Source organism: Mangrovimonas xylaniphaga (assembly GCF_001280435.1).
Lineage (GTDB): Bacteria > Bacteroidota > Bacteroidia > Flavobacteriales > Flavobacteriaceae > Mangrovimonas_A > Mangrovimonas_A xylaniphaga.
Window position 1 is genome coordinate 403,700 of the sequence record NZ_LBIP01000013.1, and the last position, 115,343, is coordinate 519,042.

A 115,343-nucleotide genomic window follows, 5' to 3' on the forward strand; every position below is an offset into this window, starting at 1 on the left:
CAGTTACATCGTTTATAAGTTGAGCATAAATTTCTTTATTGCTTCTAAATACAGCTAATCGCGGTCTAGCTTCAGTTCCTGAAACTATTTTACGGATTCTGCTTTTTATTCTTAGTCTTTTCTGATTCTTTGTCAATGCCATAACTTAACTATTAAGCTGATTTACCTGCTTTTCTTCTTAATTCTTCACCAACAAACTTGATACCTTTTCCTTTGTAAGGCTCTGGCTTTCTGAAACTACGGATTTTCGCAGCTACTTGTCCTACCAACTGTTTGTCGTGAGAGGTTAATTTAACGATTGGATTTTTACCTTTCTCAGATATGGTCTCAACTTTAACTTCAGGAGCTAAATCTAAGATAATATTATGAGAAAAACCTAATGCTAAATCCAATTTTTGTCCTTGGTTTGATGCTCTATAACCAACACCCACCAATTCTAGTTGCTTGGTCCACCCTTCAGATACACCCTTAACCATATTGTTAATCAAGGCTCTATAAAGACCGTGTTTTGCTCTTTCGTCTTTTTTATCTGAAGAACGCTCAACTATAACGTTTCCTTCTTCTACTTTAATTTCTACACCAGAAAATTCTTGAGTTAATTCACCTAATTTACCTTTTACAGTAATTACATTGTCTTTAACTTCAACTGTAACTCCTCCTGGGATAGCTACTGGGTTTTTACCTATTCTTGACATGTCTTTCTGTTTTTATAAATTAGTAAACGTAACACAATAATTCTCCACCAACGTTTTGTTGTTGCGCTTGCTTCCCTGTTAACACACCGTGAGATGTTGAAACAATAGCAATTCCAAGACCGTTAAGAATTCTTGGCATTTCATTGGCACCTGCATATTTACGTAAACCTGGTTTACTGATTCTTTGAATCTTTTTGATTACAGGCTCTTTAGTTTCTTTGTTGTACTTAAGGGCGATTTTAATGCTCCCTTGTACTGAAGAATCGTCAAACTTGTAACTTAAAATATATCCTTGATCGAATAATATTTTAGTAATTTCCTTTTTCAGCTTAGATGCTGGAATCTCAACCACTCTGTGGTTGGCTTTCACGGCATTTCTAATTCTTGTTAGATAATCTGCGATAGGATCTGTATACATGTATATTAATTTGCGGTTTTGGTTTTCGGAGCCGACCTTCGGCTCCGAACTTCAAACCAGTTTATAATTCTTTTTTTACCAGCTAGCTTTTTTCACTCCTGGAATAAGTCCTTTATTTGCCATTTCACGCAACATTACACGTGAAATTCCAAATGTACGAACATACCCTTTAGGTCTTCCTGTAAGTTTACATCTGTTGTGCATACGTACTGGAGAAGCATTTTTAGGTAACTTTTGTAGTGCTTCGTAATCTCCAGCTTCTTTTAAAGCTTTACGTTTCTCAGCATACTTAGCTACTGTTTTTGCTCTTTTTACCTCACGGGCTTTCATTGATTCTTTAGCCATATCTTAGTTCTTTTGAAAAGGTAGTCCTAATTCAGTTAATAACGAATGTGCTTCTTTATCAGTCTCTGCAGACGTTACAAAGGTAATGTCCATTCCTGATATTTTGTTGATTTTGTCAATATCAATTTCTGGGAAAATGATTTGTTCGGTAATACCTAAGTTGTAATTACCTCTACCATCAAATCCAGTAGCTTTGATACCACCAAAATCTCTTACACGTGGTAAAGCTGAAGTAATCAAACGATCTAAGAATTCGTACATTCTCTCTCCTCTTAAGGTTACGCGGGCACCAATTGGCATTCCCTTACGTAATTTGAAAGTTGCAACGTCTTTTTTAGAAAGTGTAGCTACAGCTTTTTGTCCAGAGATCTTAGTTAATTCTTCAACTGCATGATCGATTAATTTCTTGTCAGCAACCGCAGCACCAACTCCTCTAGATAAGATGATCTTTTCTAGTTTAGGTACTTGCATTACGTTTTGATAACCGAATTCTTCTGTAAGAGCCGCAACGATTCTGTCGCGGTACTCTTGTTTTAATCTTGGAGTATAAGTCATAACTACTATATTACTTCATTAGATTTTTTGGCAAATCTTACTTTTTTATCACCTTCCATTTTGTAACCTACTCTAGTAGTTTCACCTTTAGAATTTACCAAAGATAAATTCGAGATGTGGATTGGTGCTTCTTTCTCTACGATACCACCTTGAGGATTTTGTGCGCTTGGCTTAGTGTGCTTCTTCACAATGTTCACTCCTTCTACGATGGCCTTGTTCTTATCTACAAATACTTTAAGTACTTTACCTTCTGAGCCTTTGTTGTCTCCAGCAATTACTTTTACGGTATCTCCTGATTTTATTTTAAGCTTTGTCATCTTAGTTTAGTCATTAAAGCACTTCAGGTGCCAATGATACAATTTTCATGAATTGTTTATCACGAAGTTCTCTAGCAACAGGTCCAAATACACGTGTACCTCTCATCTCACCTTGAGCATTTAAAAGTACACAAGCGTTGTCGTCGAATCTAATGTAAGATCCGTCTGGGCGTCTTACTTCTTTCACGGTACGTACAACAACAGCAGTAGAAACTGCTCCTTTTTTTACGTTTCCGTTAGGAGTTGCATCTTTTACAGAAACAACAATTTTATCTCCAATAGAAGCATATCTCTTCTTAGTACCACCTAGAACACGTATTGTTAATACTTCTTTTGCTCCAGTGTTGTCGGCTACTTTTAATCTTGATTCTTGTTGTACCATAATTACTTCGCTCTTTCAATTATTTCTACTAATCTCCAACATTTAGATTTACTCATAGGTCTTGTTTCCATGATCCTTACAGTATCTCCAACGTTACAGTCGTTTGTTTCATCGTGTGCAACGTATTTTTTCGTTTTCAACACGAATTTACCATACATAGGGTGTTTTACTTTCTTAACCTCAGAAACCACAATGGACTTCTGCATTTTGTTACTTGTAACAACTCCTATACGTTCTTTTCTTAAGTTTCTTTTTTCCATCTTTCAGCAGAATACAGTTATTGTAGTTCTCTTTTAGTTAATTCAGTCTCAATTCTTGCTATTGAACGTCTTACAGAACGCAATTGAATTGGATTTTCTAAAGGAGAGATTGCATGAGCCATTTTTAGGTCTGCATAACTCTTTTTGGTCACACCAAGTTGTTCTTGTAACTCGGCTGTAGATAGCTGTTTAATTTCTGATTGCTTCATAATACATTCTTATTGAGCTTCGTCGTAATCTCGAGCTATAATAAACTTAGTTTTAACTGGAAGTTTTTGTGCGGCCAATCGCAAGGCTTCTCTTGCAACTTCTAAAGGCACACCGGTAACTTCAAATAACATTCTACCTGGTTTAACCACAGCAGCCCAATATTCAACAGCACCTTTACCTTTACCCATACGTACTTCAAGAGGTTTCTTTGTGATAGGCTTGTCTGGAAAAATTTTGATCCAAAGTTGCCCCTCTCTTTTCATATAACGTGTTGCAGCAATACGGGCAGCTTCGATTTGACGCGCAGTAATAAATTCTGAGTCAAGCGATTTTATACCAAACATTCCATTTGAAAGTACGTGCCCTCTTCCGGCATTTCCTTTCATGCGACCTTTCTGTTGCTTACGAAACTTTGTTTTCTTTGGTTGTAACATCTTCTTTTACTTTTAAAATTACTTTCTTCGTCGAGATTTGTTTGTATTACCTCCACGTCCTGTTTTTCCTTGCTTTTTGGATAACCCAACTAGCGGAGAAAGTTCTCTCTTACCATACACTTCACCTTTCATGATCCATACTTTTACTCCCAATCTACCGTAAGTAGTGTGGGCCTCTACCAAAGCATAGTCGATGTCAGCTCTAAATGTCGATAATGGAATACGACCTTCCTTGTAGTGCTCGGAACGTGCCATCTCAGCACCGTTCAAACGGCCACTGATCTGTACTTTGATTCCTTCTGCATTCATACGCATCGCAGCCGCGATAGCCATCTTGATTGCACGTCTGTAAGAGATACGGTTCTCAATTTGACGAGCAATACTAGACCCTACCAAGAATGCGTCAAGTTCTGGTCTCTTTATTTCAAAGATGTTTAACTGAACTTCCTTGTTTGTAATCTTTTTAAGCTCTTCTTTCAACTTGTCTACCTCTTGACCACCTTTACCGATAATGATACCAGGTCTGGCAGTAGTGATAGTAACGGTTACAAGCTTAAGCGTACGCTCAATAATTACTCTAGACACACTAGCTTTAGATAAACGAGCGTGAACATATTTTCTAATCTTATCGTCTTCAGCAAGCTTGTCTCCATAGTCATTGCCTCCGTACCAGTTAGACTCCCATCCTCTGATGATTCCTAAGCGATTTCCGATTGGATTTGTTTTTTGTCCCATATCTCTATCTTAGCTTTGTGTGTTGTTATTTAATGCTCCAATCACAACTGTTACGTGGTTAGAACGTTTTCTAATTCTGTGTGCTCGACCTTGAGGAGCTGGACGCAGTCTTTTCAACATTGTTCCACCATCTACTCTGATCTCTTTTACAAATAAGTTAGCTTCTTCGATGTTAGCATCTTCGTTTTTAGCTTGCCAGTTAGCGATTGCAGATAGTACAAGTTTCTCTAAACGACGTGATGCTTCTTTCGAGCTAAATCTAAGGATCTGAAGAGCTTTTTCAGCTTTTTGACCTCTTACCAAATCAGCTACTAAACGCATTTTTCTTGGTGAGGTAGGACAGTTGTTCAATTTTGCAAACGCAATTTGCTTTCTGTCTTCTTTCATAGCCTCTGCCATTTGTTTTTTACGACTTCCCATAGCTCTTCTTATTTTTTACCTTTATTTTTTGCACCTGCATGCCCTCTAAAAGAACGTGTTGGTGAAAATTCTCCTAATTTATGACCTACCATGTTTTCTGTTACGTAAACTGGTACAAACTGACGACCGTTGTGCACTGCGATAGTTTGTCCTACGAAGTCTGGAGTAATCATAGAAGCTCTAGACCAAGTTTTGATAACTGTCTTCTTGCCAGACTCAACATTTTGTTGAACTTTTCTATCTAATTTATAATGAACGTAAGGTCCTTTTTTTAATGATCTTGCCATGTCCTATTATTTCTTTCTACGTTCTACAATATATTTATTACTCGCTTTTGTCTTAGAACGGGTTCTGTAACCTTTAGCAGGTAAACCTTTTCTTGAACGTGGGTGTCCTCCAGATGAACGTCCTTCACCACCTCCCATTGGGTGATCTACTGGGTTCATTACTACGGCTCTTGTTCTTGGTCTTCTACCTAACCATCTGCTTCTACCTGCTTTACCAGATACGATCAACTGGTGGTCAGAGTTAGATACAGCTCCAATAGTAGCCATACAAGTTACAAGTACCAATCTGGTTTCACCTGATGGTAATTTAACGGTAGCAAATTTACCGTCTCTTGCCATCAATTGAGCGAAAGCTCCAGCACTACGAGCCATAACAGCTCCTTGCCCTGGGTGCAACTCAATACATGAAATAATAGTACCTAAAGGTATTTCGCTTAAAGGCATTGCGTTTCCAATTTCTGGAGCTACTCCTGAGGCACCAGATACAACGTTTTGTCCAACTTGTAAACCATTTTGGGCAATGATGTATCTTTTTTCACCATCTTGGTAGTTCAACAACGCGATAAAAGCGGTTCTGTTTGGATCGTACTCGATAGTTTTTACTTCGGCAGGGATTCCTGCTTTGTTTCTTTTGAAATCGATGATACGATACTTCTTTTTGTGACCACCACCAATGTAGCGCATGGTCATTTTTCCTTGACTGTTTCTACCACCAGATCTTTTTTTCGGAGCAAGCAAGCTTTTCTCCGGCTTATCAGTAGTGATGGCGTCAAATCCATTAACTACTCTAAAACGCTGAGCTGATGTAATCGGTTTTAATTTTCTTACTGACATTTTCGTCTAATTACATGTTACTGTATAAATCAATTGTCTCACCTTCCGCCAGTTGTACAAATGCCTTTTTAACGGCATTTGTTTTACCATGCTGAATACCTGTTTTTGTGTAACGGGTTCTTCTTTCTGGACGGACATTTATAGTACGAACTTTTTCAACAGAAACGCCATAAGCAGCTTCTACTGCTTTTTTAATTTCTACCTTGTTCGCCTTTGTGCTCACTTCAAAGCTAAAGCAGTTGTTCAACTCACCTTGAGTTGTTGCTTTCTCTGTGATAATAGGTTTAATTAAGATACTCATGACTTTCTTATTTACTTAAATTCGTTTCAATTCCCTCTAGAGCCCCCTCTAAAAGGACTACTTTACTTGCGTTCAAAATTTTATAAGTATTTAATTCTGAAGCAGTTATCACTTCAGACCCTTTAAAATTACGCGACGACAAATATACATTATTATTTGACGCTCCCAATACAAACAAAGATTTTTTGTCTTGAATATCAAGGGCTTTTAAAACCGCTGTGAAGTTCTTTGTTTTTGGAGTGTCAAAGCTAAAGTCTTCCAAAACTACGATTGACTTGTCATTTGCCTTAATGCTCAAAGCTGATTTACGAGCCAAACGCTTAAGGTTTTTGTTCAATTTGAAACTGTAGTTTCTTGGTCTTGGACCGAACATACGTCCACCACCTTTAAATACTCCAGACTTGATACTACCCGCACGAGCTGTACCAGTTCCTTTTTGCTTTTTAAGCTTACGAGTACTTCCAGAGATTTCAGCTCTTTCCTTAGCCTTGTGAGTTCCTTGACGTTGGTTAGCCAAATATTGCTTAACGTCTAAGTATACTGCGTGATTGTTAGGCTCAATAGCAAACACATCCTTAGAAAGCTCTGCTTGTCTACCTGTGTCTTTTCCGTTTATATCTAAAACTGCTACTTTCATTATTTCTCAATGATTACATAAGAGTTTTTGTGTCCTGGAACACATCCTTTAACTACAAGAAGGTTCTTTTCTGGAACTACTTTGTAAACTCTTAAATTTTCAACTTTCACTTTTTCACCACCCATTCTTCCGGCCATCTTGATTCCTTTGAATACTCTCGCAGGATAAGATGCTGCACCGATAGAACCAGGAGCTCTTAAACGGTTGTGCTGACCGTGGGTAGCTTGTCCAACCCCACCGAATCCGTGACGTTTTACAACCCCTTGGAATCCTTTTCCTTTAGAGGTTCCTGAGATGTCCACAAACTCACCTTCGATGAAGTGCTCTACTGTGATTGCATCACCTAATTTGTAATCTCCTTCAAATCCTTGGAATTCAACGACTTTTTTCTTAACAGAAGTACCAGCTTTTTTGGCGTGACCAAGTTCCGCTTTTGTAGCACTTTTTTCTGTCTTGTCATCGAAACCAAGTTGAAGAGCATTATACCCGTCAACCTCTTCGGTTCTGACTTGGGTAACGATACATGGTCCAGCTTCGATTACTGTACATGGAATGTTTTTTCCATTTTCATCGAAAATGCTGGTCATACCGATCTTTTTTCCTATTAACCCAGACATATTTATTAATTATTAAATTGATTACTATATTATTTTAAAAAATTCAGGGTCAAAATACGTTTCAACCCTGAATTGTACTTTTTCCGTTTTTCCTTTGCACGAAGCGCCGGACATGTGATCAAGAAATTTGTTTCTTGATGTGCTTACTTACACCTTGATCTCTACTTCAACTCCACTTGGCAATTCAAGTTTCATCAAAGCGTCGATTGTTTTAGAAGATGAAGAGTAGATATCCAACAATCTCTTGTAAGAGCTTAATTGGAACTGCTCTCTAGACTTCTTGTTTACGTGTGGTGAACGTAATACAGTGAAAATCTTTTTGTGAGTTGGTAATGGAATTGGTCCAGTTACAACAGCACCTGTACTTTTTACTGTTTTTACAATCTTGTCAGCTGACTTGTCAACCAAGTTGTGATCGTAAGACTTTAATTTTATTCTGATTTTTTGACTCATTTTCTTAAGATTTAAGCTTCAACTCCTTTAGCTGCCTTAATCACTTCTTCCGCAATGTTCGAAGGAGTTTCAGCATAATGTGAAAATTCCATAGTAGAGGTTGCTCTACCAGAAGACAACGTACGTAAAGCAGTTACGTAACCAAACATTTCTGATAATGGTACGTGCGCTTTTACAACTTTAGATCCGGATCTATCGCCCATGTCGTTAACCTGTCCACGACGACGGTTAAGGTCACCTACGATATCACCCATGTTTTCTTCTGGAGTGATAACTTCCAATTTCATGATAGGCTCCATGATCACGGCTTTAGCAGCTCTTGCAGCAGCTTTGAAACCAAGTTTAGCAGCCAATTCGAATGATAACTGGTCAGAATCCACATCGTGGTAAGATCCGTCTGTCAAAGTTACTTTCATAGCGTCTACTTCGTAACCTGCCAATGGACCGTTTACCATAGCCATCTTGAATCCTTTCTCGATTGAAGGGATAAATTCTTTTGGTACGTTACCACCTTTGATCTCAGAAACGAACTCAAGACCAACTTTACCTTCTTCTGCAGGCTCAAGAGTAAATACAATATCCGCGAATTTACCACGTCCACCAGATTGCTTCTTGTAAACCTCTCTGTGTTGTGCAGTTTGAGTAATAGCTTCTTTGTACTCTACTTGAGGTTGTCCTTGGTTTACTTCAACCTTGAACTCACGCTTCAAACGGTCAACAATAATATCTAAGTGAAGCTCACCCATTCCAGAAATGATAGTCTGTCCTGTAGCCTCATCTGTTCTTACTGTAAAAGTTGGATCTTCTTCTGCCAATTTAGCCAAAGCCATACCTAGTTTATCAACGTCAGCTTTAGTTTTAGGCTCAACCGCGATACCAATTACTGGATCTGGGAAGTCCATACTTTCCAATACAATTGGGTGTTTCTCATCAGACATAGTATCACCAGTCTTGATGTCTTTAAACCCTACTGCTGCTCCAATATCACCAGCTTCGATATATTCGATAGCATTTTGCTTGTTAGAGTGCATTTGGTAGATACGAGAGATACGCTCTTTTTTACCTGAACGGTTGTTCAAGATGTAAGAACCTGCATCTAAACGTCCAGAGTAAGCTCTAAAGAATGCCAAACGACCTACGAAAGGATCGGTAGCAATTTTAAATGCCAATGCAGCGAAAGGCGCGTCAACACTTGGTTTACGAGTCTCTTCAGCTCCTGTGTCTGGGTTAGTACCAATAATGTTATCTCTATCTAATGGAGAAGGTAAATAACGACAAACAGCATCTAATAAGAACTGTACTCCTTTATTTTTAAATGAAGAACCACAGATCATAGGAATGATAGCCATATCCATTACAGCAGCTCTAAGTGCAGCGTGCACTTCTTCTTCTGTAATAGAATCTTCATCTTCCATGAATTTCTCTAATAAGTTCTCATCGTAAGTAGCTACCTCTTCAATTAAAAGCGCACGGTATTTACGTGCTTCTTCTTTCATATCTTCAGGAATGTCGATAACATCAAAAGTTGCCCCTTGAGTTTCATCATGCCATACGATAGCTCTGTTTTTTACTAAGTCTACGATACCTTTGAAATCTGCTTCGTCACCAATGTTCAATACGATTGGCACAGCGTTAGATTTCAACATATCTTTTACTTGTTGACATACTGCTAAGAAGTTAGATCCTTGACGGTCCATCTTGTTAACAAATCCAATACGTGGTACTTTATAGTTATCAGCAAGTCTCCAGTTAGTTTCAGATTGAGGCTCAACACCATCAACTGCACTAAATAAGAATACCAAACCATCTAATACACGTAATGAACGGTTTACCTCTACAGTAAAGTCAACGTGACCCGGAGTATCGATAATGTTAAAGTGATACCCTTGAGTCTCTGGAGTAGGCTGCGCATTCTCCAATGGGAACTGCCATGTACAAGTTGTAGCTGCAGATGTGATAGTAATACCACGCTCTTGCTCTTGCTCCATCCAGTCCATAGTTGCAGCACCATCGTGCACCTCACCAATTTTGTGAGAAACTCCTGTATAATAAAGTATACGCTCCGTTGTTGTTGTTTTACCAGCATCAATGTGAGCTGCAATACCTATATTTCTTGTAAGTTTTAAATCTCTTGCCATTTTATTAGAATCTAAAGTGTGAGAATGCTTTGTTAGCCTCTGCCATCTTATGAGTATCTACTCTTTTCTTAACGGCTGCTCCTTCTTCCTTAGCTGCTGCTAAAATTTCTGAAGCCAAACGTTGTGCCATAGATTTTTCATTTCTTTTACGCGCATAACCGATTAACCATTTCATTGCAGTTGAAATTTTGCGGTCTGGACGTATTTGCATAGGGATTTGAAATGTTGCACCACCAACTCTACGGCTACGTACTTCTACGTGAGGCATAACGTTTGATAAAGCATCTTTCCAAAGTTCCAACGCTGTTTTCTCATCATCAGCTTTCTTAGACTCTACAATATCAATAGCATCATAGAATATTTTAAAAGCTACAGACTTCTTACCGTCCCACATCATCATATTAACGAAACGTGTTACCAACTGATCGTTAAAACGTGGATCTGGTAAAAGCGGTCTTTTTTTCGCTTGTCTTTTTCTCATGTCTTCTTCTTAAAGTTTTTTTAATTACTTCTTAGGGCGTTTTGCACCATACTTAGATCTACGTTGTGTTCTACCATTAACACCTGCAGTGTCAAGAGCTCCACGAACGATGTGATATCTAACTCCTGGTAAATCTTTTACCCTTCCGCCTCTAACCAATACTATCGAGTGCTCTTGTAGGTTGTGACCCTCACCTCCGATGTATGCGTTAACCTCGTTACCGTTTGTTAAACGAACCCTTGCTACCTTACGCATTGCTGAGTTAGGTTTCTTAGGCGTTGTAGTATAAACACGAGTACACACACCACGTCTTTGTGGGCACGAATCCAAAGCAGCCGATTTACTCTTCTTGGTTATTTTGGCTCTTCCTTTTCGTACTAATTGTGAAATTGTTGGCATATATTACTATATAATTTTTATTAAAGCCTCTATTTAGAGGGCTGCAAAGGTAGGAATAAAAATGAATTTTTCAAATGTTAAGTGATTAATTTTAAAAAGTTTGGTGAATTATTTTTTGCTCTGCATATTTTAGTTGAATTATTTCCGTTAGCTTTGAAATCAAATTCCGTATGATGCCCTCCTCAAAATTGTTAATGCAATTAATTTTTTGGACGTTGCTTTGCAACATCATTCACGCTCAATCACTTCACTTAAGCGTTCAGGGCAAAAACGAAAAAGAAACCCAAATCATTGACTCCATAGGGTACAAAAAAATCAACTCTAATTATAGCGAGTTGGAAACTGAGCTGTTTTCCCTTCAACAAAAAATAAACAAATTGGGATATTTGGAATCAAACCTCGAAGATCTCACAAAAGAATCCGATTCAAGCTACGTTGCTCATTTACATTTAAACAACCATTACAAAACCATCCTTATATATATTAAGGAATTAGACCCTAAATATTTAAAAGCACTCGACCTAAAAACACTTGATGGCTATTCACTCATTAGTATTGCAGAACTAGAAGACACTTTAGAATCACTCAACACCGAAATTACCAATACGGGAGACCCATTTAGTTCACTTGAATTAACGGACCTAAAAAAAATAAACGATTACACTCTATCGGCTAAACTGAAAATCACTAGCAATAAAATCAGGACCATCGATGGCATCGTAATTAAAGGTTATGAAAAATTTCCAAGGTCATATGTCAAACACTTTTTAAAAATAAAAACTTCCCAAACATTTAACCTTTCTAAAATAAAAGAACAAACAAACCTGTTAAACGATTTGCAATTTGCCAACCAAATTAAGGATCCCGAAGTTTTATTTACCAAAGATTCCACTACCTTATATTTATATATAGAAAAGACCAAAGCGAATTCTTTTGATGGCTTCTTAGGGTTTGGAACTAATACGGAAACTCAAAATTTGGAATGTGACGGTTATTTAAACTTAGCACTCATCAACAACCTTAATTATGGAGAATCCCTAAATCTTCTTTATAAGAGTGACGAAAACGACCAAAGAACATTCAACCTTGATGTAAGCCTCCCCTATCTTTTCAAAACACCAATAGGCATTGATGCCAATTTGAATATTTTCAGAAGAGATTCCTCGTTTGTAAACATTACACAATCCGCCAACCTATTTTACCAACTAAACTCTAGGAACAAACTATCAGTCGGGATACACGGAATCAACTCCAACAATTTACTGGACAACTCCACGAGTACCATTACAGATTACAAATCGACTTTTTATAAAATCAATTACTCTTTCATAAAACCACAATATTACGATAACCTATTTCCAACAAACTTTCTGTTTGATTTTTCTACCGGCTTTGGAAAACGCTCATCAGAATTCAAAACAGAAAGGCAAACCCAGTTTCAAGTCAATAGCTATAAAATTTTCAACTTAAACGACAGGAACAGCCTATTCACTCGTTTAAATGGAGCCTATTTAAATTCCGACCAATATTTAGAAAACGAATTGTATCGCTTTGGAGGCATCAATTCCATTAGGGGCTTTGAAGAAAACAGCATCTTGGCCAACCTTTACGCCGTACTCAATACAGAATATAGATACCGCCTCTCAAATAACCTTTATGTTCACAGTGTTTTGGACGCCTCATATTTTGAAAACCAACTAAATAACACCAAAGAAAAACTCTTCGGTATAGGCTTTGGTTTTGGCTTACTAACAAATACCGGCCTCTTCAAACTCAACTACTCTAACGGAAAGACTGAAAACCAGAGCTTTAAATTTTCAGATTCAAAAATCCACATAAGCATCTCTTCCACGTTTTAACATTATTGTTAATAGTCTTTTAAAAATTTTAATACAAGTTTGTTGTTTTATTAACTTTTTATTAAGATATTCGGACAGGCTAATTCAAATTAATTTAAATATGAAAACAAAGTTTAGTGGAATTCTAACGCTAATACTGGCGTTTGTTGTGCAGATAACTTTTGCACAAGAAAAAACAATTTCAGGGACGGTTACGGATGAGACCGGACTTCCTCTCCCTGGAGTTAACATTATTGTTAAAGGGACAACTACCGGAACCCAAACCGATTTTGATGGAAACTATGCCATCTCAGCAAAAGCCGGTGACATTTTAACATTTACTTATATTGGACTAAAAACCCAAGAAATTACGGTAGGATCATCAAGCTCGATCAACATCACCATGTTGGAAGATGCTGCTGTTCTTGATGAAGTTGTCGTAACTGCTTTAGGGATCAAGCGAGAAGAAAAGGCGCTTGGTTATTCTGTACAAAGTATTAAAGGCGAAGGAATGACTGAAGCCAGAGAAAGTAACATCTCAAATGCCATTAGCGGTAAAGTTGCCGGGGTTCAGGTTACAGGAACATCAGGTAGTGTTGGTTCCTCTTCTCGTATTGTATTGAGAGGTAACTCCTCTATTACAGGGAACAACGAGCCTCTTTACGTAGTAGACGGTGTTCCAATTGACAACAGATCGTTTGGTAACGCCGGAAGCGGTGGAGGTGTCGATTTACCTAATGGTGCAGCAGATATTAATCCAGATGATATTGAATCTGTTACAATTCTGAAAGGTCCTAACGCTGCTGCTCTATATGGTTTACGAGCTGGAAACGGAGTTATTGTAATCACTACTAAAAGCGGTAGTGGAGCCAAAAAGTTTGGTATATCCATTAACACGAACGTGACTTTTTCTAATCCTTTATTACTCCCTGATTACCAAAATTCATATGGACAAGGTGGGGACCCTAGTTATTTTGAATTTGTTAATGGCGCTGGAGCTGGTGTTGGAGATGGTGTAGATGAAAGCTGGGGACCGGCTTTAGATACTGGCCTAGAATTTATTCAATGGAATTCACAATTGAACGGAGGGCAACCACTTCCTTGGCGCTCTTATCCAGACAACGTTAAAGACTTTTTGGACACTGGTATAAACATTAGCAACAACGTCTCCTTAACTACGGACAAAATCCGTCTTTCCATTGGTAATTCAGATGAAAAAGGGATGGTACCTCATACCGAATTGAAAAAAACCACTATTGGATTTAACGGAACACTTGATTTAGGAGAGCGCTTTACTGCTAGTACCTCTGTAAACTATTTCAATATAGATAGCGACAACTTACCTATCACGGGATACAATAATGAAAACCCTTTCCAGCAGTTTATTTGGTCTGCTAGACAAGTTAACTTTTCTGAATTAAGAGATTGGAGAAACTTCCCATTAGCGCCAGAAGGAACGGCCGCTGAAGGAACTCCTCTTAACTGGAACCACAACTTCCAAAACAACCCATATTGGGTATTGGAAACCAACAGAAATACGTTTGAAAAGGATCGTGTAATTGGAAATATTAATTTAGCCTACGAAATTAACGATTGGTTGAGCGTAAGTTCTATGGTAGGTGTTGACTTCTATAGCCAACTAGAAACTAGCAGACAAGCCAAAGGAAGTAACAATGCTCCTGATGGAAGTTACACGGAAATCCAAAGAAGATACGAAGAGATTAATTCCAGTATTTTATTTACCATCAATAAGGATATTACAGATGACTTTAACTTCTCTTTAAATCTTGGGGCTAACCAAATGGAAAGAAAGTACAATAGTACATATGGTCAGCTTCCTGCATTAGAATTACCGGATTTATACAATTTAGCCAACTTACAAACAGGCGCGACAGCCGTTCTTGATAATACTGAAAGAAACCAAGAAATTAGTAGTGTTTACGGTTACGGTCAAATTGGATTTAGAAACTTATTCTTTATTGATTTTACGGCAAGAAATGATTGGGCTAGTATCTTACCTGTAGACAACAACTCTTTCTTTTACCCTTCCGTTAGTGGTTCCTTAATTCTTACAGATGCCTTAGGAATAACTAGTGACGCTGTAAACTTTCTGAAAATTAGAGGAGGTTGGTCTAAAGTAGGTAGTACAGGTGCATTAGGCCCTTACAGTATCAAACCAACTTTTGGACTTGGAAACACAGGATTCGGAAACCAAGCTTCATTGCCTAACACTCAATGGAATCCAAACTTAAAAGCAGAAACAGTTACCGGAGTTGAAGTTGGTATCGATGGTAAATTTTTCCAAAACAGATTACGTTTTGGCTTCACTTACTACGATCAAAAATCTGAAGACCTTTTAGTTCCAATTCAAGTAACTGCAGCCACTGGTTTTACAAATGTATGGGATAACGTAGCAGACATGACCAATAAAGGGTTTGAAGTTTCTTTTGGAGCTACAGTAATCGAGACGGAAGATTTCAGCTTCGATATAGACCTTAATTGGGCAACCAATGATAACGAAGTTACTTCACTTGGAGAATTGGATACTTATATTTTAGGTGGTCAGTGGGGGCTAAATCTTGAAGCTAGACCAGGCCTACCTTACGGATTATTAGTTGGTAGAGACTTTGAAAGAACCGAAGACGGAAAAGTAATCTACGAAGATGGACTTCCTGTTATTGATCAAGACTACAAAGTATTGGGAGATATTGCTCCTGATTGGACAGGAGGTGCCAATTTCGCCATTAGATATAAAAACTTTGATTTATCAACGCTTATCGACGCTAAAATCGGAGGTGAAGTACACAGTATGACCTATGCTTGGGGTAGATATGCAGGTACCTTAGAAGAATCTTTAATAGGTAGAGAAACTGGAGTTGTTGGTAATGGTGTAATGTCAGACGGTAATGGAGGTTATATACCAAACAATGTTGTAGTAGATGCCAAAGTGTTTAACCAAGCTGCTTACAGTAATGATGTAGAATCAAGTTCGATCTTTGATGCGTCCTATGTTAAGTTAAGACAGATAACTTTAGGATATGCAATTCCTGCGAAATTTTTCAAGAACAGTGTTGTAGAAGGTTTAAAATTCTCGATTGTAGGAAGAAACCTTGCAATGTTGTACAAAAAAGCGCCGCACATTGATCCTGAAACAGGGTTTAGTAGTGCCAATGGACAACAAGGGCAGGAATTTGGACAATATCCATCTGCCAGAAACATAGGTTTCAACATCAACTTAAAATTCTAAAAAAATGATTATGAAAAAAATAAAATTCATCATTTGCACTTTAATCACACTTTCAGTGATTACAGGGTGTACTAAAGATTATGAAGAGCTAAATACAGACCCCAACAATCCTGTAGCGGTACCTGCTCACCTTTTATTAGGGACAACTCAAAGAGTTTATATGAACGTAATGCATGGTGTATTAGGTGGTGCAGGAGGTGATATGGGAGCAGTTTGGGCCCAGTTGTGGAGCAAAGTACAGTATAACTCAGAGGAACGCTATATCCCAAGAAGAACGGTTATCGATAACATATGGGACAATACTTTCGCTAGTGTAATTTCAGAAGCATCCGCCATGGAAGAGTTAGCTGCAGCCGAAGGCAACACCAACTTACAGGCCGCAGCCATCATCATGCAAGCCTCTGGATTCCAATTCATGACAGAACTTTTCGGACCTATTCCATTTACCGAAGCAATGGATCCATCAATTTTAAAACCTGTTTATGATGATGAAACTACCATTTACAATGGCATCATCGACATGTACTCTCAAGCAGCTTCGTTGCTTGCTAATGGTTCGGGGGAAATTGTAGCATCTTCCGATTTATTTTATGGGGGTGATGTCACCAAATGGAGAAAATTAGCAAACACTTTAAAATTTAGAGCTTTAATGAGAATTTCATCAACTCAAAATGTAAGTTCTGAATTACAGGCTTTGGTTAATGGAGGATACTTGATGACATCCAACGATGACGATGCCCAAGTGAGCTATACTGCAGTACAGCCAGACGCTAACCCTATTTACGAATTAATCGATTATGGAGCGCGATTGGAATACAAAGTGAATGAGCTTGTAGTTGAAAGAATGAAGACTCTTAACGATGATCGTTTACCATTATATGCAGCTCCTGCAGATTCTGACGGAGAATATAGAGGTAAACCAGCTGGATATGGTGACCTTACAGCACTTCCTAACGAAGCACTTGGTTACACTTACGCCAACATCTCTGGATTGGGTGATTTCTATTTAAACCCTGAACTACCAGGAGTTTTAATGTCTTTCTCTGAGTTAAGCTTTTTAATGGCTGAAGCGGCAACCGAAGGATATATCTCTGGAGGATTGGATGCAGCCTTAAGCTACTACTACACAGGTATCGAGGCTAGTTATGAGTTCCATGGCATAAGTCCTTCTGCTTACATAGCACAAGAAGGTTTAGGGTTTGCCAATCAAAATGATGCTCGTCAAAAGATAGGCGAAGAAAAATGGCTAGCTCTATTTGGACAAGGTTTTGAAGCTTGGACGGAATGGAGAAGAACTAATTTCCCTGTGTTAACTCCAGCTGTTGAAGGGGACATTAATCAAATTCCTTCTAGATACTACTATCCAACAACAGAACCATCTCTTAACAGCGAAAACAATGCTGCTGCTGCATCCTCTATTGGAGGCGATGAGTTGACATCTGCATTATTTTGGCAATAATAAACCTATAAATTTATACATATGAAAAATATAAAATTCTTAATATTATCGTTGTTATCACTCTCCATGATGGTTTCTTGCATAGATGATGACAATGACGAATTAACTGGAGGAGCCACAACAGGAGGCCTTATATCTCTTAATAATGCTGCCATAGGTTATGTTGTTGGAAATGGAGCAACATATACTGCCTCAGGAAATATTTATCAAGGAAAGGTTAAAACAGTAAATGTAGACATTTATAAGTCCTTTACGAGTTCTGCCTCCGGAAATAGTACTGAAGAAATCTTATATGACTCTGTAGCCATCACAGACACTGAACTGGGAACAAATGCTCCTTTTTCAACCTCTTTTACTTATGAAGATCTAATTGAAGGCCTAACCTTAGATGGTAGCCCTTTACCTGCAAGTGACTCCGAATTAAATATTGGAGATTACTGGACTTTAAGGTACGAGAGCACTCTAGATAATGGAGAGGTAGTAGCTGGTGCAGCAATTACAAAAGTTTCTGTGGGGACCCGTTTCGCTGGACTTTATCGTTGTCTTGAAGCAGAATACTATAGAATTGGAGTACTCACCTATACCGCTTCTGATTGGCCTTCAGAAACCACTATTGAATCAGTTGACGCCACTACCTATAGAGTAGTTGAGTATTTTGGCGCTTTTAACGGAAATGAATGGTATTTTCAAATTGATGAAAATGACAAAATTTCTTATCCAGATGAAACTCCAAGTGGTGATGCCCAAACAGGAAACGGTCAACCTTTAATTACATGTGAATCTAATGCTGGGGATTTTGGAGATGTTCCATGCGGATCTGCAACCAATTACGTAGAGCGCGATGATGTTAATGGAGAAGACAAGTTATACATGACATTCGGTTATTATACATCTGGATCTGGCCCAAGAACATTCTATCAAGTAATGGAAAAAATTGTAGAATAATAAATGAAAAACATATGAAAAATAATTTTATAAAAATATCTCTTTTGGCTCTAGCTACCATTTTTACTACATCTTGTAGTGATGATGATTTAACGGGGCATAGCACCAAGGAGCCTAGCTCCCCTACTCTTAGTGTAGCTTTGGATTTTGCCAATAGCCAAACATTAGTTGAAGAGGAAACAACTTATGGGTTTACCGTAAGTATTAGCGAACCACAAATTGTAGCAGTTAGAGTATATCTTGAACAAACAGGAGGTGACGCAACAGATGGTGAAGACTTTTCATTTCCTCATAGTGTAACAATTCCTGCTGGCTCAACATCAGTATCAGATGTTATTGCAATCCACGCCGATGATTTAATTGAAGAAACTGAAACTGCCACTATTAAGATTGGAACAGGATTTGAATCCAATGTTTCTGCTGTTAATGAGCAAATAGTTACTTTTAGCATTGAAAATCTTGTAGAAGGAGATTTAATGATTGGATTATCTTGGGAAGCCTCAGAAATGACGACTGATAATTCAGGAGTTGAAATTGATGCCACTGATTTAGCAGATTTGCGTTTATTGGTAACAGATGTTCCTTACACTCAAATTTTAGGAGGTGCTGATGGAGGTAGCTTTGAAAGCTTTACCATCTCTTCAGATTCAGATGATGGTGAGTACTACATTGTATCAGACTTTTATGATGCTGTTGATATTTCAAGAGAATTAAACCTAACTTTAACATTGGATCAAGTTGGTGTTATAAATGGTAATACTTACACTTTTAGCAATGCCTTAAGTACAGATTTCCTTTGTGTTGACAACTATTTTATATTAGGTAAAGTTACAAAAACAGGAGGATCCTACACATTTGAAGAAGTTGGTACAAATAACTTTGCATCACAATTGAAATCGTGGGGAGGTATTGACAGTGTAGATGCTTTAGGTCCTGAAGGGGGCTATCCTAGCCATGTAACAACCCAGGTAGATTGTGAAGGAAAATTAATATATGGACTAAACAGAGAATGGATGCAAACTACTTGGGGCGAGTCTATTCAAACAGAAGGAACTGTTTATTACACAGTAGATGAATCTGGAAATGTCACCATCCCTTCTCAGTACATATTCACAACATTATATAGTGGTGCGTTGTATGACTATACCGTATCAGGAACAGGAATTTTAGATGAAAGTGTTACCCCTGCAACTTTAACAATCAATTATGAGTTGGATCAAGAAGGGTTCTCTCCTAGCCAATGGTTGTATACTAACGGATATAGTGACACAACCTATTTTGCAGCCTCTTTAGTTCTAGAGGAATAATAAGGAATAATTCACCAATTATTATAGTTTGTCTTTTAAAACCACCTCTAAGAGGTGGTTTTTTTTATGAATTGCTGCTACCATTTATTTTATCCAATACATTTTTGTAAAACTTGTTTTTTATACCTTTGTCACAATGGAAAAAGAGACTACAATTTTTGGGATTAGAGCTGTTATTGAAGCGATTAAATCTGGGGAGAACATCGATAAGATTTTCATCCAAAAAGGACTACGAGGAGATTTGTTTTCAGAATTGGAACAACTTCTAAAAAAAGAGCGTTTAAACACCTCCTATGTTCCTGTTGAAAAGCTCAATAGACTTTCCAATAAAAACCATCAAGGAGTTATTGCCCAAATTGCACCAATTACTTTTTACGACTTGGAAGAGTTGGTAATGGAAGTGATGGAATCTGGTAAAACACCTCTTTTTCTCCTACTCGACCAACTTAGCGACGTCCGCAATTTTGGAGCAATTGTTAGGACCGCAGAATGTACAGGAGTTTCAGGAATTATCATCCAGAAAAAAGGAGGTGCACCAGTAAATGGTGACACCGTAAAAACCAGTGCTGGGGCTATTTTTAAAATGCCTATTTGCAAGGTTGACCACATTAAGGATGCTGTTTTCTATATGCAAGCATCGGGAATTAAAGTCATTGCTGCGACTGAAAAAACAGACCAAACCCTTTACGATGTTTCTTTTACAGAACCATGTGCCATTATCATGGGATCTGAAGGAAAGGGCATCAACCCTTCGGTGTTGAGTGTTGTAGATGAAAAAGCTAAACTTCCTATTTTGGGAGAAATTGAGTCTCTAAATGTTTCCGTAGCTTGTGGTGCTTTTTTATATGAAGCTATTCGCCAAAGACGTTAATCTTCGGCTGGACTTTCTTTAAAATCGTAAACTATCTTTACCTGGCTTTCCTCTTGCAGATTGTTTTGATTTTCTTCAGATTCATCTAGTTCGTCCTTTAGTTCGATGAAATTACCATTTTCATCAAAATGTTTCAAAAAAGGGTCATCATCCTCGTTATAATCTGGTTGCTGCCATACATAACGTTCTGGCTTCGCAATGGTTTTTCTGAATAGTAACGCAAACAAAAAGCCTGTAATCAAACCTGCCAAATGCCCTTCCCAGGACATCCCCCTCTCCCCTGGAAATACATACCAAATCATACTCCCGTATAAAAAAACAACCAGAAAGGAAAGTGCCACCAACCTATAATACTTGGCAAAAATACCCTTGAAGAATATAAAACTCACCAATACATAAATCAATCCACTTGCTCCAATATGGTTGGCTGGTCGCCCAATACACCAGGTAATGAATCCCGACAGTATGATTCCATATAACAGTACTTTCCAAGCTATTTTTCGGTAGAAATAGAACAAGGACATGGACAATACCAAAAGCGGAAGACTGTTGTGGTACAAATGTTTGATATCGGAATGGATAAATGGACTGAACAACACGCCTCGAAGTCCCTTCAACGTTAACGGATACACTCCAAAGTTTTTAATACCGTGAAAAAAACGCACTTGAAGCCAAAATACAATCCAAATCGCCAACACCATAAAAATAGGATAAGCGACAACTCCTGTAGAATATTTAAATTGTTGTGAATTGTCCATATTTAAATTTAGAATATTCTTGTCAAAATACTAACCATTTATAAGTTTAATGAAATATTGTCATCTTTATTATTCATTTAAATTGAAAAATTGAATCGCAATCAGCCTACAAACTTGCCTCTCAATTTTGTAATTTTACCCTATGAATGAACCCTTAGCAGAACGACTCAGACCCAAGCACCTTAAAGACTATCTTAGCCAAACCCATTTGGTTGGCGAACAAGGTTCTCTATCGCAACAATTAAAAAATGGTGTCATCCCCTCCATGATTTTTTGGGGGCCTCCAGGCACTGGAAAAACCACTTTGGCCAATATTATTGCCAATGAATCAGGGCGTCCTTTTTATACCTTGAGCGCCATAAGTTCTGGAGTAAAGGATGTGAGAGATGTTATTGAAAAGGCCAAGCAAAGCGGAGGTTTATTTACTACCAAAAATCCAATCTTGTTTATTGATGAGATCCACAGGTTTAGTAAATCGCAACAAGATTCCCTATTACAAGCTGTAGAGAAAGGCTGGGTAACTCTTATTGGCGCGACTACAGAAAACCCGAGTTTTGAAGTGATTCCTGCCCTTATTTCACGCTGTCAGGTTTATGTATTGAATTCCTTCAGCAAAGAGGATTTAGAAGCGCTTCTCAACAGAGCCATTCAAGAAGATGACATCCTATCCGCAAAGAACATACAACTCAAGGAAACCGAAGCCTTGATTAGGCTTTCGGGAGGTGATGGACGAAAACTTCTCAATATTTTTGAGCTTATAGTCTCTTCCTTTGGAGAAGATCAGGATATTGTCATCACCAATGACGATGTCTATAAAAAAGTGCAGAATAATACGGTTCGTTATGACAAAACCGGCGAACAACATTACGACATTATTTCTGCCTTTATAAAATCAATAAGGGGAAGCGATCCCAATGCTGCCGTATATTGGTTGGCAAGAATGATTGAAGGCGGTGAAGATGTTAAATTCATTGCACGCCGACTTCTTATTTTGGCCAGTGAAGATATTGGCAATGCCAACCCAACGGCATTAGTTATCGCCAACAATTCCTTTCAGGCCGTTTCCACAATTGGCTATCCAGAATCCCGAATAATTTTAAGTCAGTGTGCCATTTATTTGGCCACCTCTCCAAAAAGTAATGCTTCCTACCAAGCTATAGGTAAAGCGCAGCAATTGGTGAGACAAACTGGTGATTTATCTGTGCCATTGAGCATAAGAAATGCCCCTACCAAACTTATGAAAGAGTTAGGCTACGGTGAAGACTACCAGTACGCACATAATTACGAGAACAACTTCGCTCCTCAGGAATTTCTTCCGGACGAAATTAAAAATACGAGGCTCTACGAACCAGGAAACAATGCAAGGGAACAATCGCAACGTGAGTTTTTAAAACAGCGTTGGAAAGACAAGTACGGCTATTAAAACTTAATGTTTAAGGTTTTAGAACTTACCGATGCGCCATCGTTATGGGAATAGTACCAAGTACCATTTTCCTTATATACAATAGCATCGCTACCTTTTACCACAAAAACATCTGCTTTGGAAGTTTCCAAAAGAATCATCACAACCTTTGGAGTTCTATCTACCAATTGATACCCTTTATCCAAAGCCTGCGCATATAAGGTTTCAGTTTCCGTAACTGATGAAGGAGCAGGTTTAATAGTATTGCTCACCGAAGCCGAGGCTGCTACAACCGTGGTATTTTCTTTTACTGTATTTGAAGTAATTGGAGCGGCTTCTGTTACCGGCATGACTGATTGACTTGCCCCATACACTGGTTCATAGGCATAGTCCATAAACTGAAAAGTTTCAAAAGCATCTCTCAAGGCCATTGTATAAGCTTTCCCATATTCCTTTTCCCTAGACTCCCCTTCTTTGGATGACTGTATAAGTTTTCCGTCGCAATTCTTTAAATCTATCTGCAATTTCGTCTTGAAAAGCCCTCCTTTTATTTGGGTAACATTGGCATACAAAGCCAAACACCTGTTGGACTGTAAATCTGCGGGAAGTGTTTCATTGTTGAAAAAGGCCGTATAACCATATTTATTAAAAAGGAACTTAGTCAATGAATTTAATTGATATTCATCGTTTGCCTTTAGGAATTCATATTTCGTTGGAACGATGATATATTTATAGTTGTTTACAGCATCCTGTGCAAAGCTTCCAATTGAGAACAAGCTTATCGATACCAACAATAAAAGACGTTTATAAAAGTTCATTGTATTTCTTTTTTTAATTATAGGCTTATTTAATATAGCCTAAAGATAGTTTTTTAATTGAATAAGATGTGTTACTTGTTTTACAGATTCTTCAACGTTCTCGTTTCTACAGTTAAAAAAAATGGCTTCCAATCCAACTTCCATGGCGCCTTGTACATCCGCTTCGAAACTATCCCCTACCATAATACTCTCTTCAGGCCTGGCATTGGCTTCGTTTAGGGCAAACTTAAAGATTTCGGGATTGGGCTTCTTCACTCCTACCACTTCCGCATTGGTCATAGTTTTGAAAAAATGGCCCATTTTGGACCCATCCATCTTTTTGTTTTGGGCTTCCTTAAAACCATTGGTAATGATATGCAGTTCATAATTTGGCTTTAAATAATCCAAAATTTCCAAAGCCCCTTCGTACACGTGATTGAACGTGGTTAAATAGGTGATGTAGTCAAGTGAAAGTTGCAAAATAAGTTCATCCGAAGCTTCAAATTCTATGCTATCAAACGTGTCACGCAACCTGCCGTAGCGCAACTTTTCTTTGTCCACCTTTTCATGTCTATAGAGTTTCCAATAGTTTCGGTTCACTTCATTATAAACATTTAAAAAACTATCCAGTGGCGCCTTTACATTATGGATTTGGAAGATCTTCTCGAAAGTCAATGCAGAGTTTCTATCAAAATCCCAAAGGGTATGATCCAAATCAAAAAATACGTGCTTGATTTTATGAAGCTTCATTTACAGAATCCAAAACAATATTAAACAATTCCCTAAATCCTTTCCATCTATGGTTCTCACTAAACGTATAGTTATGGAAAATGGGCGTAAAGGTACCGTTTACTTTTTGCACACTCTTAATCAACCGCTGTAATTCTTCCTTTTTATCTAAAAGAGACTGCTTTTTTAACAGTGCAAAATCAATAAAATGAAAGGAATTAATCTGCAGAGGCGTTTGGATTTCATAATCCAAATCGTAAAACTGAAATGGCGTACAGGTACTTGCCCTAAAACCCAGTTCGTTAATATAACCCATGGTAAAATCCTGCGTCACTTCCAATTCAATCAAACTCCGATAGGTTTCTGGCAGATTGATTTTTGAGAACGAATTACGGGATGCTTCCAAATTATAGTTGGTAATAGCTTCCATTTTGGCCTTTTCCTTCTTCAAAACTTCCTTGTTATCCAAAGCAAAATAAGAAACCTTAAGCCCTACCTTACAATAGTCGGCCACCGATTTGATGAGAGCCACAAACTTTTTCTTGTTCACATTGATATTCTTATCATAAGTAGAAAAATCACCAATCAAGAAAAACACGATGAATTTATCCTTAAACTGTTTTTGGCGGTTAATGATCCATTTGAAATTATCGTAGGGATCCCTTTGAAACCCAAAAATCACCAAAAAACGGGTATAGACACTTTTCAATTTAAAGCGAAACAAATCGCTCATGGTTCCTCCAATAGTCCTCAATAACCCCTTTTTCTTATAGTAATAGGCCATTGGCACATCTATCACAGGTTGTACCTTATACTTCTTTTCAGGAAATTGAAACTCCTTAAATTGCTCTTGGATAATCGCCTTAAACTTATAGGCCCAAATATCGATAACCGGCTGATTGAGAAACCCATTTTTATAGGCCAGACTTTCCTTGGCCACAAACCTCCCGTAAGGATCTTTAACGTGAGGCATATACTCCTCATAACGACACAACAGATAAAATGCTGCAGCAAAAATATCGAACGGTAAACTGCTTTTATCACTGGTTGTAAAAAAGCATTTGGTATCGTCCCACTCCATCACGTTAATTTCCACATCGCTCAGCCCCTGTTCAAACAACAACTCATGACTTCTTATAAAAATTTCATTGCCCAAAGGTTGTTTGGTATACGACATTTTAATGTCCTCATGGGCAATAAACTCTTCAATAGTAGTAGTAAACCCAACAGGAACTCCCAAAATCCTAGTGCAGATATGCTTGAAAGTATAAGTTAAACGCGGGGTTATTTTATGGGTATAGACTAATAGCATAGATAGTATTGGAAGGCCTCAACCAGTGTTGTCAATCAAAAATAAGAAATTCCGAAAGTCCACCGATAGCATCTCCCTATAAATTTAATTTCACAGGATGCCGTCATCGGCGAAACTAAAATAAGCTCTTTCGGTAATGATTAAATGATCCAACACTTTTATATCCAAACTGGAACTTGCCTGCTTTAATTTTTGGGTGATTTGCTTATCTGCCTCACTAGCCACTAAAGTTCCAGAAGGGTGATTGTGAACTAAAATAAGTCCTGTAGCTCCCACTTGGAGCGCTGTTTTCAAAACCAATCGCACATCCACCAAGGTTCCTGTAATCCCGCCTTTACTCAACAAATTTTTCTGAATTACCTTATTTGAATTGTTGAGATAAAGTATCCAAAACTCTTCATGGGGCAACTCACCCACAATGGGCTGCATAAGTTCAAACACCGAAGCACTAGATAGTATTTTTTGTTTTTCCAAGGCTTCCTCCCCTCTTCGTCTTCTCCCCAATTCCATAGCCGCAACAATGCTAATGGCTTTAGCCTCACCAATCCCTTTGAACTCCATAAGCTGAGTAATACTCAATTTTCCAAGGTCATTCAGATTGTTATCTACACTTGCCAAAATACGTTTACAGAGTTCCACAGCACTTTCACTTCTACTTCCCGAACCTATTAAAATAGCAAGCAATTCGGCATCGCTCAATACCGATTTTCCTTTGTCTCGTAATTTTTCTCGGGGCTGGTCGTCTTGTGACCAATTTTTAATGGAGAATGATGGCTGGTTATTCTGCATAAATAAAACTTAAGGGTTAGTGTTCCTTAAATTTACATAAAGTAAATCAAACTTTTAGGCATATTAAATTTTGCCTGACATTCTTTGAAATCCTTTTTATTGTAAATTTACCCGATACCATTTAAACCTAATTATGAAATCCCTTTTTGACACTTCAGCACACAATGAGCTTCTAGAGCGAATAGAAAACATTCAAGAGCAAAGCATTCCACTTTGGGGAGAGATGAATGCCTCCAAAATGTTTGCTCACTGTTGCGGTCCTTTAAAAGTGTCGTTGGGGAAGCTTGAATTGGAAAAACCGAATTTTATGATGAAGTTTATGTTGTCATTTTTCAGAACTTCCCTTTATGATGACAAACCTTGGAAAAAAGGTCTACCTACCACCAAAGAATACAAAATTACCCAAGACACCAATTTTGGCAATTCCAAAAAAGAACTGATAGACCTCATCAACGAATTCCACGCTAAAAAGGACCAAAATACTTGGCCAGTCCACCCCTATTTTGGTTCCTTTACCCCCGAGCAGTGGGGCATGATGCAGTACAAGCATTTAGATCATCACTTTACACAATTTGGAGTATAACGGTTTATGGCCTATCCTCCAAAAACATATCAGGACAGCTCTTTACCTCATTTGCTTGAAGTTATTAAAGCATATCCCTTGGCGACGGTAATTTCTGTAGAAAACAACCACCCAATAGTTACTCATATCCCATTGGTCTATAAAGACGGTAAACTCATTGGCCATTTGGACAAACAAAATCCGCAAGCCGAACTTCTAAAAAACAATCAGCCCGTAACCGCTATTTTTTCAGGACCACAGGCCTACATATCGCCCAGCAATTTTGAGTCGGAACAACTGCCAACATGGAATTATATTTTTGTTCATGTTCAAGGAAATGCCATTGAAATTTCAGATGCAAATGCCATCAAGGACTCTATGGTAGCCATGACCCATTTTTTGGAGGCTCCAGATCACAAATACATTTTAGAACAGGACAATCCAAGGATGGAGCAACTCATTAACTACGTGAGTGGTTTTGAAATAGACATTACCCGCTGGGAGGGTAAATTCAAACTGTCACAAGACAAACCTCATCAAGAATTTGTACTGGCCAAAGAAGCGCTTATAACAGAAAACCAAAAGAGCATTCAAGAGTTTTTGGGAAAGATTCTATGATAAGTGTCCTTAGTTAACTTTCCTGCAACAGGAGACAAAATATCACCAAAACAACTATAAATCAGACAAATAAAATAGTATATTAGCTATGTAAGTCCATGGCCAATATTTATGTTTAAAATTTCCTCGCACATATATAAAACTATTGTATTTCTTGCGCTGCTTACATTTCCTATCCTTACCATTGGACAGATTTTGGATACGGAAATCCCCAATGTTATATCAGATTCCATAAAGACAAAAACGCCAAAGGTCATTCCGCTTACCCATATAATCGAAGGGATAGAAGTTACCAACAAAGAGATTTCGAGCATCAATAAAAAAATCAACAAGGACAGAAAGATTACAGAAATAGATTCGATGTTCCCCATTTATGAGGAGTTTTTAAAAATCCAGAAGGAGGAGGTTAACAAATTTATCAAAGCCGATCCCAACCGTGAAAAAATAGACAATCTCATAATTATGTGGGAAGGCTACGGCGAATATTTGGAAATCTGGCAATCTGAAGTCAATGAATTTGAAGAACGCAACTCTAGGCTTTACGAAACTATAGCTCCCGCAGAAACTACATGGAATTTAACCTATGACAATGCCCTGGAGGAAAATGCCCCTCCAGAGATTTTAAACAATATTGTAGCCATTAGGGATAGCGTCATAAAACTCAAAGAGATCATTCTGAAAAACAACAATGACTTTTTGAGTATGGAATCCAGGATCAATGTAGAAATAAATGAAATTGAAGAAGTCATCGAAGAACTGACCTCTCTAAAAGATTCCGAAGTTTACAACTTATTCTATCAACGCCTTGAGCCAATTTGGACAACTTCCTTTAGTAATATTTGGGAACGCTCTGGCACCAACAACATAGATTCGGTTAAAAAAAGTACTTTGGGCACTTTCGATTTTGTAAAGAACCTTAAAAGATCGCTTCCTCTTTTTGTGATTTTGGTGGCCCTAATTACACTTTTGGTTCTCTATTTAAAAAAAGCATTTACAACCTATCCCTTCACCGATGAGAATGCCGATTTACAACATGCCAAAGATGTTCTCACGGAGCATTATCTGGCAACCATTTTCTTCATTACGTTTCTGTTGGCCAGGTTCTATTTTGTACCGGCTCCAAAATTATTCCTGGATATCTTGACACTGCTCTCCTTGTTCTCAGCAATTTCTCTGGTTAAACCACTAATGTACAAACGTTTTAAAAAACTTATTTATTTTGCAATATTCTTTTATGTGTTCGACTCCATTAAAACCTATGTCTGGTTCAATGCAGAACAATATAGGCTTTATACATTTATAGAAGCTGCTTTGGTTATAGTGGTACTATTTTCATTCACCAATCCATATGTAGATACAAAAAAAATGAAAATGGGGACTTTTGGTATATTTCTCTTAAAACTTACCCCTTTGCTTTACGTTTTGTGTGGTATTTCCATACTTGCCAATATAATTGGATATATCAACCTAACCGATTTAACCTTAAAAATTAGTACTAGAAGTGGTGTGTTCATCATTTTGTTCTATTCCCTATTAATTATTTGCAATGCCATTTTATTAAGCGTGGTCCATAGGCATTTTTGTGTACAACCATCTTTTGATCCTGAGCTAAAACTGCTAACAGAAAAGAAAGTACTTAAGTTCAATAGAGTAACTATCATTATAATTTGGGGATTGGTTTTTTTAAAAATGATAGATCAATTAGCCCCTATCCTAACTTATTTTACAGACACCTCCAGTGAACCCTATAAGTTTGGAAATTTGTCATTCACCCCAAATGAAGTCCTATCATTTCTATTAGTATTATTCATCTCTTTTGCGCTCACCCGAATCATATCCTTTCTTATTAATGATGATCAAGGAATTTTAAGAGTGTTTAAACTTCCTAAAGGAATTCCTGCTGCAATATCTCTGGTAATAAGATACCTGATTATTGGCTTTGGAATCATTTTAGCCTTATCATCCTTGGGAATCGACTTGAGCAAATTTAACCTTATGGCCGGAGCTTTAGGATTGGGGATCGGTTTTGGTTTACAAACCGTTATTTCCAATTTTGTTTCAGGGTTGATCCTGGTCTTCGAACGCCCCATTTTACAAGGAGACACCGTTGAAGTTGACAACCTCTTGGGAACCGTGAATCGAATTGGAGTGAGATCTTCTACCATTACTACTTTTGATGGCGCCGAAGTGATTGTGCCAAACAATAGCCTAATTTCAAACGATCTCATTAACTGGACACTTTCGGACAATACCAAGAGAGTGGAAATCATAGTTGGAACGTCCTATAACTCGGACCCCAATGAGGTCCTAAAAATTTTATATGATGTTGCTATCAACTACGAGGATACTCTAAAAACACCAACACCCCAAGCCTTATTTGTTGATTTTGGTGATAGCTCACTAAATTTCACCTTAAGGTTTTGGGTACATTATGAAAACTGGCTACAAGCAAGAAGTGATGTCTCTATTGAAATATATAACCAGTTCAAAGAGGAAGATATAGAAATTCCGTTCCCACAACGTGATATCCATGTAAAAAATATTCCCGAGATTGTTTCCAATTATAAAACGCCGCCACCTCATGATCCACCAGATACCGAAACCAATATAGACGACACTGAGATTCCGAAAGTGGTGATTCCAATTGAGCACAGAGATCCAGGACACGATTTAGAAATAGAGGAAAAGGAAAGTGAAGCAAACGATGACCAAGAACCAAACAATGACAACCAATAAACCCAATATATCATGAAACAGGTTACTGTATATTCAGCAAAATCGGATGTTAAAGCCATGGCAATAAAGAATTTGTTAGCCGACAACGATATTTCCTTTACTGAAATTGATAAGAGAGATACCTCTTATGCCAATCTTTTCGGAAATATTGAAATTTCAGTTGATGAAACCGATGCTGATAAAGCCCAATCCCTAATTGAGGAACTTCAGCTTGAGGAATAATCTATAAAAAAGAAGTCTATTGGATCTTTGTTATTTCCCCAATAGACTTCTTTTCGTTGAATAAAAATTTAATTTACAGCTCCAAGTTCTTTCTTCTCAACAATATTTTAGCGTATTTTCTGCTCAAATCATCCCCATAATCTCGATAAGCACGTTGTGCCCACTCCAAAGCCAATTCGGTATCTCCCAACACTTCGTAAGCTACAGCAATATTTAAAGCGGCCCTCCCAGCAGACTTACTGCCAAAATCGTTGATAATGTTTTTCCAAATTTCTATAGCGTCATTCCACTTGGCCACTTCGGCAGAGCGCCACCCCATTTCAAATTGTCGTTTATCAGCTCCCTTTCCTTTTTTGTACATGTCTCGTTTCACTCTGTAGTAACTTGGCAAAAACCTAGACACATAATCCTGTCCAGCTGCATAAGCGGTTTCATGAAGGGCATTCAACGGAGGTAGACCATTTATTAAATTAAAATCCATAAAATAGGTTTGCTGAAAATGGTCTGAAATAGTTTGGGTAGCGGGATCATAAAGTCTCCAATAACTCCTCACATCAATCCGTGCTTGGGTTGGGAATCTGGCACTAGGTTTTCCCGTAGTAATCACTGCATTTACTTGGTCTGCCACCGCAGATCTCAGAAGATCGGAATTAGAGTCGAAAGTTTCCAATACCAACAACATATCGGCATTGGCAGTATTACAGATTCGTGATACCTGCTCCCAACTTAATCTATCAGGAGTTTGACGTGTTCCAGTACCAAACATTCTAAGCGTGTCCGGGATAATAATCTTTAAATGACTGTTATTCTGTAAACCATCAAACACACCTTTAATGGCTTCGTCAGAAGCTAACTTATCTGAACCCGCTATTTCAACTGTGGTGATAGCTTCAATAGCTTCAGAATTTTTGTCTTCTTCCTTTGTAAGAGAGCGGTTCACTACAACAATATCGTTGACATTATCTGGTAACGACACCACTGGAGCTTGGGGATAATTTAAGCGGACATACCCATATTTACTGCATGACGTAAGGCTCAACAACACCATTGCCAAGCCAAAAAAGTAGATTTTTTTCATAATAACCGATTTAGTGCTGCTATGCAATTAACAATAAATATGCCATTTTTTGAAGAAAAACTGTACCTACCAAATACAGTTGAAGCTCCAATCCAAGGTTTTACGCTTGGTTTGAAGCTTCAAAAAATATTATTCAAAAAAAAGGTTATCTAAAAATCGAACTGGTAAGTTGCTCCTCCAAGAATCTGTAAGCCTTGTACTGGATAATGCATCCAACGTTCGTAATCCTGGTTGAACAAGTTATTCCCTTTAAGGAAAATAGATAGTTTTTCGTTCACTCTATAACCGGCATGCAAGTTGACATCAAAATAGCCATCAAGCGTTCTGGTTTCTTCAATTGGTAAGATCAAAGTACCCTCTTCAAAGAACACATCTTTACGTTCTCCTACATAGAACAAGCTAGCACCGGCAAACCATTGTTCGGTAATTTGATAATCTGCGAACAAAGAAGCCTTAAGTTCAGGAAGGTTCCATGCCTCGTCTTGATTTTTGGTATTATACATAAAATATGCGGCCTTTGCTCCAAGATTAAAATTTCTATTGATATCTACGCTAAGCTCCCCTTCGAAAGAAAAGGTCTTGACATCGTCATAGACAACTCCAAAAGAGTTTCCGTATTGGTAATCTTCGGTAGCTTCTCCCAATACACTATTCGCCTTGAAAAGCGCCTTATTTCTATCGGCCGTATAATTTCCACTAACGCTATAACCAATGGTATTGGTCAGTTTACCTTTCACCCCTAAAGTAGCATTGTACTGTTGGTCTGTTGGTACCACCAATAAGGTTGGTGATACAAATGGATTTTCCATTACGAAATCCTCATAGGTATTTTGTATCAAACGACCTTCTATTCCTCCAAAGGCAATCATCAGCTCATCTACCAAACGGTAAGATCCCGTAATATTTGGATAGATATACAGCTTGTTATCGCCATCTTTTGTATTGTTCAAATACACCAATCCAATTCCTAAATTAAGGGTTAAATCATCCTGCACCAACTGATAGCTAGGCGCCAATCCTACATTGAAATTACCGTATTCCAATTTATCTTCAAAATAATAATTTCTCTCAAAAGCACCTCCCAAATAATCCACGGTTACTACCGTTTTAATGGTTTCGTCCATTACAGGAATACCAAAAGTTCCCTTTACCAACAAACGGTTTTCACCAGAGCCATGGTCATCACCGAAATGTCTAAAACGCAAACTAGCCTCTTCTGCTATAACATCATCAAAAGTAATCTTACCTCCTACATTGGCATTATAAAAAGTATGCTTTACATTTAAATCGTTAGCGGTAGTTCCATCAAAATACGGTTGCGGCAATCCATACCAATTATAGGTCAGGAATTTTCCTCCTCCATCAACACGCCAAGTATAATCCCGCTGTCTTTGGGTAAAATTGGCGTGAAGGTTGGTATTTGAAAATTTGTCATCCAAAAGCAAACCGTCGATGCCTCCTTGAGACGAATGGTGACTAAAATACCCACCAACCGTTTCAGTATTGCTCAATTTATGGTTTAGATACACTTCCCCTAAAATGGTCGTATAGGTCCCCAACCCCAGAGAGGCATAGTTATCATACAACTTTACAGATTTGTTCTTGGCCACGGCCTCTGCTTTTCCTTTAGCCGGAGTAAACGTTGATGCTACAGGAATGGAGAAAATATTGTACTTCACCTCCTTTTTGGTAGCGGTGGTTTTATCATCCAAAGTAGGTTCTTCCTTTATTTTAAAGGCATCGGAAATGGTAGGTGTATATGGTTTTACCACAGTTACCACTTGGGTATCGATGGTATCATTGGTTTGTTTACGCTCCTGCGCATAGGTTTGACATACGGTTCCCGTAAAGGCCGTAAGTACTATATATTTAAATTGCTTGAACATGAATATCTATTATTTGTTTTGAGGGAAAAATTAGTTGCCTGGTTCTGAAATTACCGATGAATTGGTCTTAGCCTGTTCAGTTTTGATTTTGTTCAATTCCTGCTGGGCTTCTTGCACGACATCATCAAACTCCACAAAGTTCTTGGTAACACTTTCCAAAATATAAGTAGCTTGAAAGGCATCATCCAAAGCATAAAAGTTTTTGGCCATGACCACCAAACCTTTGGCGCTGTAATATTTGTAGCTTGAATAATCTTTGGCCAATTGCTGAACCGTTGCGTTGGAAGCTTCAAACTGTCCTTCCTTATTTTTGAAATAGGCATTGTAGTAAAGTGCCTCTGCTGCCAAAGAACCTGTTGCTATCTTTTCAACATTGGCATAGGCCTTTTTAGCCTTGGCTTCATCACCTGTTTTAATAGCCGAACGCGCAATAATAATCTGGGCGTCACTTTTTACCTTATTGTCAATTTTGGAATTGGACAATACCTTTTCGGCATAGCTTACTGCTTCGGTATACTTTTCCTGCTTGTAGTAGGCATTCATTAAGTTGGATTGCGCATAAGTGATATTTTGAGGGTAATCCGCTTCGGTTTCCAAACGCTTCAACAACGGAATGGCTTCATCCAATTGAGAGGTATTCAAATAAATTTCGGAAAGCTTTACCATAGCCTGCTCCGTATATTCATTTTTAGGTTTGTCCACCACATATTCATAATGCGATTGAGCATTCTCCGGCAAATCTTTTTTGGTATATAGTTCTGCCAAATAGAAATGTGATTTCAAGGCGTGGATACCATTCGGAAATTCCGTCAAGTATGTATTGAATTGCTTGATGGCTTTTTCAGAATTATTATCCAAATACTGCTTTTCGGCAGCTAAGTATGAAGTGTTGTCCAACTCGGCATCGGAAACATCAATATAATCCAGAGTTCTTACCCATTCAGCATATTCGTCCACACGTCCCAAATCAATATAAATCAAACGCGCTGCCGCAACCGCCTGAACCGCCTCTTCCGAATTCGGAAAATCCTTGGCGACTGTTTTAAACTTGGTCAAGGCTCTATTGTTGTCATTGGTATTGTAGTAAGACAAACCTTGACGCAATAATGATTTAGAAACAAAAACCGAGTTTTTATATTCTGCATTCAATCGGTCATACATGGCCATAGCCTTATCAGTTTCACCTGCCTTTACATAAGAATTGGCCAATTCATACATAGCATCATCACGTAACGCCGATTTAGGATAGCTATTGATAAAAGCATTGAGCTCCTGGATTTTTTTGGAACCTTGCCCTAAATAACCATAACTCATCGCCTTTTGAAAAAACGGATAATCCGATTCCAAAACTTTTAAGGCAATGGCTTTATCATAAGCAGCAATGGCATTGCTATAATCGCTGGACACGAAATAACCGTCACCAAGTCTTAAGTAAGCGTCATTTACCCTTAACTTGTCATCTTTGTTTGCATTGATAAATTCTTGAAAATGCTCTGTAGACTTCGGGTAATTTTTCAATTTGAAATAAGTATAGGCCAAGTTATAATCTATATGCTCCATTTCTGGCACATTGCTAGCCTCTGACTGTTGCAAAAACTGCTTAAAGCCAATTAGAGCATCGTTAAAATTATTTAGTAAATAATCTGTTTCCGCTTTCCAGTAAACAGCCCTAGCGGTGAACACAGGATCTTTGGCCTCTTGAGCTGAATTGGAGAACATACCTTTAGCCTCGTTATACTTAGCCTCGTTGTACATTTCAATTCCGCGGTAAAAGGTTACTTTTTGATATGCTACCCTATTTTCGAAACTTCGCTTTCCTTTCAACAGCTCCAAAGCCTCTTCGTAATTTTTTGATGTAATGTAAGAGTCAATCAATAAAGTCTCCACCTCTTCCTTGTAAGCTGTATTAGGATATTTTTCCAAATAACCAGTCAACACCTGTGGTACGGATTGATAAGGGTTTCCTATTTCGTAACTAATCTTGGCATAATTCAACCAAGCATCCTCCTGAATTTTCAAATCGAAATCCATTTGAGATGCATTTCTGAAAGCATTCAGGGCTTCCTGCTTTTTGTCAAGATTGATGTAACTTTCCCCTAAATGATAATAGGCATTTTGCGCCACACTGTTTGTTCCGTCTATAATTTTATTGAATTCCGAAATAGCACTTTCAAAATCATTTTGCTTGTAATAGGCATAGCCCAACTGATAGTAATCTGTATTGGTCCACTTGCCTTTTTTACCTTTATAAGCCTTTAAATAAGTAATGGCTTGATCATATTGTCCTAAATTGAAATAACTCTCCCCAATGATTTTGGAAAGGTCAGACACTTCATCCCGGTTACCTTTTGCCATTTGGGCCTTGGCTAGTTCAATGGCTTTTTCAAAGTTTCCTAATTTGAAATTTAAATCCGCTTGATAATAGGAAAGTTTTTCTTTGTAACCTTCTTGGTCGCTAACTTGATCAAAATATTCATTCGCCGTGTCATAATCATTCCCTTCATAAGCCATATAACCAATATAATACTTGGCCTGTGATCCGTATGTTTTTGAATTGACAACACGGTTCAAATATTTTTGAGCTTCCACTTCTTCCTTAGTTGAATACAAGGAATACCCGTAGTTGAAATAGAAACGATCGCGCTCTGTACGCGAAATGCTGTTTTCCTCCACACGCTCGTACCACTTGCGTGCATACGAATATTTTCCGTTGGCGAAATAGTAATCCGCCACATCCAAAAACGCCGTATTACGTTTCGTGCTCGTAGGGTAATTGTCCACAAACTGCTGCATTAAAAAATCAGCATTCTTTTGATTTAATCGTACCGCACAATTGGCGATGTAATAGGCGCAATCCGATTCCACCTGCTCATTATCCGCCTGGTCCTTAACCTGATCGAATAATGTTTGGGAAGCTTGGTACTGTTTGTTGTTGTATAGTGTGAGGGCTTTTTGGTAATCCACCAAATCGTTGGTGTAAATTGAAGATTCCTGTGCTTGTATATAAACGTTTAGCATCGCAAAGCTTGCTAAAGTGATTATTTTTTTGTGAGCCATTAAGTTCGTTTTTTTGATGTTCAAAGATAAATGAATCCTTATACTATAACGACGGATTTTACGTATAATTATAAACGGATTTATTAAAAATTACGTTTACAAAAAGAAGCTAAACCCTTACGCTTTTGAATATTTGCAATTTTCTGTTTGGCGAATTCAAGTTGGTGTTCAAAGGAAAGACTTTGCAAAACATAAAATTTGAATTTTGAATTTTAAAACAATACATTTACAACGCTTAAAAAATACCCCACTACAAAATGTCCGAAATGGTTTTACAATTAAAAGACGCCTCTATTTTCCAAGGAGAAAACATGGTGCTCAGCAATGTGAATTTTGAAATGCACAAGGGTGATTTTGTGTATTTAATTGGAAAAACCGGGAGCGGAAAAAGTAGTTTTATGAAAACGCTTTATGGCGATTTGGAACTTACCAAAGGGGAAGGCTCCATCGTGGATTTTGACTTGAGAACGCTAAAGGAAAAGGACATTCCCTTTTTAAGACGTAAACTTGGAATTGTATTTCAGGATTTCAAATTACTACCGGATAGAACTATTAATGGCAATCTGGAATTCGTTTTAAAAGCAACTGGCTGGAAAAACAAAAACGAAATCACCGAACGCATCGAGAAGGTATTGGACAAAGTAGGCATGAAAACCAAAGGGTTTAAATTTCCACATGAGCTTTCAGGTGGAGAACAACAACGTATTGCCATTGCCAGAGCTTTATTAAACGAACCAGAACTCATCCTTGCAGATGAGCCAACTGGAAACCTAGATCCTCAAACCAGCATTGAGGTAATGGAAGTGCTGCGTGAAATCAACAAAAATGGCAACACCATCCTTATGGCCACACACGACTATGCCTTGCTTTTAAAATACCCAAGCAAGACCCTAAAATGTGACGAGAATAAGGTGTTTGAAGTGGTGCAACGTAGGGGTTAGTTATTGAGATATCGCTTCATTTACTTCTTATAGATGTGAGGATTCTTCCTCACACCTTTCTTGAACAATTTTCGCAACATCATTCTTAAATTGGAATCTACATCCAACACAATATTTGTGAACTTATTTTCTGGTCTTCCCTTAAACTTAGTGACATGGAATTTATCTGTAGTTTTCAGGGGCGTATCACTGAAAAAATAATTCGAAATGCAACATCTGCTCTTGTCTACCGTCACTTTATTTACAGAGTGCCAAGAAGTGTCATGAGTGGCCATAACAACAAGCCTGTTAAACTTGCTCTCTACAACTAAAGGCTCCTTTTTTGGTCCATTTGGCCAAAGTTCCAAATGACCACCAAAGCCTGTTTCCCATCCTAGCGTAACATAATACAACAAGTTAAATACTCTCCAACGCTCTCTTTCGGCATCATGTGAATTATCTAGATGAGGGTGTAAAAAATTGTTTTGAGCCATTAAGGATATACCCCCAGCATACAAAGAGTCATCCGCAAATAGTGAAGGAGCACTACAGATTTCCCCTATCAACTCCACAATATTTTTTTCTTGAAATGCGTAAATAACTTTCTCCAAAAGGGGATTGTGCTGGTTCATCTGGGCAGATACATGCTTATATTCCCTTAAACTCTTCAACTCTCTCATTTCTGAAGAATCAGGAAACACATCATAGCATTGTTTAGCTAGCTCTTCTGGTAACAAATCATCGATATAAAAATATCCAATTCCAGACTTCGTGCTATTATAGCACGAAATAAGATGTCCCTTTTCGCTATTTATTTTATCGTAAATTAATTTAGAAATATCGCTTGATGAAAGAGCTTCCATTAAAAGTATTTTAAAAACATCGCAATTTACACCTTTTCACAAAAAGCCCTGTGAGATAGATTAAAAAATGTATTTTTGAGCATTATTTTCAAGAATGCTTTCAGTACTCATACCTACATATAATTACGCCGTATTTGAACTCGTAGAAGCCCTTTACAACCAATTGAAAGTTGCAGAAATAGATTTTGAAATTTTGTGTTTGGAAGATGGTTCAAATAATGACTTTATTGAAAAGAATAGAGCCATTGAGAATTTTAAGAATACTAGACAGCTAATTTCAGACACCAATCTTGGAAGGACCAAAGCTAGACAAGTTTTATGCGATTCGGCCAGATATGATTGGCTCTTATTTTTAGATGCCGATGTCATGCCCAAAAAGAGCAGCTTTATCCAGGAATACTTAGATGCTATACCTTTAGGTTCTGAAGCTATTTATGGAGGATTTACCTATTATAAAACAAAGCCCCACAAAGATTATATGTTGCGTTGGAAATATGGAAGCACCAATGAAGAGGTAAAAGCACATATTAGAAACCAAAAGCCTTATAAAGTAATCATATCGGCTAATTGTCTCATCAAAAAAAGAGTCTTCAGTCTAATCAGTTCTAAAATTGAAACTAAGGGATATGGTTTTGATAACTATTATGGTGCTCTTCTAAAGGAAAATAGTATAAAAGTCTTACACATAGACAACGAAGTTTACCATTTAGGAATAGAAAAAAGCAACATATATCTTACAAAAAAAGAGCAGGCCGCCGAAACTTTACTACAACTAACCAAGGATAACAAAATAGTCAATCATGACAATAGTTTATTGACTACTTTCACACATCTAAAAAAACTAAAACTGAATTATTTATTTTCTTTGGTATTTAAAATATTTGGCCCTTTGTTAAAAAGAAATTTGACAAGTAAAAATCCTTCAATTTCCATATTGCAGATTTATAGAATATCATATATGTGCTATAAAGAACTAAACCCTTAAACATGCCTTTTTTCTCAGTAGTTATTCCTCTTTATAATAAAGAAAAGCATATAAAAGGCACCATAAAAAGTGTACTCGATCAAAGTTTTGGTGATTTTGAAATTATCATCGTCAATGATGGATCTACTGATAACAGTGCAACAATTGTGGATTCCATCCAAGATAAAAGGATCCTTAAATTTGACATTGAAAACAAAGGGGTATGCCATGCTAGAAATTATGGAATATCAAAAGCATCTTCCAAACTAATAGCTTTTTTGGATGCTGATGACTATTGGTATCCCTTCCACCTAAGTGATTTAAAAAAACTCTATGAGGAGTTTCCGAATTGTGGATTGTATGCAAAAGCGTACTTCAAACAGTTTGAAAATGTTAAAATCGCTTCCATATTCAACAAAATTCCCCAAACTGAAAATTGGATGGGAATTGTTGATGATTATTTTGCATCAAGTCATATCAATTGTATTGCATGGACTTCGGCTGTTATGGTTCCTAAATCGATTTTTAAGGATGTTGGCAATTTTGACGAAAAAATTACCATGGGAGCTGGGGAAGATATTGATTTATGGATGAGGATTGCCCTTAAATTCCCTGTTGCATTTCATAATAAGGTAAGCGCTATACACATGCTACATGCAGAAAACAGAATTTCCAACACAAATACCAACCTTAGACAATTTATTGATTTGGATAAATACAATCCTGAGTCTCAAAGCAACAAATCACTAAAAACTTATCTTGATTTAAACAGATATTCTATTGCCCTTCAATATAAGTTAGCATTTAACAACAAAAAAGCTAACGATTACATAAAAAATCTAGATTCCTCTAACTTAAATTGGAAACAGAATTTACTTTTAAAGGTTAATAGCAGGTTGTTAAAAATATTATTCCAATTAAAATTTAAACTGAGACAAAAGGGCATCAATTTAAGTAGTTACCGATAATTTAAATTCCTCATAATTCCTGATGTATTCAGATTCATCAAATTCAGTCGAGGCCAATACTAGGCACACCGCACCAGATGAAAAATTTTCAATTTCCCTCCAAATACCTGTTGGAATATAAAGACCGTAATTGGGCTTGTTTAGCATGATGCGCTTTCTTTCTAAACCATCATCTACAATTACCTCGAAACTCCCACTTAAAGCTAGGACAATCGATTCCTGTTTTAGATGTGCATGCCCCCCTCGATAGGCGTCACTGGGTATATCATACAAATAATAAACCCTCTTTATTGCAAATGGAATGCTATCTTTTTCTACAACTGCCAATTTCCCACGTTCATCATGTACCTGTGGTATTTTTACCAACCCTACCTCTTCAATTCTATTTTTCATCAATTAAATTTAAAAGATTCTTCCAATCATCAGCAATACATTTCAAAGAAAATCGCTCTACACTTTGCTTTGCATTGGCTTTACATGTTTGGTACAACACCTCATCAAAGATAAAACTATCCATAGCTTTTGATAAGGCTTCTACATTAAAATTTTCTACCAATATGCCATTTTTACCTGTTACAATAACTTCACTAGGCCCAGACTTACAATCCACAGAAATTACAGGAGTCCCCAATCCCAAAGATTCCGGGATAACCATTGGAAACCCTTCATAACGACTTGTCAACAATGAAAACAAGGCTTTTTTCACATAGGGATAGGGGTTTGCACAATATGCTTTAAACAATACCTTGTCTTCAAGCCCCAACTTACCGACATATTGTTTTAACATTCCATAATCAGGGCCATTACCCAAAATCATCAACTTCACATTTTGCGCTGGAAGTTGGGATTGTTTGTAAGCATCCAACAAAAGAATAATATTTTTTGCCTCGTTATTTAAACGTCCAAAATAAATAATATAGTCATCTTTTATTTCTTCTGATAGTAACTGTTTTGATTGTTCAAAATTATTATTGAAATCGAATCCATTATAGATAGTCGTAATATTTTTTAATCCCAATAGTTCTTTGAACTCTTGATTTGCGGCTTTAGAAACTGTAACCATTTGCTTCTCTTTGTACAACAAAATATTTAACCAACGATAAGCGGTAAAAACAGAACGATAGTTAAAATTATGAAGTACATAAACTACCTTCTGATTTTTGTAGAGACTCGAAGTCACCCAATACTCACGCATTGCTGCCGTTCGCGAACGGTTATCAATAATAACATCAAAACATTGCTCCTTTAGATACTTCTTGAAATATCGGAAACGTTTTATACGCCCTAAAATTGAATTATCTTTATCCTTAAATTCCCCTAAATTTAGTAACTCCCCCTTAAATTCGTAAGCAATTTTATTTAAGACGGTTACCATATAGACTTCATACCCTAAACTATTTAGCAAAAAAGATAACTGAGCACAGGAACGCTCAGCTCCTCCCTTCCCTAAAGACGACGCTACAATACAAATTTTCTTGCTTTTTGATTCGGTCATTAATAGCTACCTTTGAGCGCAAATGTATTGAATATAAATGAAGATTTTATTAATTGGGGAGTATAGTAGACTTCATAATTCCCTAAAAGAGGGATTAGAAAAACTTGGACATGAAGCAACAATTGTTGGCTTTGGGGACTATTTTAAAAATTACCCAGTGGATATTAAATTACAATTAAATTATCAACAAGGCCTATCTCGCTTCTTTAAAAGAGTTATTTTCAAGCTTCTTAAAATAGACCTAATTTCCTTAGATATTCAAAGCCAATTTGATAAAGCAAAACACAAATTCACCAACTTTGATATTGTTCAACTTATAAATGAAAATGCCTTCAACACAATTCCCGAAGTTGAAGAAAAACTGCTTGAATATATTTTTCAAAATAATCAAAACGTCTATTTATTATCCTGCGGCACAGATTACACCAGTATAAACTTTGCAATTAATGGAGGTTTCAAATATTCCATACTAACCCCCTATTTTGAAGGAAAAGAAAAAGAAAAGGAGTTTGTTTACGCCTTAAAATTCAGTAAAAAAAACTATAAAAAATTACACCAGTTCATTTTTAAAAACATAAGAGGAGTCATTGCTTCCGATCTGGATTACCACTTACCTTTGGAAGGCCATCGAAAATATCTAGGGATGGTCCCCAATCCTATCAACACGGACATCTTAAAATGTCAACAATTAGGGATTACTGGTAAAATAGTCATCTTTCACGGCATTAACACCTCTAAATATTTTAAAAAAGGAAATGACATTTTCGACAAAGCCTTAGCTTTGATAAATGAAAAACACCGTTCTAAAATTGAAATAGTCACGACAAAAGATCTTCCCTATAAAGACTACATAAGAGCTTTTAACCGTGCTCACATTATACTAGATCAAGTATTCGCTTATGACCAAGGCTACAATGCCCTTGAAGCCATGGCAAAAGGAAAAGTAGTATTTACAGGGGCCGAACAAGAATGGCTCGATCATTATGGATTAGAAAAAGACACTGTAGCTATAAATGCCCTTCCAGATCCAATATCCTTAGCCGAAAAGTTAGAATGGTTAATTGAAAACCCTGAAAATATATTGACCATTAGTAAAAATGCTAGAGCGTTTATTGAAAGTGAGCATAATTACATTAATATGGCTAAAGAATATTTAAAAAAATGGGAGGAACAATTGGTTTGAGTCCTAACTAATCTTCTTTCTGCTTTCCAAAAAGTGGCTTGTAGAAAATTGCCAATAACAATATATAGTACAACAAATAATCTATAAAATGGGCGATTACCACTCCTTTTAAACCAAAAACATCTATTAAATAAATGCTCGCAAAGTACAATAATATAACAGAGAATATTTCACTGAGCATATAATGCCAAAGCATTTTTTTGGCCAAAAATTGATAGCTAACTACCATGGAAAGCACTTTTAGAAAATCACCCAGAAGCTGCCATAAAAACAGTTCTTCAACATGAATAAACTCTTTGGTAAAAATGACTTTAATTATCAAGTGGCGGCATAGATAAATAATTAAAAGCCCCAATGCAAATATTGGAACAATAGTTTTGTAAAAATTCCAAACTTCCTTCCTAAACTCAAAATGAGTGTAAATAGCAGCAAACCGAGGCAAAATATACAGCGTCATCAAACTACTGATGAACATTAAATAATAATTGGAAATTCTCCCCATGGCCACCCAATATCCCGCGGATGATTCTCCTAAATTATCAATTATATGGTTTCTTATCAAAACAGATATCATTGGTAATACCGTAGCAGAAAACAGGGCCATGATTGAAAAAGCACTTAAATTTTTAATACTCTTCAGGTTTATTTTTTTTAATGATATAAAACTGGTTGCCTTCCAAAATTTAGAAACACTAAATAAAGTAATCAGACACAAGACAATTTCAACAGCGGCAATATGAATCAAAGCCCCTGAAAGTTGAAATTTCCAAATAAGGAGGACATTTATAATAACCCCGAGAATTTGAGATAAAATAGTAATAAAAAGAAGCTTCTTTTGTTTGGACAAACCATTTAATACAGCAAACACAAATGTCTTCATAGAATAAAAAGGCAATGCAACGGCCAAAATCTTTATGATATGAACGTAGTTATGTTCATTTGTAAACAAGGTATCGTTCAAATATTGTGCTTGAAAAAAACTATAGGTTCCTACTATTAAAGAAGAGATTATAAGTAGATAGAAAGTAGTGGAAACAGTTTTGCTCAACTCCCTAACATTAGACTTGAACTCAGCCACATATTTAATAATACCATTATAGAGCCCTAGTGTAGAAAATGCCTGAGCCGACGTCATAAAGTCTCTCAAATTCCCTACCAAAGCCATACCGCTTGGCCCAACAAAAATAGCTATGAATTTTGAAGTAATAAATCCCGTTAAAACTCTAATTACAATGGAAATGGAATTTAAGGAGGCTAATTTAATAAGGTGGTTATTCCTAAAGAAAGAATTTAATTTCTGCTTCATTTATCCCTTGAGTATTCATACTAATTAGCGTCTTCATGAGTTTTTTTGTTCTCCATTTTTATCGGTTACAATACCAAAAAGAGAACTTCCAAATATCAACAATATCACCCCATAATGCATTAGATAACTAGCAAAATGGCCCATTACCGCACCTTTCACCCCAAAATCATCAATTAAATAAACACTGGAAAAATACAGCATTACCACTAAAAACAATTGGATAATAATGAAGTGGGTAAACATTTTCTTAGCCAAAAATTGAAATGCTATGACGAAAGAAAGCACCTTGACAAAATCTCCTAACAATTGCCATAAAAACAAGCTTTCAACTGGCTGAAATTCTTCTGAAAAAATAATATCAATTAAAAATGACCTTAGGAAATAAATAGCCACCAATCCTAATCCAAATATTGGGATTATAGATTTATAGAAACTAAAAACCTCAGCCCTGAACTCCGACTTATTATCAATCTCACTAAACCTTGGCAAAATGTACAATGCCATTAAAGAGTTGACGAACATTAAATAATAATCCGAAATCCGGTTCATGGCTTCCCAATACCCAGCTTCCTTCAGACCAACTTTATCTATAATATAATTTCTAATAAGGATTGACACCAAAGGCAAGGCAAAAGTTGACACCAAGGCCATTAGGGTGAACGGACTGAATTTCTTTAGGATTTCAAAATTAACGTTGGTAATTTTGATAGAGCCGACCAAACTTCTTTGATTCACAAATCCTACAAAGGTTATCAAGAATATCAATGAAGGTGCTATTACTGCCGAAATCAACGCACCATCAATGTTGTTTTGGTAAATTAAAAGTAAGGTCACCAACAATCCCAAAATTTGACCGATAATATTTATGATAAGAAGGATCTTGTATTTGGAAAAACCATTCATAATGGAAAAGCTGAACATATTCAGCGAATAGAACGGTAATGCCAAAGCCATAATTTTTATGATATAAGCATAATTATGGATAGACGAAAACAGAAAATCATTGATAGCATCTGCATTATAATAGCAAATAAATGCAATGAGCATCGTGGCTATAAAGCCAAAATAATAAGCCGAGGACAATGTCTGACTCAGTTTTAGGGAATCGTTTTTAAACTCGGCGATATACTTCACCAACCCCTTGTAAAACCCTAAAATAGAAAATGATTGAACCGCACTTAAGAAGTTTCGAATATTCCCAATAAGTGCCAAACCTTCTACACCAATAAAAATAGCAATTGCCTTGGAAGTAACTATTCCCGCTAAAATTTTGGTAATGATTGTAGCGGAATTTAAATGGGCTACCTTAAATAAAACCTTTGTATTGATATAGTGCAGTAACTTTCTCAATTAGTAGGCATTTAAGATATCAATTACACGGCTTACCTCTTTATCCTCCATAACGGGGCTCATCGGGATACTTATCACTTTTTGATGTATTTGATCGGTTAATGGGAGTGACAAGTTACAAAAATTTATCAAGGCTTTTTGACGATGTGGCGGCGTTGGGTAGTGAATTAACCAACCAATGGCGTTAACATCCAGGTATTTTGAAAAATGATCTCTATTTTCAACTTCTACCACAAACACATGGAACACATGGTTATCACTTCCATCATAAAAAGGCAACTTTATTTTTGAATTGTTGACCTCGGACAAATATCGACGAGCAACACTTCGACGTTTTTCATTATCCCTATCTAAATTTGGGAGTTTGGCATTTAAAAACATGGCCTGCAATTCATCCATTCGGCTATTGAAGCCGACAGATTCATTGACATACTTCTGCAATCCGCCATAATTTCTTAAAGCAGAAATACAATTTGCCAATTTCGAGTCATTGGTAACCACCGCACCAGCATCACCCAAAGCTCCAAGGTTTTTACTTGGATAAAAGCTAAATCCTGCGGCATCTGACAAATTTCCGGCTATTATACCTTTTGAATTGACTGCACCATGTGCCTGTGCGGCATCCTCAACTATCAACAAACCTTTGTCACTTGCCAAAGAATTGATAGCATTCATCTCTGCTAATTGGCCGTAAAGATGCACAACCAAAATAGCTCTTGTTTTAGGAGATAAGTGCTTTTCAATTTCCTCAACTGAAATATTATAGGTATTTCTATCTGGCTCCACAAAAACAGGAATCAACCCTGCATGCAAGACTGACAATATACTGGCGATATATGTATTAGCAGGCACAATAACTTCATCCCCTTCCCCTAGTTTCCCCATTTCTATGTAGCCCTTAAAAATCAGGGTGAGCGCATCCAATCCATTCCCAACTCCTAAACAATGTTTGGCACCACAATATTTTGCAAAATTAGCTTCAAACTGTTCAACGCCATTTCCTAAAATATAGTAACCTGTATCTAAAAACTGTTGAAATTCAAAGTTGAATTTCTCCTCATATTCGGCATTTATTTTATGTAGATCTAGAAATTTAATCATGCTAATTTCAAACTATATATTTCCTGAAGATAAAGCTCACAACCCAATTCTTCCTTTTGTTTTAATAATCCTGGATTATACCCTTGTTCGAAGCTATCATCCATAACGGTTCCCATAGAAAAATAGTGTTTCCCTTTTTCTTGGAAATGTTTTATTAAGTGTATGAACAAATAATCAAATGCCCGCAATTTTTCACCTTCTTTGGTAGTTGCTCCATATTGCGATTTTACCACCAATTCATTCTCAAATATGGTGATTCCTGCCAAAATTCTATCCTCATAAAAAATATCAAATTGCCTAATATTATCAGGAAACCTCTCCCTTAACAACTGAATCTCTTCTAAACTATGTACGGGTTTTGTATCAAACTTACTTTGTAAACGTGGCTGTAATACTTCGTTCCAGAACAGAGAAAAGTCTGTGCTTTCTTTAATTACAAACTTCATATCACTATTTCGTTTGTAATGCTTAAGCTTCGTTTTGTGAATTGATAAAGGATGAGCATAATCAACGGCCAATACCATAAATGTCTTGACTAAACTTGCTCCTTTATTTTGAAGCATAAAAGTCATTTCATTGGCTGTCAATCTGCAATAAAAAGAAGGCAAAGTTTTCACATTAAACTGTTTTACCCCTTGTTTTGGCAAAAACTCCAAAATGGCACTTATCATCTCGTTTACCTGCTCAAAACCTATATTGGGCTCCAAAAGTAATCCTCCAAAGGTCAATCCCTGATGTGAATGCAATACTTCCCCAACCCTATTTCCCGGTAATACAGCTTTAAGAACACTATCTTTAAATACCACAAGAGAAAAATCATGGAACCTATCACTATGATATTCCATAAAATTTCTATGGAACAAAAAAGTGGTGTTTTTTGCCTTAGCAACAAAATTATTCCAAACATCGAAGTCGTTTGGAGTATATAATCTTACGGTAAATTTCAAATCTTTGTTTGGTTAGTTCAAGGGTCCTAAAACTCAAAAATCACGCTTATTGCATGACTACTCATAACACTTTTCAAAGATAATATTATTTCGATGCCTTAGATAAAGGACCTCTGTAGAATTTAAGTTTTCCTTTTGAAGAATAAATAATAAAGGTTGATAAGCAGAATTGCAGCGTTGGTCACGATAATGGGCCATGCTGTCTGAAGCATAAACCCATAAATTACAAAAAGTGCACACCCAACAGAATTTATAATGCGTAACTTCACCAAATCCTTCATGGTAAAAGACAGTAACAATCCAGCTGAGGCCAAATAACCCACCCATTCAGTAAAGCTCACTCCCAAAAATTCCATAATCTTAAATTGATTGTTTAAGATAGTGAAAAATGACCTAAAATAAAATACAGACAATAAATCAACCATTTATAATCGTGTTATTAATTCTAATAAAAAGAATTAAGGCAGTAAGGCATTTAATTTATCGGTAATTTTTTTTGCCCCTTGGGCATTTAAATGATCTCCATCAAAAAAGTCATTTTCACTAAAATCTGGATCCGAAAGAAAATTATAGTACTTAGTATTTTTATAGTTACTTTCAATTTGGGAAGCAAAATCCAACATTTTCTGTAGCTGTAAAGGATCTAAATTATCACGATAGGACAAATATCCTGGTAAGGTCACTAATATTAAATTGATATTATTGTCTTGACATAGTTTCGCCATTCTTTCAAATGCCTCAACGTTATCGACATATTGATCATCATTCGAAATAGTATGTCTCTGGGCTGCTCTTAGGCTCGCTAAATCTAAATCCATTGGGGATTGTAAAAACGAATTATCGGCCCATCCCAAGCTATAGCATTGTATTTCTGAATTCCCTAAAACATAATAATCCCATAACCTATCCAGATTAGTTTTCAACTTTAGACTGAATAATTCGGAATGTCTTAATACAGTGGATTTAGTGTTTAAATCAAAATATATGATATAATCCTTCAATCTCCAATTAGCAGATGTCTCCGATAAAGTCTCAAATAATGTGGCATATGACAATCTTACAATAACAGTTTTCAAATTTGAAAGTTCTGGCATAAACTTTTCCAAAATAGCTAAATCTAAATCCGTTGTTTGCGACACAAAACTAGCATTGTAAGCAGAAGCATCTAAATATTCTGGATTAATGCCGTACATACTATGCGAGCTACCCAACACAAGTGTCTCCACACTACTAGCATGTTTCCGTAAATATTTCCCTTTAATCTGATAATCGTTAGGTATTTGACGCAACAAAAGTTCCAATCCAATTCCTCCCAGCAGTAAAGGAAAAATAAAAAATAAAAAAAGCTTTACAAAACTCTTCATTAAAATTGAAAGTATATAAATTGTTGAGGCTTTGCATAAAAATAGAAAATACAGAACACCAAACCATAATAAAAAGTCCACCTATAAGATCTCTTCCATTCACCTCCCAATGTTTCGATGGCATACTCTTTATTTTTCCCTGACCATTCTATAATCGTAAAAAAAACTATAATTCCTACCAATAACGCAGCACCAACTCTATTTGAAAACTCAGGAATATTAAACAATGACTCAGAAAAAATTCTACTCAAATATCCCCATGCAACCTGTAAATCCTTCGCCCTAAAAAATACCCTCACCAATACTAAAAAAGCAAATGTTTTCAATATTCCAATAGTATCAACCATCGAAGGAAATAATGAATTAGAATAAGGCCTTTTTTCCCTTTTTTTCCCTATTAAAATTAACGGAACAAAATGAAGGGCATTTATAAATCCGTAAACAATGAACTTCCATGCTGCTCCATGCCAAAATCCTATAACAATAAAAATAAGAAACGTATTTCTGAGCTGCATCATTTTAGACCCCCTGCTCCCCCCCAAAGGAATATAAAAGTAATCTTTAAACCAAGTTGTTAAAGATATATGCCAACGTCTCCAAAATTCAGAAATATTCCTTGAAAAATAAGGAAATGCAAAATTTTTAGACAAATTAAATCCAAATAATCGGGATACCCCTATGGCAATGTCCGAATACCCTGAAAAATCACAGTAAATTTGAATAGTAAAGAAAAATGCCCCTAGCAACAATGTACTACCCGAATAAACATCATAATTTGCAAAAAATTCGTCAACATAAAGAGCACAGTTATCGGCAATAACCATTTTTTTAAAAAGCCCCCAAAGTACTTGCTTAAGGCCATCTACCGCCTTTCCATGATTAAACACTCTTTTTGATTCAAACTGAGGCAACAGTTTTTTAGCCCGTTCTATTGGGCCAGCCACTAATTGTGGAAAAAAACATACGAACGCCATGAAACTTATAAAATGTTTTGTAGGTTCAAGTTCTCTCTTGAATATATCAATGGTATAGCTAAGTGTTTGGAAGGTGTAAAAACTTATCCCTACTGGTAGGATTATTTCAAGACTACTATATCCCAATTTACCACCAAATAAGGTAAAAGCTTGTATAAAATTTTCGAGGAAAAAATTAGTATACTTAAAATACCCCAGCAACCCCAAATTAACCAAGATACTAGTTAACAGAAGAAATCGCCTATTTTTTTCATTTGCCGTTTTAGACAATTTTAATCCTATAAAATAATCAACTGCAGTACTGAAAAATATTAAACTTAAGAACCTCCAATCCCACCACGCATAAAACACATAGCTGGCAATAACTATAAATATATTTTGCCCCTTAATACTTTTGTTGAATACAAACCAATAGAACAAAAAAACTATTGGAAGAAACAAAGCAAAGTCTATTGAATTAAATAACATTAAAAACTTCCTTTTATATTAACATTCCTTTGGATTTGTCCATTTTCACAAAAAATGACTTTAGAGAATGCGTAATAAAAATTTTATTCCATAAAGATGGCGAAGATAACTAAAATGGGAAGAGTTCTTTTCTATTTGAACACTTTTCACAATTTACAATCCAAAAGATCCATCAAGGAGGTATCACAAAATAAATGGCCTTGAATAATTCTTTTGACATATATTTACAACCCAAAATTCCAATAAACGTGTCGGGCAAACTCACAGAAAAGACATACTATTATAGCATATTTTTAATTTTTGCAGTTGGATTCCTAATTGTAAATTACAAACCAATAGAAATAGTAAATGACTCATTGGAGTATTTAAATATTTCTATAAACAGATCTGCGGGCTATCCTATTTTTTTACATATTATAAAAACCATTTTTGGCTCCTATTTTGACCCTGCGACAAAAGCAATACAATATTTGCTAGGAGTTTCTGGAATTTACTTTTTTATATCAACTTTAAATAAACATTTAAACTTAGATTGCATTTGGCTAATCCTTTTAACCTTTGTTTTAATTATTCCCTACCTCTACAATCAAACATTAGCCAATGTCTTTTTATCGGAGGCACTTTCCTATCCACTTTACCTAACAACAACCGCACTTTTTTTAAATGCAACTATATCCAATCGTTTCAAACCTTTAATTATATCTCTTCCCTTTCTTTATCTTTTAATACAGACCCGTAATCAATTTTTGTTTTTGGTGCCTATTGCCATTGGTATATTAATTTGGATGTCCATTGTCCAAAAGAAATTGAACAACTCATGGTTATTAATCCTATTCTTTATATTTCCTTTACTCACATCCCTAGGTGATAAAACATATCATAAATTGGTTCATGGGTATTTTGTAAATACTCCTTGGACAGGTATACACTTAATGACCCCTGCCTTTTTTGTTTCGGATGCAGAAGACTTTTCAATATACAAATCAAAGGATGAACAGGAGTTTTATAAAAAAACCTTTTCAGAATTAGCTAAAAAGAATTTGAACATCCATAGTTTCCAGGCCAGCTCCAATAAAAAGGATGAAGTTGTGGTCTATACCGAGAATTATAGTGAAATTGCCAATTCTACTATTTTACCCATTGGAATAGATCATGTTGATCAAGAACTAAGCAATGAGAAAAAGTTGATATCGGTGGACAGGATGACCAAGCGAATGAGTATTCCTTTAATTATAAACAATTTTAGACCTTGGTTAAAATTATACATTAAAAATTTAACCCAGGCCTTTGGAAATGCCAAATACACCTTATTAATAATAATAATCCTGCTATTTAGTTTTATAAAAGTTTTAAAAACCAACATTGTAGAATATAGGGTTATTTTCATAATTTCAATGCTCAGCCTCCTCAATGTTGTACTAGTATCAATTGGAATGCACACTTTAAAGCGTTTTACATTTTATAATGATTGGGTATTTTTCCTAATTATCTTTTCACTAATAAATTCATCTACATTCAATAGCCTTAAGCCATGCAAATAGAACTATCTGTCGTTATGCCTTGCCTGAACGAGGCTGAAACTTTAGAAACCTGCATTAAAAAAGCGAACCTATTTTTTTCGAAAAACAATATAAACGGGGAAATCATAATTGCTGACAATGGTAGTACTGATGATTCCATTCATATTGCAAAAAGATTAAAAGCAACGGTTGTCAACATAAAAGAAAAAGGCTATGGAAGCGCCCTAAAAGGAGGCATTGAAGCAGCCCGAGGCACCTATATAATAATGGGAGATGCAGATGACAGCTATGACTTTGAATCTCTTCTGCCATTTTTACAAAAGCTTCGCAAAGGAACTGATCTAGTTATGGGTAACCGATTTAAAGGAGGTATAAAAAAAGACGCAATGCCTTTTCTACACAAGTATTTGGGCAACCCTGTTTTATCATTCATCGGAAGGCTCTTTTACAAAATCGACATTGGAGATTTTCATTGTGGTTTAAGAGGATTCTCTAAAGAAGCCTATAAAAAAATGGATCTAAAAACTCCAGGAATGGAATTTGCATCAGAAATGATTGTAAAATCAAAACTTAAAAATCTAAAAATTACTGAGGTGCCAACAGTTTTGCACCCTGATGGGAGGAGTAGAAAACCTCATTTAAAAACTTGGAGTGATGGCTGGAGACATCTGCGCTTTTTATCATTATACAGCCCAAATTGGCTTTTCTTATATCCTGCAATATGCCTAATGTTTTTAGGGCTAATTAGTTCAACAATTCTGATTATGAAACCTATTCATTTTGGAAATATTGCATTTGATATCCACACCCTTTTATATACAACTAGTGCAATCTTAATAGGGTTTCAATTCTTTGTTTTTTATTGTATGACTAAGATTTACGCAGTTGAAAATGATTTGTTACCAAAAAGCAATCGCTATGATAAACTGTTTAAATACATCAATTTAGAACGTGGTTTAATATTGGGCATAGGTATGTTCCTTTTTGGAATTTCTTTGAGTTATTATGGGGTATCGATTTGGAAACATTCTGGCTTCGGAAATTTAAATCCTACGAATACCCTACGGGTAGTTATACCTGCAGTTTTCACAATGCTACTTGGTGTTCAAGTGGTCTTGTTTAGTCTATTTTTCAGTATTTTGGGATTAAAAAACAAATAATAGGTATCCAACTATCATCTTGCCGAAAAGTTTCTATCAATCACTTTACTAAAAAAACAATAAATCTTTATTTACTTTAAACCTATTCTTTCCTTAAAAAAACAACCTCCCCCTCCTCATCTATATACTGATAGACACCAAAAGGGGCCCCTTCCTTAAGAACAACAAAACTGGTATCAGACTCCAAATTCTCCAAATACTTTGGATTTTCACTAAGATAGGAAAACAACACTCTAAAGAGATTCACATTTGTTTTAAGATCCTTATCATAATTCATTGGGTTCTCCGGCCATTTAACAGCTAGGGCCGTTGAAAAAATAGAATAAATCAAATCCCTATTAGTTTGCTTTTCCTTACATTCCAATGTATAATCCATTCCAACAAACCCCCCATGATCTGCCACAATTACGATTAATGCATTATCATCATGTGTTTGGATTAGCTGTACCATTTCCTTAAGCCAGTCGTTGGCGGACTTCAACTTTTCAAGATAATTCAAACGCTCCTTTTCCTTTCCCAATGACCGATTTTTGTAAGTGGTAATATGCCCTGGAGAAATTTTTTCTATAAAATAAAAATTAGGCTCATTGGTTTGATTCTGCAAAGCATTTTCTAGATCAGATTTTAGATCTTTTGTTATCTCAAAACCTCTTGCTAAAAATGACAGGTCATCTTGGGCTATATTGCAAAAATCATATTGTAGTTCTGGTTTATTAAGTAGTAAATAGGACTTCTCCAAAAGCAAAGACGTGTTATAGCCGTTTTTCTTAAAAACTGGGACCACTGTGTTTTGCCCCACAATGATATCCCTAGCATTATAAAACTCATTTTCACCTTTTGGCGGGTTATTGTAATAATGATGTTTCATTGCAAACATCGAAGAGTTGGAACTAAGTGTGGAGAAGTAATTGCTTCTAAAACCTTCATAAAGTGTGAAACCATTATCTTGTAAAAATCCCTCAAACTGGCTATTATCAAAATTATAATAACCTCTTTTCAGCTCTTCAAAATTAGGATAGCCATCTGGTTGAATTACATATACATTTGGTTTTCTTGTAAACTTGACTTCTTCAATATTATCAGATAAGCTCATCCATGTTTTATCATAAAAAACATGTCTTTGGATATTCGCTATTAATTTTGGCACTGCCAACAAGATCAATATAAATTGAATGACCAATATTTTCTTGAAATGTTTTTGAAGTAAAAAACCCAACCCCAAAGCGGCTACTGTCACCAAAAGATATCTCTTTTTACCAACACCATAAGTACTCAGTATCATTAGCCCTCCAAAAAGCACAAAATTAAGAACAGGCAAAACATAGCCATATTTTTTTTGTGACAATACCTTTTTGGAAATTACTGAAACAATCTGAATAACAGCAATAGGGACGACAAGAAACCACAACACAAATAGTACAAATTGCCCCCAGGAATTTACCAATGAAAAATTATTGTTATAATAATAAATCAGAGGGTACAATCCTGCTCCCAAAGCACTTAATATTGGATATTGTTTATCGTTGGTCGTAAATTCTACTAACCGTTCCCTTAATTTATTTGGCATTCTTTGATTTTAACAAATACATGATCCGATGCGAGTTGGCAATCGTTTCTTTTTTCTCCAAACTGAAATAGTTCATAAATTCTCCTTCAAAATTTTCTTGATTATAAAAATCAAAATGTCCCTTGAATTCAGATTTAGCATTTAATAGTCGTTGCACCCATGAGTCTTCTCTTTTGGGAAATTCAATAATTAGATAGTTGGAAAAAGCAGCAAAAAACTCAGCCGACTTGTTAAATGGCACATTCCCTGAAAGTGATATGTGGTGTATCACCGCCAAAGCCAAGGTAATATCTGGAGAAAATTTCTGTAGCCGTTCCTTAAATGAAAATCGCTCATCATTATTAAATCCAATAGATGCCGATGGATTTAAAACGTCCTGTACAAAAGGAGTCATATAAATCTCCTTCCTACTTTTAACTTCCCTATAATTAATATCTACCGCATTATTGTCAATATCGCATACCAAAGCCTGTTTTAGCTCCGTATCTATCTTTCTAACAAAAGTACCATCGTTACCACCTACATCGATAAGTGTTTTAGCTTCGGTTTCCTTTACCCAAGCATTCACTATTTTTTCCTTTTGCAGAAAGGCATCATTTGTATAATTGGTTTTGTTATAATAATCACCCCATTCGCTAGCCTCCTTAAGCTTCAACCTCTTAATATATTCATAGAGACTTTTAATTATTTTTTGTTGAGCACCTTTGGATAATGTTCCATGATTCACCTCCCCTTTATAATCTTCGCTATGCTTATCTTCATATTTAGATAATAAATGAATGTTGGAATATAAAAACGGAGAAAGCTTCGTTTTTCCTGGCATCATTGACGATAATAGTTTTACAGGAATCCCATCAATAAAACTGTGCATCAATTTCAAGGATTGCGCTCCATGATAATGGGCTAACACCAATGGCCCAAAGAAATGACTAATAAATTGTTTATACGCCCGCCAAGGAGAATTGTCTTGATAAAAATCGAAAGACAATGTATCTATAAAAATGGCTTTGCCCTTATGAAAAGTTACATTAAATGCCGTGGCGTCTTTCAGCGAAAAACAATGGTCCAAACAAAATTTCTGCAGCTTTAAGGTTAAAAGAGCTGCTTCCTTATATTGGTTAAAACTCCATTCATAGGGATATGTTACAAAAGGAATAAATTCAGGTTGGATAACAACTCCTGTATTGTCTTCCGTAATTTCCTTGTGAGGAATCAACAGTCCTGCTTTGATTAATTTCTGATAAAAACCAGACTCCTTTAATGCTTTATATTGCTTAAAATAAAGAGGGGATATCTGTCGCTTTAAAATATTTCCTTCTGTAAAAACGTACCCAGAAGGGTCTCTAAAGGAAGAAGAGTGTTGAATCTTATCGGTCACTATTCTCAGTATTTTCTATATCCTTGTCAGTAACATCTATATCGTCAAAAAGCTCTTCATTTTTATCCTGTGAAAAACCAAAGAGTGATTTGATCTTAAACATCAAATTTTTAGAAAACAAGACAACACCAGCAACTGCAGCAATGACGGCTTGTACAACCATCGCCCCTAAACCAGGATCAAAATATAGAAAATGTATCATTCTTCTTTTTTCTGTAAAGATAGGAAACCCGTGAGACCTATAAAGAAAAAAGCGAAACCTTTAAAGGTTTCGCTTTCCTAATGATGTTTTGCAACACCTATAAATTAGATATTCTTATTACGCTTACGCTCTACTTCCGTCAATAAAATTTTTCGGATACGCAAGTGGTTTGGAGTAACCTCTACATACTCATCCTTTTGGATGTATTCCAAGGCTTCTTCCAAAGAGAATTTAATAGCAGGTACAATTCTAGCTTTATCATCTGCTCCAGCCGAACGTACGTTACTTAATTTTTTCGTCTTGGTAATGTTAACTGTCATATCATCTTGACGAGAGTTCTCTCCAATTACCTGACCTTCGTAAATATCTTCTCCTGGATCTACAAAGAACTTACCTCTATCCTGTAACTTATCAATGGAGTAAGGAATTGCTTGCCCTTTTTCCATAGATACCAACGATCCATTTTGACGCTCAGGAATTCCTCCTTTTAAAGGTTGGTATTCTTTAAAGCGGTGCGCCATAATAGCCTCACCTGCTGTAGCTGTCAACAATTGATTACGTAAACCGATAATTCCACGAGATGGCACCATAAATTCAATCACCATACGATCTCCTTTAGCTTCCATACTCAACATTTCTCCCTTACGCATGGTCACTAATTCAACTGCCTTACCAGAAACGTTTTCAGGCAAATCGATAGTCATCTCCTCTACTGGCTCACATTTCTCACCATCAATTTCCTTGATGATTACCTGTGGCTGTCCAATTTGAAGCTCATACCCTTCGCGACGCATGGTTTCAATCAACACAGATAAGTGAAGTACCCCACGACCAAATACCAAAAACTTATCGGCACTATCAGTTTCCTGAACACGTAAAGCTAAATTTTTCTCCAACTCTTTTGTCAAACGTTCTTTAATGTGACGAGATGTTACAAACTTTCCGTCTTTTCCGAAGAAAGGAGAATCGTTAATCGTAAACAACATACTCATTGTTGGCTCATCGATGGCGATGGTTTTTAAAGCTTCTGGATTTTCAAAATCGGCCACAGTATCTCCAATTTCAAAACCTTCCAAACCAACAATAGCACAGATATCACCTGTTTGCACGTGATCTACTTTTACACGTCCAAGACCTTCAAATACATGAAGCTCTTTAATTTTATTTTTAACCACAGTTCCATCACGCTTTACCAACGAAATGTTCTGTCCTGCTTTCAATTCTCCACGAGTCAAACGTCCAATAGCAATACGTCCTGTAAAGCTTGAGAAGTCCAACGATGTAATCAACATTTGAGTAGTTCCTTCATCAAATTTTGGCGCAGGAATATGCTCGATTACCATATCCAATAATGGTTCGATGTTTTCTGTCTGGTTTTTCCAGTCGTCACTCATCCAATTGTTTTTCGCCGAACCATAAACTGTTGGGAAATCCAACTGCCACTCTTCCGCCCCAAGTTCAAACATCAGGTCAAATACCTTTTCATGAACTTCTTCCGGAGTACAGTTTTCTTTATCTACTTTATTTACTACCACACAAGGCTTCAAACCTAGGTCGATAGCTTTTTGCAATACGAATCTTGTTTGCGGCATTGGCCCTTCAAAAGCATCCACCAACAACAACACACCATCGGCCATGTTAAGAACACGCTCTACTTCTCCACCAAAATCGGCGTGACCAGGAGTGTCAATAATATTGATTTTAGTGTCTTTATAAGTTACGGACACATTCTTGGAAGTAATGGTGATTCCTCTTTCACGTTCCAAATCGTTATTATCCAAAATAAGATCTCCTGTATTTTCGTTTTCGCGAAACAGTTGACAGTGGTACATGATCTTATCAACCAAGGTTGTTTTACCGTGGTCTACGTGAGCAATAATTGCTATGTTTTTAATATTAGCCATAATGACGCCTTATTTTAAGCGTGCAAAGGTACATTAAATTCCTTTGGAAAAAGGAATTATCATTAATTATTAGCATCCTACCATATAATTTTTCAAAGTCTTCAACTTAGCTCTAAACCTTCCAAGCAACCAACTGAATGTAAACATCTTAAAACTTCCATTATTCTATTAAAGATTTATTAATTTAGTTAATTCTATGTTAGAATAATCCAAAAACAGGGGTTCAATACGTATATTTATAAGAAGAATGACCTACCATAAATCACTTCACCTACTTAACATCAAGAAACAATTCACATTTTAGTCAAAAATGAACCTTATTCAAAAATATTCGAAATTCATCCCCTACCTATATTTTCTATCGGTGATTGCATTTTGGTTTACCGACGTTAATAGACATCTAGGCATTGAGGCCTACCCTATTTTAATCTTCGCCTTACCCTTTGTATGGCAGCTTATAAAGCCAAGTAAACAACTCAACTTTTCATTGGGCATTACCTTTGTTTGCCTGTCCTCTTATATGATTTGGGCCTATCTCTCAGATGCCCTCAATATCATTCAATTTTCAGGTTTCATAAAAAGATTTGTGCTTTACAGCGGACTCTTTGTTTTTGCCAATTTTATCATGTCTCTTTGGATGATACGAAACAGTATTAAAAAAAGCTTTTAAATATGTATCTTTGCGGCTTAATTTAGAAAAATCAAGCAGATGAAACTCAGCGATGTCCCTAAGATAAAACACACCAATTCAAACAATTTCTTCTTATTGGCTGGTCCATGTGCCATTGAAGGTGAAGACATGGCAATGCGAATTGCCGAAAAAGTGGTTGGCATTACCAACAAATTGGAAATTCCTTATGTATTTAAAGGAAGTTTCAAAAAGGCCAACAGAAGTAGAATTGATAGTTTCACGGGTATTGGAGACGAAAAAGCGCTTAAGATTTTACAAAAAGTTTCCAAAGAATTTGACATCCCAACGGTAACCGACATTCACGAGATTTCAGATGCTGCCAAAGCTGCTGAATATGTAGATGTACTTCAAATTCCTGCTTTTTTGGTAAGACAGACCGATTTGGTGGTAGCTGCTGCTGAAACCGGTAAGGTAGTTAACCTTAAAAAAGGACAGTTTATGAGTCCTGAAGCCATGAAACATGCAGTGCAAAAAGTTAAGGATTCAGGAAGTGACAAAGCTTGGATAACCGACCGAGGTACTATGTTTGGCTATCAAGACATGATTGTTGACTTTAGAGGCATCCCTACCATGAAGCAATACGCTCCTGTGGTATTGGATGTGACACACTCTCTTCAACAACCCAACCAAACGGCTGGTGTTACAGGTGGAAGACCAGACATGATTGAAACCATTGCCCGGGCTGGAGTTGTAAACAACGTTGACGGTTTATTCATTGAAACACACTTTGACCCGGCTAATGCAAAAAGTGATGGAGCCAATATGTTGCATTTGGACAACTTGGAAAACCTTCTTACAAACCTTGTTGCTATCAGAAAAACAATTAACTCTTTATAAGGTCCCCGATTAATGAGAATACGCACAATTCCTTCATTATTAGGGGTACTTTTTGCTTTGAGCTCTACTGTAGCCCAAGCACAAACTGCAGATACCATTAAATCCACAGCTTCCCAAAAAGGGAAGCTCTTTTTTAGTTGGGGAGGCAACAGGGAAGTCTATTCAAAATCGGACATCCATTTTAAGGGTGAAAACTACGATTTTACGATAAAGGATGCCACGGCCCACGACAAGCCAAAAGGTTGGCATATCGATTACATCAACCCTACACGCATCACCATTCCGCAAACAAATGCCAAATTAGGGTATTTTGTTTCCGACCATTATTATGTTTCCATTGGTGTGGACCATATGAAATACGTCATGGAACGTGATAAAACCAGAACAGTTGATGGATATATCGATTTACCTGCTTCGGAAGAAGGCTCACAGTACAACGGAGTTTATGATAATGAAGAGTTTTTGGTTTCTGCCGACTTTTTAAAATTTGAACATACCAATGGGCTGAATTATGTGTATGTTGAAGTTGGTAGATCTGATGATATTTCTTCTATTTTTCACCTTCCAAATACCGATAAATTCCAAATCAACTTGATGGAAGGCATAGGTGGCGGTGTTCTATACCCTAAAACCAATACCACTTTATTGAACAAAGACCGTTATGATGAATTTCATATATCGGGATATGGTTTTTCAGTAAACGCAGGTATCAACTTTACGTTCTTTAAATACTTTTTCATTCAAACAGACGTAAAAGGGGGTTACATTAACATGCCAGATATTAGAACCACCAGCAATGTAAAGGAAAGTGCCTCTCAGCATTTCTTCTTTTTACAGAACATTATAGCCATTGGTGGGATTTTCAGAGTTTAGATTCTGAACCTCCCGCATCAATTTTATTGATTTACAAGAATTGTTATAATTTTGTAACTCCTAAGCCAAACAAAAGGTCATGATTCAAATTAGAGAAGCTACCAAAGAAGACATTCCGTTTATTACAGCACTTTTTAGGGATACCATCCAGAATGTGAACAGTAAGGACTATTCTGAAAAACAGATAGAAGTGTGGGCTTCTGGTGCCAATGATATCGAGAAATGGGAAGAACGCATTGAGTCTCTTTATTTCATTGTTGCCGAACAAAATGACACCATCACAGGCTTTGCCTACCTTAAAAACGGTAATTATCTAGACGGACTTTTTGTACACAAGGATTACCAGCGCCAAGGCATTGCCTCTAAACTTTTAAGGGTGATGGAATCTTACGCCATTGGAGAAGGCTTTGAAGAGATGCGCTCTGATGTTAGCAAAACAGCACTTCCCTTTTTTGAAAACCATTATTTTGATGTCATCAAAAAACAGAAGAAACCTTTTAAAGGCATCGTGTTCCAAAACTATTTGGTGAGTAAAGCTTTATAAGCTTTTGATCATTGATCTCTACTTAGGTCTATTACTATAATCTTTCATTTCTTAAACCTCTAGATTTTTTTTTCAAAAAAACATAGTTCAAAATTGAAATAAATTTATTTACTTTGTTTTTCAAAGTACTTTTATATGGAATCAAAAGATTATCTAAAAGACATTACCGAAATTAAAAACCTAATGAACAAATCCTCGCGATTTATTTCATTAAGTGGCCTCTCTGGAATTTTGGCAGGTATCTATGCGCTTATTGGAGCAGCCTTCGCCTATTGGTTGGTAATCAATTCGGAACTTGAATATTTAATTTTAGATGGCCCCATCTATAACATTGTTATGTTAGATCTGTTCTTGATTGCCTTTTTGAGTGCTGTTACAGGTGTGATCCTAACCACCAGAAAAGCTAAAAAAGCAGGTGAAAAAATATGGGATGGCGCTTCCAAAAGATTGGTCATAAATTTTTTGATTCCTCTGGTAGTAGGCGGTATCTACATCTTGATAATTTTGGGTCAACAAAAATATGGTCAAACTGGTGCTCTAATGCTTATTTTTTATGGACTGGCATTAATCAATGCTTCCAAATATAGTATAGGAGATATTCGCTATTTAGGTTTCGCCGAAATTATTTTAGGCTTAATTTGCGCCCTATATCCTGGTTATGGTTTTTGGTTGTGGGTCATTGGCTTTGGACTTATGCACATCATTTACGGTACTTGGATGCATTTTAAATATGACAGAGCATAGGTTTTGAGTATTATCAACAACATAAATAAGGTCTTTGACCACAGAATTAGGCTGGGCATTATGTCCATTTTAATGGTCAACGAATACGCCGATTTCAATACCTTAAAAGAACTTCTCGGTGCTACGGACGGGAATCTTGCCAGCCATACTAAGGCTCTGGAAAAGGCAGAATATATAAAGGTGGAAAAGCAATTTATAGGAAGAAAACCCAACACCCGCTATTCGGTGACAAAATTTGGCAAAGCCGAATTTCAAAAGCACATCGAAGCCCTTGAAAAATTGATCAATAAACAATAACATATTTTTTTACCAACTTACTTTGAATTTCAAAGTACTTTAAAAACTTAACCATGGAACAACTACAAAAACTTCAACCGAACAAATTTGGAAATTGGCTAAAAACCTCCATTACCGCACGAATGCTCATGGTAGGCTTCTTGGTATTGATTTTATTGATTCCCCTTTCATTTATTGAAAGCCTCATTTTTGAACGTTCCATGCGACAACAGGATGTGGTCAACGAAATCAATGACAAATGGGGAAACCACGTGATGCTTTACGGCCCTATTTTAAAACTCCCCTATAAAACCTATTCGGAAACAAAAACCTTCAACGAACAAACAAAAACCTATTTCACCGAAACGACTTCAGAAATAAAATATGCCTATATCTTTCCTGAATCCCTATCATCTGAGGTAGATGTCGATTCTAAATCTTTGAACCGAAACAATTATGAATCGGCCGTCTACACCGCTAATATGGATTTTAACGGGAATTTTCCAATCCCCAACCTTAAAATAAAAGACATCAAGGATGAGGATATCTTGTGGAACAAAGCCACAATTCTTATTAAAACATCCAATCTAAAAGGCATAAAGAATGAAATGTCCTTAAAATTGAACGACAGCACCTATTCTTTCGAAACCAACTTTAAAAACAATTCCAGAAATAGCTCCCAATTGGATGAATTGGAGTCTGGATTTTTAAAAGAAACGGATGTCCCAAAATCTGCAAATACCAATTTTAGTTTCCACATGACCTTTAACGGAAGTCAGAATATTCAGCTCATTCCAATTGGAAAAACAACCACCATGCACATGACTTCCAATTGGGCGAACCCTAGTTTTATTGGCAACTTTCTTCCCAACGACGAAACAAAAACAATTACAGACGAAGGTTTTGAAGCCGATTGGAAAATCCTGCATATCAACAGGGCCTTTTCTCAGCAATACTTAAACAACGTACCAGATTTACAGGAATTTGCCTTCGGCACCAAGTTTATCGTCATGGTAGACGAATACCAAAAAAGTGAGCGCTCTGCCAAATATGGCTTCCTTGTCATTGGGTTAACCTTCCTCATTTTCTTCCTCATCCAAACTATGAGCAACATCCATATACACCCATTTCAATATCTAATGATTGGTTTGGCTCTCACCATGTTTTACACCTTGTTAGTGTCCATTTCGGAACACAGTAATTTTCTAAAAGCTTATTTGGTAGCAGGTATTTCGGTGGTAACACTTATAACTCTGTATTCCAAATCCATACTCAAAACCCTCAAGTTCCCAATTTTAATTGGATTGAGCCTTACGGCGCTTTACACCTTTATCTATGTCATCATCCAATTGGAAAACTATGCACTTTTGGTTGGCAGTATTGGACTGTTCATCATTTTGGCAACCGTCATGTTTGTATCCAGAAAAATTGATTGGAATAACGGGTAATCTTTTCCCCAAAACAACTCCTGTTCCCTTCATTCCATTGAAGGGGCGGGAGTTTTAAAACCTACCACATAATGAAAACATACAGAAAACAACTTATTCATTGGCTCTTTGAAATATCAAAGACTATATACACTCGAATTTTCAAACATCATGAACCATGGGGCATTACTACAAATCAACTCCTCCAACTCCCTGAAGCTTCCTTCGGCAGACACTTGGGCGAATTTTTAAACCAACACGGTTTTGAATTGATTCCAAAAGTAGAACGTCACGATTGCTACCATGTTTTGACAGGATACGGTATCACCGTAGAAAATGAAATAGCTTTACAATATTTAAGCTTTGGTAACGGCAAACAAAGCCCCTATATGTACGGCGCCATTTTGTTGGGCACCCTAATTCTGCCAGATTATTTAAGCTACTATTTAGATTCATATACCATTGGCAAAAAAGCCAATACATTTCATAACTTAGATTTTAAAAAGCTACTGAATATAGACTTAACCATCTTACAGGGCGCATTTTTCCTTAGATCTCATTCACCAATAAAAAACATATGACACTAACATTCCATAAATCATACTTTTTCCTAACGCTGTTGCTATTTGCAGTTGAAACCCTCATCGCCACCTACCTCAGCACTGGCTTCATCCGCCATACCTTTGGAGATTTTCTAGTTGTAATTCTCTTGTATTGCTTGGTTAGAAGTTTTACAAAGCTAGCCATCTTTCCAACAGCCATATTGGTATTAGCAGTTTCCTATATCATTGAAATATTGCAAGCCTTCCACTTATTGAAATTGCTGAACTTGGAACACAGTACACTCGCCAAATTAATCCTTGGCAACACCTTTAACTATACCGACCTTATGGCCTACTCGCTAGGCATTATAACCGTAATTATTGTTGAATTTAAATTGCTTACCAATGAATAATATTAAATACTTGCTGTTTTCTCGATTCAAGATTATAGTGCTGCCCATAGTGGCGGCCACTTTGAGCATAATCCTCCTCATGGTTCGGATGAAACTCACCTACTCCTTTTACTTTCTGTTTTTGGTCTGGAATCTATTTTTAGCGATAGTGCCCTTTGCGATTTCCACCTACATGAGAAGTCTGCCTCAGCTTAACAAATTTGGCACACTTATAGGATTTGGCATTTGGTTACTCTTCGTCCCGAATGCCCCATATATCATCACGGATTTGTTCCACCTCAAGAATAGCAGTCATGATATTCTGTGGTTGGATGTATTGGTAGTGAGTTCATTTGCCCTTACAGGAGTACTCCTGTTTTTCCTTTCTCTATTGGATATAGAACTGATTATGAAACGTTATTGGCAAAGCAAGACCATTTCCATCTTAATGTTGCCACTATTCTTTGTCATTAGTTTTGGAATGTACTTAGGACGCTATTTACGTTTCAATTCTTGGGAAGTGCTACAACATCCTCTTACCATATTCAATGATATTTGGAGTATTCTTGCACATCCCAATCAGCATCTCAGCGCATGGACCTTTACCATTAGCTTCGGTATCTTTTTAGGAATAGGTTATTGGCTTTTCAAAAGCATCCGAAATCCCAATTAATCGGCTCTGTTTTTCTCTTGGATATTTCTAACAATAGAGGCGGCCAGTTTTCTAGGCATGATACGTGGAAGTGTTGCCAAAAACTTATTGAATCCACCAGGAATGGCCACAGACTTCCCTTTATTCATCGCTTTATAACCATAGGCAGCAACGTCCTTAGCCGTTGCCATATTAAAGGTGATTTTATTCTCCGAAGTTCCTTCTGAAACTACTTGTTGAAAGGACGTTTTTGTGGGACCAGGACAAAGTGCCGTAACCGTTACTCCGGTTCCCTTGAGCTCATTAGCAATGGCCTCTGAAAAAGACAAAATGTACCCCTTCGTAGCGTAATACAATGACATTAAAGGCCCGGGTTGAAAACCTGCTAAAGAGGACAGGTTTAAAATCTTTCCTGATCCTCGAGCTACCATACCTTTTAGTATAAGTTTGGTTAAATGCGTGGTAGTAACCACATGAAGGTTCAACATTTTGGCTTCACGGTCCCAATCGGTCGTGGCAAAAGTACCGAACAATCCAAACCCAGCATTGTTTACCAACACATCTATAGCAGTATCTCCCAATTCAGCTACAATTTCTTCGGAAATATTGATTTGGCTCAAATCCTTCAGCATTACGCGGACATTGGCATTATACTTCTTTTCCAACGTTTCTTTTGCCTGCTTTAAATTATCTGCATTGATATCTACCAACACCAAATTGTATGCATCCTTTGCGAACAACAATGCCAATTCATATCCCAATCCTGAAGCCCCGCCTGTTATCAATACTGTTTTAGCCATTATCTCTTTAATCTATTTTTAGCCAGTTATGCATGTTACTATTTTAACCTCCAAGATCAATTTAGATGAACACTTGTTCTCGATACATTTTTTCTTCATTGCATTTCGAAAAAACACTCGAACTGACGTCCTTTATACTTCTATTTTTACAAAGAATTATTTCCCATCCACATAATCCTGCAAATAAGCAAACCTCTCAGTTAACTTACCATTCTCGGTCACCTTTGCTCGCTGCAAGATACCATCTTTATCGGCATTAAAAAACGCAGGCAACACATACTCCAAAAACAAACTTCCAAAACCTTCGCTGGCATCTTTAGGCAGTTCGCAAGGCAAATTATCTACTGCCATGACAACGATAGCTTTAGAATCTTTAAAATGGATTTCCGTTTCGGTTTGTGGTTCGTAACCATAAATTGGCTCTGCAATGGTAGAAGGTCTTATGGTAGTTGCCACTGGTCCATCGATATCACAACTAATATCGGCCACTACTGAAATATTGAAGTCTTTGGATTTGGCATCCTCCCGAGTAAAAAGATAAGGCGCACCATCTCCATAAAAATGCCCGGCAATAAAGAAATCGGTGACTTTGGCAAAGCGAATAAAGTTGGATTCATAAGCTTCCGGATGATTGAAGAAGTCCAAATTATCAATCACTTGTCCATCCTTGCGTTTGTTGTAATCCAACACATCAATAACACAATACACAGGTTCGTTAAAAGTTTGGTCCAAATAGGCCTCTACCTCAACCTGTTTAATGTTCATGGCATCCAACATTTCCTTGGCTCCTCCTGCCACCTTACCACTTCCTGTAAGCAATATTTTTATTGGCGGTAATGCAATAGTTTTAAGCTGTGCTATCAAAGCTTGCTGATCGGCCAAGGTTTCGGCTTTAGGCAAATTCCAAGTATCATGTTTTAGCCCCCATGCTCTGAAGCCATTGTAGGCTCCAACAATACCAGCATAACGTCCAAATCCTATGAGTCGTGCGCCATTTTCCTTAACAATGGTTTCGTGGTCGTAAAGCGTGATGTTTTTTCCCAAAATGGAGCGCAGTAAATCCCTGTTATAAGGTTGTTTTTTAATAGTATGCGAAAAGAAAAAATAGGATTTATTAGGAATCAAGTGGTCTACAGGCACTTCCTTTACACCAATCAGTACATCGCAATCGCTAACATCGTCAACCACCTCAAATCCTTGTCTACGATATGCCTCGTCAGGAAACACCCTAATATTGGAAGCTTCCACTATAAAAGTGGCCTGAGGGAATAACTGACTGGCTTTTTTTAGGGTTTTGGGCGAAAAAACCACACGTCTATCCGGTGGTGATTTGCGCTCCTTGATGATGGCAAATTTCATAACAATGAAGCATTTAAGGTAACTGACACATACCGCTTTGGTATAATGATTGCACGAAAATAAGTGGAATAGTATGGTTATACAAACTTTTTAATAACTTTGCATCCGCGTTAAGGATTGAGCAATTTGTATGAGCTCTTTTTGGGAGAAGCGCCCAAAAAAGCGAGTTGCGAAAGCCTGCCCCGTAAGGGGAACGCCCACTTCTCGACCAACTCTAGAAGTGATATGATTACCTTGGGGTCGACTGGTTTTGACAGCGAGATTAATTAAACGGTAAGCACGTCGTGTAATGACTTTGAAACACGTTAAAGGCTAGGTCAAACTTTTAAACGGCGAGAATAACTACGCTTTAGCTGCTTAATCTGAATTATAGTAAGATTTGCCTAGGTACACAAGGTGTACAAGCTAAATGTCTCCGGAAAGCCTTGATTGACGGCGTTCCATTTTGAGGCATCGTAAATGTCAATATAGAAGGTAGGGCGCTTTGACCTGCTTTTGAAACTAAAAAAGATAAGTTGTCGCTAGGCTGTCTTTAGCCAGGTTGCAATCGAAAACACAAGAAAAGACTAAGCGTGAAGAAAGCTCTTTAGTTACTTGTTTGGACGAGAGTTCGATTCTCTCCGACTCCACAAACAAAATAAAATGTCCTATTTACAGTTTTTGTAAAAGGGCATTTTTTATTTATAGCAACATTTTCAAAAAAATTCATTAGTAACTTTTATCTCTTACAAGTTAATCGAGATTAGTCAATTTAATTTTGCAACAAAAATCTATATTTTCCTGTTATTTTTATAACAATAAAGTACTTTAGATTTATGAAATGTAAATTATGTCTTAAGGAAAAACCTCTTTGTAAAAAATCTCATATTGTTCCCAGATTTCTGTACAAAGGAATGTTTTACAAAGGTGATAATACTCTTATAAAACTAAATCCAATAACTTTAGAAAAAGAAAGGGGAAAAATAAGAACAGGAATATACGATAAGGACATTCTATGTGAATCCTGTGAAAATCACATTGGCAAATTTGAAGACTACATTAGCAATGAATTATTTGAAGGCACCAAAAACTATTCAAAAAAATCTAGCATCACACCTATTGTAGGAAACAATAATTTACACAAAAACTTAATAAAAGGCTTAGATTATAATCATATAAAACTCTTCTGTCTTTCTATTATATGGAAGGCCCACCATAGCAAACATGAATTTTTTCAAAATGTTGATTTAGGTAAATATGAATCTCAAATACGAGATATGATTCTAAATATCGACCCAAAAGAAGAAAATATTTTTCCTTTTGCTTGGTTTTATTATCCTGAAAAAAAAATATCAACAAAGGCCTTAGTTCCTGTCAGAAAATTTAGACTGAATAATATATCTATTTCCTATAACCTCCACATAAACCACCATTCAATAGTTTATAAAATTTCTAAGGACAATAACAGTTCATTAGATGAATTCTCTCCCAAAAAAGACAATACTTTTCCGATTTATTCACTTCAAGGAAAAACTGCTAAAACTCATTTTGAAAAATTAGTAGGGTTAAAGTATTTCTAAAAACCCATAAAAACCGAAACTAGAGCCCGTGTTTGTTGCTCTAGCTGTTTAATGGTAGTATCTTTGCAAAAATTTTTACCAAACAAATATGAAAACAAAACTATTTACAGTAGTTGGCCTATTGTTGAGCGGTATGTCTTTTGCACAGTTGCAAATTTCTGCCAGTGGCGGGGATGCCATTGGAAGTGCTGAAATTAAGTTAGGCGAAAAAGTAAGCACTACTACTACCGAGAACTCTTATGGAAGCTACGGAGAAGGTGTGAATTTCCAATTAAGAGGGACCTATTTCTTTAACGAACACTTTGGTGCCGATTTAGGTTTTGGATACCTTCATGGGGCAGACCAAACCGTTTCTGAGGTTAATTTACCAAACCTAGAGTTGGATGCTATTGCCAGAGCCCGTGCTTATGGAGCTTCTTTGTCTATGGTCTATAGATTTAGTAATAATATTTACGGACGTTTTGGAGCCTTGATTAAAGTTGGCGGAAAAACCGAAGCTGTTGTGAATCAAAAATCAGTATTCTCTGCAGCAGAAGCTACTGCTTTAAACCTTCCGGAAGGGTCTTATTCTGACACCCATTATGTAGAGGATTTCCACGGAAAATTCCCATTGGGATTTGTAGGTGCTTTAGGTTATAAATTTGACGTAAGCTCTAACATTAGTTTGTTTGCTGAAGCGGAATATTACGGTATCAGCTTGAAGCGTAAAGACTCTGAACTTGTTGAATTCAACACCAACATTGTATTACCTGATGGTACTGTGGCCGTTGAAGGATACTATACTTTGGACAACTTGCCTGCGGGATACTCTAAAGAAACTACCTATGTAGATGAATTGCCAAACGACAATACCGATCCTTCTAGAAAACTAGCGCAAAAGGTGCCATATTCATCTTTTGGAATCAACATTGGGATTACCTATACTTTCAAAACGGCATCTAAAAAACAATAAGTTGTTTTTTAAAAACTCTTTTAAAATTCTTACCCTCTGTATCTACAGGGGGTATTTTTTTGCCATAAAATGAGCAAGAAAATAAAATAGTAACAGGACGCATAAATTGTGTTGTAAATTCCATAATTATTATTGAAATTCACCTTACCATTTAACCTACTTACTATGGACGTAAAATTTGAACTGCTTCGTCTTGGCGGTAAAAGAAAAGATGCTGCCGAAGAACTACTTATCCGCCAAAACCTCAATTTTCTAAGGGTTGGTATTCGCCATGTACTGCAAAACTTAGAACCTGCCAATGACAATAGTCGGTTGGACATGGTATTGGTAATTCCTGAAGAAGGTGTGGATGTGAAAATTGTTTTGGACAACCTTGCTTCACCACATATTGCAGAATTATTGAAAGCCCGCTACCCCAACAATATTTTTGAAGGCGATTATAAGCTTATTTTGGCCACTAAGGCTTAATAGTACTTTTTAAAAGCTTGTGCTTTTCCTATTTTTGCAGCCTATGAACGATAACTTTACAAATGAGTTTTTTGGCATTGGAATCCAAAACGGAAAAACTCCAGAGAACCTAGGCATGCTATGGCGTTCGGCACAAAACATGGGGGCCAGTTTTATCTTTACCATTGGCAACCGCTATGCCAAACAGGCCTGTGACACCCACAATGCCGTAAAGGCCATGCCCTATTTTCATTATGATACTTTTGAGGATTTTTTCAATAATATGCCTAAAGGTGCTCGTTTGGTTGGCGTAGAACTGACTGAAGATGCGGTTCCGCTGGAAACCTTCCACCATCCTAGACGCTGTGTCTACCTTTTGGGAGCCGAAGACCACGGACTTTCCAAAAAGGCTATTGAAAAGGCTCATTTCTTAGTAAAGTTCAACTCCCAATTAAGTGTGAATGTTTCCGTTGCCGGAAGCATCGTGATGTACGACAGAGGTATTGCCAAACCGAGATCCTAAGTCCACGAGTTCATTTTGATGTAGCGTCCTCTGTTACAATTCCATGTAAATTACTTATATTCACTAAGCCTAAGCGTTCAAAATCGTTAGTTCAACTTAGCCTTAGCCCTATTCCAACCTAGTAATATTGTGGATTATGAAACAGATTACACCATACCTCAACCTTCTAAATTGGGCCTTTATCCTTCTATGTTTAACGCAAAGCTGTAAACAACCTCAAACATCTGATAAAGAGCACCCAATAATTGAAGAAGGTGATTCTTTAATTAAAAAAGCTGAGCTTTCCCAAGCCACATCAAAGCAAGTCGATACAGTACAAGCATTTGACGAACATCTATTTTGTTTCGCCCAAAAATCGGAAGCGGTCAACTATCCCAATGAATACAATTATGAATTCATTCGTCTTGAAAAGGATGATGACGGAAAAGTTACTGGTCAATTTTATGTGTCCTATTTTGGAAAAGATGAAGCCAAAGGACACCTAAAAGGTGTATGGAACAAAGACAAGCAGGCATTTGATGTTACAGCGGAATATTTGGCCGAAGGTGAAACTTACAAAGACCAAAGAACCTATGTCATAAAAGAAGACCATATTTTATTAGGCTATCAAACTGCGAATGGCCAAGAAGCAAGCCTACCAAGAATCAATTGTGATATGTACAATGGCTTATTTAAAGAATACCAACAAGGTTTTATAAACCACTTTTTAAATACAACCGATAGAAGCCGACTAAAAAAAGTGATGACTTCCCAAAACCTTGGCTATTCCGAAGAAGATTTGGACCAACTGAAATTCTTGGAAGCTATGGTGGATTTAAACCACGACTCAAGCGAATATGAATACTTGCTTTACGTAATGGACCCCATGCTTTGTGGGACAGGAGGCTGCAATTTGTTTATCCTTAACAAATCTGCGGAAGTGCTCTCTGAAATTTCCGTTACTAGACCGCCAATATATGTTCCTATAACCTCATTTGAAAATGACAAAAAGCAAAAAGGTGAATGGAAGGAACTTTATGTGTACAGTAAAGGTTATAGACGCCTAGTGCCTAAAAATGGCCAATACCCAACTAATGCCTCTATGGCACCTGAAATTTTGGAAGCGCAGTTATTAAATTTTCCTAATGCCTACCGATTGGTCATGGATTATTTGGATTAAAAAGCTATTCAATCCGTTCCATACGCCATTTCCAAGTAGCGTATTTACTTTTGGCCGTTCCTTCAATGACGTTGGAGGAAATCATTTTTCCTGTATATGTTGAAAAGCCGTCATTAAATTTCAAAATAACCTCTTCACCATGCTGTTCCCAAGTATCATTATCTTTAGAAGTATCATTAGGATGGCTGGTTACCAACATACCATTTTTCTCAAACCTCACTTGATAGGTCCAATCTGAATCACTATAAGTCCAAAGAGTTTCCTGAAGAGCAAAGTTCATTGCTTCTATACTTTTTGAGGTTTTACATCCAAAAAGCAATAAACAAGGTATTATCAAAACCAAGAGTTGTTTCATTTTGAAAATTCTTACTGAAGGACTACAATAAACAGAGGCTTAAAAAAGAAATATCTATTCTATCAAGGTTCCTCTTCTTTTTCTTCATCCTTTTTAATAGGAATGATGTTGTCAAAAAACGGCACTTCAATTCCAACCACAAAGCGCCATCTGGTATAGTCTAATTTTGAAGTTTCGTTGGTGGCTCCCAAAAATTCACCCAACAAGTTTAGAGAAGTCGTATATTCAGAAGAACCATTGGCATATGTACCTCCCAATATGATTCGACCCCATTTTAGGGAATAATCAAACCCAGCTGCCATATGTAAAAAATCGTCTCCCATATTGAGCAAACTAGCATGGGAACTGGATAAATCAAAGAAATTGGAACTTTCCTTTTCAGCAGAAAAGTCTGTCGAGAAACTGACATAGGCATTTAAATTATGACGGACATAGATTTCTGCGCCAGCTCCAAAATTCACCACCGATTTTAAATCTTGATAGAAATCAGGAGATAATGTTTCGGTATCACTAATTTCAAATTCCGGCACAGAAAAACGCGAGTAGGAATTTAAACCATTAAACCATTCTACATTCAAATGCAACATGCTTTTCCCTAAAGGAATCCCAGCCCCCACTGCCACTCCAAACGGCTGTTTGCGTTTGGCATCCAAATCCTTAAATCCCGCAATCACCGATTGATCACTCCCAGTTCCAACTCCAGAGATCACCTTATTGTAACCGTATCGGCTATTACTGAGAAGTTCCCAATATGGCAAAGACATGGTCATCCCAAAATCTACACCCTTACCTCGATAGCTGGCACCAATTTTCCAAAACAAACCATAAGATTCCTGACTGTAATTGATTTCCTCATTAAAATAGGCCACTTTGTCTTCTCCATATTTTACCGTATTACCTAAAGCAGTTCCCCCGGAATTTCTATAAATCGAGAAAAAGCCACTAACCCCAATACTCAAACGATCATTTAGGGATTTGGCCCAAGTAATTCCTACCCACTCATCTTTTACAGCGTTCTTTAGTTTTATGCGTGTAGAGTACATCTCATTCCCTTCAACGATATCTACAATATCAGCTTCCTTAAATGGGGTATCATAATTTAGATCTATGCTGTTTCGGAATTTAGAAAATGAAGAATAGGCGAATTGTTCACCCTTAAACTTAAAAGTTCCTGCTACCATGGATGGAATTCCGTCGAAATTTTTGCTGCGGATAGCCGCATCTTCTGGCCCCACATTGTTATTGAGCCGAATCCTGCTGTAGTCGTATGCCTTGGCGTTAATAGTAAAGGTGGTGTTTTTGGCCAACGCCAAACGCGAAGGGTTGTAATAGGTAAGCCCCAAATCGTTTACACTTCCCGTTACATTACCCAAGAGCAACACTGAACGGTTTCCGTAATTTTCAAACTTGTAGTTGGTTTCTTGAGCGAGCAATTGCAAGGAACACCCTAAGACCATAAAAACGCATAGTAGTAACTTTAGCTTCATTAACTGCAAAGGACTTAAATTCAACAATCTATTATAAAAATACTACTTTTATTGCTGAAACCCGCACTTCAAGAGCTGAAATACAGCTACTTAAAAATTCACAGTCAACTTATCCTCCCTTAACTTTATTCCAAAATTCTCTTTACAAAGTCTTTTATAGTTCCTTCCCTATTTTCCGTTAAGTGTTTGATAAAAGCACTCCCTATAATTGCTCCCTTAGTATAAGCTGTTGCCTGTGAAAAGGTTTGTTTATTGGAAATTCCAAAACCTACTATTTGAGCATTGTGCAATTGCATTTTGGCAATTCGCTTAAAATAATTCGTTTGTTCCTCTCCAAACCCCTCTTGGCTCCCTGTAACACTGCTACTACTCACCATATAAATAAACCCATTAGAAATAGAATCGATAAATTTGATACGTTCCTCAGAAGTTTGAGGCGTGATCAAAAATACGTTCAGCAAGCCATGAGCTTCAAACATTTTTTGATAGTCTGCTACATAAACATCTACAGGTAAATCGGGAATGATCAAACCATCAATTCCAACCTCTTGACATTTTTCACAAAAAGCTTCTACTCCATATTGTAGGATTGGGTTGAAATAGCCCATCAGCAATAATGGAATTAAAACTGTCTCCCGAATGTTTTTAAGCTGCTGAAACAAGACCTCTGTGGTCATGCCATTTTTTAAAGATTGAGTAGAACTAGCCTGAATGGTAGGGCCGTCCGCTAAAGGATCACTAAATGGTAAGCCAATTTCAATCATATCCACTCCGCTTTGCTCCAATTGATTTATAATGGATGCTGTATCCTCTAGGTTAGGAAATCCTGCCGTAAAATAAATGGACAGTAACTTTTTATCTTCTTTGAGCTTTGTTTGAATGCGGTTCATCATATCTTCTATAGCTTAAAATAATTGATGTATGTATCGAGATCCTTATCTCCCCTACCCGACAAACAGAGTACGACAATATCATTGGGATTGAACTGTTTCTTTTCAAAAACTGCCAAAGCATGCGCGCTTTCAATAGCAGGTATAATCCCTTCCAATTGTGCCAATTTCATTCCAGCGGTCATGGCTTCGTTATCTGTAGCTGCCAAAAATTCTGCCCTCCCAGAAGCAAACAAATGGGCATGCATGGGCCCAACTCCAGGATAATCCAAGCCCGCAGAAATAGAATAAGGCTCAGTAATTTGACCATCCTTAGTTTGCATCAATAAGGTTTTGCTTCCATGGATAATCCCCTCTCTTCCCAAAACCGAGGTCGCCGCACTTTCTCCCGAATCAATTCCATGACCTGCCGCCTCCACAGCAATCAATTTAACAGAAGTGTCTTCCAAAAAATGATAGTAAGCCCCTGCCGCGTTACTGCCCCCTCCCACACAGGCCACCACATATTCTGGTTTTGAGGTTTGTTCATGTGCCAGTAATTGCTTCTGGATTTCTTCTGAAATCACCGATTGGAACCTCGCCACCATATCCGGATAGGGATGTGGTCCTACCACACTTCCGATAATGTAATGTGTGTTTACGGGATTGTTGATCCAATCCCGAATCGCTTCATTGGTGGCATCTTTCAAAGTCTTGCTTCCTGACAAAGCAGGAACCACAGTGGCACCCAACATTTTCATCCGGGCCACATTGGGTGCTTGCCTTGCAATGTCAATTTCTCCCATGTAAACAATACACTCCAATCCCATCAAGGCACATACCGTAGCGGTTGCTACACCGTGTTGCCCTGCCCCTGTTTCGGCAATAATTCGAGTTTTACCCAAGCGTTTAGCCATCAAAATCTGCCCAATGGTATTATTGATTTTATGAGCGCCAGTATGATTGAGGTCTTCACGTTTCAAATAGATTCTGGTGTTATAGACTTCAGACAATCGCTTGGCAAAGTATAATGGCGAGGGCCTGCCCACATAGTCCTTGAGCAATTGATTAAATTCAGCCTGAAACTCGGGTTCAGCCATTACCTTTAAATAATTCTGCCGTAATTCCTCTACATTGGGATAGAGCATCTCAGGGATAAAGGCCCCTCCAAACTCCCCATAATATCCTTTGATGTTAACGTTGTAGCTCATTTATAAAGTTTTCTAGTTCATTCACATTCTTATGTCCTGCCGTAATTTCAAACCGACTGTTTACATCAATGACATAACAATATTTTGCTGCCGAAGATTTGAAAAACCGCTTCAATATCGGCACATCTGTTGGTCCTATACCACCACTCAAAATATAGGGTTTCGTCGAGGGGTAACTCTCCAAAATTTTCCAATTGAATAGCTCTCCATTGCCTCCCGGCAAATCTCCTTTTGTATCAAACAAAAAATAGTCGCTCATGGTTTCAAAAGGTTTGATGTTATCAAAATTGAAATTCCTATCTACACTGAAGACTTTAATAATTTCCACAGATGAATCGGTTATCTTGTTCAATTCATTTTTCAAACCATCTATAAACGTTACCGATTCAGCGCCATGCAACTGTACTGCTTTCAAGCCGTAATCAGTCACCTTTTTAATGACCTCTTGAATGGACGCATTTACAAACACCCCCGTCTTTTTAATAGAATCTGAAATTTCAGGAATGGTTCCTTTAAAAAATCGACTAGAGCCTTCATAGAAAATGAACCCCAAATAATCCGGTTTCAAAGCAGCTACCGCCTTGATATTATCCGAATACTTCATGCCACACACTTTCAGTTTCATTGCTCCAATTGTTTCATAAATTCCTTTGCACTTTCTCCAGGGCTGCTTGTTTTCATAAAGTTTTCACCCATCAAGAACCCCGAAAATCCATAGCCCCTTAATATTTTGATAGCCTCTACATTGCTGATGCCACTTTCCGACACCTTTACAAATTCATCAGGAATTAGGGCACTTAACTCTTTACTCGTTTCCAAGCTCACTTCGAAAGTCTTTAGATTACGATTGTTAACTCCCAACAAATCCAAACTAGGCATTAGGGATTTTTGAAGCTCTTCCTGATTGTGGACTTCCAACAACACTTCCAACCCTAAACTTTTTGCCAATTCTGAAAATTGTTTGATTTCTTCTGAACTCAGCACTGCAGCAATAAGTAAAATCACATCGGCACCATGGGCCTTGGCCTCTACTATTTGGAATTCATCTATTATGAATTCCTTTCGCAACAATGGCAATCCACAACTGGCCCTGGCAAGAAGCAAATCGTCTAAAGAGCCACCAAAATACTTTCCATCCGTTAACACCGACATGCCACAAGCCCCTGCCTTTTCATAGCCTTTGGCCACATCAAACACATTGGCATCTTGATTGATTACGGCTTTAGATGGCGACCGTCGTTTATACTCGGCAATAATGCCCGAAGCACTATTTTTCAACCGTTCACACATGGAAACCGTAGCTCTACCAAACAATACCGATTGCTCTAATTGAGAAAAAGGAATGAGTCCTTTTCGGAATTGTACTTCTTGTCTTTTGTCTTTGATAATTCGTTGTAAAATATCCATAGCTACTGACTTAAATCCCATAACAGGTTAAAACGTTTTAGGGCTTCTCCACTCTCCAAGGATTCTTTAGCCATTCCATAGCTTGTTTCCATATTGGTGCCCTTTACCGTCGCGATAGCAATAGCAGCATTGGCACATACCACACTGTTTTGTGCCTCGGTGCCCTGACCTTGCAAAATATGCATGAATATTTTCGCTGAAGATTCCACAGAACCACCTCCGTGAATAGAATCTGAAGTTAAGGTTTGAACCCCAAACGATTCTGGAGTCAACATAAATTCAGCGTCCCTTTGCACCACTTTCGCCTTTCCGGTTAAGGAAATTTCGTCATAACCATCCAATGCATGAACGATACTATATACTTTATCTGAACCTTCATATAAATAACTATACAAACGCAATAATTCCAGATTAAACACCCCAACCGCCTGGTATTTAGGTTTTGCCGGATTCACCATAGGACCAAGCATATTGAAAAACGTCTTTACTCCTAATTCCTTCCTAATCGGTGCCACATTTTTCATGGCAGGATGGAATAAGGGTGCATGCAAAATGCAAATGCCCGTTTTGTCCAAACTTCGTTTTAGAAAGTTTCTTTTATTACTGAATTTGATACCTAAATGTTCCAACACATTGGAAGAGCCACTCGCCGAAGACACTCCATAATTACCATGCTTGGCTACATTTACCCCTGCTCCTGCCGTTACAAAAGAAGCCAAGGTTGAAATATTAAACGTATGCTTACCATCGCCACCAGTACCACATAAATCTATAGCATCATAACCATCCAAATCCACATGGATGCACAGTTCCAAAAGAGCATCCCTAAATCCCTTCAATTCTTCCACCGTGATTCCGCGCATCATATAAATGGTGACAAAAGAGGCAATTTGGCTGTTGTTGTATTCCCCTTTGGAAATATTTACCAAAACCTCTTTGGCTTCCTCACTGGAAATGTACTCCTGATTGATAAGTCTGTTTAATATTTCTTTCATGTGTTTAAATCTTTTGTTGGAACTCGTTTTTTATATTGAAACCTATTCCTTGATCCAATTTTCCAACATTTGTTTTCCTTGAGGTGTCAAAACAGATTCGGGATGGAACTGCACTCCTTTTACATCGTACACTTTATGCCGTAAGGACATCACCTGCCCATTACTGTCATAAGAGGTTGCTTCCAAACTATCTGGCAAGTCTGGAGCCACCACCCAAGAATGGTAGCGTCCTACTTCTATGGTTTTTTCCAATCCTTCAAAAAGTTGTTCGTTATCCACACAAATGGTTACTTGAGTAGACACGCCATGAAACACGGTTTCCAAATTGATCAAACTTCCACCGAAGACTTCTCCAATAGCCTGTTGCCCCAAGCACACTCCAAGAATACTTTTGGTAGTTGCGTACTTTTGGATGATTGGCTTTAATAAACCTGCCTCATCAGGAATTCCCGGTCCTGGAGACAACAATATTTTATCGAAAGGCTCCACGTCTTCCAAACTAAGTTGGTCATTTCGTATTACCGTTACTTCACAATCCAAGTCTTCCAAATAATGGACCAGATTATAGGTAAAGCTGTCGTAATTGTCGATGACTAAAATCTTTTTCATTTTCTCTATTCGTTAATTCTGAATATCCTTTTTTAATTCCTATATATTTTCCGCAAGTTCAAGTGCTTTGTTCAGAGCCCCCAACTTGTTATAAACTTCCTGTAGTTCGGTTTCTGGAACGGATTTAGAAACCAAACCTGCTCCCGCTTGCCAATGCAATACATGATCCTTGCTCACAAAGGTGCGAATCATAATGGCATGGTTAAAATTCCCATCAAAGTCCATAAACCCAATAGCACCACCGTAAAATTCCCGGCTTGTTTTTTCGTATTTCTCAATCAACTGCATGGCCATATGTTTAGGTGCACCCGTAAGCGTACCTGCGGGAAAGGTATCGGCCACAATTTGCATGGTTTGGGTATATGCGTGCTTTTCTCCAATAACCTTGCTTACCAAATGGATGACATGCGAGAAAAACTGAATTTCCCTATAGGTTTCCACCTTAACATCGCTACCATGGCGACTCAAATCATTTCTCGCCAAATCCACAAGCATCACATGCTCACTGTTTTCCTTAATATCATTGGACAATTGTTTTGCCAATTGAGCATCTTCTTCATCATTTCCAGTGCGCTTAAAGGTACCTGCAATGGGATGAATTTCCGTCCGACCATCCTTTACTACCAAGTGTGCCTCGGGCGAACTTCCAAAAATTTTAAAATCGCCATAATCGAAGTAAAACAGATATGGCGAAGGATTAATGCTTCGTAACGCTCTGTAAACATTGAATTCATCTCCCTTAAAATGTTGGGAGAATTTTTTAGACAACACCAACTGAAACACATCGCCTCTAGCGCAATGCTGTTTCGCCAGTTCCACATTGGCCATATATTCTTCGTCGGAAAGATTGGATGCTGGTTCTCCTTCCTTCGAAAAATTGAAAACAGTATAGTTTTTGGATTGTATGAGTTGATGGATTTCATCAATATTATTTTCAGCTTCGAAGCAATGGGCAAAAATATAGGCCTCATTTTTATAGTGGTTGATAGCAATGATATTTTGGTAGACGGCATAAAAAATATCGGGAATTCCCAAACAATCCTCCTTTTTTGAAATCTCAATATCTTCAAAAAACCGCACAGCATCATAGCCCATATATCCAAATACCCCATTATTGATAAACTTAAATTGGTGGTTGGAATGCACCTTGAAACGCTGTGTAAACTTATGGATCTTCTCTATCACCTCATTGTTCTGCTTGATTTTATTAACCAAAACACTCCCATCCGGAAAGGTGTGGGTTATCACATTATTCTCCACCTTAAACGTGGCAATAGGATTGCAACAGATATAAGAAAAACTATTGTCGCTAGTATGGTAATCGCTACTTTCCAACAAAATACTATTGGGATATTGATCTCGTATTTTGAGATACACCGATACTGGTGTAATGGTATCTGCCAAGATTTTCTTGTAATGGGTATAGAGACTAAAGGTTTTCATAATGTTGGATAATTCATGATATAAAAAAAGGCCTGTCGTGAACGACAAGCCTTTATATTGAAATTTAAATATACAATAGGGTCTAATTCACGAAAATTTGATTTCGGGAACTCCACCACCATGTATTATTTAAAATTGTTTGCATTGTTTGTTTATTGAGTTTCAAAGATATAAATGTTCTCCTGTTTTTCAAATTTTTTATCGAAAAATAATTTTCAGAGAAAAAACACCTCATCTGCATTCCTTTTCTTGTCCTTAATTTTATGTTAAAAAATTAATTCCTACAGATACACTTTATAACTTTAGCTAATGAAAAAGATTCTAGTTTTTATTGCCCTACTTGGAATATTCTCTTGTCAAAACAACAAATCCAAGGAACCGATTGCCGAAAACAACATAGTTGAAAAACAGCCGTATGCTTTAGAAGTGCATAATTTTGATGGTATTCAACCTTACCTTACTTCCAGTGACGATAAAACCTATGTAGTGAATTTTTGGGCTACTTGGTGTGCCCCTTGTGTAAAAGAGCTTCCCTATTTTGAACAATTGGGAACAAACTTTAAAGACAAGAATGTGGAAGTTATTTTAATAAGCCTTGATTTTCCCAATCAATATGAGTCAAAATTGATTCCTTTTATAGAAAAGAATCAATTGCAATCTAAGGTCGTTGCCTTAAATGACCCAGATTCTAACTCTTGGATCCCAAAAGTAAGCGACACTTGGACTGGTGCTTTGCCTGCTACCTTAATCTTCAACGCCAAGGATCGAAAGTTTTTTGAAAAATCATTTGATTATAGCGAACTTGAATCCGAACTTCAACACTTTATAAACTAATTATTATGAAAACAATGAAACTTTTATTTGCCTTTGTTGCCATTTTAACTCTTTCGGCCTTCACTTCTGTTACAACAGAACCTGGGTATAGCGTGGGAGACATGGCAACAGATTTTAAACTGGAAAATATTGATGGAAGAATGATTTCATTATCCGATTACAGTAATGCCAAAGGATTCATCGTGGTCTTTACATGTAACACTTGCCCGTATGCAGTTGCCTATGAAGACCGCATCAACGATTTGAATAAAAAATACGCGCAAAAAGGATATCCCGTTATTGCCATCATGCCAAACAACACCGACATAAAACCAGGAGATAACCTGGAAGCCATGAAAGTAAGAGCTCAAGAAAAAGGCTTTACGTTCCCTTATTTGATTGATAAAAACCAAGAGATTTTCCCTCAATATGGAGCGACAAAAACACCTCATGTGTATGTGCTTCAAAAAACCAATAAAGGGAACCAAGTTAAATATATTGGAGCTATTGATGATAACTACCAAGATGCTTCTGCCGTTAACACCAAATATGTAGAAAATGCCGTTGACGCCCTTTTACAAGGTAAAGACATCAAGGAACCACACACAAAGGCCATTGGGTGCTCTATCAAGATCTAAGACCTAACATCCTTAAAAATAAGAATCCGGAGTGTAACACTTCGGATTTTTTTTCGTCTATATGGTAAAGAAAAGTTAATTTTGTAGTTCTAAAAATACAAAAGAATGGCAGATTTAACACAAGAAGAATGGGCTGAACAGCTATCCCAAGACAATAACGCTGTGGTATTGGACGTTAGAACCCAAGACGAAGTTGACGAAGAAGGCATTATCCCTAATGCAATACATATAGACATCTACAAAGGACAAGGATTTATCTATGAACTAGAAAACTTGGACAAAAGTAAAACCTATTATGTGTATTGCAGATCAGGAAACAGAAGCGGTCAAGCTTGTGCCATTATGAACCAATTGGGTTTTGAAAAAACCAACAATTTATTGGGAGGTTTCAGCGAATGGACTGGAGACGTAGCGTCCCTCTAAAACAATATTTATGAAACATTTTCTAATCATCTTAAGTTTGGCCTTGATGGTTCTTTCCACAAGTTGTGGATTGGATTCCAAAGGCGATGGTGAAATCAACTTGGTGACACCAGATGAAATGCAAACACTTTTGGAGTTAGAAGATGTTCAGCTTATCGATGTACGTTCTTCTGAAGAACATAATGAAGGGTACATCCCCGAATCACAAAATATAGATTTCAACTCCCCTACTTTTGAAGAGGATATTTCCAAATTGGACAAAAGCAAACCTGTGATTCTCTATTGCCGAACAGGAAAGAGAAGCGCTGAATGCTCCGAAAAACTTAAGGAAGCTGGATTTGTAAAAATCTACGATTTGGACGGTGGATTTTCCAAATGGAAACACGACGGACTCGATATTGACACAAAATCATAAAATACTTTAAAACAACAAAAAAGCCGAACTTGAATGTTCGGCTTTTTTGTTATGATTAAGTCCTTTTTTAAAGTGAATTTTAAGAATCGTTTATGGGTTTATAAGATAAGTTCTTTTAAATTTGCCGACAACCTGACAATTATCTGTAAAACACTAACTGTTTTGCAGATTTTTTAAAATTATGTTACCTAATGAACAAATTTTTAGCAAGCTTATTTTTTTTAATACTGTCCATTACCGCTACCTATGCACAAGTATTTGAACCCGTAAAATGGTCAACCTCTGTTGAAAAACTTTCCGAAACAGAGTACTATTTAGTATCCAAAGCCACGATTGACGAAGGATGGCATCTGTACTCACAAAATGTTCCGGAAAACGGCCCTATAGCCACGACATTCACCTATAGCACAACCCCCGATTTTAAACTTCTCAAGGAAACCTTGGAAGAAGAAGGACATGTTGTAGACGACCCCGTTTTCCAAATGGAAATCAAGTTTTTTGAAGACCATGCCGAATTTAGGCAACGTATTAAAATTTTAAATTCCGAATTATCTTTAGTAAATGGGGAAGTAGAATTTATGGTTTGTGACGACGAACGCTGTCTACCTCCTAATTTTGTTGATTTAACTTTCGACCTTACAAAAAGTGTAGCGGCAGCAGCCGAAGAAGGAGCAATCTTTAACAAAACAGAAGACAATGCCGCAGCAAACTCCAACATCATTGAACCCGTAAAATGGACGACTGCTGTTGAAAAAGTTTCTGATACCGAATACAACTTAGTGTCCAAAGCCACCATTGATAATGGTTGGCACCTATACTCACAAAAAGTTCCTGATGACGGTCCTATCGCAACCACCTTCATGTACTATGAAGATGCCACCTATCAAGTTATTGGTAATACAACAGAAGCAGATGGCCAGACGGTAAATGACCCTGTTTTCAACATGGAAATTAAATTCTTTGAAAACACTACTGAATTTAGACAACGCATCAAAGTATTGGACAATACTTTAAAAACCGTAACTGCGGAAGTAGAGTTTATGTCCTGCAATAACACACAGTGTACTGCCCCTACTTATGTGGACTTAAATTTCGACTTATCGAAAAGTGCATCCGCTTCAGTTGACAACTCTGCCGAGATTAGTGAAACATCCACCGAAGATGAAAAAGGCCTTTTGGGAATTTTCTTTGTAGCCTTCCTTTCTGGTTTTGCCGCCTTGCTCACTCCTTGCGTATTCCCTATGATTCCAATGACCGTAAGCTTTTTTACAAAACAAAGTAAAAGTAAAGCTGCAGGAATCAGAAATGCTGTTATTTATGGTGTTTCAATTATCGTAATCTATGTGCTTTTAGGGATTTTGGTAAGTTTAATATTTGGAGCCGATGCCCTCAATGCCCTATCTACAAACGTATGGTTCAACCTCATATTCTTTATCTTATTGTTGGTTTTTGCAGCCTCCTTTTTGGGAGCTTTCGAAATATTGCTTCCTAACTCATGGGCCAACAAAGTAGATTCACAAGCCGATAGAGGCGGGATGATCGGTATCTTTTTTATGGCTCTAGCCTTAGCTATCGTGTCCTTTTCTTGTACGGGACCAATTGTTGGAACCTTATTGGTACAAGCTGCAGCTGGAGGAAGTCAAGTGGGACCAATTGTTGGAATGTTAGGATTCTCTTTGGCCATAGCCTTACCTTTTGCCTTGTTTGCAGCATTCCCAGGATGGTTAAACTCCTTGCCTAAATCTGGAGGATGGTTAAATACGGTTAAAGTTGTTCTAGGATTTTTAGAATTAGCTCTTGCGTTCAAATTCTTATCCAATGCCGACTTGGTATTACAAACACACTTCTTGGAGCGTGAAGTATTTATCGCTATTTGGATTGCTATTTTTGGAGCTTTAGCTTTTTATCTGTTCGGAAAAATCCAATTACCGCACGATTCGCCTATTTCCCATATTTCTGTTGGAAGATTGAGTTTAGGACTTTTAGTATTGTCTTTCACCATTTATATGATTCCTGGACTTTGGGGAGCGCCTTTAAATTTAATCAGCGCCTTCCCTCCTCCATTAGATTATAGTGAGTCCCCATACGGTGTTGGAAATTCAAAAGGTGGCGGAGCCGCTGCTTCCGTGAGCCACGAAGATCTTCCTGATGGCGCCCATTTATTGGCTCCTCACCAAATTTTAGCCTTTAACGATTACGACAAAGGCTTGGCTTATGCCAAAGAAGTTGGCAAACCGGTAATGCTTGACTTTACAGGGTGGGCCTGTGTAAATTGTCGTAAAATGGAACAAAATGTTTGGGTAAAAGATAATATCTTAAGCATCTTGAAAAACGATGTGGTACTAATTTCATTATATGTAGATGACAAGCGTCCGCTACCTAAAGGAGAAGTAATGGAATCGCAATTGAAACCAGGAAAACAATTAAAGTATATTGGACAAAAATGGAGTGAATTCCAAACCATAAAATACAAAACCAATACACAACCTTTCTATGTGTTGATGGATCACAACGGAGACAATTTAAACACACCTGTTGGTTACACTCCAGACGCCGAAGAATATCACACTTGGTTAGAAAATGGTTTGAACAATTTCAAAACCGAATAATAACAAAAAACCTCCCGACCGGGAGGTTTTTTTATGCCTTTTACTCGGCAACTAATTCATAACTCTCTTTAGCAATTTCCAGCTCTTCATTGGTTGGGATTACCAAAACCCTCACCTTAGAATCTGGTGTGCTGATATCTCTAGAATCCTTAGACCTAATGGCATTCAATTCTGTATTCAATTTAATTCCCAAAAACTCCATATCCTCACATATCAAACCTCTCAACACGTCACTATTCTCGCCAATTCCTGCTGTAAATACAATGGCATCCAAACCATTCAATGCAGCGGCATAAGCGCCTATAAACTTCTTAATACGGTAAGCGTTCATTTCCAATGCCAATAAGCATTCTTCATTTCCTTTCTCTGCTTCTGCTTCTATCTCACGTAAGTCACTGAATCCTGTTAAGCCCAACATCCCACTCTTTTTAGATAAAATGTCTGACATTTCTTCTTTGGAATAACCATACTTATTCATCAAGTAAAAAATCACAGATTGATCTATGGAACCACTTCTGGTTCCCATAATCAAGCCCTCGTTAGGTCCAAACCCTAACGTATGATCCAAACTTTTACCTTCATGAATTGCTGTCATACTACAGCCATTTCCTAAATGGATGGTGATGATCTTAGCACTTGGATTCCCTAAAAACTCAACAGCCTGCTCCGATACGTATTTATGTGAAATTCCATGGAATCCATACACACGAATTCCTTGATCCAAATACTTGTTTTCAATAGCATACTTGTATACTTTTTTAGGCAATGACTGGTGAAAGGCCGTATCAAACACAGCCACTTGTTTGGCATTTGGAAAAATGCGTTCTGCCACAAGCACCCCTTCGTAGTTTGGAGGATTGTGCAAAGGTGCCAAAGAAAACAAACTTTTGATTTTGTGTTTCACCTTCTCATCAATTTCTATGGTATCGGAAAAATCCTTTCCTCCATGAACAATGCGGTGCCCCACAATATCTATTTCATCTACATTTGAAATCACGCCCTTTTTAGGGTCCATTAATAATTTAGCAACTTCGGACAAACCAAAGGCATGGTCTGCCACGGGAATGTTTAAGGTAATCCCTTCACTGCCTTTTTTATAAACAATTGCCCCCACATCCAAACCAATACGTTCCACCAAGCCGGAGGCAACGACAGTTTCTGAAGGCATTTCAATCAATTGGAATTTAATAGAAGAACTTCCTGAATTTATTACAAGTGTTTTCATACAAATAATCTAATAAAATTATAGGCCCTGCGCCTGAATGGCTGTTAATATCACGGTGTTGAACACATCATCTATGGTACAACCTCTACTCAAATCATTTACCGGTTTGTTAAGTCCCTGCAACATTGGTCCGATGGCCAAAGCTCCAGTTTCACGCTGAACCGCTTTATAGGTATTGTTTCCAGTATTCAAATCTGGAAAAATCAATACTGTAGCCTGTCCTGCCACTTCGGAATCTGGCATTTTGCTTTTTCCAACCACAGGGTCTACAGCCGCATCATATTGAATTGGTCCCTCCACCTTTAAATCTGGGCACTGTTGTTTTACAATTTGGGTCGCTTCTCTTACCACCTCAACATCTTCACCTTTACCGGAAGACCCAGAAGAATAGGATAACATGGCTACTTTGGGCTCGATACCAAAGGCCTCACTACTTCTCGCTGAAGAAATGGCTATTTCGGCCAATTGTTCGGCATTTGGGTTTGGATTGATGGCACAATCCCCAAAAATGGATACTCTATCATCCAAACACATAAAGAATATGGACGATACAATGGAACAGCCCGGTTTGGTTTTAATAAACTGAAGTGCGGGACGAATGGTATGCTGTGTAGTATGGATTGCACCTGAAACCATTCCGTCGGCATCACCTTTATAGATCATCATGGTTCCAAAATAGGATAGATCACACATCATATCCCTAGCCATGTCCATGTTTATATTTTTGTGTTTGCGCAATTCGTAGAAGGTTTCTACATAATCCTCAAACTTTTCATATTTGGCAGGTTCAATAATCTGGATTTTGGAAGCATCCATGTTCAATCCCAATTCATCAATCTTGGTTTTGATTTCCTTTTTGTTACCCAACAATACCAAGTCTACCAAATCCAATAATGAGAGTCTAGCAGCCGCCGTAAGGATACGTGAATCTGTGGCCTCTGGAAGTACAATACATTTTTTCTCCTTCCTAGCCTTCTGAATCAATTTATACTGAAACATTCGAGGTGTCATCACCTTGGTTTCGAAAGCCGTCAATTTCTCGAATATGTCATCTATAGCAACATTTTTCTGGAAGGTAGCTATAGAGGTTAGTATTTTCTCTTTGCTTTCGGCATAAATATTAGATTTAATGCTACCTATTCTTTGGGTCACCTCAAAAGTACCTTTGTTCACAGACACGATAGGCACCACATTGGAAAGTCCATCGATCAATTTTAAAATAGGCTCTTCTGGCATCAAACCTCCTGTAAGGACGATTCCAGAAATATTTGGATAGTTGCTCGACAAATGGGCCTGTAAGGATCCCAAAATCAAATCGGCACGGTCCCCTGGCATAATCAGCAAACTTCCCTCTTTAATATGGGTAAGGAAATTGCGAAGCTGCATAGCTCCCACGGCAAAATTCCCCGATTGGTTGCCCATATGCTCCACACCGAACAACACCTTTCCTTCCAAGGCATCTGTAATTTCGGTTAAGGTTGGAAATGCCAAAGTATCCACCAACGGGATGGTAAGCACCTCCACTTCCTCCGGAATAAATGACTTGATAGATTTTTGAAGTAACTTGGTATTTTCTGGTTGGATTTTATTGGCTATCAGTGCCAAAATTTCCACATCTTGACTTTTGAAAGTTTTATAGGCCATTTCTAAACTGCCAATAAACTTCTCTAAAGTTTTCCCTACCCCACTGCTCACAATTACGGTAGGTAAACCCAGGTTTTTAGCAATATTAACATTCCAGTCAAATTCAAACACACTGCCCTCTCCAACAAAATCGCTACCTTCTACCAACACAAAATCATATTGGTCTTCGAGCTCCTTGTACTTCTTGATAATGATATCCAAGGACTCGCCTATTTTCCCAGCATTTCGGTTCTGAATGATCTCTTGACGGGTTAAGGCGTAGGCATCTTCATAAGGGATGTCTAAATTAAAATATGTAAGAATTGTATCTATATGGTTGTCCTTAACACCCTCCTCCTGATTACTTATAATGGGTCTGAAATATGCTACTTTGGGAGTTTTTCCTAAAAGCGCCTGCATAAGTCCCAAGGACACGATTGACTTACCACTATTAGTCTCCAAGGTTGCAATATAAAGTCCTTTGTTCATGGTTGTTTACTTTTGGTTAGTACTTAAAGAATCGCATAACTGAGATTCCTTGTTATTTTATGAATTGAAATCTTTAGGATCAATATCGTAAAAGATTTCGTGTTATTTACCAATATCTTTTAGTGCAATTTGGCTTTGTAGCTGTTTTTGGTAATTGGGGTGCGAATTTACAGAAACTACGTTATTACCTCCCATTCTATTGAATACTCTAGCTAAATTGAGCCCACCTGACTCAAAATCCGCCTTAAACACCTGTAATAAAAATAGTTAACTACGAATTTAAGGATTATTTTCCAATCCAAAACCCAAAGATGGGCGACACTACAATTAAATTTAAAAGATTGTTGGCTCTTTTTAAATTGATTAAAAACAAAGGCCCCATTTAGTATTTTAAATGAGGCCTTATCCATCAATCAACACTAACTTAATACAACATATTAAGCAGCTCTTTTATAATTTAGAAGCTAATTACGGCTTCCATCATTAGTCCATCGAATTGACCATCGTGTAAGATGTTGTCTACTGCGTACCCATCATAAGTTTGGTTTACGTACTCAGCTTTTACAAGAATGTTGTTTGTCATGAACCAACCTGCTGCTAAGTTGAATCTTGAAATATCTACATCCTCACCAGTTCTTTCTTCAGCACTCACCATGTTGTAACGACCACCTACGTAGAAGTTTTCGTTGCGTCCAAATCTGTAGATTAACTCTCCAGCGTATTGGTTAGCACTTCTTCTTTCAGCTTCAGAATTACGTCTACCGTTAGCAATTTCAATAGTTCCAAAGAACTCCAATCCTCCATATTTCACGAATGGGTTGATCATGAAAGCTGTTACTTTGTTACCAAAGTTTGGATTGTAACGTCCAGATCTGAAGTTGTCATCAGCTCCTTCTGCTTGCATTACGTGGTAGTATCTAGATCCTGTACGGTCTGCACTGTATAGGTAAGAACTTGCAACGCTACCTGTGTTGTAAAGAGATCCTGTTAAACGTAATCTCAAATCATCTGTAACTTGGCTGTCATATCCTACTTTTGCTAAGAAAGAAGCTCCGTTAGCATCGTTTTTCACTGTAGACTGGTTCAATTTACCGTTAGAGAAACCTACCATTCCAAGGAATCCACTGTGAGTATAGTAAAGTTCTGCACCTACTTCTGTAGTGAAGGCATCCATGATCAAGTTTCCAACAAATGGGTTGTAGATAGCTTGAGCGTTATCACTTCTTCTAAAGTGAGCATCACCGTAGTTGTTTTCCATGTGCCCAATTCTAATAGTAGTGTGTTTCATTAAGTCTTCCAAAAGTCCTTCTTTGATGAAGTCTAATTTGTCAATTTGGAAATATCCACCTTTTACATATGGTTCCGGGTGGTGTCTAGAACTTAAGTAAGTTCTTAAGTGCATACGTACCCCATCTGCAAGTGCCACGTCCAAATCCAAGTTTGCTGTCGCTAGGTTAAAGTTGCTTCCCAATTCATCCAAAGCTACTGCTCCTGAGTTTTCATGATCCAAACCTTGGAATTGCAAAGCGAAAGATCCACCTACTCTTACTTTAAGACCGTCAAAAGTTGAAATAGTATCCTTTACATCTTCGAATACGTTAACCCCGTTTTTATCTGGTTCTCTATAATTGTCTAAACTTCTATTATTTTTTTGGGCAAAACCGTTAAGTCCTCCGATTAACATTACTGCCACTACTGAATTTGTAAAAATTGATTTCATGTTTTAAATTTTTTTTGCGTTAGATTTTGTTGTTTTTATTTAGTTTATCATGATGGTATTAAATTCTATGGTAAGCGCATCTCCAGTGGTCACTGCACCAAACATTGCTGTTGGAGGTTCAACTTTAAAGTCGGTCATTTTAATATCCTTACTTCCTTTAAGCGTTGCTTGATTTCCTTTTAGAGTTAACTCGAAATACAATGTCACTTTATTGGTGGCTCCTGAAATGGTCAAGTTTCCTTCGGCGGCCACTTTATATTTTCCATTTCCTAGATCCTGAACACTTTTGGTGTTTAAAAGCTCAAAAGTGATGTACTTATATTTTCCAGTGTTTAAGGCTTTATAAGTGTTCTTGTCCATGGCAGACTTTCCACTCTTCAAGCTTTCTGCCTCGATTTCAATTTTAAGACTATTGATTGTAAGGCCATCTGTTGTTGCAATGTCCAAACTCCCTTTTTGAGTTTCTGCAGTCTCCTCCCAATCGTGCAAGCTTGAGGTTCCCTTCACTACCAATGTAGAACTTTGGTTGTTCAACTTGAACTGTTGTGCGAAAGAGGCCGTAGACGAAATGAACAGAAGTGCCAATACACTAAGAGCAATGTTCATTTTGTTAAGCGTTTTCATATCCGTTTTGTTTTTAATTATGGTACAAAGATGCAACCGATGTAAGAATTAAAATATGACGATAATCATACACCGACATAAAACACTGACAATAAATCATTTAAGGCGTGTAAATTTTTTACTACAAGGGCCTGCAAGAATGGAAAATTCTTTTGAATTAAAAAGGAAGAAATAAAAAAATCGCTCAAAGGCGATTTTCATTTAAATAGTCATGGAAAATATAGGTTTTCCAGAGCTCTTTTTTTGGAGTTTGACATCAAAAGCCATGCACACATTCCGTACAAATGGCACTCCTTTTTCTGTAATTTTGATAAAGTGATCCCCTATTTCAATAAGGCCGTCCTGTTGCATTTCTTCCAATTGCGAAACCACTTCTGGCAAACTCTCAAAGTATGTCCCCTCATTTTCCCAAGACGTTTTGAATTGGCACATCAATCCTAAAATATGTTTTCTGATGATTAAATCTTCCTCATTTAAGATATGCCCTCGAAATACAGGAATCAATCCTTCATCTATCAATTGTTTGTAGGTCTCAATATCTTTGGCATTTTGAGCAAAGGCATACCAACTATCTCCAATAGCGGAAACTCCCAAACCAATCATCATATGGGTTTTTGAAGCTGTATAGCCCATAAAGTTCCTATGCAACTGATCAGCTTTCATAGCTGTATACATAGAATCTGTAGGCAACGCAAAGTGGTCCATACCAATCTCCATATAACCTACCTGCTCCAATAATGCTTTTCCATTTTCGTATTGTTGGCGTCTACTTTCTGCCGAAGGCAAATCTTCTTCATTAAATCCACGTTGACCATTCCCTTTAATCCACGGTGTGTGGGCATAGCCATAAAATGCAATGCGATCTGGCTTTAAAGCTTTGGTATAGGCTATGGTTGTTTCAATATGTGACATCTCCTGGAATGGCAGTCCAAAAATAATGTCATGTCCAACCGAAGTATACCCAATCGCTCTAGCCAATTCTGTGACTCTCTTTACATTTTCAAAAGGTTGCACACGATGGATGGCCTTTTGTACTTTTTCATTATAATCCTGAACTCCAAAACTCACTCTTCGGAATCCCAAGTCATACAAGGTCTGTAAATGTGCTTCCGTAGTATTGTTAGGATGTCCTTCAAAACTGAATTCATAACCTTCTGCCAAATCTGCATTCTCCAGAATACCTTGGATAAGTTGTTGCAAATGCTCCGGTGAGAAAAAAGTAGGGGTTCCTCCACCTAAATGCAGCTCTTTAATACTAGGTCTTTCAGGCAAAATTTCACAATACAGCGCCCATTCACGTAACACATAATCTATATATGGCTTTTCAACATCATGGCGCTTGGTAATGCGTTTATTGCAACCACAAAAAGTACATAAACTTTCGCAATAAGGCAGATGAATGTAAAGACTAATGCCCTCTTCCTTACTTTCAACAAATGAAGTTTTTAAGGATGTTTCCCACTGTTCCAAAGAAAAGGAATCCACATCCCAAAATGGTACCGTTGGATAACTGGTATATCGTGGCCCGGGAACGTTATATTTATTGACTAGGTTACAATTCATTTCAATATAATTTTTGCCAAAAATAAAATGTATGCCACCATTTGCATATGACATATATCAGTTTAAAAACCAACCATCTCCAAAAGGAGACAATTGGTTTTCATGCAATAAAAAAAGCTATTTGGTTGGCCGGTGTTCATGGAACACCAAAAATGGAATATTCGTTAAATAGGTTAGTTTCTTAACACTTGGCTGAAACAACAAGCGTTGCATATAGTTCAGATTTTTTGCTACCAAAGCAATCAAATCCACACCTTGATCCTCTACAAAAGACTGTATGGCCGCCTCCAATTTTTTATCATTGAAGAAATTGAAACTATGATGAAAATATCTCAAAAAAGCCTCTAAGTAGGTTTTGTTTTTTATTTGATCAGGGAAGAGCTCACTGTCCTTTTTACATACGTGCAATACCCTAAAATTAGTGTCGAAACGCTTTAAAATAGCACCTATAGACTTTAAGGTATCATCATTATAAATCATGGAAAAATCGGTTGGGAAAACGATTTCCTTACAGTCTTTAAACTTAGCATGTTCAGGTACTACCAAAGCATTGCATTTCACCTTGGTAATGATTTCGTGGGTATGGGTTCCTATTCCCGCATTCTTAAATTCATTGGCACCTTTGGTACCAATAACAATGACATCTATTTTTTGAGTTTTCACCTGATTGCGGATGGATTCCACAAAAAAGTTGTAGTCTGTCAAAATGTGCAATGTGAAGTGATGCCCTTGCGGCAACTCTTGTTCCAAAGTTTGACGCAGCTGCTCCAATTTTGCAAGTACCCTTTCCTGATGGGCAGAAAGTTCTGCTGCCGACAAATTGGACATACCATTTTTCAACACAATTATATGCAGCAAAAAGAACTCACAAGTTTCCCCTTCATAAAACTTAAGGGCGTATCTTATAGAGTTCAATGAATTTTCTGAAAAATCTGTTGGTAATAGTATATTTTTCATTGTTCACACTTTCTTACACAAAAGTAATTTGAAAGTGAAACTAAAAATATGATTTAAATCATACCCTCAAAGGAAACAAATGCTAATGCATGTCCTGAAGCCTCTCTAAATCTAGGATTCGGATGTTTTTACCTTTGATTTCTATAATGCCTTGTTTCTTAAAATTGGAAAGCGTTCTTATTAAAGTTTCCGGTGCAATTCCCGCCACGCTGGCTAAATCACTCCTTGAAATTGTAATGGCTTTATTGGTATCGTGGTTCAATTTTTCGGCAAATTTAATAATGGTGGTAGCCGTTTTTTTGTTTACGGAACTATAGGCCATTTGCAACAATTGGTCCTTGATCCCCAAAATATCATTGGTAAGCAATTGCATTAATTCCAAGGCAATTTTGTGATTGTGATCCAACAACTCCTTGAGGGTTTTCTTTGAAATACAAGCTACTTGGGTATCTACAATGGCTGTTGCAGTTTCTTGATAAGGTCTGTCCTGTGAAAACGAGGCGTAACCAAACAAATCATCCTCATTGTAAAGCGCTGTGGTAAGGTCTTTACCCAACTCGTCCAGTTTATGACTTTTTACAGATCCCTTAGTGATTAAATAAATGAAGTTTGAATTTTGGCCTTCCTCATAAATGGTATCCCCTTTTTGAAAACAAAGTACTTCGCCATTGTCATCAAAAAAGTTTTTAAGGTCGTTTAGGGTTTCCAATTCATCAACATCAGCTTCTTCCACAGCAACATCATTGGTAGCGCGTTGGTCCTTTAAAATTTCAGACTTGGCCAACCTGCTCTCAATGGCATTGATAAGCTCGTCCTCCTGAAAAGGTTTTGGGATATAATCATCGGCACCCAGTTCCATCCCTTTTCTAACGTCTTTACGTTCGGTTTTAGCAGATAAAAATATGAAAGGAATATACTTTGTTGCTTCATCTTTGGATAAGGCTTCCAACACCCCATAACCATCAAGTTCGGGCATCATAATATCGCATATCACAATGTTTGGAAGATCCTCTTTTATATGTTCAATTGCCTGTTTACCATTAGGAGCCGTATTTACCGTATATCCAGAAAGTTCTAATAATTCGGCGGTATTTTCCCTAAGCATGGTATCATCTTCAATCAACAGTATTTTCTTCATATTTCAATTTTATTTGGGATCGACATGATAAAGGTTGTCCCCTGATTTTCTTTGCTGTCAAAGGTAAGGTTCCCGCCCAAATTTTTCAAGTGACTTTTCACAATATTCAGTCCAATTCCGGTACCTTCTACCAGCAATACATTTTCTGCCCTAAAGTAACGTTTGAATATGTTTTTCTGATCTTTTTTAGGAATCCCCATACCTTCATCAATCACCTTAAAAATGGTATCGTCCTTCTTCTGCTTGATCACGATTTTTATGGTTGAATTTTCTGGAGAATATTTGATGGCATTACGTACTAAATTGGACAATCCCAATTCTACAATTTTTTCATCTTGGGTAAGGCTGATATCATCAATATCTTCTGGATAGATGATATTCTGACCTTCTTTTAATAGCATATTACAGTCATACACCACTTCGTTCACCACTTTACTCAACTTAAAAGTGCTTACCTGATAACTTATATTTCCAGTTTCCAATTTTTCTATAGAAAGGAAATCGGTAAGAATGTTATTAAGGTAATGTACTTTATTGGTGATGTTGCCTATTTGCTTATCACGTTTTTCCTGCTGCTCCTCTAGTTTATATTTGCTCAAAAGCATGGTAGAGGTTAAAATACCACTAAGAGGGGTTTTGAACTCATGAGACACCAAGGAGAGGAATTTGGTCTTTAAATCGTTGAGTTCCTTTTCCTTTTTAAGGGCCTTTTTCACCTTTCTTTCGGCTTCCAAGCGCTTTTCATTTTCCTTTCTTAATTCCAAGTTCAGCAGTTGAAGCTCCTCTACCGAATCACTTAAGTCCTGTGTTCTCTTGGCTACTTTTTGCTCCAACTCGGCATTCAAATCCAAAATCTCCTTCTCGTGCTGCTTTCTTATGGAAATATCACTAATGATGGCCATGACAATCTTTTCGCCATGAAGTTCTATAATGTTCAAACCAATTTCCACAGGAAAGAGCTTTCCGTCCTTTCTCAATGCGAACAGATCCATACCTTTCCCCATTTGTCGAGACCTGTCTTCAGCAATAAACATGCTTACTTTTTTCTCATGACCGTGTTGATTAACTTTGGGAAGAAGAATTGACAACGGCTGCTCCAAGAGTTCATCATGTTCATAGCCAAACATTCTCTCTGCAGAAGTATTGGTCGCAATAATAGTATGATTCTGGTTTACAACAACTACCCCTTCAGAAACAGATTCAAAAAGGAGCTGAAAGACATCGTTTTCTCTTTTTAGCATGGCAAGACGTTACAAGCAACTAATGTACAAAAGAGTTTTGAAGAAGCTAGCAATATTCCAATTAACTTGCCTAAAATGGCGCACAAAAAAAGACCTTTTTAAAAGGCCCTTTATAACGTCTTGAATACATCTTTTTTAGAATGATTTGTATTTAAATTTCTGACCTCCAACAGACACTTCTGCCATCAAACCTCCTTTAGTATGTGTAAACACCGCTACGCCATCCTTGTACTTCATATCCAAACTTTTTCCTTCTGTTAAAGCTGTTGCTGAAATACCTGCGTCAAATTCAAATTTACTTTCCTTAAACTTATCAACTTCCTCCTTGGTTTCAAAAAAGATCACCTCTATTAAGGCCTGCCCACCAATTTGAGCACCCACACTGATTTCCTTTACACTTGCCATTCCCTTTTTATGGCCATATTCATACAATACACCATTACCAGAAGCTCCTCCAATAATAAGCCCTCCTTTCCCTACATTGGGAAATACCACACAGCCTGCCGATTTATCGAAATACTCACGTAATCCTGGATTCACTTCCAATAAGGTTGCAACCGCCTTATCGGCTTCCTCGATTATTTTTTGATCTTTACTTGATTGTGCGGACAGTGTCAACGCCAGATTCCCTACCAAAAGGAATACCATTAATTTTTTAAAATGTCTCATAGTCTTTTTACGATTTAAACAATTAACTAACAGATAGTTAAATTACCAAAAACCAATGACTTTTTGAAATTGACAGCATTTTATTTTTAACAAACCTTCTCTGTCACAAACAGTTGCAAAAACCAGGTCCTTTCCAAACAGAAATCCATGCTTAAAACCATAGATATTTAGTACTTTTAAAGTGTCTAATTAACATTTAAAATGAAAAAATTAACCCTACTACTTATTGCAATTATAAGTGTTTCCTGCTCCAAAAAGGAAACGCAAAAACTACTGTCCAACCCCTCAAATACCATATCCGTTGAAGTTGGCATAAATGCCCACAAACAGCCTTACTACCTTGTGTATGACAAGACCGAATTGGTGATTGACTCTTCAAGCTTGGGGATTGTGCGTGAGGATGCCAACTTTTTCAACAACATGACCTTAAAAGGTATTTCCGAAGCAACAAAAGTTTCGGATAAGTATAGCATGCTTCACGGCAAGCAAAAGCATATGAGCTATGAGGCCAACCAATACTTCGTTGACCTTGAAAACGAAAATGGACAACCTATGCAGATTGTCTTTAACCTTTCAGATGATGGAATTGCCTTTAAATATGTGTTCCCAAACACTTCTGAAGACATCAAAAAAATCACGGAAGAACTGACTACTTACAACTTCCCAACGTCAGCCAAAGCTTGGGTACAACCTATGTCCAAAGCTAAAACTGGCTGGAGCAGAACCAATCCTTCCTACGAAGAACACTACTATCAAAATGTAGATATCAACACCAAATCGGAGATTGGAGAAGGCTGGGTATACCCGGCACTTTTCAACAGCAATAATACTTGGGTATTGATTTCAGAAACTGCTTTGGAACCTAATTACTGTGGTACCCATTTACAGTATAAAGACAACAAAAAGTCGCTGCAAGTGGTATTTCCACAAAAAGAAGAGTTCTTCCCAGGCGGTGCCCTTAACCCAGAATCCAAATTACCTTGGGAAACGCCTTGGCGCATCCTTGCCATTGGCGATCTTGCCACGGTTACCGAAAGTACTTTAGGAACCGACCTTGCCAAGCCTACCATAGATATGGACACATCATTTATAAAAGGAGGGCTTGCCTCTTGGAGTTGGGTTTTGTTGAAAGATGACTTTATTACTTATGAAACCACCAAAAAGTTCATCGATTATTCTGCTTCTATGAATTGGCCTTACTGCCTTATAGATGTGAATTGGGACCAAAAAATAGGCGACGAAAAAATCAAGGAATTAGCCGAATATGCCAATTCTAAAGGTGTTAAAATATTGGTTTGGTATAATTCATCAGGAGACTGGAATGAGACGCCATATACTCCAAAAAGTAAACTGCTTACTCATGACAACCGTGCCGCTGAATTTCAAAAGTTAGTGGATTTAGGGGTTTCTGGTGTTAAGATTGATTTCTTTGGAGGTGATGGCCAGTCTATGATAGCCTATTACCATGACATCCTTAAAGATGCCGCCCAATACAAGCTTTTGGTGAATTTCCACGGTTGTACCTTGCCTAGAGGTTGGCAGCGTACCTATCCCCACTTAATGACGATGGAATCCATTATGGGGGAAGAATTTGTAACCTTCGAGCAAAAAAACGCCGATTTACAGCCTAACCACTGTACCATGTTACCTTTTACCAGAAATGTATTTGACCCAATGGATTTCACTCCAATGGTATTGGATTCCATTACCAACATCAACAGAAAGACCACCAACACTTTTGAATTGGCATTGCCTATTCTGTTTACATCAGGGGTGCAACATATGGCAGAAATTCCAGAAGGCATGAAAAAGCAACCAGACTATATCGTAGACTTCCTAAAGGATATTCCAGTAAATTGGGACAGCAGTAAATTTGTATCAGGTTTCCCAGGGAAAGATATCGTAATGGCAAGAAAGTACAACGGGAATTGGTATGTAGTAGGTATTAATGGAGAAGACAAAGCCAAAACTTTAGAAATGGACCTTTCTTTTATTGGAGAAGGAAACGGAACCATGATTGCTGATGAAGATGATAAATTTGTATTGGAACCCGTAAATGCAGCTACTGTAAAAACTGTAGAAGTACAGCCTTATGGTGGATTTGTAATGAAGTTTTAACTTCATCATCACCTATAAAAAAAGCGGGCCTTGGCCCGCTTTTTTCGTATAACACTTTATGTTTTATTTTCCATTGAAGAATACCATCACCCCAATAACAATAATAATAACTACGATAGAAATAAAGATATCTACCCAGCTATAACTGCTTTTGTTGTTGGCTTTTTCTTCTTCAGAAATTGTAGAGAACGTAAGGTTGGCCACTTTTTCTTCTGAAGGGGCTTTGCTCAAGAAACTTACTGTAATGATCAATAATACACAGAATAAGAAGAACCATGCACCAAAGGTCAAGAAGTTCATGTCTCCCAAGAAGAACAATACTCCGTTTGGATCCAGCGAACCCTTTACCAATTCCAATACAATTCTAATGGCTGCTACTATCAATCCTACAACTAAAGTAACATAAGCTCCCGTTCCGTTGATTCTCTTTGAGAAGATTCCCAATAAGAACACCGCTGTAATTGGAGGCGCAATATAGGACTGTACACTTTGTAAATATTCATACAATACTCCAGAAATATTGGCCATAATAGGAATCCAAATAATTCCGATGATTACGATAAACACCGTCGCAATTTGTCCCGTTTGCACCAATTTCTTTTCAGGTGTATTTGGTCTTAATTTCTTATAGATATCAACCGTAAACAAGGTAGAACAAGAGTTGAACACCGATGCCAATGAACTCATCAATGCTGCCAAAAGACCTGCTGCAACCAATCCTCTTAAACCAGAAGGCAACAAATTACTCATCAATACAGGGAAGGCCTGATCTGGAGTATCCCAATGTAATTCTCCTCTCATTTTTAATGCCAAGGCAATAATCCCTGGAACCAAGAATAAGAATACAGGAAGTAACTTCAACAAAGCTCCAAAAATAGTTCCTCGTCTACCTTCCTTAATGTTTTTAGCCGTTAAGGTTCTTTGAACGATATATTGGTCGGTACACCAATACCAAATCCCCACAATGGTACTTGTAATGAACAAGGTAGGCCAAGGGAAATCAGGATCTGTAGCTGGTCTCCACATGTTCAAGTACTCTGGAGAAACCGTTTCGGCCATACTCTCCCAACCACCTACGTGGTCCAAACCAATAAAGGTCAATGCCGCAGCACCAACAACCAATACAATTGCTTGTAGGGTTTCAGTATATACTACCGCACGCATTCCTCCTACAACGGTATACAATCCTGTTAAGATTACCGTAGCCAAAGCTCCAGTCCAGAAATCAATTCCCAATAAGGCCGATACTACTACACCTCCTGCGTAAATGGTTACCGAAATTTTGGTAAGCACATAAGCTGCAATGGAGAAAATAGATAAAATCCAACGTGAACGTGAATCGAAACGTTTTTCCAAGAACTCAGGCATGGTAAACACACCACTTCTGGCATAAAAGGGTAAGAATACCCATCCGAGAATCAATACCACCCAGGCCTGAATCTCGTAAATAAGCATTGGTAATTTATTTCCTGCTCCAGCTCCTGCCAATCCTACAACGTGTTCTGACCCGATGTTGGATGCAAAAATAGAGGCTCCAACCACAAACCATCCCACATTTCTTCCCGCTAGGAAATAGTCTTCTGTATTATTTTGTTTTTTTCTGATGATCCAAACGGCAATTCCTACCAATACCAGGAAATATACCCCAATAAATATCCAATCTAAAGTATCTAAAGTCTTCATCTGTTCTTCTTATTTAGTTGAAAATTTATAAATGGTCGTCGTTGTATAGGTTTCTTTTGGTTGTAAAACCGTAGAAGGAAACTCAGGTTGATTAGGAGAATCTGGATAATGTTGTGTTTCTAAACAAAACCCTGTTCTATGTCCATAAGTACCTCCATTTGGCATTGGCAACGTGCCATCCAAAAAGTTCCCAGTGTAGAATTGCATTCCAGGTTCATCGGTAAACACTTCCATAAAACGTCCACTAGTAGCATCAAAAGCAGAACCTACTTTTCTCAAGCTTCCAGCTTCTCCGTTCAATATCCAACAATGATCGTAACCTTTTCCTAAAGTCAATTGCTCATTATCTGCTTCAATATCCTTTCCAATTGTTTTCACAGTTCTGAAATCGAATGGTGTTCCTTCCACGCTTCTGATTTCTCCTGTTGGAATTAAAGTAGCATCTACTGGTAAAAATGCATCTGCATCCAATACCACTTCATGATCTAAAATAGATTTTGAAAAATCTCCCGATAAGTTAAAGTAACTGTGCTGGGTTAAATTCACCACCGTAGTTTTGTTGGTAGTGGCTTTATACGAAACCTTCAACTCATTGTCTTTGGTTAACACATACGTTACGGTCACGTTCAAATCTCCTGGATAACCTTCTTCTCCATTCTTGCTCAAATAATTCAATCTTAAGGTTGAATCCTCTTCGCCTTCGATAGCTTCGGCTTTCCAAACTACACGGTCAAAACCGTCCACACCACCGTGTAAATGATTAGGTCCATCGTTGGTTGCCAAGGTATATTCCTTGTCATCCAAAGTGAATTTTCCTTTGGCAATTCGGTTTCCGTAGCGTCCGATCAACGCACCAAAGAATGGGTTATCCGCCAAGTAATCCTCTAGCTTATCAAACCCAAGTATGACATTCTCAAACGCTCCTTGCTTATTAGGTACTTTAAGGGAAGTAATCCTTCCACCATAAGTTATTACCTGCATTTCTACCCCGTTATGGTTCTTCAAGGTGAATTTCTCTACCTCTTGACCATCTGGCATCGTGCCAAATATTTCCTTATCAATTGTTAATTTCTCTTTCACTGGAATTGTTGTTTCTGATTCTTCCTTTTTTTCATTTTTACACTGAATATTGCTCAAGGTTAACAGCAACATTAGTGCATAAAACAAGGAACGTTTTAGAATCTTCATGTTTAATTAATTTTAGTTAGTCCTAACCTACTATTATCTATAGTAGGCTTCATTGGTATGTATGGTATTTTTAAAATCCCTGATGGTTGTATGTTCATCAATCACCAAAGATTCTATGCCCGCAATTTCGGCAAAATCTTCCAATTGCTCAACCGATACATTTTCACTGTAACAAGTATGGTGTGCTCCACCTCCTAAAATCCAAGCAGTACAAGCTGTTTCGAAATCAGGTAATGGTTTCCACATAATTCTTGCTACCGGCAATTTAGGTAAGGCTTCTTTTACTTCTTCACCAACTGTTTTGTTGATCAACAATCTGAAACGGTTTCCAAAGTCCATTAAACCAGCAACCAAAGAATCGCCTGCTCTACCATTAAATACCAAACGTACTGGATCTGCTTTTCCTCCAATTCCTAAAGGATGTACTTCACAAGAAGGTCTTGAAGCCGCCAATACAGGATCTACTTCCAACATGTGCGATCCTAAAATTCTAGGTTCTTTAGGATCTAGGTGGTAAGTGTAATCCTCCATAAAGGCATTTCCACCTTCCAATCCAGCTCCCATAACCTTCATAGCACGTACCAAAGCAGCCGTTTTCCAGTCACCTTCTCCTGCGAAGGAATATCCCTTTTGCATCAAACGTTGTACAGCGATACCTGGCAATTGTACCATTCCGTGTAAATCTTCAAACGTATCGGTGAATCCTTTAAACCCACCATCAACCAAGAACTTCTCAAGTCCTAATTCAATGCGAGCTGCTTCAATTAAAGACTGTCTGAACTCTCCACCTTCCAACAAGGAATCAACCATGTTATAAGAACTTTCATATTCCTTAACCAATTCAGCAATTGCCTGATCAGACACTCCATTGATAACTTCTACCAAATCTCCAACAGCATAGGTATTTACTGAAAAACCAAACTTAGTTTCCGCTTCTACTTTATCGCCATCTGTTACGGCCACAAAACGCATGTTGTCTCCAAAACGAGCAAACTTAGCACCTTGCCAATCGTCCCATCCTGCAGCTACACGAGTCCAATCTCCAATTTTCTTTTGAACAGATTCTTGAGACCAGTGTCCAACAACTACCTTTCTGTTTTTACGCAATCTGCTTACTATAAATCCAAACTCACGGTCACCATGGGCCGCTTGGTTCAAGTTCATAAAGTCCATATCGATGGAATCCCAAGGAATGTCTCTGTTGAATTGCGTATGTAAGTGACACAAAGGTTTTTGAAGTGCCGTCAACCCACGAATCCACATTTTAGCAGGTGAAAACGTGTGCATCCAAGTAATGATTCCGATACAGTTTGCCTCTTGATTAGCTGCGGTTAAGGTTTCATAAATTTCTTCGGTAGTCTTTACCGTTGGCTTGAAAACTACTTTTACAGGAATTTGTTGGGATGCGTTCAAAGCTTCAACAATTTCCGAAGAGTTTTTGGCCACTTGCTCCAATGTTTCTGGACCGTATAGATGTTGGCTTCCTGTAATGAACCAAACTTCCTTTTGTGATATATCAATCATAATTGTGTGTATTAATTATTGACCGTAATAGGCATTTTTACCGTGCTTACGCTCGTAGTGTTTTTTTATTAATGAATCTTTTAATCTTGGTGCACTTGGGTTGATTTGAAGTGTTAAATAGGCCATTTCTGCCACCACTTCTAGCACCTTACTGTTATATACTGCCTTCGCGGCATCTTTACCCCAAGTAAATGGACCATGGTTTCCAATAAGTACCATTTCCACTTCTTTATGCGAAATGTTTTTATCCTTGAAACAGTTCAAAATTTGAATCCCCGTGTTGTGCTCATAATTCCCTTCAATAAGGTCGTCGCTCATAGGTGGTGCACAAGGAATATCAGCTGTTAAATGATCGGCGTGGGTGGTTCCAAAAATAGGAATGTCTCTTTGAGCCTGTGCCCATGATACCGAATACGTAGCATGCGTATGGGCAATCCCTCCGATGTCATCCCAATTTTTATACAAGAAGGAATGCGTTTTGGTATCGGAAGACGGTCTCATAGTTCCTTCCACAATATTGTTGTCGTAATCCAAGATCACAATATCTTCAGACTTCAAAATTTCATAAGGCACGCCACTTGGCTTAATGGCAAATACGCCATTGGCTCTGTCTACAGCACTTACATTTCCGAAAGTGTACACTACAAGGTTCAAGGCATTCAATTGCATGTTTGCCTCGTAACATTCTTCTTTTAAAGATTTGTACTTAGAACTCATTACTTTTTGGATTTAATGTTAGTTTCAACAAAGGTCGCCAATGTTTTGTAGGCCTCCATATAATTGGCATACACCTTCACTTGTTCTGTTTGTGGGAAATATTCTGCTTCAAAGTCACTTCCCATGACTTTGCTGGCTTCAATTACGTTTGGATATAAACCTGCAGCTACAGCGGCATAAATGGCAGCGCCCAAAGCTGGTGCTTGGTCTGATTCCGCCACTTTAATAGGCATGTTCAAAACATTAGCAAGAGTTTGCATGATGAAAGGCGACTTTCTTGCCACGCCTCCAATTCCGATAACAGATTCTATTTTCACGCCTTCACTTTCAAAACGATCCACGATCATTTTGGAACCAAAACAAATAGAATTCACTAAAGCCTTGAAGATATGAGGCGCTTTTGTTCCCAAGGAAATTCCTGAGATGGCACTTTTCAGCTCTTGGTTGGCATCTGGCGTTCTTCTTCCGTTAACCCAGTCCAAAGCAATTGGTATGGCTTCCGAAATTGGAATTCTCTCTGCCTGTTCTGCTAAAGTACGAATGAATTTAGCTTCAACTTCTTCACTTAAAGCTTTCTTTTGCTCGTCTGTCAATACTTTTGAAGTCAACACAAGGTTTTCGATAGGCCAAGACAACACATCCTTGAACCAAGCCAAAACATCACCAAAAGCAGATTGACCAGCTTCCAGACCAATCATGCCAGGAATTACCGAACCATCTACTTGTCCACAAATTCCTTTTACACAGTTATCCCCAATCACTTCGCGAGGTGATACCATGATATCACAAGTAGAGGTTCCCATAACTCGTACCAACGCATTATTGTCAACCTTAGCTCCCACCGCACCAGAGTGTGCATCGAAAGTACCCACAGCAATTACCGTTTTTGTTGACAGACCAAGTTTGTTGGCCCACTCTTCATTAAGGTGACCAGCAATATCGTCGGACGTAAAGGTTTCTGTATATAAATTATCTTTTAAATCGGCTAAATATGGGTCCAATTGTCCTAAGAATTCCTTAGCTGGCAATCCTCCCCAACTCTCATGCCACATGGCTTTATGTCCCGCAGCACAACGGCTTCTTTTAAACGTATTTAAATCTTTGTTATCGGCCAGTAAGTAAGTGATATAATCACAGTGCTCCATCCAAGTGTAAGCCTGCTCTTTTACGGCCTTATCCTCTCTGGCAATATGTAATATTTTTGCCCAGAACCATTCAGAAGAATAAATTCCTCCTTCAAATTTGGTATAGTCTTCACCTCCCCAAGTTCTAGCCAATTCGTTGATTTCATTCGCTTCTGCAACCGAAGTATGATCTTTCCAAAGTACCATCATAGCATTTGGATTTTCAGTGAATCCATCCACAAAAGCCAATGGTGTCCCATCTACTGTCAATGGCATTGGTGACGATCCAGTAGTATCAATACAAATTCCCACTACCGCCTCTGGTTTCACGTCACTTTGCTGCATTACTGAGGTAATGGTATGTTCAAGTCCTTCAATATGATCTAAAGGATGTTGCCTGAATTGGTTAATTCCCGCATTACAATATTTTTGTTCCTTCCATCGTGGATACCAAAACACTTCCGAAGCCAATTCGGCTCCGTTTTGTGTATCAATCAAGACCGCACGAACAGAATCCGATCCATAATCTAATCCTATAACATATGTTTTCATCTTAACTTGTTTAGTTGTTTGTATACAAAGATACGCTTTACATTAAAATAAGTGTATTTTATACACTTTTAAATTTTAGTTTTAACATTCAAAACAATAGGTCACAAATTTGACCTAATAAAACTCAAAAAGAGGCTTCCCTTTTTCATCAAATTTCAGCTCCAACATTCTAGCATGTCGGTTTGGATCGTATAGTGGATCGGCCACAATTTCCTCCAAAGGTCTGGTATCTGTTTTTGGAACCACTGCTGGATCACCAACTGCATTTTCATAATCTCTCGCGTGATAGATACACAATGGCGTTGTATCATCTTCTGCCACGGTAAAGCAATTATGTCCGGGACCAAAAATTTTCTTGTCGTAATTGGTTTTCAATACCGGGTACCTGGTTTTGATCCATGAATTTCTATCCAATAAATCGGCAGTTTCATCTGCTTCCATATAGCCCATACAATAACAGGCGCCCGTAGCACTAGCTGAAAAAGTGATAAATATTTTGCCGTTGTGTTTTAAAACGGCTGGACCTTCATTCACCCAAAAGCCGATACGCTCCCAATCGTAATCTGGCGTGGTCAGCATGAACTGGGTTGTTTTAAGTTTAATTGGCGATTCCATTTCTGCCAAATACAAATTAGACGCCGCAAATTGACCTCCTGTTTTTTCAGCCCAACAGAAATAACGCTTGCCATTATTTTCAAACACAGTACCATCCAATGAAAAGTCGATGAATGATTTTTCGTCACCATCGGCAGCTTGCATCATCCCCAACTCAATCCATTCATCATTAAGAGGGTCTTCACCTGTACACTCTAAAACATAAGGTCGCAATGCCCAGATATCCTCCTCTTCACTAGCCGCAAAATATACATACCATTTACCGTCCAAATAATGAATCTCAGGCGCCCAAATATGACGGCTCATTGGACCACTTTCATGCTTGAACCACACATCAAAGGTTTCGGCATTCGGCAGTTCAGCTATTGTTTTCGCTCTTCTCAGTTCAATACGATCATAGGTTGGCACAGACCCCGTGAAATAGTAATAACCATCAGTGTGCTTATAAATAAACGGATCGGCACGTTGTTCTACAATCGGTGCATTTTTTTCAGAACTCTCCATCTTCATTGTTATATATTTAATTTCTTTTTAATTGTTTCGTAATATGAGTCGGTGATTTTATAGCGGAACATCATACCTCCCATAATCACATGGAAGATTCCTGGAATTACTGTTAGCATTAAGGCGATTCCCCAAAGGGCGAATTCAGTTTGCGTTTCTGCTTTTGGTACATATTCGAAGAAATCCAATAAATATCCTACGGCAGCTCCTGCGATTCCCATTCCCAATTTTTGAGCAAAGGAAATCCCTCCAAAGGACAACCCTGACACGCGTTTTCCTGATTCGGCATGACCGTAATCCACCGCTTCTGCGATAGCCGACCAGAAAACTGGCGCATGTAAATCGACTACAAAAGACAAGATGAAATACAGTACATAGGCCATCACAAGGTTTCCTGGCTGTACTACCAATAACATAATAAGACTAATCACTCCCACCGCAATTTGGGACCATTTAAACAATTTTACCTTACAGTATTTTTTGGTGATAAATGTAGAGGCTGGCATAGCTAAAATCGCCGCCGCAACACCAGTTGCCATAAATGATGATTGCACACTAGCATCACCACCCAAGAAATATTTAGCATAGAAAATAGCAACAGAATTACGGATTACGTAACCCACGGTACCGAAGAAACATACCCCAAATAAAAGAGTCCACTGACCATTTTTCAACAACAACTGAAACTGTTCTTTCAAAGGCTTATCCTCTACCACATGTTCTACGCGTTCTCTTGTGGTAAAAAAGCTAAATAAGAACAATAGGGTTCCTAAAAGGGCCATTAAACCCATGGCCATTTGATAGCCTCTACCCAAGTCATCTTTTCCAAACTTTTCAGCCAAAATAGGTACGACGATAGACACTAAGAAGGCTGCTACCTTAGCAAAGAACAGTCGGTAACCATTAGCCGACAAACGTTCTTGAGGATCGCTGGTCAACACCCCAATTAAAGAGATATACGGAATTGTTACCGATGTAAACATAATCGTCACAAATATGTACGTGATGTACGCGTAGATCATTTTACCAGCATAATCAAAATCGGGTGTGGTGAAGGTTAAAAACACCGAAATCCCAAAAGGCACCGCCAAGAACAAAAAGTAATGTCTGTAACGTCCCCATTTGGTCGTGAATTTATCAGTAATCAATCCCATTAAAGGGTCGGTAACAGCATCGATTAATCTTACCAATAAAAACAATAAGGCCATGTCTTTAGGCTTCAACCCAAACACATCAGTATAAAAGAAGGTGATGATAAGGAACATGGAAGATATCACAACATTTACTGCTGCGTCTCCAGAGCCATATCCAATTTTTTCAAGTAGGCTTAATTTTTGATTTTCTGATTTCATATGGTCTTTTTCAAAATGCTATTTCTAGCAGTGAGGCACAATTTTCATTGATCTCTATTAGCAATTATTTTTTTCTTGTTTTCTATTCATTTGAAGTACCAGAGACACTCATTAAACGCACTCCGTAAACTCCAGCAGTTGTTGAATTTTCATCCGCTTCAAAACGCACTTCTAAAAGTTCGTTATCTTTCACAACATTCACCGGCAATTCATAATCCACTTCAAAAAACATATTGCCTTTATCTCCTTTTAATTTGGGATTGGCAATAGTTTGTCCATTCACACTAATCTTAAAATTCCTATTGGCGTCCAACCCAAAATAGGTGATGCGTAAGGCTTTTGCTTCAGCTTCCTTATTTTTCAGCTCGTAACTAAACCAACCCGAGGCATCGCGCCAGTGACGGTTATGGTTCACTCCTGAATTGGAACGCTCTGATTTAAAACTATGGTCTGATTCTGGTTGCTGTTCTCCCGGTGCCACATAATCCAAAGTGATGGATCGCAAATAGGCTTCAGCTTTCTCCTTTTCTGCCAACTCCCGTTGCATTTGCGCTAAACCTTCAGGTGTTTCATTTTTAAAATAAATAGTATAGCGCTTTTCATGGATTTCATAAAATGGCTGAAGCATCAAGTTCTTGTAGGTTTGTGGATATATTACATCTTCTACTGTAAATTGCAGTGGCTTTCCTTGAACCGGTTTTATTTTCAATAAGATGTTCTCTCCTTTTTCTGCGAGGAACATTGGAGCCTCAGTCATTGGTAAAAAAGGGCCATGGGCAATATGGCCTCCACGACTATCGTCTGCAAACAAACCATCTTGATGGCCATCTCCCGTTACTGCAGCTAAAACAATTGGTCCATATTTTACAGACACATAGCCTGACTGATCAGGGATTTGCTCCAAACTTAAATGCATTGGCAATTCCATGGTGATGCGGTCACCAGATTTCCATTTTCTATAAATTGGAATATAAGATCCCGGAGTTCCCTTAACCTCCATGGATTTCCCATTCACTGAAATTTTCAAGGTACCTGCTTCCACCCATTGTGGATATCGCAACATCAAGGTAGTTTTTCTTGCTTTTTTACTCTCCCAAATCAAGGTTGTAGTAGCTTCTTCGGGAAAATTGGTTTCTTGTGTAATGCTTGCCTGTTGCGCTTCCCAATTTACTTTGGAAGGCATAAAAAGATTCACATAAAGTGCATCTTCGGTTTTGGCATAAATCAGCTCATTGTATTTAGTATGGTTTTCCATTCCAGAGCCTACACAACACCAAAAACTGGTTTCCGGTTGTGAGTACACACGGTAATGTCCCGGACGCATTGGAGTGAAATACACAAAACCTCCCTTAGGATTTTGAGAGGACAAAATATGATTGTAAAGACCACGCTCGTAAAAATCGATATACGCTTCGTTGGCGGTATCCTCAAACAAAAGCTTGCTCAACTTTAGCATGTTGTAGGTATTACAGGTCTCAGGCCCCTCTTGACTACTTAGCACATCGCTAAAATCATCGATTGGGTTAAAATGCTCCCGTACACTGTTCCCGCCTATGCTTAGAGTTCGCTCCTTTGTAACATTGTTGTAAAAATTATTTGCTGTATCATGGTAAATAGCGTCATGATCCAACTGTGAAATACGCTCGAACCCAATAAATTTCGGAATCTGCGTATTGGCATGCATGCCTGTTAAAATATCTTTGTTTTCTGCCAGTGGCTCTAACAAGGCTTTTTCTGAAAAGCGCTTTGCCAACTGCAAATATTTTGTTTCCCCTGTAATGTGATACAACTCTGCGAAAACTTCATTCAATCCCCCATGTTCTGAACGCAACATATCCTGTACCTGTGCCTCGGATAAGTTTTTGGTCACCCCAATAAACCAATCGGTTAAAGCAACCAACATGGTTTTGGCTTGAGGTTTCTTGGCAAATATCCAAGCATCTTTTAAGCCTGCAAAGGTTTTATGAATGTTATAAAGTGGTACCCATTTATCGTTCAAACTGAAACTTCCAGCATTGATGTGTCCATTTTCAATTTCGGACCATAGAGCTTTACTGCCTGGGATTCCACCAATGTACCCATTGCCGTTTGCCTGTTGCACACGCTGCAATTCGGACAGCACGTAATCGATCAACTCATTGGCTTTTGTATTATTTGTTGAAGCGTAATACATAGACAACGCCGACAAATAATGTCCGAAGGTATGGCCATCCAATCCTGTATTTTCCCAATTGGTATAAGAAGGTGCTTTAGGCTCCAACTCTGCTTCCCGAAGAAATGGCGACAACAGTCTATCTGGGTTTAACTGTTGTATATAATTAAAATCAGTTTCTGCGGCTTCCTTGAATACACCGGAAGTCACAGAAACTTGATTTAACGGGAATAGATTTACCGCTTCTTGTGCCGTGGCCGTAAGCGTGCAAATAATTCCTAAACTTGCTATTAATGATTTCATTTTAATTTAGTACATTGTCTTTTAGACTTGGCCATAAATCGGCATCCCATTTCAATTCAGAAACTCGAAGTTTAGGCAAACCTTTATCGGATGCATCATAACCATGGAAGAAAATATAATCCTTGCCATTGAAGGTATAGACACTATTATGCCCCGCGCCATACCATTTCTCATTGCCTTCAAGCACCAAAGTTCCGCCACCTTCATTTAAGGGCTTTCCGTCTCTATCTACATAAGGTCCCGTCACTGTTTTGGAGCGCCCAACCACCACTTTATAGGTACTGTTTTCTCCACGACAACAATAGTCCCAAGACAAAAACTGATAGTAATAATCGCCTTTTTTGAAAATGAACGGACCTTCCAAAGCGGCATCCCCAGCATCAGCATCTTCTTTTTCAAATGAACGCTCACGACGAGCAATGGTATACCACTCTTCAGGTTCTGCAAGTGATTTTAAATCTTGTGCCATTTTCACCATTTTGAGCCCACCCCAAAACGATCCAAAAGCCATCCAAGGCGTTCCTTGTTCGTCAAAGACTAAATTAGGGTCAATGGCATTCCAGTAATCCCTATTTGGTACAGACTGAATGACAATTTCCTGGTCTACCCATTTGTAATTTTTATCCTTAGGATTTAAGGTCGTATTGGTTACCAAACCTATGGCGGACGTGTTTTTTCCGAAAGCAGAAATGGAATAATACAAATAGTAGGTACCGTTATGCAATGTAATGTCTGGCGCCCAAATATGCCCATTGAATCCAGGCGCTACGTCTTTAGCCCATTTTGGATTTACTGAGAACACAGGATCGGCCTGTGTCCATGTTTTTAAATCTTTCGATGTAAAACTTGTAATCCCTGGTCCTGTACAAAATAAATAATAGGTATCTCCCTGCTTGGCTATGACAGGATCATGGGTAATAGGCTTATCTGTTTGGGCCGATACCACCATCCCTGCCAACAAAGCAAAGACTGCTATAGATTGCTTTATAACTCTCATAACTCTATTTTTGAATTCCTTCAGAAGTCATTACCACACGTTGCAGCGTGCCATCTTGATTGTAGTTCAGCTGATCGATACATACCGATCTTCTAAAACTACCTCCATTAGGATTGATCCCTCCCGTATGGTAGATGAAATAATCCTTTCCTTTATATTCAATGATTGCTTGGTGGTTCGTGTTACAATTCCCCGCCAACTCATTTAAGATCCCTTTGTATTCCCATGGTCCAGTAACCGATTTACTCATGGCATACACAATTTTCTCTGGGAATTCAGAGGCATATGATAAATAATACCAATCGCCTTTTTTATGAATCCAAGGTGCTTCGGTAAACTTAGGCACATCAATCACATGGATTGGCCCGTCAAGTTCCACCATATTTTCTTTCAACTTAGCATACTTACAAACCGTATTTCCCCAAAATAAATAGGCCTGACCGTCATCATCGATAATTACCGACGGATCAATATCATCCCAAGAAATATCTGAATGCGTTGTCATGTCGTTGGTCACCAAAGCTTTTCCTAGGGCATCCTTAAAAGGTCCTATTGGAGAATCGGCCACTGCCACTCCAACTGCTTTCCCAGGATGGGTATCATCATGCTCTACGGTAACATACCAATAGAATTTTCCGTTTCGCTCGATTACCTGAGCAGCCCAAGCATCGCCTTTGGCCCATTTAAAATCTGAAGGTTTTAATGGAACAGGATGTTCCTGCCAATCTACCATATTTGTAGAAGAATACACCAACCATTCGTTCATTCTATAGAAATGAAAATCGTTTGGCGCTTCATCATGACCAGCATATAAGTACACCGTTCCATCGTGCACCAAAGCAGCAGGATCTGCGGTAAACTTATCTTTAATAATTGGGTTATTGACTTGCAATGGTGCTTTTGCAACCTCTTTTTCAGAAGGCGTCACCTCTGCAATTTCAAGAGTCTTATCCTGTTCTTTACATGACATGAACAAGGCCACACCTAGTGTTAGTGCAATACTATATTTCATCTGTTCGATTTTATTTCAATTGTCAGATGGAACTTTCTATGATTTTTTGATACTTCATCAGTTAGTTAAGCATCTAAAAACTCATAGTCGTTTCATCATTAATTAATTTATTTTTTTGGCCCAAATAGGTTTTCCATCAACGGTTAAACCGGAATATGAAATTGTTACTTTTCTTGGTGAACTTTCCCAATCCCAAGCATCAAACAACTTACACTCATTCCCGTTTATGGTTAGCGTATTAGTGTCCGTATCCAAGCTCCATGTTCCTGAAACCGCACCAGACAAAGTTCCATTACTGTTAAACACGATGGTTTCTGAGGTTTGCATTACCTGATATTGGTAGTCCATTGTTATTTGTTCCCAAATTCCAGAAATGTCCGCGGCAGTAATTTCGGTTTCGGGGACTGCGGCATATCTTTCAGGAGCAACCACAGGCCATCCATCTGAAGTCCACTTTAACTCCCTAACATGCCCCATCATCACAGCATTGGACACATTGATTCCAGGAACCCCTTCTGGCAACCTAGCCTGAGAGGAGAAATACCACTTTTGAGTGGCTTCATCCTGAAATACCGTACAGTGTGAAATTCCAACCCATCCCGTATGATTGTTGAACTGATAAGGATGTGTTAACATTGGCCAACACTCGGCTCCTTCAGATACATTCTGATTATCGATACCGTAATAAGGTCCCATAATATCAGTAGCTCTTGCAACTCTGGTGTTGTAAGCTTTAGACAATTCGTCATAAGCCAAAAACAGGTAATAATATCCCGTATCTGGATTGTAAATGATTTCGGCACCCTCGGTTGCCTGCCATCTATTGGTATTTATATTACCACGCCCTGCGATTCTCGTGCCATAATCCTCAACGGTGTCCAATTGAAATGGTTTTCCTGTAGCAGGATCCAACTGTACGGCTGCAATTCCTGTCATCCAAGAACCATAGACTAACCAATGTTCTCCCCCTGGAGTTACAATATAACTAGGGTCGATACCATTAAACTTGTAGTAGGAACTCCAGTCGTTACAACTCGTTCTGTAACGATCTTCAATTCCATCAGGAATGGCTGTTACTACCATACCTTTATCTTCCCAATTATTGGAAGCCAAATCGGTAGTTTCCATCATCCCAATATAAGGACGCTCTCCCCATGAGGCACATGGATCGGTTCCCTCTATCAACTCATCCACCACAATACTGTAGTACATTCTGTAAACACCATTCACGTTTTTCACACATGGTGCCCAATAGCCATATTTAGGACTATCGATTTCAGGCAATCCCATTTGTACTCTTTTGGTATTCATGGAATCCTTTACCCAAGCAGGCGCATTATCCATAGTGCTTCCCAAATATTCCCAATTCACCAAATCGGTAGAGCGTCGACCATGAAAATGGCCATGTCCGTCATGGGCATTCCCGTAGGACGCATCGGTTTGGTACATGTAAAAATAATTGTCTTGCTTTACTACTGTTGGATCATGCACATTGGCCAAGTTCCAATTGCTTCTATTGGACCATGAGGAAATAGGCGTGTAATTATCAGAGTAAGTTGGACCATCAAAGGTATTGACTATTGGGTCATCATCTGTAGGATCTACCCCTCCTCCCGGATCTTCTGTGGTGCTGTCGTCTTTGGAACAGCCTAAGGCTGTTCCTAAGATCAACAGTATCATAAATATTCTTTTAATAGTTATCATGACTATATATTATTTAGCTTCCAATACTACTACTGATAAAGCAGGAACCGTTATCTGAAGCTTGCCTTTCTTTAATTTGAAATCCTTAAATGCTACTGGAGCAATTTTACTAGGATTATCAAAAGAGTTATAATCGTGTACATCGGAAGACGTCAATACCGTACCAGATACATTTTTAAGCTTCAATGCATCTACATCAATACTGATAGTATGTTCTTTTGTAGGATCAATGTTCACCAAAGAAATGTGCTTTTCATTCTCAGCATTGTAAGATGCCGAAATTGAAACAGCCGGTAAGGATTGACCATCCAAAGTATATTGAGGCGATGTAAATGACACTGGCATTAATGTAGCATCTTGGTGCACATTGTACATCTTCATAACATGGTAGGTTGGAGTCAACAACATCTTGTTTCCTTCGGTCAAGATTACTGCTTGTAACACATTAACCGTTTGTGCGAGGTTAGCCACCTTTACTCTATCTGCCCAGTTATTGAAAATATTTAAGGTTACCCCGGCTATCATGGCATCACGCATCGTGTTCTGTTGGTACAACACCCCTTTATCTTGGGCTTCACCGTCATACCAGCCTCCCCACTCGTCAACTACTAGGGCAATTTTATGTTCGGCATCATACTTATCCATGATAGCCGTATGCTTAGTTATTAGCTCATCCATTTTTATGGCTTGTTGCATAATTTTGAAGTATTGAGCATCTGTAAAGGACTTATCTGGTCCTTTATCTCCCCAATCCAACACACAATAGTGGTGCAAGGCCACACCATCGATTAAATTTTTAGGAATATCACGCATCAACACTTCTGTCCAATGGTAATCTTCACTGTTTGCTCCAGAAGCTACTCTAAACAAGGCATTGCTGTTGGTCCAATCGGTCATGAAAGTAGCATACTTTCTATACACATCGGCATAGTATTCTGGACGCATGTTACCACCGCATCCCCACATTTCATTTCCTACTCCCCAAATTCTAACGTTCCATGGTTTTTCACGACCATTTTCACGTCTTAATTTGGCCATAGGACTAATACCGTCATGGTTTACATATTGCAACCACTCGGCAAATTCCTGAACCGTTCCACTACCAACATTGGCAGCCAAATAAGGCTCAGCATTCAAGGCTTCACATAAATTTAGGAAATCATGTGTTCCAAAACTATTATCTTCGGTTGATCCTCCCCACCATTGGTTCACGATAGTAGGACGGTCTTCTTTAGGCCCAATACCATCTTTCCAGTGATACGTATCAGCAAAACAACCTCCTGGCCATCTAAGATTTGGAACTTTCAAATCCTTTAGCGCTTCAATAATATCA

At 37.7% G+C, this 115,343-nt stretch carries 113 protein-coding genes and 1 other RNA gene (2 of these 114 running past the window's edge); 39 read left to right on the forward strand and 75 right to left on the reverse strand.

Going from position 1 to position 115,343, the window contains the following annotated elements; genetic code table 11:
• From rplR to rpsL, 21 genes are all read right to left on the reverse strand, one after another.
• Nucleotides 1-142 carry the 5' end (the start) of a 50S ribosomal protein L18 gene (rplR, locus tag ZA06_RS01940; RefSeq protein ID WP_053975729.1) on the reverse strand. Its footprint begins 215 nt before the window's first position, so only the first 142 of its 357 coding nucleotides appear in the window; it begins with the start codon at nucleotides 140-142; its stop codon lies beyond the left edge, outside the window.
• 10 nt (nucleotides 143-152) lie between these two features.
• The gene (gene rplF / locus ZA06_RS01945) at nucleotides 153-695 is read right to left on the reverse strand and encodes a 50S ribosomal protein L6 (protein ID WP_053975730.1); all 543 of its coding nucleotides are present in this window, start codon (nucleotides 693-695) and stop codon (nucleotides 153-155) included.
• A gap of 19 nt (nucleotides 696-714) precedes the next feature.
• Nucleotides 715-1,113 (reverse strand): 30S ribosomal protein S8, encoded by a 399-nt coding sequence (gene rpsH, locus ZA06_RS01950; RefSeq protein ID WP_053975731.1) that lies wholly within the window; start codon nucleotides 1,111-1,113, stop codon nucleotides 715-717.
• Nucleotides 1,114-1,188: 75 nt separating this feature from the next.
• A complete protein-coding gene (rpsN, locus tag ZA06_RS01955) occupies nucleotides 1,189-1,458 on the reverse strand; it encodes a 30S ribosomal protein S14 (protein WP_053975732.1) in 270 nt (89 codons plus the stop codon).
• 3 nt (nucleotides 1,459-1,461) lie between these two features.
• Nucleotides 1,462-2,013, reverse strand: a complete 552-nt coding sequence (gene rplE, locus ZA06_RS01960; protein WP_053975733.1) for a 50S ribosomal protein L5 — start codon at nucleotides 2,011-2,013, stop codon at nucleotides 1,462-1,464.
• A gap of 5 nt (nucleotides 2,014-2,018) precedes the next feature.
• A complete protein-coding gene (rplX, locus tag ZA06_RS01965) occupies nucleotides 2,019-2,330 on the reverse strand; it encodes a 50S ribosomal protein L24 (protein WP_053975734.1) in 312 nt (103 codons plus the stop codon).
• Nucleotides 2,331-2,343: 13 nt separating this feature from the next.
• Nucleotides 2,344-2,712, reverse strand: coding sequence for a 50S ribosomal protein L14 (gene rplN / locus ZA06_RS01970; protein ID WP_053975735.1), 369 nt, complete (start codon nucleotides 2,710-2,712; stop codon nucleotides 2,344-2,346).
• Between the two features lie 2 nt (nucleotides 2,713-2,714).
• Nucleotides 2,715-2,972, reverse strand: a complete 258-nt coding sequence (rpsQ, locus tag ZA06_RS01975; protein ID WP_053975736.1) for a 30S ribosomal protein S17 — start codon at nucleotides 2,970-2,972, stop codon at nucleotides 2,715-2,717.
• Between the two features lie 17 nt (nucleotides 2,973-2,989).
• On the reverse strand, nucleotides 2,990-3,181 hold the full coding sequence (gene rpmC, locus ZA06_RS01980; RefSeq protein WP_053975737.1) for a 50S ribosomal protein L29: 192 nt from the start codon (nucleotides 3,179-3,181) through the stop codon (nucleotides 2,990-2,992).
• Nucleotides 3,182-3,190: 9 nt separating this feature from the next.
• The gene (rplP, locus tag ZA06_RS01985) at nucleotides 3,191-3,616 is read right to left on the reverse strand and encodes a 50S ribosomal protein L16 (RefSeq protein ID WP_053975738.1); all 426 of its coding nucleotides are present in this window, start codon (nucleotides 3,614-3,616) and stop codon (nucleotides 3,191-3,193) included.
• An 18-nt stretch (nucleotides 3,617-3,634) separates the two neighbouring features.
• Complete coding sequence (gene rpsC, locus ZA06_RS01990) at nucleotides 3,635-4,351, reverse strand: 30S ribosomal protein S3 (protein WP_053975739.1); 717 nt, start codon at nucleotides 4,349-4,351, stop codon at nucleotides 3,635-3,637.
• A 9-nt stretch (nucleotides 4,352-4,360) separates the two neighbouring features.
• Nucleotides 4,361-4,771, reverse strand: a complete 411-nt coding sequence (gene rplV, locus ZA06_RS01995) for a 50S ribosomal protein L22 (RefSeq protein ID WP_053975740.1) — start codon at nucleotides 4,769-4,771, stop codon at nucleotides 4,361-4,363.
• Between the two features lie 8 nt (nucleotides 4,772-4,779).
• Nucleotides 4,780-5,058, reverse strand: coding sequence for a 30S ribosomal protein S19 (gene rpsS / locus ZA06_RS02000; protein ID WP_053975741.1), 279 nt, complete (start codon nucleotides 5,056-5,058; stop codon nucleotides 4,780-4,782).
• 6 nt (nucleotides 5,059-5,064) lie between these two features.
• Nucleotides 5,065-5,892 carry a 50S ribosomal protein L2 gene (gene rplB, locus ZA06_RS02005; RefSeq protein ID WP_053975742.1) on the reverse strand — a complete coding sequence of 276 codons (828 nt, stop codon included), beginning with the start codon at nucleotides 5,890-5,892 and terminating at the stop codon, nucleotides 5,065-5,067.
• Nucleotides 5,893-5,902: 10 nt separating this feature from the next.
• Nucleotides 5,903-6,193, reverse strand: coding sequence for a 50S ribosomal protein L23 (rplW, locus tag ZA06_RS02010; protein ID WP_053975743.1), 291 nt, complete (start codon nucleotides 6,191-6,193; stop codon nucleotides 5,903-5,905).
• A gap of 7 nt (nucleotides 6,194-6,200) precedes the next feature.
• Nucleotides 6,201-6,830 carry a 50S ribosomal protein L4 gene (gene rplD, locus ZA06_RS02015; protein WP_053975744.1) on the reverse strand — a complete coding sequence of 210 codons (630 nt, stop codon included), beginning with the start codon at nucleotides 6,828-6,830 and terminating at the stop codon, nucleotides 6,201-6,203.
• Nucleotides 6,830-7,447 carry a 50S ribosomal protein L3 gene (gene rplC / locus ZA06_RS02020; protein WP_053975745.1) on the reverse strand — a complete coding sequence of 206 codons (618 nt, stop codon included), beginning with the start codon at nucleotides 7,445-7,447 and terminating at the stop codon, nucleotides 6,830-6,832. The genes rplD and rplC overlap by 1 nt, the downstream gene beginning before the upstream one ends.
• A gap of 147 nt (nucleotides 7,448-7,594) precedes the next feature.
• Nucleotides 7,595-7,900 carry a 30S ribosomal protein S10 gene (rpsJ, locus tag ZA06_RS02025; RefSeq protein ID WP_007650482.1) on the reverse strand — a complete coding sequence of 102 codons (306 nt, stop codon included), beginning with the start codon at nucleotides 7,898-7,900 and terminating at the stop codon, nucleotides 7,595-7,597.
• Between the two features lie 11 nt (nucleotides 7,901-7,911).
• Complete coding sequence (fusA, locus tag ZA06_RS02030) at nucleotides 7,912-10,038, reverse strand: elongation factor G (RefSeq protein ID WP_053975746.1); 2,127 nt, start codon at nucleotides 10,036-10,038, stop codon at nucleotides 7,912-7,914.
• A gap of 4 nt (nucleotides 10,039-10,042) precedes the next feature.
• Nucleotides 10,043-10,519, reverse strand: a complete 477-nt coding sequence (gene rpsG / locus ZA06_RS02035; protein ID WP_053975747.1) for a 30S ribosomal protein S7 — start codon at nucleotides 10,517-10,519, stop codon at nucleotides 10,043-10,045.
• A gap of 24 nt (nucleotides 10,520-10,543) precedes the next feature.
• Nucleotides 10,544-10,918: a 30S ribosomal protein S12 gene (gene rpsL, locus ZA06_RS02040; protein WP_053975748.1), complete on the reverse strand. Its 375-nt coding sequence runs from the start codon at nucleotides 10,916-10,918 to the stop codon at nucleotides 10,544-10,546.
• A gap of 194 nt (nucleotides 10,919-11,112) precedes the next feature.
• On the opposite strand from rpsL, the gene ZA06_RS02045 reads away from it, so the two are divergent.
• The 6 genes from ZA06_RS02045 (at nucleotide 11,113) to rlmB (ending at nucleotide 20,585) form a co-directional block, all read left to right on the forward strand.
• The gene (locus ZA06_RS02045) at nucleotides 11,113-12,777 is read left to right on the forward strand and encodes a POTRA domain-containing protein (protein WP_053977020.1); all 1,665 of its coding nucleotides are present in this window, start codon (nucleotides 11,113-11,115) and stop codon (nucleotides 12,775-12,777) included.
• A gap of 100 nt (nucleotides 12,778-12,877) precedes the next feature.
• On the forward strand, nucleotides 12,878-16,003 hold the full coding sequence (locus ZA06_RS02050) for a SusC/RagA family TonB-linked outer membrane protein (RefSeq protein WP_053975749.1): 3,126 nt from the start codon (nucleotides 12,878-12,880) through the stop codon (nucleotides 16,001-16,003).
• A gap of 10 nt (nucleotides 16,004-16,013) precedes the next feature.
• Nucleotides 16,014-17,462: a SusD/RagB family nutrient-binding outer membrane lipoprotein gene (locus ZA06_RS02055; RefSeq protein ID WP_168155198.1), complete on the forward strand. Its 1,449-nt coding sequence runs from the start codon at nucleotides 16,014-16,016 to the stop codon at nucleotides 17,460-17,462.
• A 21-nt stretch (nucleotides 17,463-17,483) separates the two neighbouring features.
• Nucleotides 17,484-18,407, forward strand: coding sequence for a hypothetical protein (locus tag ZA06_RS02060; RefSeq protein ID WP_123812120.1), 924 nt, complete (start codon nucleotides 17,484-17,486; stop codon nucleotides 18,405-18,407).
• 14 nt (nucleotides 18,408-18,421) lie between these two features.
• Complete coding sequence (locus ZA06_RS02065) at nucleotides 18,422-19,714, forward strand: hypothetical protein (protein ID WP_053975752.1); 1,293 nt, start codon at nucleotides 18,422-18,424, stop codon at nucleotides 19,712-19,714.
• 136 nt (nucleotides 19,715-19,850) lie between these two features.
• Entirely contained in the window at nucleotides 19,851-20,585 is a 735-nt protein-coding gene (rlmB, locus tag ZA06_RS02070; protein ID WP_053975753.1) for a 23S rRNA (guanosine(2251)-2'-O)-methyltransferase RlmB, read from the forward strand.
• Here the strand turns inward: rlmB and ZA06_RS02075 are convergent.
• The gene (locus ZA06_RS02075; protein ID WP_053975754.1) at nucleotides 20,582-21,343 is read right to left on the reverse strand and encodes a rhomboid family intramembrane serine protease; all 762 of its coding nucleotides are present in this window, start codon (nucleotides 21,341-21,343) and stop codon (nucleotides 20,582-20,584) included. The two genes, rlmB and ZA06_RS02075, sit on opposite strands and share 4 nt — an antisense overlap.
• Nucleotides 21,344-21,485: 142 nt before the next feature.
• On the opposite strand from ZA06_RS02075, the gene ZA06_RS02080 reads away from it, so the two are divergent.
• A complete protein-coding gene (locus ZA06_RS02080) occupies nucleotides 21,486-22,766 on the forward strand; it encodes a replication-associated recombination protein A (protein ID WP_053975755.1) in 1,281 nt (426 codons plus the stop codon).
• Here the strand turns inward: ZA06_RS02080 and ZA06_RS02085 are convergent.
• The 4 genes from ZA06_RS02085 to radC form a co-directional block, all read right to left on the reverse strand.
• Entirely contained in the window at nucleotides 22,763-23,563 is an 801-nt protein-coding gene (locus ZA06_RS02085) for a hypothetical protein (protein ID WP_053975756.1), read from the reverse strand. The two genes, ZA06_RS02080 and ZA06_RS02085, sit on opposite strands and share 4 nt — an antisense overlap.
• A 39-nt stretch (nucleotides 23,564-23,602) precedes the next feature.
• The gene (locus tag ZA06_RS02090; protein WP_053975757.1) at nucleotides 23,603-24,292 is read right to left on the reverse strand and encodes a YjjG family noncanonical pyrimidine nucleotidase; all 690 of its coding nucleotides are present in this window, start codon (nucleotides 24,290-24,292) and stop codon (nucleotides 23,603-23,605) included.
• The gene (locus tag ZA06_RS02095) at nucleotides 24,279-25,583 is read right to left on the reverse strand and encodes a polysaccharide deacetylase family protein (RefSeq protein ID WP_053975758.1); all 1,305 of its coding nucleotides are present in this window, start codon (nucleotides 25,581-25,583) and stop codon (nucleotides 24,279-24,281) included. Before ZA06_RS02095 ends, ZA06_RS02090 begins: the two co-directional genes overlap by 14 nt.
• Nucleotides 25,584-25,673: 90 nt before the next feature.
• Entirely contained in the window at nucleotides 25,674-26,372 is a 699-nt protein-coding gene (gene radC / locus ZA06_RS02100) for a RadC family protein (protein WP_053975759.1), read from the reverse strand.
• Between the two features lie 133 nt (nucleotides 26,373-26,505).
• Here radC and ZA06_RS02105 point away from each other — a divergent pair, with 133 nt between their 5' ends.
• The 4 genes from ZA06_RS02105 (at nucleotide 26,506) to ZA06_RS02120 (ending at nucleotide 30,510) form a co-directional block, all read left to right on the forward strand.
• Nucleotides 26,506-26,955 carry a DUF1569 domain-containing protein gene (locus ZA06_RS02105; protein WP_053975760.1) on the forward strand — a complete coding sequence of 150 codons (450 nt, stop codon included), beginning with the start codon at nucleotides 26,506-26,508 and terminating at the stop codon, nucleotides 26,953-26,955.
• A 6-nt stretch (nucleotides 26,956-26,961) separates the two neighbouring features.
• Nucleotides 26,962-27,552, forward strand: a complete 591-nt coding sequence (locus ZA06_RS02110; protein ID WP_053975761.1) for an FMN-binding negative transcriptional regulator — start codon at nucleotides 26,962-26,964, stop codon at nucleotides 27,550-27,552.
• 111 nt (nucleotides 27,553-27,663) lie between these two features.
• A complete protein-coding gene (locus tag ZA06_RS02115; protein WP_053975762.1) occupies nucleotides 27,664-30,288 on the forward strand; it encodes a mechanosensitive ion channel family protein in 2,625 nt (874 codons plus the stop codon).
• Between the two features lie 12 nt (nucleotides 30,289-30,300).
• Nucleotides 30,301-30,510 (forward strand): putative signal transducing protein, encoded by a 210-nt coding sequence (locus ZA06_RS02120; RefSeq protein WP_053975763.1) that lies wholly within the window; start codon nucleotides 30,301-30,303, stop codon nucleotides 30,508-30,510.
• Between the two features lie 73 nt (nucleotides 30,511-30,583).
• Here ZA06_RS02120 and ZA06_RS02125 read toward each other — a convergent pair whose 3' ends face one another.
• From ZA06_RS02125 to ZA06_RS02135, 3 genes are all read right to left on the reverse strand, one after another.
• Nucleotides 30,584-31,588 (reverse strand): DUF6340 family protein, encoded by a 1,005-nt coding sequence (locus ZA06_RS02125; protein ID WP_053975764.1) that lies wholly within the window; start codon nucleotides 31,586-31,588, stop codon nucleotides 30,584-30,586.
• 149 nt (nucleotides 31,589-31,737) lie between these two features.
• A complete protein-coding gene (locus tag ZA06_RS02130; RefSeq protein WP_053975765.1) occupies nucleotides 31,738-33,474 on the reverse strand; it encodes a TonB-dependent receptor domain-containing protein in 1,737 nt (578 codons plus the stop codon).
• Nucleotides 33,475-33,504: 30 nt separating this feature from the next.
• Nucleotides 33,505-36,531: a tetratricopeptide repeat protein gene (locus ZA06_RS02135; RefSeq protein WP_053975766.1), complete on the reverse strand. Its 3,027-nt coding sequence runs from the start codon at nucleotides 36,529-36,531 to the stop codon at nucleotides 33,505-33,507.
• Between the two features lie 257 nt (nucleotides 36,532-36,788).
• On the opposite strand from ZA06_RS02135, the gene ZA06_RS02140 reads away from it, so the two are divergent.
• Complete coding sequence (locus ZA06_RS02140) at nucleotides 36,789-37,472, forward strand: cell division ATP-binding protein FtsE (RefSeq protein WP_053975767.1); 684 nt, start codon at nucleotides 36,789-36,791, stop codon at nucleotides 37,470-37,472.
• A 20-nt stretch (nucleotides 37,473-37,492) separates the two neighbouring features.
• Here ZA06_RS02140 and ZA06_RS02145 read toward each other — a convergent pair whose 3' ends face one another.
• Nucleotides 37,493-38,314, reverse strand: coding sequence for a 2OG-Fe(II) oxygenase (locus ZA06_RS02145; protein WP_053975768.1), 822 nt, complete (start codon nucleotides 38,312-38,314; stop codon nucleotides 37,493-37,495).
• A 94-nt stretch (nucleotides 38,315-38,408) separates the two neighbouring features.
• Here ZA06_RS02145 and ZA06_RS02150 point away from each other — a divergent pair, with 94 nt between their 5' ends.
• Together ZA06_RS02150 and ZA06_RS02155 are read left to right on the forward strand one after the other, a co-directional pair.
• A complete protein-coding gene (locus tag ZA06_RS02150; protein ID WP_053975769.1) occupies nucleotides 38,409-39,299 on the forward strand; it encodes a glycosyltransferase family 2 protein in 891 nt (296 codons plus the stop codon).
• 2 nt (nucleotides 39,300-39,301) lie between these two features.
• Nucleotides 39,302-40,246 carry a glycosyltransferase family 2 protein gene (locus ZA06_RS02155; RefSeq protein ID WP_053975770.1) on the forward strand — a complete coding sequence of 315 codons (945 nt, stop codon included), beginning with the start codon at nucleotides 39,302-39,304 and terminating at the stop codon, nucleotides 40,244-40,246.
• Here the strand turns inward: ZA06_RS02155 and ZA06_RS02160 are convergent.
• Nucleotides 40,229-40,639 carry a sugar 3,4-ketoisomerase gene (locus tag ZA06_RS02160; protein ID WP_053975771.1) on the reverse strand — a complete coding sequence of 137 codons (411 nt, stop codon included), beginning with the start codon at nucleotides 40,637-40,639 and terminating at the stop codon, nucleotides 40,229-40,231. The genes ZA06_RS02155 and ZA06_RS02160 overlap by 18 nt on opposite strands.
• Nucleotides 40,629-41,741, reverse strand: a complete 1,113-nt coding sequence (locus tag ZA06_RS02165) for a glycosyltransferase (RefSeq protein WP_053975772.1) — start codon at nucleotides 41,739-41,741, stop codon at nucleotides 40,629-40,631. Before ZA06_RS02165 ends, ZA06_RS02160 begins: the two co-directional genes overlap by 11 nt.
• Before the next feature lie 37 nt (nucleotides 41,742-41,778).
• Here ZA06_RS02165 and ZA06_RS02170 point away from each other — a divergent pair, with 37 nt between their 5' ends.
• Nucleotides 41,779-42,924, forward strand: a complete 1,146-nt coding sequence (locus ZA06_RS02170; protein WP_053975773.1) for a glycosyltransferase family protein — start codon at nucleotides 41,779-41,781, stop codon at nucleotides 42,922-42,924.
• Between the two features lie 7 nt (nucleotides 42,925-42,931).
• On the opposite strand, the gene ZA06_RS02175 is transcribed toward ZA06_RS02170, so the two are convergent.
• The 7 genes from ZA06_RS02175 to ZA06_RS02205 form a co-directional block, all read right to left on the reverse strand.
• Nucleotides 42,932-44,230, reverse strand: a complete 1,299-nt coding sequence (locus ZA06_RS02175; RefSeq protein ID WP_053975774.1) for an O-antigen translocase — start codon at nucleotides 44,228-44,230, stop codon at nucleotides 42,932-42,934.
• A gap of 33 nt (nucleotides 44,231-44,263) precedes the next feature.
• Nucleotides 44,264-45,580, reverse strand: coding sequence for an O-antigen translocase (locus tag ZA06_RS02180; RefSeq protein ID WP_053975775.1), 1,317 nt, complete (start codon nucleotides 45,578-45,580; stop codon nucleotides 44,264-44,266).
• Nucleotides 45,581-46,681: a DegT/DnrJ/EryC1/StrS family aminotransferase gene (locus tag ZA06_RS02185; protein ID WP_053975776.1), complete on the reverse strand. Its 1,101-nt coding sequence runs from the start codon at nucleotides 46,679-46,681 to the stop codon at nucleotides 45,581-45,583.
• Nucleotides 46,678-47,628 carry a FemAB family protein gene (locus ZA06_RS02190; protein ID WP_053975777.1) on the reverse strand — a complete coding sequence of 317 codons (951 nt, stop codon included), beginning with the start codon at nucleotides 47,626-47,628 and terminating at the stop codon, nucleotides 46,678-46,680. The genes ZA06_RS02185 and ZA06_RS02190 overlap by 4 nt, the downstream gene beginning before the upstream one ends.
• Nucleotides 47,629-47,750: 122 nt before the next feature.
• Nucleotides 47,751-47,984: a hypothetical protein gene (locus ZA06_RS02195; protein ID WP_053977021.1), complete on the reverse strand. Its 234-nt coding sequence runs from the start codon at nucleotides 47,982-47,984 to the stop codon at nucleotides 47,751-47,753.
• 102 nt (nucleotides 47,985-48,086) lie between these two features.
• Nucleotides 48,087-48,992, reverse strand: a complete 906-nt coding sequence (locus tag ZA06_RS02200) for a hypothetical protein (protein WP_053975778.1) — start codon at nucleotides 48,990-48,992, stop codon at nucleotides 48,087-48,089.
• Entirely contained in the window at nucleotides 48,992-50,434 is a 1,443-nt protein-coding gene (locus ZA06_RS02205) for an MBOAT family O-acyltransferase (RefSeq protein ID WP_053975779.1), read from the reverse strand. Before ZA06_RS02205 ends, ZA06_RS02200 begins: the two co-directional genes overlap by 1 nt.
• Before the next feature lie 194 nt (nucleotides 50,435-50,628).
• Between ZA06_RS02205 and ZA06_RS02210 the strand changes: the two genes are divergently transcribed.
• Both ZA06_RS02210 and ZA06_RS02215 read left to right on the forward strand, forming a co-directional pair.
• A complete protein-coding gene (locus tag ZA06_RS02210) occupies nucleotides 50,629-51,975 on the forward strand; it encodes a hypothetical protein (protein WP_053975780.1) in 1,347 nt (448 codons plus the stop codon).
• The gene (locus tag ZA06_RS02215; RefSeq protein WP_053975781.1) at nucleotides 51,966-53,114 is read left to right on the forward strand and encodes a glycosyltransferase family 2 protein; all 1,149 of its coding nucleotides are present in this window, start codon (nucleotides 51,966-51,968) and stop codon (nucleotides 53,112-53,114) included. Before ZA06_RS02210 ends, ZA06_RS02215 begins: the two co-directional genes overlap by 10 nt.
• Before the next feature lie 82 nt (nucleotides 53,115-53,196).
• On the opposite strand, the gene ZA06_RS02220 is transcribed toward ZA06_RS02215, so the two are convergent.
• The 4 genes from ZA06_RS02220 to typA all read right to left on the reverse strand — a co-directional run bounded on the left by ZA06_RS02220 (nucleotide 53,197) and on the right by typA (nucleotide 58,165).
• A complete protein-coding gene (locus tag ZA06_RS02220; protein WP_053975782.1) occupies nucleotides 53,197-54,681 on the reverse strand; it encodes a sulfatase-like hydrolase/transferase in 1,485 nt (494 codons plus the stop codon).
• On the reverse strand, nucleotides 54,671-56,059 hold the full coding sequence (locus ZA06_RS02225; protein WP_053975783.1) for a hypothetical protein: 1,389 nt from the start codon (nucleotides 56,057-56,059) through the stop codon (nucleotides 54,671-54,673). Before ZA06_RS02225 ends, ZA06_RS02220 begins: the two co-directional genes overlap by 11 nt.
• A complete protein-coding gene (locus ZA06_RS02230; protein ID WP_240472187.1) occupies nucleotides 56,049-56,261 on the reverse strand; it encodes a hypothetical protein in 213 nt (70 codons plus the stop codon). Before ZA06_RS02230 ends, ZA06_RS02225 begins: the two co-directional genes overlap by 11 nt.
• A gap of 104 nt (nucleotides 56,262-56,365) precedes the next feature.
• The gene (gene typA / locus ZA06_RS02235; RefSeq protein WP_053975784.1) at nucleotides 56,366-58,165 is read right to left on the reverse strand and encodes a translational GTPase TypA; all 1,800 of its coding nucleotides are present in this window, start codon (nucleotides 58,163-58,165) and stop codon (nucleotides 56,366-56,368) included.
• A 310-nt stretch (nucleotides 58,166-58,475) separates the two neighbouring features.
• Here typA and ZA06_RS02240 point away from each other — a divergent pair, with 310 nt between their 5' ends.
• The 10 genes from ZA06_RS02240 to ZA06_RS02285 all read left to right on the forward strand — a co-directional run bounded on the left by ZA06_RS02240 (nucleotide 58,476) and on the right by ZA06_RS02285 (nucleotide 65,164).
• Complete coding sequence (locus ZA06_RS02240; RefSeq protein ID WP_053975785.1) at nucleotides 58,476-58,835, forward strand: hypothetical protein; 360 nt, start codon at nucleotides 58,476-58,478, stop codon at nucleotides 58,833-58,835.
• A gap of 39 nt (nucleotides 58,836-58,874) precedes the next feature.
• Nucleotides 58,875-59,693 (forward strand): 3-deoxy-8-phosphooctulonate synthase, encoded by an 819-nt coding sequence (kdsA, locus tag ZA06_RS02245; RefSeq protein ID WP_053975786.1) that lies wholly within the window; start codon nucleotides 58,875-58,877, stop codon nucleotides 59,691-59,693.
• Between the two features lie 12 nt (nucleotides 59,694-59,705).
• Nucleotides 59,706-60,566, forward strand: a complete 861-nt coding sequence (locus tag ZA06_RS02250) for a hypothetical protein (protein WP_053975787.1) — start codon at nucleotides 59,706-59,708, stop codon at nucleotides 60,564-60,566.
• 79 nt (nucleotides 60,567-60,645) lie between these two features.
• Nucleotides 60,646-61,110, forward strand: coding sequence for a GNAT family N-acetyltransferase (locus tag ZA06_RS02255; protein WP_053975788.1), 465 nt, complete (start codon nucleotides 60,646-60,648; stop codon nucleotides 61,108-61,110).
• A gap of 135 nt (nucleotides 61,111-61,245) precedes the next feature.
• Entirely contained in the window at nucleotides 61,246-61,854 is a 609-nt protein-coding gene (locus ZA06_RS02260) for a hypothetical protein (protein ID WP_053975789.1), read from the forward strand.
• Between the two features lie 3 nt (nucleotides 61,855-61,857).
• On the forward strand, nucleotides 61,858-62,151 hold the full coding sequence (locus ZA06_RS02265) for a winged helix-turn-helix domain-containing protein (protein WP_053975790.1): 294 nt from the start codon (nucleotides 61,858-61,860) through the stop codon (nucleotides 62,149-62,151).
• A gap of 53 nt (nucleotides 62,152-62,204) precedes the next feature.
• Entirely contained in the window at nucleotides 62,205-63,578 is a 1,374-nt protein-coding gene (gene creD / locus ZA06_RS02270) for a cell envelope integrity protein CreD (RefSeq protein ID WP_053975791.1), read from the forward strand.
• A gap of 71 nt (nucleotides 63,579-63,649) precedes the next feature.
• Nucleotides 63,650-64,138 (forward strand): Coq4 family protein, encoded by a 489-nt coding sequence (locus ZA06_RS02275; protein WP_053975792.1) that lies wholly within the window; start codon nucleotides 63,650-63,652, stop codon nucleotides 64,136-64,138.
• Nucleotides 64,135-64,512 carry a ribosomal maturation YjgA family protein gene (locus tag ZA06_RS02280; RefSeq protein WP_053975793.1) on the forward strand — a complete coding sequence of 126 codons (378 nt, stop codon included), beginning with the start codon at nucleotides 64,135-64,137 and terminating at the stop codon, nucleotides 64,510-64,512. The genes ZA06_RS02275 and ZA06_RS02280 overlap by 4 nt, the downstream gene beginning before the upstream one ends.
• Entirely contained in the window at nucleotides 64,505-65,164 is a 660-nt protein-coding gene (locus tag ZA06_RS02285; RefSeq protein WP_053975794.1) for a DUF1361 domain-containing protein, read from the forward strand. The genes ZA06_RS02280 and ZA06_RS02285 overlap by 8 nt, the downstream gene beginning before the upstream one ends.
• On the opposite strand, the gene ZA06_RS02290 is transcribed toward ZA06_RS02285, so the two are convergent.
• Complete coding sequence (locus ZA06_RS02290; protein WP_053975795.1) at nucleotides 65,161-65,943, reverse strand: SDR family NAD(P)-dependent oxidoreductase; 783 nt, start codon at nucleotides 65,941-65,943, stop codon at nucleotides 65,161-65,163. The two genes, ZA06_RS02285 and ZA06_RS02290, sit on opposite strands and share 4 nt — an antisense overlap.
• Before the next feature lie 156 nt (nucleotides 65,944-66,099).
• Complete coding sequence (locus ZA06_RS02295) at nucleotides 66,100-67,302, reverse strand: NAD(P)-dependent oxidoreductase (RefSeq protein WP_053975796.1); 1,203 nt, start codon at nucleotides 67,300-67,302, stop codon at nucleotides 66,100-66,102.
• 236 nt (nucleotides 67,303-67,538) lie between these two features.
• Between ZA06_RS02295 and ssrA the strand changes: the two genes are divergently transcribed.
• The 6 genes from ssrA to ZA06_RS02320 all read left to right on the forward strand — a co-directional run bounded on the left by ssrA (nucleotide 67,539) and on the right by ZA06_RS02320 (nucleotide 71,942).
• Nucleotides 67,539-67,934: a transfer-messenger RNA gene (ssrA, locus tag ZA06_RS16710) on the forward strand.
• 183 nt (nucleotides 67,935-68,117) lie between these two features.
• Nucleotides 68,118-68,861, forward strand: a complete 744-nt coding sequence (locus ZA06_RS02300; RefSeq protein WP_053975797.1) for a hypothetical protein — start codon at nucleotides 68,118-68,120, stop codon at nucleotides 68,859-68,861.
• Nucleotides 68,862-68,949: 88 nt separating this feature from the next.
• The gene (locus ZA06_RS02305; RefSeq protein ID WP_053975798.1) at nucleotides 68,950-69,813 is read left to right on the forward strand and encodes an outer membrane beta-barrel protein; all 864 of its coding nucleotides are present in this window, start codon (nucleotides 68,950-68,952) and stop codon (nucleotides 69,811-69,813) included.
• A 165-nt stretch (nucleotides 69,814-69,978) separates the two neighbouring features.
• Complete coding sequence (locus ZA06_RS02310; protein ID WP_053975799.1) at nucleotides 69,979-70,281, forward strand: hypothetical protein; 303 nt, start codon at nucleotides 69,979-69,981, stop codon at nucleotides 70,279-70,281.
• Nucleotides 70,282-70,324: 43 nt separating this feature from the next.
• The gene (locus ZA06_RS02315; RefSeq protein ID WP_053975800.1) at nucleotides 70,325-70,783 is read left to right on the forward strand and encodes an RNA methyltransferase; all 459 of its coding nucleotides are present in this window, start codon (nucleotides 70,325-70,327) and stop codon (nucleotides 70,781-70,783) included.
• 136 nt (nucleotides 70,784-70,919) lie between these two features.
• Nucleotides 70,920-71,942: a hypothetical protein gene (locus ZA06_RS02320; protein ID WP_053975801.1), complete on the forward strand. Its 1,023-nt coding sequence runs from the start codon at nucleotides 70,920-70,922 to the stop codon at nucleotides 71,940-71,942.
• A 4-nt stretch (nucleotides 71,943-71,946) separates the two neighbouring features.
• Here the strand turns inward: ZA06_RS02320 and ZA06_RS02325 are convergent, their stop codons facing one another.
• The 9 genes from ZA06_RS02325 to ZA06_RS02365 all read right to left on the reverse strand — a co-directional run bounded on the left by ZA06_RS02325 (nucleotide 71,947) and on the right by ZA06_RS02365 (nucleotide 80,318).
• Nucleotides 71,947-72,297, reverse strand: a complete 351-nt coding sequence (locus ZA06_RS02325) for a hypothetical protein (RefSeq protein WP_053975802.1) — start codon at nucleotides 72,295-72,297, stop codon at nucleotides 71,947-71,949.
• Nucleotides 72,298-72,359: 62 nt separating this feature from the next.
• Nucleotides 72,360-73,784 carry a hypothetical protein gene (locus tag ZA06_RS02330; protein ID WP_157503046.1) on the reverse strand — a complete coding sequence of 475 codons (1,425 nt, stop codon included), beginning with the start codon at nucleotides 73,782-73,784 and terminating at the stop codon, nucleotides 72,360-72,362.
• 125 nt (nucleotides 73,785-73,909) lie between these two features.
• A complete protein-coding gene (trpA, locus tag ZA06_RS02335; RefSeq protein WP_053975804.1) occupies nucleotides 73,910-74,674 on the reverse strand; it encodes a tryptophan synthase subunit alpha in 765 nt (254 codons plus the stop codon).
• Nucleotides 74,675-74,682: 8 nt separating this feature from the next.
• Nucleotides 74,683-75,864 carry a tryptophan synthase subunit beta gene (trpB, locus tag ZA06_RS02340; protein WP_053975805.1) on the reverse strand — a complete coding sequence of 394 codons (1,182 nt, stop codon included), beginning with the start codon at nucleotides 75,862-75,864 and terminating at the stop codon, nucleotides 74,683-74,685.
• A complete protein-coding gene (locus ZA06_RS02345) occupies nucleotides 75,848-76,489 on the reverse strand; it encodes a phosphoribosylanthranilate isomerase (RefSeq protein WP_053975806.1) in 642 nt (213 codons plus the stop codon). The genes trpB and ZA06_RS02345 overlap by 17 nt, the downstream gene beginning before the upstream one ends.
• Nucleotides 76,486-77,271 (reverse strand): indole-3-glycerol phosphate synthase TrpC, encoded by a 786-nt coding sequence (gene trpC / locus ZA06_RS02350; RefSeq protein WP_053975807.1) that lies wholly within the window; start codon nucleotides 77,269-77,271, stop codon nucleotides 76,486-76,488. Before trpC ends, ZA06_RS02345 begins: the two co-directional genes overlap by 4 nt.
• Before the next feature lie 2 nt (nucleotides 77,272-77,273).
• Entirely contained in the window at nucleotides 77,274-78,266 is a 993-nt protein-coding gene (trpD, locus tag ZA06_RS02355; protein ID WP_053975808.1) for an anthranilate phosphoribosyltransferase, read from the reverse strand.
• A 42-nt stretch (nucleotides 78,267-78,308) separates the two neighbouring features.
• Nucleotides 78,309-78,875: an anthranilate synthase component II gene (locus ZA06_RS02360; RefSeq protein ID WP_053975809.1), complete on the reverse strand. Its 567-nt coding sequence runs from the start codon at nucleotides 78,873-78,875 to the stop codon at nucleotides 78,309-78,311.
• A 39-nt stretch (nucleotides 78,876-78,914) separates the two neighbouring features.
• Nucleotides 78,915-80,318, reverse strand: a complete 1,404-nt coding sequence (locus tag ZA06_RS02365; RefSeq protein WP_053975810.1) for an anthranilate synthase component I family protein — start codon at nucleotides 80,316-80,318, stop codon at nucleotides 78,915-78,917.
• Between the two features lie 309 nt (nucleotides 80,319-80,627).
• On the opposite strand from ZA06_RS02365, the gene ZA06_RS02370 reads away from it, so the two are divergent.
• From ZA06_RS02370 to ZA06_RS02390, 5 genes are all read left to right on the forward strand, one after another.
• Entirely contained in the window at nucleotides 80,628-81,152 is a 525-nt protein-coding gene (locus tag ZA06_RS02370; RefSeq protein WP_053975811.1) for a TlpA disulfide reductase family protein, read from the forward strand.
• 5 nt (nucleotides 81,153-81,157) lie between these two features.
• Complete coding sequence (locus tag ZA06_RS02375) at nucleotides 81,158-81,769, forward strand: thioredoxin family protein (protein WP_053975812.1); 612 nt, start codon at nucleotides 81,158-81,160, stop codon at nucleotides 81,767-81,769.
• A gap of 105 nt (nucleotides 81,770-81,874) precedes the next feature.
• Nucleotides 81,875-82,192 (forward strand): rhodanese-like domain-containing protein, encoded by a 318-nt coding sequence (locus tag ZA06_RS02380; RefSeq protein WP_053975813.1) that lies wholly within the window; start codon nucleotides 81,875-81,877, stop codon nucleotides 82,190-82,192.
• Nucleotides 82,193-82,202: 10 nt separating this feature from the next.
• On the forward strand, nucleotides 82,203-82,607 hold the full coding sequence (locus ZA06_RS02385) for a rhodanese-like domain-containing protein (RefSeq protein ID WP_053975814.1): 405 nt from the start codon (nucleotides 82,203-82,205) through the stop codon (nucleotides 82,605-82,607).
• Between the two features lie 191 nt (nucleotides 82,608-82,798).
• On the forward strand, nucleotides 82,799-85,216 hold the full coding sequence (locus tag ZA06_RS02390; protein WP_082331898.1) for a protein-disulfide reductase DsbD family protein: 2,418 nt from the start codon (nucleotides 82,799-82,801) through the stop codon (nucleotides 85,214-85,216).
• Nucleotides 85,217-85,256: 40 nt separating this feature from the next.
• Here ZA06_RS02390 and ZA06_RS02395 read toward each other — a convergent pair whose 3' ends face one another.
• The 9 genes from ZA06_RS02395 to ZA06_RS02435 form a co-directional block, all read right to left on the reverse strand.
• Entirely contained in the window at nucleotides 85,257-86,441 is a 1,185-nt protein-coding gene (locus ZA06_RS02395) for an acetate/propionate family kinase (protein WP_053975815.1), read from the reverse strand.
• 18 nt (nucleotides 86,442-86,459) lie between these two features.
• Nucleotides 86,460-88,553 (reverse strand): phosphate acetyltransferase, encoded by a 2,094-nt coding sequence (gene pta, locus ZA06_RS02400; protein ID WP_053975816.1) that lies wholly within the window; start codon nucleotides 88,551-88,553, stop codon nucleotides 86,460-86,462.
• Between the two features lie 457 nt (nucleotides 88,554-89,010).
• Nucleotides 89,011-90,273, reverse strand: a complete 1,263-nt coding sequence (locus tag ZA06_RS02405; RefSeq protein WP_053975817.1) for a hypothetical protein — start codon at nucleotides 90,271-90,273, stop codon at nucleotides 89,011-89,013.
• A gap of 39 nt (nucleotides 90,274-90,312) precedes the next feature.
• Nucleotides 90,313-90,897: a YceI family protein gene (locus ZA06_RS02410; protein ID WP_053975818.1), complete on the reverse strand. Its 585-nt coding sequence runs from the start codon at nucleotides 90,895-90,897 to the stop codon at nucleotides 90,313-90,315.
• A gap of 201 nt (nucleotides 90,898-91,098) precedes the next feature.
• On the reverse strand, nucleotides 91,099-92,460 hold the full coding sequence (gene hemN, locus ZA06_RS02415) for an oxygen-independent coproporphyrinogen III oxidase (protein ID WP_157503048.1): 1,362 nt from the start codon (nucleotides 92,458-92,460) through the stop codon (nucleotides 91,099-91,101).
• 117 nt (nucleotides 92,461-92,577) lie between these two features.
• Nucleotides 92,578-93,417: a universal stress protein gene (locus tag ZA06_RS02420; protein WP_053975820.1), complete on the reverse strand. Its 840-nt coding sequence runs from the start codon at nucleotides 93,415-93,417 to the stop codon at nucleotides 92,578-92,580.
• Between the two features lie 82 nt (nucleotides 93,418-93,499).
• Nucleotides 93,500-94,555 carry a response regulator gene (locus ZA06_RS02425; protein WP_053975821.1) on the reverse strand — a complete coding sequence of 352 codons (1,056 nt, stop codon included), beginning with the start codon at nucleotides 94,553-94,555 and terminating at the stop codon, nucleotides 93,500-93,502.
• Nucleotides 94,552-95,796 (reverse strand): PAS domain-containing sensor histidine kinase, encoded by a 1,245-nt coding sequence (locus tag ZA06_RS02430; protein ID WP_053975822.1) that lies wholly within the window; start codon nucleotides 95,794-95,796, stop codon nucleotides 94,552-94,554. The genes ZA06_RS02425 and ZA06_RS02430 overlap by 4 nt, the downstream gene beginning before the upstream one ends.
• Before the next feature lie 135 nt (nucleotides 95,797-95,931).
• Nucleotides 95,932-96,465 (reverse strand): lipid-binding SYLF domain-containing protein, encoded by a 534-nt coding sequence (locus ZA06_RS02435; RefSeq protein WP_053975823.1) that lies wholly within the window; start codon nucleotides 96,463-96,465, stop codon nucleotides 95,932-95,934.
• Nucleotides 96,466-96,666: 201 nt separating this feature from the next.
• Here ZA06_RS02435 and ZA06_RS02440 point away from each other — a divergent pair, with 201 nt between their 5' ends.
• Entirely contained in the window at nucleotides 96,667-98,583 is a 1,917-nt protein-coding gene (locus tag ZA06_RS02440) for a glycoside hydrolase family 97 protein (RefSeq protein WP_053975824.1), read from the forward strand.
• A 63-nt stretch (nucleotides 98,584-98,646) separates the two neighbouring features.
• Here ZA06_RS02440 and ZA06_RS02445 read toward each other — a convergent pair whose 3' ends face one another.
• The 12 genes from ZA06_RS02445 to ZA06_RS02500 all read right to left on the reverse strand — a co-directional run.
• Nucleotides 98,647-100,266 carry a sodium:solute symporter gene (locus ZA06_RS02445; protein WP_053975825.1) on the reverse strand — a complete coding sequence of 540 codons (1,620 nt, stop codon included), beginning with the start codon at nucleotides 100,264-100,266 and terminating at the stop codon, nucleotides 98,647-98,649.
• A 9-nt stretch (nucleotides 100,267-100,275) separates the two neighbouring features.
• Nucleotides 100,276-101,454, reverse strand: a complete 1,179-nt coding sequence (locus tag ZA06_RS02450) for an aldose epimerase family protein (protein WP_053975826.1) — start codon at nucleotides 101,452-101,454, stop codon at nucleotides 100,276-100,278.
• A 33-nt stretch (nucleotides 101,455-101,487) separates the two neighbouring features.
• The gene (gene araA / locus ZA06_RS02455; RefSeq protein WP_053975827.1) at nucleotides 101,488-102,978 is read right to left on the reverse strand and encodes an L-arabinose isomerase; all 1,491 of its coding nucleotides are present in this window, start codon (nucleotides 102,976-102,978) and stop codon (nucleotides 101,488-101,490) included.
• 15 nt (nucleotides 102,979-102,993) lie between these two features.
• Nucleotides 102,994-103,695, reverse strand: a complete 702-nt coding sequence (locus ZA06_RS02460; protein WP_053975828.1) for an L-ribulose-5-phosphate 4-epimerase — start codon at nucleotides 103,693-103,695, stop codon at nucleotides 102,994-102,996.
• Nucleotides 103,695-105,371: a ribulokinase gene (locus ZA06_RS02465; RefSeq protein WP_053975829.1), complete on the reverse strand. Its 1,677-nt coding sequence runs from the start codon at nucleotides 105,369-105,371 to the stop codon at nucleotides 103,695-103,697. The genes ZA06_RS02460 and ZA06_RS02465 overlap by 1 nt, the downstream gene beginning before the upstream one ends.
• 114 nt (nucleotides 105,372-105,485) lie before the next feature.
• Complete coding sequence (locus ZA06_RS02470) at nucleotides 105,486-106,496, reverse strand: glycoside hydrolase family 43 protein (protein ID WP_053975830.1); 1,011 nt, start codon at nucleotides 106,494-106,496, stop codon at nucleotides 105,486-105,488.
• A gap of 2 nt (nucleotides 106,497-106,498) precedes the next feature.
• Nucleotides 106,499-107,842 (reverse strand): MFS transporter, encoded by a 1,344-nt coding sequence (locus ZA06_RS02475; protein ID WP_053975831.1) that lies wholly within the window; start codon nucleotides 107,840-107,842, stop codon nucleotides 106,499-106,501.
• An 82-nt stretch (nucleotides 107,843-107,924) separates the two neighbouring features.
• Complete coding sequence (locus tag ZA06_RS02480) at nucleotides 107,925-110,297, reverse strand: glycoside hydrolase family 127 protein (protein ID WP_053975832.1); 2,373 nt, start codon at nucleotides 110,295-110,297, stop codon at nucleotides 107,925-107,927.
• A 1-nt stretch (nucleotide 110,298) separates the two neighbouring features.
• Nucleotides 110,299-111,294 (reverse strand): arabinan endo-1,5-alpha-L-arabinosidase, encoded by a 996-nt coding sequence (locus ZA06_RS02485; RefSeq protein WP_053975833.1) that lies wholly within the window; start codon nucleotides 111,292-111,294, stop codon nucleotides 110,299-110,301.
• Between the two features lie 4 nt (nucleotides 111,295-111,298).
• On the reverse strand, nucleotides 111,299-112,306 hold the full coding sequence (locus ZA06_RS02490; protein ID WP_082331899.1) for a glycoside hydrolase family 43 protein: 1,008 nt from the start codon (nucleotides 112,304-112,306) through the stop codon (nucleotides 111,299-111,301).
• Between the two features lie 102 nt (nucleotides 112,307-112,408).
• On the reverse strand, nucleotides 112,409-113,986 hold the full coding sequence (locus ZA06_RS02495) for an arabinan endo-1,5-alpha-L-arabinosidase (protein ID WP_240472188.1): 1,578 nt from the start codon (nucleotides 113,984-113,986) through the stop codon (nucleotides 112,409-112,411).
• 33 nt (nucleotides 113,987-114,019) lie between these two features.
• On the reverse strand, nucleotides 114,020-115,343 hold the 3' portion of the coding sequence (locus ZA06_RS02500) for an alpha-N-arabinofuranosidase (RefSeq protein ID WP_053975835.1). 227 nt of this gene lie beyond the right edge of the window; the window shows 1,324 of its 1,551 coding nt (coding positions 228-1,551); its start codon lies off the right edge, out of view; the stop codon is at nucleotides 114,020-114,022.

What these genes read in the sequence shown, in the direction of transcription:
- rplF (WP_053975730.1), bottom strand. Translation starts at nt 695, where the DNA reads ATGTCAAGAATAGGTAAAAACCCAGTAGCTATCCCAGGAGGAGTTACA.
- rpsH (WP_053975731.1), bottom strand. Translation starts at nt 1,113, where the DNA reads ATGTATACAGATCCTATCGCAGATTATCTAACAAGAATTAGAAATGCC.
- rpsN (WP_053975732.1), bottom strand. Translation starts at nt 1,458, where the DNA reads ATGGCTAAAGAATCAATGAAAGCCCGTGAGGTAAAAAGAGCAAAAACA.
- rplE (WP_053975733.1), bottom strand. Translation starts at nt 2,013, where the DNA reads ATGACTTATACTCCAAGATTAAAACAAGAGTACCGCGACAGAATCGTT.
- rplX (WP_053975734.1), bottom strand. Translation starts at nt 2,330, where the DNA reads ATGACAAAGCTTAAAATAAAATCAGGAGATACCGTAAAAGTAATTGCT.
- rplN (WP_053975735.1), bottom strand. Translation starts at nt 2,712, where the DNA reads ATGGTACAACAAGAATCAAGATTAAAAGTAGCCGACAACACTGGAGCA.
- rpsQ (WP_053975736.1), bottom strand. Translation starts at nt 2,972, where the DNA reads ATGGAAAAAAGAAACTTAAGAAAAGAACGTATAGGAGTTGTTACAAGT.
- rpmC (WP_053975737.1), bottom strand. Translation starts at nt 3,181, where the DNA reads ATGAAGCAATCAGAAATTAAACAGCTATCTACAGCCGAGTTACAAGAA.
- rplP (WP_053975738.1), bottom strand. Translation starts at nt 3,616, where the DNA reads ATGTTACAACCAAAGAAAACAAAGTTTCGTAAGCAACAGAAAGGTCGC.
- rpsC (WP_053975739.1), bottom strand. Translation starts at nt 4,351, where the DNA reads ATGGGACAAAAAACAAATCCAATCGGAAATCGCTTAGGAATCATCAGA.
- rplV (WP_053975740.1), bottom strand. Translation starts at nt 4,771, where the DNA reads ATGGGAAGTCGTAAAAAACAAATGGCAGAGGCTATGAAAGAAGACAGA.
- rpsS (WP_053975741.1), bottom strand. Translation starts at nt 5,058, where the DNA reads ATGGCAAGATCATTAAAAAAAGGACCTTACGTTCATTATAAATTAGAT.
- rplB (WP_053975742.1), bottom strand. Translation starts at nt 5,892, where the DNA reads ATGTCAGTAAGAAAATTAAAACCGATTACATCAGCTCAGCGTTTTAGA.
- rplW (WP_053975743.1), bottom strand. Translation starts at nt 6,193, where the DNA reads ATGAGTATCTTAATTAAACCTATTATCACAGAGAAAGCAACAACTCAA.
- rplD (WP_053975744.1), bottom strand. Translation starts at nt 6,830, where the DNA reads ATGAAAGTAGCAGTTTTAGATATAAACGGAAAAGACACAGGTAGACAA.
- rplC (WP_053975745.1), bottom strand. Translation starts at nt 7,447, where the DNA reads ATGTCTGGGTTAATAGGAAAAAAGATCGGTATGACCAGCATTTTCGAT.
- rpsJ (WP_007650482.1), bottom strand. Translation starts at nt 7,900, where the DNA reads ATGAGTCAAAAAATCAGAATAAAATTAAAGTCTTACGATCACAACTTG.
- fusA (WP_053975746.1), bottom strand. Translation starts at nt 10,038, where the DNA reads ATGGCAAGAGATTTAAAACTTACAAGAAATATAGGTATTGCAGCTCAC.
- rpsG (WP_053975747.1), bottom strand. Translation starts at nt 10,519, where the DNA reads ATGAGAAAAAGACAAGCGAAAAAAAGACCGCTTTTACCAGATCCACGT.
- rpsL (WP_053975748.1), bottom strand. Translation starts at nt 10,918, where the DNA reads ATGCCAACAATTTCACAATTAGTACGAAAAGGAAGAGCCAAAATAACC.
- ZA06_RS02045 (WP_053977020.1), top strand. Translation starts at nt 11,113, where the DNA reads ATGCAATTAATTTTTTGGACGTTGCTTTGCAACATCATTCACGCTCAA.
- ZA06_RS02050 (WP_053975749.1), top strand. Translation starts at nt 12,878, where the DNA reads ATGAAAACAAAGTTTAGTGGAATTCTAACGCTAATACTGGCGTTTGTT.
- ZA06_RS02055 (WP_168155198.1), top strand. Translation starts at nt 16,014, where the DNA reads ATGAAAAAAATAAAATTCATCATTTGCACTTTAATCACACTTTCAGTG.
- ZA06_RS02060 (WP_123812120.1), top strand. Translation starts at nt 17,484, where the DNA reads ATGAAAAATATAAAATTCTTAATATTATCGTTGTTATCACTCTCCATG.
- ZA06_RS02065 (WP_053975752.1), top strand. Translation starts at nt 18,422, where the DNA reads ATGAAAAATAATTTTATAAAAATATCTCTTTTGGCTCTAGCTACCATT.
- rlmB (WP_053975753.1), top strand. Translation starts at nt 19,851, where the DNA reads ATGGAAAAAGAGACTACAATTTTTGGGATTAGAGCTGTTATTGAAGCG.
- ZA06_RS02075 (WP_053975754.1), bottom strand. Translation starts at nt 21,343, where the DNA reads ATGGACAATTCACAACAATTTAAATATTCTACAGGAGTTGTCGCTTAT.
- ZA06_RS02080 (WP_053975755.1), top strand. Translation starts at nt 21,486, where the DNA reads ATGAATGAACCCTTAGCAGAACGACTCAGACCCAAGCACCTTAAAGAC.
- ZA06_RS02085 (WP_053975756.1), bottom strand. Translation starts at nt 23,563, where the DNA reads ATGAACTTTTATAAACGTCTTTTATTGTTGGTATCGATAAGCTTGTTC.
- ZA06_RS02090 (WP_053975757.1), bottom strand. Translation starts at nt 24,292, where the DNA reads ATGAAGCTTCATAAAATCAAGCACGTATTTTTTGATTTGGATCATACC.
- ZA06_RS02095 (WP_053975758.1), bottom strand. Translation starts at nt 25,583, where the DNA reads ATGCTATTAGTCTATACCCATAAAATAACCCCGCGTTTAACTTATACT.
- radC (WP_053975759.1), bottom strand. Translation starts at nt 26,372, where the DNA reads ATGCAGAATAACCAGCCATCATTCTCCATTAAAAATTGGTCACAAGAC.
- ZA06_RS02105 (WP_053975760.1), top strand. Translation starts at nt 26,506, where the DNA reads ATGAAATCCCTTTTTGACACTTCAGCACACAATGAGCTTCTAGAGCGA.
- ZA06_RS02110 (WP_053975761.1), top strand. Translation starts at nt 26,962, where the DNA reads ATGGCCTATCCTCCAAAAACATATCAGGACAGCTCTTTACCTCATTTG.
- ZA06_RS02115 (WP_053975762.1), top strand. Translation starts at nt 27,664, where the DNA reads ATGTTTAAAATTTCCTCGCACATATATAAAACTATTGTATTTCTTGCG.
- ZA06_RS02120 (WP_053975763.1), top strand. Translation starts at nt 30,301, where the DNA reads ATGAAACAGGTTACTGTATATTCAGCAAAATCGGATGTTAAAGCCATG.
- ZA06_RS02125 (WP_053975764.1), bottom strand. Translation starts at nt 31,588, where the DNA reads ATGAAAAAAATCTACTTTTTTGGCTTGGCAATGGTGTTGTTGAGCCTT.
- ZA06_RS02130 (WP_053975765.1), bottom strand. Translation starts at nt 33,474, where the DNA reads ATGTTCAAGCAATTTAAATATATAGTACTTACGGCCTTTACGGGAACC.
- ZA06_RS02135 (WP_053975766.1), bottom strand. Translation starts at nt 36,531, where the DNA reads ATGGCTCACAAAAAAATAATCACTTTAGCAAGCTTTGCGATGCTAAAC.
- ZA06_RS02140 (WP_053975767.1), top strand. Translation starts at nt 36,789, where the DNA reads ATGTCCGAAATGGTTTTACAATTAAAAGACGCCTCTATTTTCCAAGGA.
- ZA06_RS02145 (WP_053975768.1), bottom strand. Translation starts at nt 38,314, where the DNA reads ATGGAAGCTCTTTCATCAAGCGATATTTCTAAATTAATTTACGATAAA.
- ZA06_RS02150 (WP_053975769.1), top strand. Translation starts at nt 38,409, where the DNA reads ATGCTTTCAGTACTCATACCTACATATAATTACGCCGTATTTGAACTC.
- ZA06_RS02155 (WP_053975770.1), top strand. Translation starts at nt 39,302, where the DNA reads ATGCCTTTTTTCTCAGTAGTTATTCCTCTTTATAATAAAGAAAAGCAT.
- ZA06_RS02160 (WP_053975771.1), bottom strand. Translation starts at nt 40,639, where the DNA reads ATGAAAAATAGAATTGAAGAGGTAGGGTTGGTAAAAATACCACAGGTA.
- ZA06_RS02165 (WP_053975772.1), bottom strand. Translation starts at nt 41,741, where the DNA reads ATGACCGAATCAAAAAGCAAGAAAATTTGTATTGTAGCGTCGTCTTTA.
- ZA06_RS02170 (WP_053975773.1), top strand. Translation starts at nt 41,779, where the DNA reads ATGAAGATTTTATTAATTGGGGAGTATAGTAGACTTCATAATTCCCTA.
- ZA06_RS02175 (WP_053975774.1), bottom strand. Translation starts at nt 44,230, where the DNA reads ATGAAGCAGAAATTAAATTCTTTCTTTAGGAATAACCACCTTATTAAA.
- ZA06_RS02185 (WP_053975776.1), bottom strand. Translation starts at nt 46,681, where the DNA reads ATGATTAAATTTCTAGATCTACATAAAATAAATGCCGAATATGAGGAG.
- ZA06_RS02195 (WP_053977021.1), bottom strand. Translation starts at nt 47,984, where the DNA reads ATGGAATTTTTGGGAGTGAGCTTTACTGAATGGGTGGGTTATTTGGCC.
- ZA06_RS02200 (WP_053975778.1), bottom strand. Translation starts at nt 48,992, where the DNA reads ATGAAGAGTTTTGTAAAGCTTTTTTTATTTTTTATTTTTCCTTTACTG.
- ZA06_RS02205 (WP_053975779.1), bottom strand. Translation starts at nt 50,434, where the DNA reads ATGTTATTTAATTCAATAGACTTTGCTTTGTTTCTTCCAATAGTTTTT.
- ZA06_RS02210 (WP_053975780.1), top strand. Translation starts at nt 50,629, where the DNA reads ATGGCCTTGAATAATTCTTTTGACATATATTTACAACCCAAAATTCCA.
- ZA06_RS02215 (WP_053975781.1), top strand. Translation starts at nt 51,966, where the DNA reads ATGCAAATAGAACTATCTGTCGTTATGCCTTGCCTGAACGAGGCTGAA.
- ZA06_RS02220 (WP_053975782.1), bottom strand. Translation starts at nt 54,681, where the DNA reads ATGCCAAATAAATTAAGGGAACGGTTAGTAGAATTTACGACCAACGAT.
- ZA06_RS02230 (WP_240472187.1), bottom strand. Translation starts at nt 56,261, where the DNA reads ATGATACATTTTCTATATTTTGATCCTGGTTTAGGGGCGATGGTTGTA.
- typA (WP_053975784.1), bottom strand. Translation starts at nt 58,165, where the DNA reads ATGGCTAATATTAAAAACATAGCAATTATTGCTCACGTAGACCACGGT.
- ZA06_RS02240 (WP_053975785.1), top strand. Translation starts at nt 58,476, where the DNA reads ATGAACCTTATTCAAAAATATTCGAAATTCATCCCCTACCTATATTTT.
- kdsA (WP_053975786.1), top strand. Translation starts at nt 58,875, where the DNA reads ATGAAACTCAGCGATGTCCCTAAGATAAAACACACCAATTCAAACAAT.
- ZA06_RS02250 (WP_053975787.1), top strand. Translation starts at nt 59,706, where the DNA reads ATGAGAATACGCACAATTCCTTCATTATTAGGGGTACTTTTTGCTTTG.
- ZA06_RS02255 (WP_053975788.1), top strand. Translation starts at nt 60,646, where the DNA reads ATGATTCAAATTAGAGAAGCTACCAAAGAAGACATTCCGTTTATTACA.
- ZA06_RS02260 (WP_053975789.1), top strand. Translation starts at nt 61,246, where the DNA reads ATGGAATCAAAAGATTATCTAAAAGACATTACCGAAATTAAAAACCTA.
- creD (WP_053975791.1), top strand. Translation starts at nt 62,205, where the DNA reads ATGGAACAACTACAAAAACTTCAACCGAACAAATTTGGAAATTGGCTA.
- ZA06_RS02275 (WP_053975792.1), top strand. Translation starts at nt 63,650, where the DNA reads ATGAAAACATACAGAAAACAACTTATTCATTGGCTCTTTGAAATATCA.
- ZA06_RS02280 (WP_053975793.1), top strand. Translation starts at nt 64,135, where the DNA reads ATGACACTAACATTCCATAAATCATACTTTTTCCTAACGCTGTTGCTA.
- ZA06_RS02285 (WP_053975794.1), top strand. Translation starts at nt 64,505, where the DNA reads ATGAATAATATTAAATACTTGCTGTTTTCTCGATTCAAGATTATAGTG.
- ZA06_RS02290 (WP_053975795.1), bottom strand. Translation starts at nt 65,943, where the DNA reads ATGGCTAAAACAGTATTGATAACAGGCGGGGCTTCAGGATTGGGATAT.
- ZA06_RS02295 (WP_053975796.1), bottom strand. Translation starts at nt 67,302, where the DNA reads ATGAAATTTGCCATCATCAAGGAGCGCAAATCACCACCGGATAGACGT.
- ZA06_RS02300 (WP_053975797.1), top strand. Translation starts at nt 68,118, where the DNA reads ATGAAATGTAAATTATGTCTTAAGGAAAAACCTCTTTGTAAAAAATCT.
- ZA06_RS02305 (WP_053975798.1), top strand. Translation starts at nt 68,950, where the DNA reads ATGAAAACAAAACTATTTACAGTAGTTGGCCTATTGTTGAGCGGTATG.
- ZA06_RS02310 (WP_053975799.1), top strand. Translation starts at nt 69,979, where the DNA reads ATGGACGTAAAATTTGAACTGCTTCGTCTTGGCGGTAAAAGAAAAGAT.
- ZA06_RS02315 (WP_053975800.1), top strand. Translation starts at nt 70,325, where the DNA reads ATGAACGATAACTTTACAAATGAGTTTTTTGGCATTGGAATCCAAAAC.
- ZA06_RS02320 (WP_053975801.1), top strand. Translation starts at nt 70,920, where the DNA reads ATGAAACAGATTACACCATACCTCAACCTTCTAAATTGGGCCTTTATC.
- ZA06_RS02325 (WP_053975802.1), bottom strand. Translation starts at nt 72,297, where the DNA reads ATGAAACAACTCTTGGTTTTGATAATACCTTGTTTATTGCTTTTTGGA.
- ZA06_RS02330 (WP_157503046.1), bottom strand. Translation starts at nt 73,784, where the DNA reads ATGAAGCTAAAGTTACTACTATGCGTTTTTATGGTCTTAGGGTGTTCC.
- trpA (WP_053975804.1), bottom strand. Translation starts at nt 74,674, where the DNA reads ATGAACCGCATTCAAACAAAGCTCAAAGAAGATAAAAAGTTACTGTCC.
- trpB (WP_053975805.1), bottom strand. Translation starts at nt 75,864, where the DNA reads ATGAGCTACAACGTTAACATCAAAGGATATTATGGGGAGTTTGGAGGG.
- ZA06_RS02345 (WP_053975806.1), bottom strand. Translation starts at nt 76,489, where the DNA reads ATGAAACTGAAAGTGTGTGGCATGAAGTATTCGGATAATATCAAGGCG.
- trpC (WP_053975807.1), bottom strand. Translation starts at nt 77,271, where the DNA reads ATGGATATTTTACAACGAATTATCAAAGACAAAAGACAAGAAGTACAA.
- trpD (WP_053975808.1), bottom strand. Translation starts at nt 78,266, where the DNA reads ATGAAAGAAATATTAAACAGACTTATCAATCAGGAGTACATTTCCAGT.
- ZA06_RS02360 (WP_053975809.1), bottom strand. Translation starts at nt 78,875, where the DNA reads ATGAAAAAGATTTTAGTCATCGACAATTACGACAGCTTTACCTATAAT.
- ZA06_RS02365 (WP_053975810.1), bottom strand. Translation starts at nt 80,318, where the DNA reads ATGAAAACCTTTAGTCTCTATACCCATTACAAGAAAATCTTGGCAGAT.
- ZA06_RS02370 (WP_053975811.1), top strand. Translation starts at nt 80,628, where the DNA reads ATGAAAAAGATTCTAGTTTTTATTGCCCTACTTGGAATATTCTCTTGT.
- ZA06_RS02375 (WP_053975812.1), top strand. Translation starts at nt 81,158, where the DNA reads ATGAAAACAATGAAACTTTTATTTGCCTTTGTTGCCATTTTAACTCTT.
- ZA06_RS02380 (WP_053975813.1), top strand. Translation starts at nt 81,875, where the DNA reads ATGGCAGATTTAACACAAGAAGAATGGGCTGAACAGCTATCCCAAGAC.
- ZA06_RS02385 (WP_053975814.1), top strand. Translation starts at nt 82,203, where the DNA reads ATGAAACATTTTCTAATCATCTTAAGTTTGGCCTTGATGGTTCTTTCC.
- ZA06_RS02390 (WP_082331898.1), top strand. Translation starts at nt 82,799, where the DNA reads ATGAACAAATTTTTAGCAAGCTTATTTTTTTTAATACTGTCCATTACC.
- ZA06_RS02395 (WP_053975815.1), bottom strand. Translation starts at nt 86,441, where the DNA reads ATGAAAACACTTGTAATAAATTCAGGAAGTTCTTCTATTAAATTCCAA.
- pta (WP_053975816.1), bottom strand. Translation starts at nt 88,553, where the DNA reads ATGAACAAAGGACTTTATATTGCAACCTTGGAGACTAATAGTGGTAAG.
- ZA06_RS02405 (WP_053975817.1), bottom strand. Translation starts at nt 90,273, where the DNA reads ATGAAATCAATTTTTACAAATTCAGTAGTGGCAGTAATGTTAATCGGA.
- ZA06_RS02410 (WP_053975818.1), bottom strand. Translation starts at nt 90,897, where the DNA reads ATGAAAACGCTTAACAAAATGAACATTGCTCTTAGTGTATTGGCACTT.
- hemN (WP_157503048.1), bottom strand. Translation starts at nt 92,460, where the DNA reads ATGAATTGTAACCTAGTCAATAAATATAACGTTCCCGGGCCACGATAT.
- ZA06_RS02420 (WP_053975820.1), bottom strand. Translation starts at nt 93,417, where the DNA reads ATGAAAAATATACTATTACCAACAGATTTTTCAGAAAATTCATTGAAC.
- ZA06_RS02425 (WP_053975821.1), bottom strand. Translation starts at nt 94,555, where the DNA reads ATGAAGAAAATACTGTTGATTGAAGATGATACCATGCTTAGGGAAAAT.
- ZA06_RS02430 (WP_053975822.1), bottom strand. Translation starts at nt 95,796, where the DNA reads ATGCTAAAAAGAGAAAACGATGTCTTTCAGCTCCTTTTTGAATCTGTT.
- ZA06_RS02435 (WP_053975823.1), bottom strand. Translation starts at nt 96,465, where the DNA reads ATGAGACATTTTAAAAAATTAATGGTATTCCTTTTGGTAGGGAATCTG.
- ZA06_RS02440 (WP_053975824.1), top strand. Translation starts at nt 96,667, where the DNA reads ATGAAAAAATTAACCCTACTACTTATTGCAATTATAAGTGTTTCCTGC.
- ZA06_RS02445 (WP_053975825.1), bottom strand. Translation starts at nt 100,266, where the DNA reads ATGAAGACTTTAGATACTTTAGATTGGATATTTATTGGGGTATATTTC.
- ZA06_RS02450 (WP_053975826.1), bottom strand. Translation starts at nt 101,454, where the DNA reads ATGAAGATTCTAAAACGTTCCTTGTTTTATGCACTAATGTTGCTGTTA.
- araA (WP_053975827.1), bottom strand. Translation starts at nt 102,978, where the DNA reads ATGATTGATATATCACAAAAGGAAGTTTGGTTCATTACAGGAAGCCAA.
- ZA06_RS02460 (WP_053975828.1), bottom strand. Translation starts at nt 103,695, where the DNA reads ATGAGTTCTAAGTACAAATCTTTAAAAGAAGAATGTTACGAGGCAAAC.
- ZA06_RS02465 (WP_053975829.1), bottom strand. Translation starts at nt 105,371, where the DNA reads ATGAAAACATATGTTATAGGATTAGATTATGGATCGGATTCTGTTCGT.
- ZA06_RS02470 (WP_053975830.1), bottom strand. Translation starts at nt 106,496, where the DNA reads ATGAAGATGGAGAGTTCTGAAAAAAATGCACCGATTGTAGAACAACGT.
- ZA06_RS02475 (WP_053975831.1), bottom strand. Translation starts at nt 107,842, where the DNA reads ATGAAATCAGAAAATCAAAAATTAAGCCTACTTGAAAAAATTGGATAT.
- ZA06_RS02480 (WP_053975832.1), bottom strand. Translation starts at nt 110,297, where the DNA reads ATGAAATCATTAATAGCAAGTTTAGGAATTATTTGCACGCTTACGGCC.
- ZA06_RS02485 (WP_053975833.1), bottom strand. Translation starts at nt 111,294, where the DNA reads ATGAGAGTTATAAAGCAATCTATAGCAGTCTTTGCTTTGTTGGCAGGG.
- ZA06_RS02490 (WP_082331899.1), bottom strand. Translation starts at nt 112,306, where the DNA reads ATGAAATATAGTATTGCACTAACACTAGGTGTGGCCTTGTTCATGTCA.
- ZA06_RS02495 (WP_240472188.1), bottom strand. Translation starts at nt 113,986, where the DNA reads ATGATACTGTTGATCTTAGGAACAGCCTTAGGCTGTTCCAAAGACGAC.